74 protein-coding genes and 1 pseudogene (1 of these 75 running past the window's edge) are annotated in these 115343 nt (G+C 44.1%); 27 read left to right on the plus strand and 48 right to left on the minus strand.

The window, feature by feature from the left end; translation table 11 throughout:
- A partial coding sequence (locus LN893_RS08765; protein WP_229969438.1) for an integrase core domain-containing protein occupies positions 1–324 on the plus strand: 324 nt, incomplete at its 5' end.
- Positions 325–522: 198 nt separating this feature from the next.
- Here the strand turns inward: LN893_RS08765 and LN893_RS08770 are convergent.
- On the minus strand, positions 523–1758 hold the full coding sequence (locus LN893_RS08770; protein ID WP_229969439.1) for a serpin family protein: 1236 nt from the start codon (positions 1756–1758) through the stop codon (positions 523–525).
- Positions 1759–2022: 264 nt separating this feature from the next.
- Here LN893_RS08770 and LN893_RS08775 point away from each other — a divergent pair, with 264 nt between their 5' ends.
- The 3 genes from LN893_RS08775 to LN893_RS08785 all read left to right on the plus strand — a co-directional run bounded on the left by LN893_RS08775 (position 2023) and on the right by LN893_RS08785 (position 8387).
- On the plus strand, positions 2023–2922 hold the full coding sequence (locus tag LN893_RS08775; protein WP_229969440.1) for a polysaccharide deacetylase family protein: 900 nt from the start codon (positions 2023–2025) through the stop codon (positions 2920–2922).
- A 159-nt stretch (positions 2923–3081) separates the two neighbouring features.
- Positions 3082–5658 (plus strand): phosphoenolpyruvate carboxylase, encoded by a 2577-nt coding sequence (locus tag LN893_RS08780; RefSeq protein ID WP_229969441.1) that lies wholly within the window; start codon positions 3082–3084, stop codon positions 5656–5658.
- Between the two features lie 275 nt (positions 5659–5933).
- On the plus strand, positions 5934–8387 hold the full coding sequence (locus LN893_RS08785) for a penicillin-binding protein 1A (protein WP_229969442.1): 2454 nt from the start codon (positions 5934–5936) through the stop codon (positions 8385–8387).
- 157 nt (positions 8388–8544) lie between these two features.
- Here the strand turns inward: LN893_RS08785 and LN893_RS08790 are convergent, their stop codons facing one another.
- Positions 8545–9660, minus strand: a complete 1116-nt coding sequence (locus LN893_RS08790) for a hypothetical protein (protein ID WP_229969443.1) — start codon at positions 9658–9660, stop codon at positions 8545–8547.
- 227 nt (positions 9661–9887) lie between these two features.
- Between LN893_RS08790 and LN893_RS08795 the strand changes: the two genes are divergently transcribed.
- From LN893_RS08795 to LN893_RS08805, 3 genes are all read left to right on the plus strand, one after another.
- Positions 9888–10721, plus strand: a complete 834-nt coding sequence (locus LN893_RS08795; protein ID WP_229969444.1) for a Cof-type HAD-IIB family hydrolase — start codon at positions 9888–9890, stop codon at positions 10719–10721.
- Between the two features lie 101 nt (positions 10722–10822).
- Complete coding sequence (locus LN893_RS08800) at positions 10823–11101, plus strand: GNAT family N-acetyltransferase (RefSeq protein WP_229969445.1); 279 nt, start codon at positions 10823–10825, stop codon at positions 11099–11101.
- A gap of 144 nt (positions 11102–11245) precedes the next feature.
- A complete protein-coding gene (locus LN893_RS08805) occupies positions 11246–12433 on the plus strand; it encodes a hypothetical protein (RefSeq protein WP_229969446.1) in 1188 nt (395 codons plus the stop codon).
- Between the two features lie 128 nt (positions 12434–12561).
- Here the strand turns inward: LN893_RS08805 and rplT are convergent, their stop codons facing one another.
- The 5 genes from rplT to LN893_RS08830 all read right to left on the minus strand — a co-directional run bounded on the left by rplT (position 12562) and on the right by LN893_RS08830 (position 16904).
- A complete protein-coding gene (rplT, locus tag LN893_RS08810) occupies positions 12562–12906 on the minus strand; it encodes a 50S ribosomal protein L20 (RefSeq protein WP_229969447.1) in 345 nt (114 codons plus the stop codon).
- Positions 12907–12996: 90 nt separating this feature from the next.
- Complete coding sequence (gene rpmI, locus LN893_RS08815) at positions 12997–13191, minus strand: 50S ribosomal protein L35 (RefSeq protein ID WP_229969448.1); 195 nt, start codon at positions 13189–13191, stop codon at positions 12997–12999.
- 23 nt (positions 13192–13214) lie between these two features.
- Complete coding sequence (infC, locus tag LN893_RS08820; RefSeq protein ID WP_229969449.1) at positions 13215–13739, minus strand: translation initiation factor IF-3; 525 nt, start codon at positions 13737–13739, stop codon at positions 13215–13217.
- A 119-nt stretch (positions 13740–13858) separates the two neighbouring features.
- Positions 13859–15796 (minus strand): threonine--tRNA ligase, encoded by a 1938-nt coding sequence (gene thrS / locus LN893_RS08825; RefSeq protein ID WP_229969450.1) that lies wholly within the window; start codon positions 15794–15796, stop codon positions 13859–13861.
- A complete protein-coding gene (locus LN893_RS08830; protein ID WP_229969451.1) occupies positions 15789–16904 on the minus strand; it encodes a tetratricopeptide repeat protein in 1116 nt (371 codons plus the stop codon). Before LN893_RS08830 ends, thrS begins: the two co-directional genes overlap by 8 nt.
- A gap of 564 nt (positions 16905–17468) precedes the next feature.
- On the opposite strand from LN893_RS08830, the gene LN893_RS08835 reads away from it, so the two are divergent.
- Positions 17469–18422 (plus strand): glycosyltransferase, encoded by a 954-nt coding sequence (locus LN893_RS08835; RefSeq protein ID WP_229969452.1) that lies wholly within the window; start codon positions 17469–17471, stop codon positions 18420–18422.
- Positions 18423–18514: 92 nt separating this feature from the next.
- Positions 18515–19819: a glycosyltransferase gene (locus LN893_RS08840; RefSeq protein ID WP_229969453.1), complete on the plus strand. Its 1305-nt coding sequence runs from the start codon at positions 18515–18517 to the stop codon at positions 19817–19819.
- A gap of 10 nt (positions 19820–19829) precedes the next feature.
- Here the strand turns inward: LN893_RS08840 and LN893_RS08845 are convergent, their stop codons facing one another.
- The 4 genes from LN893_RS08845 to LN893_RS08860 form a co-directional block, all read right to left on the minus strand.
- The gene (locus tag LN893_RS08845) at positions 19830–20591 is read right to left on the minus strand and encodes a polysaccharide deacetylase family protein (protein ID WP_229969454.1); all 762 of its coding nucleotides are present in this window, start codon (positions 20589–20591) and stop codon (positions 19830–19832) included.
- A 199-nt stretch (positions 20592–20790) separates the two neighbouring features.
- On the minus strand, positions 20791–21582 hold the full coding sequence (locus LN893_RS08850; RefSeq protein WP_229969455.1) for a tetratricopeptide repeat protein: 792 nt from the start codon (positions 21580–21582) through the stop codon (positions 20791–20793).
- 63 nt (positions 21583–21645) lie between these two features.
- Positions 21646–24399, minus strand: a complete 2754-nt coding sequence (locus LN893_RS08855) for a DNA gyrase/topoisomerase IV subunit A (protein ID WP_229969456.1) — start codon at positions 24397–24399, stop codon at positions 21646–21648.
- The gene (locus LN893_RS08860; RefSeq protein ID WP_229969457.1) at positions 24392–26254 is read right to left on the minus strand and encodes a DNA topoisomerase IV subunit B; all 1863 of its coding nucleotides are present in this window, start codon (positions 26252–26254) and stop codon (positions 24392–24394) included. Before LN893_RS08860 ends, LN893_RS08855 begins: the two co-directional genes overlap by 8 nt.
- 346 nt (positions 26255–26600) lie before the next feature.
- Between LN893_RS08860 and LN893_RS08865 the strand changes: the two genes are divergently transcribed.
- The gene (locus tag LN893_RS08865) at positions 26601–27740 is read left to right on the plus strand and encodes an AI-2E family transporter (RefSeq protein ID WP_229969458.1); all 1140 of its coding nucleotides are present in this window, start codon (positions 26601–26603) and stop codon (positions 27738–27740) included.
- 177 nt (positions 27741–27917) lie between these two features.
- Here LN893_RS08865 and LN893_RS08870 read toward each other — a convergent pair whose 3' ends face one another.
- Together LN893_RS08870 and LN893_RS08875 are read right to left on the minus strand one after the other, a co-directional pair.
- Positions 27918–28334, minus strand: a complete 417-nt coding sequence (locus LN893_RS08870; protein WP_229969459.1) for a hypothetical protein — start codon at positions 28332–28334, stop codon at positions 27918–27920.
- 89 nt (positions 28335–28423) lie between these two features.
- The gene (locus tag LN893_RS08875) at positions 28424–28915 is read right to left on the minus strand and encodes a hypothetical protein (RefSeq protein ID WP_229969460.1); all 492 of its coding nucleotides are present in this window, start codon (positions 28913–28915) and stop codon (positions 28424–28426) included.
- A 208-nt stretch (positions 28916–29123) separates the two neighbouring features.
- Here LN893_RS08875 and LN893_RS08880 point away from each other — a divergent pair, with 208 nt between their 5' ends.
- From LN893_RS08880 to LN893_RS08890, 3 genes are all read left to right on the plus strand, one after another.
- Positions 29124–30635 carry an exonuclease domain-containing protein gene (locus LN893_RS08880; protein WP_229969461.1) on the plus strand — a complete coding sequence of 504 codons (1512 nt, stop codon included), beginning with the start codon at positions 29124–29126 and terminating at the stop codon, positions 30633–30635.
- Between the two features lie 387 nt (positions 30636–31022).
- The gene (locus tag LN893_RS08885) at positions 31023–31610 is read left to right on the plus strand and encodes an RNA polymerase sigma factor (protein ID WP_229969462.1); all 588 of its coding nucleotides are present in this window, start codon (positions 31023–31025) and stop codon (positions 31608–31610) included.
- Complete coding sequence (locus tag LN893_RS08890) at positions 31597–32271, plus strand: carboxypeptidase-like regulatory domain-containing protein (RefSeq protein WP_229969463.1); 675 nt, start codon at positions 31597–31599, stop codon at positions 32269–32271. The genes LN893_RS08885 and LN893_RS08890 overlap by 14 nt, the downstream gene beginning before the upstream one ends.
- Positions 32272–32621: 350 nt before the next feature.
- On the opposite strand, the gene LN893_RS08895 is transcribed toward LN893_RS08890, so the two are convergent.
- Positions 32622–33446 carry an MBL fold metallo-hydrolase gene (locus LN893_RS08895; RefSeq protein ID WP_229969516.1) on the minus strand — a complete coding sequence of 275 codons (825 nt, stop codon included), beginning with the start codon at positions 33444–33446 and terminating at the stop codon, positions 32622–32624.
- A gap of 184 nt (positions 33447–33630) precedes the next feature.
- Between LN893_RS08895 and LN893_RS08900 the strand changes: the two genes are divergently transcribed.
- A complete protein-coding gene (locus LN893_RS08900) occupies positions 33631–34869 on the plus strand; it encodes a cysteine desulfurase-like protein (RefSeq protein ID WP_229969464.1) in 1239 nt (412 codons plus the stop codon).
- Positions 34870–35412: 543 nt separating this feature from the next.
- Here LN893_RS08900 and LN893_RS08905 read toward each other — a convergent pair.
- From LN893_RS08905 to LN893_RS08920, 4 genes are all read right to left on the minus strand, one after another.
- Complete coding sequence (locus tag LN893_RS08905; protein ID WP_229969465.1) at positions 35413–38787, minus strand: S41 family peptidase; 3375 nt, start codon at positions 38785–38787, stop codon at positions 35413–35415.
- 240 nt (positions 38788–39027) lie between these two features.
- Positions 39028–40128: a glycoside hydrolase family 26 protein gene (locus LN893_RS08910; protein WP_369427666.1), complete on the minus strand. Its 1101-nt coding sequence runs from the start codon at positions 40126–40128 to the stop codon at positions 39028–39030.
- 178 nt (positions 40129–40306) lie between these two features.
- Positions 40307–41167 carry an aminotransferase class IV gene (locus tag LN893_RS08915; RefSeq protein ID WP_229969466.1) on the minus strand — a complete coding sequence of 287 codons (861 nt, stop codon included), beginning with the start codon at positions 41165–41167 and terminating at the stop codon, positions 40307–40309.
- Positions 41154–42287 (minus strand): DmpA family aminopeptidase, encoded by a 1134-nt coding sequence (locus LN893_RS08920; RefSeq protein ID WP_229969467.1) that lies wholly within the window; start codon positions 42285–42287, stop codon positions 41154–41156. The genes LN893_RS08915 and LN893_RS08920 overlap by 14 nt, the downstream gene beginning before the upstream one ends.
- A gap of 405 nt (positions 42288–42692) precedes the next feature.
- Between LN893_RS08920 and LN893_RS08925 the strand changes: the two genes are divergently transcribed.
- From LN893_RS08925 to LN893_RS08945, 5 genes are all read left to right on the plus strand, one after another.
- Positions 42693–43250: an RNA polymerase sigma factor gene (locus LN893_RS08925; protein WP_229969468.1), complete on the plus strand. Its 558-nt coding sequence runs from the start codon at positions 42693–42695 to the stop codon at positions 43248–43250.
- Positions 43251–43751: 501 nt separating this feature from the next.
- Positions 43752–44219, plus strand: a complete 468-nt coding sequence (locus LN893_RS08930) for a GbsR/MarR family transcriptional regulator (RefSeq protein ID WP_229969469.1) — start codon at positions 43752–43754, stop codon at positions 44217–44219.
- A 66-nt stretch (positions 44220–44285) separates the two neighbouring features.
- Positions 44286–45638 (plus strand): TolC family protein, encoded by a 1353-nt coding sequence (locus LN893_RS08935; protein ID WP_229969470.1) that lies wholly within the window; start codon positions 44286–44288, stop codon positions 45636–45638.
- A gap of 20 nt (positions 45639–45658) precedes the next feature.
- Positions 45659–46711: an efflux RND transporter periplasmic adaptor subunit gene (locus LN893_RS08940; RefSeq protein ID WP_229969471.1), complete on the plus strand. Its 1053-nt coding sequence runs from the start codon at positions 45659–45661 to the stop codon at positions 46709–46711.
- 36 nt (positions 46712–46747) lie between these two features.
- On the plus strand, positions 46748–49921 hold the full coding sequence (locus LN893_RS08945) for an efflux RND transporter permease subunit (RefSeq protein ID WP_229969472.1): 3174 nt from the start codon (positions 46748–46750) through the stop codon (positions 49919–49921).
- Between the two features lie 139 nt (positions 49922–50060).
- Here LN893_RS08945 and LN893_RS08950 read toward each other — a convergent pair whose 3' ends face one another.
- The 7 genes from LN893_RS08950 to LN893_RS08980 form a co-directional block, all read right to left on the minus strand.
- Entirely contained in the window at positions 50061–50726 is a 666-nt protein-coding gene (locus LN893_RS08950) for a porin family protein (RefSeq protein ID WP_229969473.1), read from the minus strand.
- 333 nt (positions 50727–51059) lie between these two features.
- Complete coding sequence (locus LN893_RS08955) at positions 51060–51980, minus strand: hypothetical protein (protein WP_229969474.1); 921 nt, start codon at positions 51978–51980, stop codon at positions 51060–51062.
- Positions 51977–52156, minus strand: coding sequence for a hypothetical protein (locus tag LN893_RS08960; RefSeq protein WP_229969475.1), 180 nt, complete (start codon positions 52154–52156; stop codon positions 51977–51979). Before LN893_RS08960 ends, LN893_RS08955 begins: the two co-directional genes overlap by 4 nt.
- A complete protein-coding gene (locus tag LN893_RS08965; RefSeq protein ID WP_229969476.1) occupies positions 52156–53241 on the minus strand; it encodes a toxic anion resistance protein in 1086 nt (361 codons plus the stop codon). The genes LN893_RS08960 and LN893_RS08965 overlap by 1 nt, the downstream gene beginning before the upstream one ends.
- An 11-nt stretch (positions 53242–53252) precedes the next feature.
- Entirely contained in the window at positions 53253–53687 is a 435-nt protein-coding gene (locus LN893_RS08970) for a hypothetical protein (RefSeq protein WP_229969477.1), read from the minus strand.
- A 603-nt stretch (positions 53688–54290) separates the two neighbouring features.
- The gene (locus LN893_RS08975) at positions 54291–55541 is read right to left on the minus strand and encodes a metallophosphoesterase (RefSeq protein ID WP_229969478.1); all 1251 of its coding nucleotides are present in this window, start codon (positions 55539–55541) and stop codon (positions 54291–54293) included.
- Between the two features lie 219 nt (positions 55542–55760).
- Positions 55761–58547, minus strand: coding sequence for an outer membrane beta-barrel protein (locus LN893_RS08980; RefSeq protein WP_229969479.1), 2787 nt, complete (start codon positions 58545–58547; stop codon positions 55761–55763).
- 499 nt (positions 58548–59046) lie between these two features.
- On the opposite strand from LN893_RS08980, the gene LN893_RS08985 reads away from it, so the two are divergent.
- Complete coding sequence (locus tag LN893_RS08985) at positions 59047–62373, plus strand: ThuA domain-containing protein (protein WP_229969480.1); 3327 nt, start codon at positions 59047–59049, stop codon at positions 62371–62373.
- Positions 62374–62582: 209 nt separating this feature from the next.
- Here LN893_RS08985 and LN893_RS08990 read toward each other — a convergent pair whose 3' ends face one another.
- The 23 genes and pseudogenes from LN893_RS08990 to LN893_RS09105 form a co-directional block, all read right to left on the minus strand.
- Positions 62583–63569, minus strand: coding sequence for an aldo/keto reductase (locus LN893_RS08990; RefSeq protein WP_229969481.1), 987 nt, complete (start codon positions 63567–63569; stop codon positions 62583–62585).
- 167 nt (positions 63570–63736) lie between these two features.
- Positions 63737–65485 (minus strand): glycoside hydrolase family 9 protein, encoded by a 1749-nt coding sequence (locus LN893_RS08995; RefSeq protein WP_229969518.1) that lies wholly within the window; start codon positions 65483–65485, stop codon positions 63737–63739.
- 121 nt (positions 65486–65606) lie between these two features.
- On the minus strand, positions 65607–68117 hold the full coding sequence (locus LN893_RS09000; RefSeq protein ID WP_229969482.1) for a T9SS type A sorting domain-containing protein: 2511 nt from the start codon (positions 68115–68117) through the stop codon (positions 65607–65609).
- Between the two features lie 686 nt (positions 68118–68803).
- Positions 68804–70144, minus strand: a complete 1341-nt coding sequence (locus tag LN893_RS09005; protein WP_229969483.1) for a vanadium-dependent haloperoxidase — start codon at positions 70142–70144, stop codon at positions 68804–68806.
- Positions 70141–73503: a VCBS repeat-containing protein gene (locus tag LN893_RS09010; protein WP_229969484.1), complete on the minus strand. Its 3363-nt coding sequence runs from the start codon at positions 73501–73503 to the stop codon at positions 70141–70143. Before LN893_RS09010 ends, LN893_RS09005 begins: the two co-directional genes overlap by 4 nt.
- 35 nt (positions 73504–73538) lie before the next feature.
- Positions 73539–73763: a T9SS type A sorting domain-containing protein gene (locus LN893_RS09015; RefSeq protein ID WP_229969485.1), complete on the minus strand. Its 225-nt coding sequence runs from the start codon at positions 73761–73763 to the stop codon at positions 73539–73541.
- Between the two features lie 51 nt (positions 73764–73814).
- Positions 73815–73982 (minus strand): hypothetical protein, encoded by a 168-nt coding sequence (locus tag LN893_RS09020; protein WP_229969486.1) that lies wholly within the window; start codon positions 73980–73982, stop codon positions 73815–73817.
- Between the two features lie 14 nt (positions 73983–73996).
- A pseudogene (locus LN893_RS20715) lies at positions 73997–74664 on the minus strand (glycosyl hydrolase).
- 394 nt (positions 74665–75058) lie between these two features.
- Positions 75059–75670: an IPT/TIG domain-containing protein gene (locus LN893_RS09035; RefSeq protein WP_229969489.1), complete on the minus strand. Its 612-nt coding sequence runs from the start codon at positions 75668–75670 to the stop codon at positions 75059–75061.
- A 29-nt stretch (positions 75671–75699) separates the two neighbouring features.
- Positions 75700–76863, minus strand: a complete 1164-nt coding sequence (locus LN893_RS09040) for a glycan-binding surface protein (RefSeq protein ID WP_229969490.1) — start codon at positions 76861–76863, stop codon at positions 75700–75702.
- Between the two features lie 31 nt (positions 76864–76894).
- Positions 76895–78574 (minus strand): RagB/SusD family nutrient uptake outer membrane protein, encoded by a 1680-nt coding sequence (locus LN893_RS09045; RefSeq protein ID WP_229969491.1) that lies wholly within the window; start codon positions 78572–78574, stop codon positions 76895–76897.
- 18 nt (positions 78575–78592) lie between these two features.
- Positions 78593–81796, minus strand: coding sequence for a SusC/RagA family TonB-linked outer membrane protein (locus tag LN893_RS09050; protein ID WP_229969492.1), 3204 nt, complete (start codon positions 81794–81796; stop codon positions 78593–78595).
- A gap of 1270 nt (positions 81797–83066) precedes the next feature.
- Positions 83067–83738 (minus strand): GDSL-type esterase/lipase family protein, encoded by a 672-nt coding sequence (locus tag LN893_RS09055; protein WP_229969493.1) that lies wholly within the window; start codon positions 83736–83738, stop codon positions 83067–83069.
- 205 nt (positions 83739–83943) lie between these two features.
- The gene (locus tag LN893_RS09060) at positions 83944–84717 is read right to left on the minus strand and encodes a 3-keto-disaccharide hydrolase (RefSeq protein ID WP_229969494.1); all 774 of its coding nucleotides are present in this window, start codon (positions 84715–84717) and stop codon (positions 83944–83946) included.
- 62 nt (positions 84718–84779) lie between these two features.
- On the minus strand, positions 84780–86759 hold the full coding sequence (locus LN893_RS09065) for a c-type cytochrome (protein ID WP_439651187.1): 1980 nt from the start codon (positions 86757–86759) through the stop codon (positions 84780–84782).
- 19 nt (positions 86760–86778) lie between these two features.
- On the minus strand, positions 86779–88566 hold the full coding sequence (locus LN893_RS09070; protein WP_229969495.1) for a 3-keto-disaccharide hydrolase: 1788 nt from the start codon (positions 88564–88566) through the stop codon (positions 86779–86781).
- A 254-nt stretch (positions 88567–88820) separates the two neighbouring features.
- Positions 88821–91289, minus strand: a complete 2469-nt coding sequence (gene galB, locus LN893_RS09075; RefSeq protein WP_229969496.1) for a beta-galactosidase GalB — start codon at positions 91287–91289, stop codon at positions 88821–88823.
- A gap of 133 nt (positions 91290–91422) precedes the next feature.
- Positions 91423–92808 carry a hypothetical protein gene (locus LN893_RS09080; protein ID WP_229969497.1) on the minus strand — a complete coding sequence of 462 codons (1386 nt, stop codon included), beginning with the start codon at positions 92806–92808 and terminating at the stop codon, positions 91423–91425.
- Positions 92809–92936: 128 nt separating this feature from the next.
- Positions 92937–94529: a RagB/SusD family nutrient uptake outer membrane protein gene (locus tag LN893_RS09085; protein WP_229969498.1), complete on the minus strand. Its 1593-nt coding sequence runs from the start codon at positions 94527–94529 to the stop codon at positions 92937–92939.
- Positions 94530–94548: 19 nt separating this feature from the next.
- A complete protein-coding gene (locus LN893_RS09090) occupies positions 94549–97602 on the minus strand; it encodes a SusC/RagA family TonB-linked outer membrane protein (RefSeq protein WP_229969499.1) in 3054 nt (1017 codons plus the stop codon).
- A 100-nt stretch (positions 97603–97702) separates the two neighbouring features.
- The gene (locus LN893_RS09095; RefSeq protein ID WP_229969500.1) at positions 97703–100564 is read right to left on the minus strand and encodes a TIM-barrel domain-containing protein; all 2862 of its coding nucleotides are present in this window, start codon (positions 100562–100564) and stop codon (positions 97703–97705) included.
- 428 nt (positions 100565–100992) lie between these two features.
- Positions 100993–105120 (minus strand): hybrid sensor histidine kinase/response regulator transcription factor, encoded by a 4128-nt coding sequence (locus tag LN893_RS09100; RefSeq protein WP_229969501.1) that lies wholly within the window; start codon positions 105118–105120, stop codon positions 100993–100995.
- Between the two features lie 244 nt (positions 105121–105364).
- Positions 105365–106237 (minus strand): AraC family transcriptional regulator, encoded by an 873-nt coding sequence (locus LN893_RS09105; RefSeq protein WP_229969502.1) that lies wholly within the window; start codon positions 106235–106237, stop codon positions 105365–105367.
- A 466-nt stretch (positions 106238–106703) separates the two neighbouring features.
- Between LN893_RS09105 and LN893_RS09110 the strand changes: the two genes are divergently transcribed.
- The 7 genes from LN893_RS09110 to LN893_RS09140 all read left to right on the plus strand — a co-directional run.
- Positions 106704–107843 carry a glycoside hydrolase family 26 protein gene (locus LN893_RS09110; RefSeq protein ID WP_229969503.1) on the plus strand — a complete coding sequence of 380 codons (1140 nt, stop codon included), beginning with the start codon at positions 106704–106706 and terminating at the stop codon, positions 107841–107843.
- A 71-nt stretch (positions 107844–107914) separates the two neighbouring features.
- Complete coding sequence (locus tag LN893_RS09115) at positions 107915–109786, plus strand: sodium:solute symporter family protein (RefSeq protein ID WP_229969504.1); 1872 nt, start codon at positions 107915–107917, stop codon at positions 109784–109786.
- Between the two features lie 57 nt (positions 109787–109843).
- Positions 109844–111043 (plus strand): glycoside hydrolase family 130 protein, encoded by a 1200-nt coding sequence (locus LN893_RS09120; RefSeq protein WP_229969505.1) that lies wholly within the window; start codon positions 109844–109846, stop codon positions 111041–111043.
- A gap of 17 nt (positions 111044–111060) precedes the next feature.
- A complete protein-coding gene (locus LN893_RS09125; protein WP_229969506.1) occupies positions 111061–112296 on the plus strand; it encodes an AGE family epimerase/isomerase in 1236 nt (411 codons plus the stop codon).
- A 19-nt stretch (positions 112297–112315) separates the two neighbouring features.
- The gene (locus tag LN893_RS09130; RefSeq protein ID WP_229969507.1) at positions 112316–113545 is read left to right on the plus strand and encodes a glycoside hydrolase family 27 protein; all 1230 of its coding nucleotides are present in this window, start codon (positions 112316–112318) and stop codon (positions 113543–113545) included.
- A gap of 121 nt (positions 113546–113666) precedes the next feature.
- A complete protein-coding gene (locus tag LN893_RS09135) occupies positions 113667–115073 on the plus strand; it encodes a sialate O-acetylesterase (RefSeq protein ID WP_229969508.1) in 1407 nt (468 codons plus the stop codon).
- A gap of 73 nt (positions 115074–115146) precedes the next feature.
- Positions 115147–115343: the beginning of a glycoside hydrolase 5 family protein gene (locus LN893_RS09140; RefSeq protein WP_229969509.1), read on the plus strand. It continues 1114 nt past the right edge of the window; the window shows 197 of its 1311 coding nt (coding positions 1–197); the start codon lies at positions 115147–115149; its stop codon lies off the right edge, out of view.

Genomic DNA, 115343 nt, shown 5'->3' on the forward strand with positions numbered 1-115343 from the left:
CGTATACAGGTGGACAACGGCAGTGAGTTTATCTCTAAGGCCCTGGATAGGTGGGCCTATGACAACAAGGTGACGCTGGACTTCTCCAGGCCTGGAAAACCCACGGATAACGCCTTTATCGAGTCATTCAACGGTAGCTTCTGGGATGAGTGCCTGAACGTGAACTGGTTCCTGTCATTGGAGGATGCCCAGGAGAAAATCGAGGCCTGGCGGCAAGAGTATAACCACTTCCGGCCCCATAGCTCATTGGGCGACAAGACGCCGGAAGAGTGGGTGGAATGTAACATAGTAGAACCCGTTTTCTCTACTTTAGACCAGTCCTAAAAATGGGAGGAGCTCAGCACTTGTTATCCGTTTGCTTTTCCATGGTGCAAAAGTCGGGAAGGGAAGAACTTTTAATATTAGAAAAAAGAGTCAAGCGGGCAAATCCGCTGTTGAAATGAACAGGCTTAATATAAAAAAAACCGATGGAGCAGGTATACCATCGGCTGTAAGTACATTAAAGTGTGGTTTGTAACATAGTTATTCTGGCTGCATCAGCTTTCCAATAAACAGAATGGCGTTCGATGACTTTTCTCTTATCATGAATACGAAAGGCCTGTTTACCCAAACAGAAGGCGGAAGAGAGGTCACTACAATGCCTACGGAGGTAGCCGCTGCTGCTTCTGTTCCTTCCTCATTCACTTCTACAAAAGCTTTGTGTTTTACTTTGGATATAGCAAGTGCTGCTTCCCCTTCTACCATGTGGCTAAAGTCTGCTTGTGGGCTAAAAGCGATACCCATTCCTAACTCCTTCAGCATTTCATTTAACTCCTTTTCATAGGCCATCGTAAATTTTGGCAAGTGTAGCTCTAAACTTGCAGAATCGGCAGCAGTTAGCCAAGTATCAAGATTTTGTGGATTTAGCTCCTGCACCAGGTTATCTAATTCACTTGGATCGTTGGGCATCACGATCATCATACTAAACTGACGATTGCCATAAGGCAAGTCAATTAGAGTTTTATCTGTGTCCTGATGCAAAAGATACTTTCCTTTTTTAAGTGTCATGAAAGGGTGGTTAACAGTACTGCCATTTGCCAAGTGAAATTGTGCAGGCTGTGTCAGGGTTTTATCAAACTGATAGGTCCAGGCGCCCTTAAAGTAAATGGCATTCATTAGAAAAAGAGCATGCTCTGGCCTAACCTGGTCTACAATAGTTTTTATTTTACCGTTTGTTTTGTTGGCTACCCAATTATTGATCTCAGTTTTTGCGGCTGGTGAAGAAAAATCCAGCCCTTGCACCGTAGCGTCAAAGTAAGTTTCGTTTTTCTCTACAAAAGGTGCCTGCAACTCAAACCTATTGTTGTACCAGCTAGAATTAGCAGCTGAAAACGTCACTTCTTTATCTATCCCTTGTAAAAGACCTGACAATGATTTAAAAGATTGATTTATTTCTTCATCTGTCGGCAGGTCAAATCCCAGCGTCTGCCGCATGGCTTCTTTCGTGGTTGAACCAGCTCCATTATAAGCCATACCGAGCGCCATGCTAATACTAAGCGGCGAGATAAACACATTCTGATCCTGCCCCTCACTCAGCTTTGCAAAAGCCTGAAAAGCAAAAGAGTTTGAGCTACCGATTGTCTTTTGCTCCTGTACTGTCAACTCTCTTGTTTTAGGTGTGTTATCAGGCACAGCTTCATCTGTTTGGCAAGCGGACAAAAGCATAAACATAGCCCCCACCAATCCTACCCAAGCATTTTTATACTTTAACTTTTTCATAGTAGCTTTTCCTTTCTGTTGTAGACTCATAAACCAATCTTATAAGCGCATTAATTGTGACGTTTCAGTAACATGACCCATTTGGCGCAAAGATGGTTGCATGGCAACTATAGCCGCCTCAAAATTTTGCACTGATTCTGAAACAAAGGCTGCTTTACTGCCCTACAGCAGCACATGAAAACAAATCTGGAGCCAACCTTTCTGGTTATTTCTGCTTATATTTAGCTAAACCTAAACTATAAAATATCTTTTTTTCACTTACCCATGGCCTTTAGAAATGCCAATTCGCTCCTAAGTACTTCATTCTTAGCCACTGCTGTTTTTTTGTTTTTATCCTGTTCAACTCCTGAAGTAGAAAATACAGTTCTTACACCAAATGTTCTAGCCCCAGAAAGTGCTGCCAATACACCTGTGGCAGAAGATACAGCTACTACAAAAGTTGCTACACCTGTTGTGCCTGCCGATGCTGCCACTATTTTGACACGCAAACAGGTGCCAATCCTGTGCTACCACCAGATACGCGACTGGCGTGCCAACGACTCTAAGAGTGCCAAAGCCTACATTGTTCCTGAAGATAGATTTAAGGAGCAAATAAAAATGCTGGCCGATAGCGGTTACCAAACTATTTTGCCAGACCAGTTGCTGGCTTACCTGAACTATGGCACTCCACTGCCATCTAAACCTATCATGCTCACCTTCGACGATACCAACCTCGACCAATTTACTGTGGCTGCTCCCGAACTGGAAAAGTATGGTTTTAAAGGTGTCTTTTTTGTGATGACAGTCTCGTTAGGCAGGCCCAGGTACATGAGCAAGGCACAGGTAAAGGAATTAGCTGATGCGGGCCATGAGATTGGCTCGCACACATGGGACCATCATAACGTAAAGAAATACAAAGGAAACGATTGGGTAACGCAAGTTGAAAAACCAAGCAGGCAACTAGCCGAAATAACAGGTAAGGAAATAAAATACTTTGCCTATCCTTTTGGGCTCTGGAACGCCGAAGCTATACCTGAACTAAAAAGCAGAGGCATGGTGGCAGCTTTCCAGCTGGCAGGAAAATACGATGAGCAAGACCCTCTTTACAGCATCAGGCGTATAATAGCCAGCGGCTACTGGAGTGCAAAGTCGTTACATAGTAACATGGTTAACAGCTTCGACTAAATTTAATTGATTCTGCTACTTTCCTTTTTGCTAAATCACGTACAGCGTAGTTCTTTCACAACCATAATTTGATAAAAGCATAACTGATTTAGTTATTTTATAATCTTTTTAACACAAAAGACCCAGTAAAACACTATTTTTGTAAAAAAAGCATCATAAATGAATAATTCTACCAATAGCACAGTTCAGATATACAACAAGCAAGTCGGCTTAAAATTTCAGATATATAACAGCCTTTTTACAGCGCTGCCCTTTCATAGGGTTGAAAGAACTGGTGTACTGCTCTCGTTTTTCCTGCTGCATTGTGAAGAAGGTTTCAGCAAACAACAAAGCCCAACAGAAATTATTAACAGCTTTGTTAAACAGTACACTTCTTTTGAAGATGAGCAGGAGCAAATTGACCTTCTTTTCAGGTTTATCCAGTATACGGAGCGCCAGGTGGTACTTTTCGATGCCCTGGAAGATGCTGCCTATCGCGACATAAACGACCTGCAAGGCGTAGGCACCCTCCGCCACTTACAGTCGGAAATGGTACAGCCTCAATCTCAGAATAAACTGTCCGAAAAACTAAAAGATTTTGCTGTACGGCTGGTGCTGACGGCGCACCCTACACAGTTTTATCCAAGCGAAGTACTGGGTATTATCAACGACCTGTCGAAGGCGCTGATGAATGACAACACTGCTCAGATAAACAGCTATTTGCAACAGCTTGGAAAAACCCCTTTCTTCAAAAACCAGAAGCCTACGCCTTACGATGAGGCAGTGAACCTAATCTGGTACCTGGAAAATGTGTTTTACAAGTCGGCTGGGCTGATCATGTCTAACCTAAAAAACCAGTTTCCTAACCTTATAAGCGATACAAACTCCCTTATTCGCTTGGGCTTCTGGCCAGGCGGCGACAGAGACGGTAATCCTTTTGTGAGAACAGAAACTACTTTAAAAGTAGCCGATGCGCTCCGCGGCGGAATCCTTAAATCGTATTATCTTGATGTTCGCAGATTGAAGCGCAGGCTTACCTTCCGGGGTGTTGCCAACATAATCGCGGAACTGGAAGAAAAGCTTTACAACAACATCTTCCTGCCTGGTCACCAGCTCGATATCTCGAAAGATGAGATTCTGGACACCCTGCATCAGATCAGGGCTACTCTTATTGAGAGGCACAACAGCCTGTTCTTGGACCTTGTTGACAACCTGATGCGCAAGGTAGAACTCTTCGGCCTTTACTTTGCTTCGCTGGATATAAGACAAGATAGTTCTGTACACATCGAGCTATTGGAAACCTTAGCGGAAACAACAGATGTGCTGCCTTCTAATTACAAAGAGTTATCAGCTGAAGATAAGATTGCCACGCTGGTGTCTTTAGACACTACCGTAGATCCTGCAAACCTGGAAAATGAGCTGTTCCAGGATACGTTGGAGTCTATGGCTGCTATAAAAACAATACAGGAGCTTAACGGACCTGAAGGATGCCATCGCTACATCATCAGCCACAGCACCAGTGCCTTGGATGTAATGGAAGTTTATGGCCTTTTAACACTCAGCGGCTGGGGTCGTGAAGAAAGATCGGTTGACATAGTGCCGCTTTTCGAGACGATTGACGACTTGAAGCATGCAGGTGGTGTGATGAAGGAGCTGTATGAGAATGAAACTTATGCCAAGCACCTCAAGAACAGGAACAACATTCAAACCATTATGCTGGGCTTCTCTGACGGTACAAAAGATGGTGGCTACCTGATGGCCAACTGGAGCATCTATAAAGCGAAAGAAGAATTGACCAGCATTTCGAAGCAATACGACGTGCAAGTGATTTTCTTCGACGGACGTGGCGGTCCTCCTGCCAGAGGAGGTGGAAGAACGCACCAGTTCTACGCTTCAATGGGCAATAACATTTCCAACAAAGAAATTCAGCTCACGATACAGGGCCAAACGATCAGTTCTAACTTCGGAACAACTGATTCGGCACAGTTTAACATTGAGCAGTTGATGCATGCTGGCATCAGCAATGCGCTATCCAACTCGGACAGAACGACTCTGACAGCTGAGGAAGAAGAAGTATTGTTAAACCTTTCGAACGAAAGTTACGAAGCTTACAATAAGTTAAAGAACAACCCGAACTTTTTGGAGTACCTCAACTATGCCAGCCCGTTGCGTTACTACGGTGAAGCCAACATCGGCAGCAGACCATCGAAGCGTAAACCTGGTAAACTGAACCTGAATGACTTGCGGGCAGTGCCGTATGTAGGCTCTTGGAGCCAACTGAAGCAAAACCTGCCTGGTTACTACGGTGTAGGCATTGCGCTACAGAAAATGGATGAAGCTGGAAACTGGGAGTCTGTACTGCAACTTTACCGCAACTCGCTGTTCTTTAAAACACTGATAGACAATTGCGAGATGGCCATGACCAAGTGCTTCTTCCCGTTAACAGCCTTCCTGGCTAAACACCCGAACTACGGTGAGCTTTGGAACATGATTTACGAAGAGTATGAGCGGACAAAAGAATATGTGCTGCGCCTGACTGGTGCCAGCCAACTGATGGACGAAAAGCCTATTAATCAGCTGTCAATACAAATGCGCCAGCGAATTGAGTTGCCGCTACTTACTATTCAGCAGTATGCCCTTACAAAGATTAGGGAAATGGAAGAAGATGGTAAAGAGACAGCTTATAAGAGTACCTACGAAAAGATTGTAATGCGCTGCTCTTTTGGTATCATCAATGCTGAGCGAAATTCTGCTTAAAGCAGCACAAATAAAATTGATAATATAGGTAAGATCACAACATGCCTTGTGAAAAGCCTCTGCGCCGAAAAGCCAGAGGCTTTTCGCTTTTTAATATATACTTCTTTTGGCACAATAAATGAAGCGTAACAATAGCTTTACAGTAACTTTGTAGCAGCAATCTGTGTAACTATCTGCGCCTAAATTGGGTAAGGTAGCAATCGTAGCAGGAGCATTTAAGTCTTTTAATTAATTAGTATCAGGAAGTATAAATGGGGAGTGTGCTTTTAAAATTTTTGAGGTCTATTTACTATGGCATTCTTCAACCTGTTCTTAAATTCTTAAAGAGCGAATTATCAGCCTTCTTCCAAAGCCAGAAGCCAAAATTCACCTCAGGCTATTGGAAAGATAAATGGCAAAGGCTAAAGCACTTTAACTGGCGTAAACCCACTTCTGGCGATTACCTGTTTCTGTTCAAAGGTATCTTAAAGGTAGGTTTGTTTCTGCTACTGCTTTTCTTTCTTTTTTATACAGCCGTTTTTATGGGTGCTTTCGGGCACATGCCATCCCGTGCAGAGCTAGAGTCAAAGCAAAATAATACTGCTTCTGAGGTATACTCAGCTGATAGTGTGTTGCTGGGCAGATATTACCTGCAGGACCGCACCAACGTAGACTATGAAGACATAGCGCCAGCTGCCATACACGCTTTGGTAGCTACAGAAGATGTACGCTTTTATGATCACGGTGGTATAGATTACAGAAGCCTTGCGCGTGTGTTGGTCAAGACACTCCTGCTCCAAAACGAATCATCTGGAGGCGGCAGTACCCTGAGCCAGCAAATTGCAAAAAACCTGTACCCGCGCAGAGACTACTGGATCTGGGATATGCCCGTGAACAAACTGCGCGAAATGATCATAGCGAGGCGCCTGGAGGGTATATTCACGAAAGAGGAGATACTGGAACTTTACCTAAATACGGTACCTATGGGTGGCAACTTGTATGGCATACAGCGATCATCGAGACGCTTTTTTAACACCTCACCAGATTCACTTAAAACTGAGGAAGCAGCCGTTCTGATAGGCATGCTGAAAGCCACGACCACCTATAACCCACGCCTGAACCTGGAACGCTCCCGACAGCGCCGCAACGTGGTGCTAGGCCAAATGGCAAAGTACGGTTACCTTACCGCTGCCGAAGCCGACTCGCTAAAGCAACTTCCTCTAAAACTAAACTATAATTACACCACTCACAACGACGGCCTTGCTCCCTATTTTAGAGAACAGCTGCGCCAGGAACTGATGGCTTGGGCTGCCCGCCAAAAAAAGCGTAACGGAGAGCCTTACAATTTATACACCGACGGCCTCATTATTTACACAACCATAGATGCTGGCATGCAGGAGCATGCTGAAAGAGCTGTACGTCGCAGAATGTCTCGCTTACAGAAACAATTTGATGCACACTGGAAAAATAGCGCCCCCTGGGGTAACGACGCCTCGGTGATTCAGGATGCAATGCGCCGCTCCGCCAGGTATATAAAGCTGAAAGAGGCAGGTATGTCGGAAGGTGAGATAGTGACGGAGTTTAAGAAAACTAGACCGATGAATGTTTTCAGCTGGAGCGGCAACAGCGTAAAAAACATGAGCCCTATGGATTCGTTGGCTTACTACCGACGCTACTTAAATACAGGTTTATTATCCATGGACCCTTCTACGGGCTATGTAAAGGCTTGGGTTGGAGGTATTAACCACACGTTTTTTAAGTACGATCATGTGCGGTCTAACAGGCAGGTTGGCTCCACCTTTAAACCTATTGTATATGCGGCTGCGTTGGAGAAGGGCATTGCCCCCTGCACCTATTTTCCGAACCAACAGGTAACATACGAAGCTTATGACGGTTGGACGCCACGCAACTCGAACGGCCAGTATGGCGGCGAGTACACCATGCGGGGTGCTTTGGCACACTCTGTCAATACCATTTCTGCCCAGGTGCTGATGCAAACGGGCATAGATCGTACTGTTTCGCTGGCACAACGCATGGGTATTGAAAGTGACTTGCCAGCAGTGCCTTCTTTAGCTCTTGGAACGGCCAGCTTATCGCTCTACGAAATGGTGAGTGCTTATGCTACTTTCGCAAATGAAGGCCGCCAAGTAACACCTGTATATATAACTAAAATAGCTGACCAAACTGGCAGGGTGCTCCTCCAACACAGAACTGTGCATGAAGGAAGGCGTGTACTTTCTGATGATAACGCGGCCATTATGCTGCACCTGATGCAGGGTGTGGTAGAAGAGGGCAGTGCCGCCAGGTTACGTTCAGAGTTTGGCTTGAAAATGGATATAGCGGGCAAAACTGGCACAACGCAAAACCATTCCGATGGTTGGTTTATAGGTATAACCTCCAAATTGGTAACAGGTGTATGGGTTGGAGCAGAAAGCCCGAAAGTTCGCTTCCGTACTTTAGCTCTTGGCCAAGGTAGTAATACTGCACTGCCTATTTGGGGCGATTACACCAGAAGCATTGCCTTAGATAAAGACTATGTTGGCTACATAAACAGCCAGTTTCCTCCTCTTCCGAACAATCTACAGAACAAACTTGACTGTCCATCTTTTAGAGAAGAACCTCCTAAGAAGGACTTCTTTGAGCGAATTATAGATGGTGTAACAGACAAAGCAGTAGAGATTTTTGAAGGCTGGAACGAGAACAGAAAGCAACGACGTGAAGAGCGAAGGCGGCGAAGGCAGAACAATTAAACTAATTTGCGACACACGTAGCGCGACACAAGACACACGACTTTTTACCCTAACAGAAATCAAAAATCACTAATTAGCAGTTGTTCACAGTTATCCACATCAGAAGAAGCCTTTAGGTCATAGCACTAGCGACGACCTAAAGGCTTACTCAATTATCTTACTTGATCCCAAAGCTCTTTAGCTCAGCTTCTATCCGCTGATTCCATCGGTGCTGTGCGGCGGCATCAATACCGTGGCGCGTTTCGCCATCGTATTGCTCCTGCAAGTGGTTCATTTCTCTGAAAGACTCCAGAAACTCATACTGAATCATACTGTTATAGTCTGCCACGGTTAGATCCATGGTTTCAATCTTTTGCTTGTAACGCTCTGCCACTAATTTCACCAGGTCAAAATGACGTTGCTCGTGGTTAAGGCCATACGCATCTTGATCACCAGACTTAGACCAGGAAGAGTTTTGCAACATATATACTTTCATCTGTAGGTTTAGATGTACATAGCCATCTATCACCTTACTTTCACCTGCATAAGCAAAGCTTGGAAAAATAGTGGCGGAATAGCTGCTTGGTTTAGATTGTTTGCCTCTAAAGTCAGTCCATTTGATAGGGCGGGCAGTATTGTAAAAAACCGTATCTCCCACCTCATTTGTAGTATAGTCACTAAAAAAAACCTTCACGCCACTGGCTAGTTTTTCATTCTTGTTAGCTTCCTGGTTCATCCAGATATTCAGGTAGTTTAGCGCATCTGCCAAAGAACGGCGCAAGGTTGGCTCTACAACATTATGCTGGCTTGCTGGCCTGTCATAGCGGGCTCCTCCTTTATAATCAAGTAAGTGTACTGTTTCCCCATCCCGCTGCATTTCAAAAGACATTACAGCAGTCAGATGCCCGTTTACTCGACCACTCTTTGCCCCAGGCTTTTCGGTTACTTTATATTCTTTGAGCCGTATAGTTACAGGTCTCAATTTGGTATTGGCAGGAAGGCTTTGCTTTATAAATTTGCGGATAGCTACAACTCCCCCACCCTCTAAGTCTACAGGTTGCCCTGCAGCGGCAGGTGCCATATTTACTGGTGCTATTGGTAATAAATAAGCTACTGCTTTACGGTCGGCACGCTCATCTATCACATGCTTGATGTAAAACTCCTTAGGTGTGAAAGCCAGCTTCTCAGCCTGTAACGTAATGGGTGCTATACTTGCAACAGGTCGCCCCGCTGCTGTCGAAAACAGCATGAGCAAAACTATCAACATCCCAATCGAAATTTGCTGAACTATCATATGCTTTTCAAGCAATACATATATTTTGTTTAACATAATTATCAAACTAAAGAAACCAAATAGGTTTAATCTGGAAAGGAAAAGAAAAGGGGCACTCCAGTCTCAGTACCTAACATTTTCGCTACTGATTCGGTTCGCTTGCTTAAACTTGGTAACTTAGTATTTAGAACCTGCACATTGCAGACTATTTTAAAAGTAAACGAACATACACCAACAACCATACACCTATGAATTTTCGTGCTATTTGCACCGATATCGACGGCACTTTACTTGATAGCCGAAGAGAGTTATCCTCCAGAACAATCAATACTATCCAAAATTTAGATAAGGATATACCTGTCATACTTGCTTCTTCCCGTATGCCGAGTGCCATGCGCCATTTACAGCAGGAACTTGGTATTTTGCACCACCCCATGATCAGTTTCAACGGTGGCTATGTGTTGTTTTACGAAGGCGACTCCCCTACTCCAGTGGCCATTGATTCTGTGCAAATTTCTGCTGCTGTATGTGAAACTATCATAAAATTAGCAGCTGGCACAGAGATTCACATTAGCTTGTATGTAGAAGACAATTGGTACGCTCCTCAACAAGACCAGTGGACAGAACGCGAGCACAGAAATACGAAAGTAGCACCTAGCATAAAAGAGCTTACGTCTGTCATTGGCGACTGGCACACAGCTAACTCTGGTGCGCACAAGGTTATGTGCATGGGGCCTGAGCAGCAGGTAAAGGAAATGTATGAGGCTTTGGCAGCTCGCTATGCCAATGAGTTACATATTTACAGGTCAAAGTCTACTTATCTGGAAATTGCCCCTAAAACTATTTCCAAAGCCACAGCGCTAGAGCTATTGCTCCAACACCGCTTTAGCAACATCAGCCTGTCTGAAGTAGTTGCCTTTGGTGACAATTATAACGACATAGATATGCTTCAGGCGGTAGGTAAAGGTATAGCAGTAGGCAACGCTCGTGAAGAAGTGAAAGCTGTTGCCGACGAGATTACTTTACCGAGCATAGAGGACGGCGTAGCAGTGGCCATAGAAAAGTATTTTGGTAAAGCTTAGGTCTGTAGTTTCTACCTAAGCCTCATCGCCTTGTGTCTTTAACCATGTTATAACACCCTGCTTTTAACTACGTACTACTAGGACATCAAAATAGAAAAAACATGAATGTTATACACGACGAAGACGATTTGCGGTTTTATGGTGAGGTTGAGGGAGATGAAGCTGAACTTACCTATACATACCCTGATGACAAGGTAATGGACTTTGACCACACATTTGTACCTATACAAGCACGTGGTAAAGGTTTGGCCGACCAATTGGTAAAAGCGGGACTAGATTTCGCTAAAGACAAAGGATATCAGATTATTCCTTCTTGTCCTGTAGTGGCGGCTTATGTAAAACGCCACCCAGAATATGGAGATCTTGTTGATAATGGCTAATCAGCACTTGATCTAAACTTAAAGCAGAAAAGGAAGCATACAGCAAACTGTCGTGAAGGCTGTAAAAGTGTGCTTCCTTTTTTTGCTACCATAGTTTTTCTTCTACTAAAATAAGTAAAGCTTAAAACAGACAGACGCCACCCTATGCAATCTAAAAGCTTTAAAAAATTTCTACCCCTCCTTTTTAGCTTTCTCTTTACCTTCCCTGCTTTTTGCCAAGTTCAGCCTTATCTTACAGCCCGTGTAGATACCACCCAGCAGGAAGTAAAAGCAGTTTACCAGCTTATCAGCAACTACTTTAACTCTAAACCCGATAGCCTGTACAACAACCCTTACTGGAACGAAGAGGAAAAAGACTTTTATTTTAAACAGCATAAAGACAACTTCGATCAGGCTGCTTATTACCTGTTCTTCAACATGAATGCTAAACACTTGTTCAACTTCTTTAAACCAACAATACTTAGTATAGAACCTGTCGGAGAAAAATATGTAACCAGAATATTGTTATCGGCTGATGCGGTGCAGCAATGGATGAAAAACAATAAGATTAACCCGCCATTCATACTCAGGTATTATGCAGCCAAGGACAAAACAGGAAATTGGAAGTTGGAGAACACTTGGTCTAATGAACTCCAGAAATGGAAGCAGCATAAAACAAAGTGGGTCACGTTCCACTATCCACCCTCTTTCGAGTTTAACCCTGCTACTGCTAAAAAAGCGAATGTGTTTATTGACTCTGTTATTGCAACACTGCAAATAAAAAATGCCAAACCCTTCGATTTTTATGTGATGTCTTCTGAAGAAGAGCTAGGAAGGCTCTTCAATATGGACTATTGGTTAGCTTACAACACAGGCTTTACCCGAAAAGAATATAACCGCATCTTCTCAGCTCACGGAAGAGAAGATAACCTGCACGAGTTTGTGCATGCACTATATCATCCTGTGAAGAACTACTTTCTTGGCGAAGGAATTGCCACCTATTTCGGCGGAGTGAACGGGCATACGCCGTACCAGCAAAGTTTATTAGAAGTATCGAAAGACATTGCAAAAAACCACCCAGAGGTGAGCTTTAAAGATATGTACACGAACAACTTCAGGTACGCAACTAACCAGAATCCGCGCTATGTAGCAGGCGCAGTAGTTTACCAAATGGTATATGCTAAAAAGGGTTTGAAAGGTATTAAGAAGCTAGAAAAGAGCGAGAACACCTATGAGTCTTTTATCAAAAACTTTGCAGATGTGATGGATCTAGAGGAGAGCAAAGTAGAGGCATTTCTGAAAGATTATATACGGGAATATCATCAGAAGCAAACACAACCTATGAAATATTAAAGTTGTAGGTAAATCAAAAGCTTCTGCAGCCTAAGCTGCTCAGGTAAAGCATAAGGCACTTTTATAGCCAGAAAAACAAAAAGGGCTTAGCAAATGCTAAGCCCTTCTCCTATAGTATAAAAAGTAAATTACTTTACTTTCTCAACAATGCTTCTGAAAGCTTCTGGGTGGTTCATCGCCAGGTCAGCAAGTACTTTGCGGTTAAGGTCGATGTTAGCCTTTTTAAGGGCACCCATTAGCGCTGAGTAAGACAAACCATGCTCACGAGCACCAGCGTTGATACGCTGAATCCAAAGGGCACGGAAATCTCTTTTCTTAGCTTTTCTGTCGCGGTAAGCATACGTTAAACCTTTTTCAACTGCGTTTTTCGCAACGGTCCAAACATTCTTGCGACGGCCAAAGTAACCTTTGGCCAATTTCATTACTTTTTTTCTTCTGTGTCGTGCTGCAACGACGTTTACCGATCTAGGCATTTCTTTAAAGTTTTAGCGACTGGTGCTTCAATTGCTTTAAAACCAGGCACTGGGTTCGTACTGATAATTAACCTTTCTAATTCCGAGGAATTAGATTTTTAGCATAAACTTCACATTAGACTCGTCAGCTGAGCTTACAAGGCCAGTGTGTGTTAAGTTACGCTTCTGCTTAGTGGTCTTCTTAGTCAGGATGTGGCTTTTGAAAGCGTGCTTACGCTTAATTTTGCCAGTTCCTGTCAAAGAAAAACGCTTCTTTGCACCAGATTTAGTTTTAACTTTTGGCATGATATATAATTGTTTGAAATAAATTATTTTTTAGCAGGAGCTGCAGCTTTAGGCGACAGAATGAGAAACATTCTTTTTCCTTCAAGCTTAGGCAGTTGCTCTACCTTTGCTAAGTCTTCCAGTGCTTGGGCAAATTTAAGCAACAGGATTTCTCCACGTTCCTTAAACACAATGCTTCTACCCACAAAGTGCACATAAGACTTAATCTTATAGCCACTCTCCAGGAACCCTTTCGCATGCTTCAGCTTAAACTCAAAGTCATGGTCATCAGTATTCGGACCAAACCGAATTTCTTTGATCACCACTTTCTGAGCTTTTGCCTTCATTTCCCGCGTCTTTTTCTTCTGCTCGTACTTAAATTTCGAGTAGTCGATAATACGGCATACGGGTGGGTTGGCTGTTGGCGAAATCTCAACCAAGTCAAGATTTTGCTCATTAGCCATTTGCTGGGCCTGCCTGGTTTGGTAGACACCCTGCTCTACATTGTCACCAACCACCCTTACTTCTCTGGCAGTTATTTTCTCATTGACTTTGTATGGCTCTTCCACCTTTCCGCGTGGGATGTAGCGCCTGTTTTGCGTAGCTATAGTTGTACCTCCTTAAATTCGTTATACAATTTCAAGTTGCGAATATCGCAATTAATCTATCAAGAAAAAAATATGTTCTCTTAATTGTTTAGCAAAGCGCCAACCTGTTCTTTAAACATGCCTGTAAATTCTCCTACAGTCATGGTGCCTAGGTCGCCTTCGCCATGCTTTCTTACCGATACAGAATCGGCCTCCTGTTCCTTCTCTCCTACTATGAGCATGAACGGAACTTTACGAACCTCTGCATCGCGTATTTTGCGGCCAATCTTCTCATCACGGGTATCAACAAACCCTCTGATATCCTCTACCTGCAGACGATTGTATACTTCCTGTGCAAAATCGTGATACTTTTCTGAAATTGGAAGTATAGCAAACTGCTCTGGGCTAAGCCACAACGGGAAGTTACCACCGCAATGCTCGATTAGTACGGCCACAAAGCGCTCTAACGATCCGAACGGTGCCCTGTGAATCATAACTGGCCGATGTTTTTGATTATCAGCACCGATGTATTCGAGCTGGAACCTTTCTGGTAACTGGTAATCTACCTGTATAGTTCCCAGCTGCCATTTACGGCCCAGTGCATCACGCACCATAAAATCGAGCTTTGGTCCGTAAAACGCAGCCTCACCCAATTCGGTTACAGTTCTGAGGCCTTTCTCTGCAGCTGCTTCTATAATGGCACTTTCAGCTTTGTCCCAAGCTTCGTCCCCGCCAATATACTTTTCCTTGTTTTCAGGATCACGCAAAGAAATTTGGGCAGTATAATCTTCAAAGCCTAAGGCATTAAATACATAGAGCACCAGGTCAATTACTTTTGTAAACTCTTCTTTCACCTGATCTGGACGGCAGAAGATATGGGCATCGTCTTGTGTAAAGCCGCGCACCCGAGTTAAACCATGCAACTCGCCGCTTTGCTCGTAACGGTAAACTGTACCGAACTCAGCCAAGCGCACTGGCAGTTCTTTATAAGAGCGTGGTTTTACCTTATAAATTTCACAATGGTGCGGGCAGTTCATCGGCTTCAGGAAAAACTCTTCTCCCTCGTTCGGCGTTTTGATCGGCTGAAAAGAATCAGCTCCGTACTTGGCATAGTGCCCCGAAGTAACATAAAGTTCTTTACTACCGATATGGGGCGTTACCACTGGCTGATAACCAGCCTTTACCTGTGCTTTGCGCATAAACTGCTCCAGGCGCTCGCGCAGCAATGTGCCTTTTGGCAACCACAACGGTAAGCCTGCACCTACTTTTTCAGAAAAAGCAAATAACTCGAGCTCCTTGCCCAGTTTACGGTGGTCACGCTTCTTAGCTTCCTCCAGGCGCTCCAGGTACTCTGTCAACTCTTTCTGTTTCGGGAAGGTGACGCCGTAAATACGGGTAAGCTGCTTTCTGCTCTCGTCGCCGCGCCAGTAAGCACCAGCCACGTTCATCAGTTTAGCCGCTTTTATGAAGCTTGTGTTCGGCAAGTGTGGGCCACGGCAAAGATCCACAAAGTTACCTTGCGTATAAAACGTGATGGTGCCATCTTCCAGGTCCTTAATCAGATCCAGTTTATACTCATCGCCTTTTTGGGTGAAGTACTCTATGGCCTCTGCTTTAGAAACCTCTTTGCGCTTAAACTCGCTTTTGTTGCGGGCCAGCTCCAGCATTTTCTGCTCCACCTTGGCAAAGTCATCCTGCGAGAAAGTCTGTTCACCCAGGTCCACATCATAGTAAAAGCCGTTTTCTACAGGCGGTCCTATACCAAATTTGATTCCTGGATACAGTTCTTCCAGTGCCTCTGCCAGCAAGTGAGCTGAAGAGTGCCAGAAGGCATTCTTGCCTAAATCATCATTCCAGGTGAGCAGCTGAACCTTTGCGTCCTCGTATATGGGCCTGCTAAGGTCCCAAACAACGTCGTTAACTTTGGCAGCAAGCACATTACGCGCTAAGCCTTCGCTTATGCTCTGTGCAATCTCGTAGCTTGTTACGCCTTGTTCATATTCGCGTACAGAGCCATCTGGCAGTGTGATGTTAATCATGTATATCTTCTTGTTGTCTGTTGTCTATGGTTCTATTTCTGACGGCTGTGCTGTCAGTACTTGGTCTTTGCAATTTAGCTTTTATTCTGGCAATAGCCTGGTAAGCATAACTATAGTTTGGTTCTACCTTTATTAAACGTTGATACTCTTGTAACGCATTTAAGTATTGCCCAGTTCTTTCGTAACTACTTGCCAGTGTCACATGGTATTTTGTTGTTCCACGGTATCTATCGGCAACTTTTTGCAGGTGCTCCACCGCTCCTGCATTATCGCCCTGTGCATAGAGCAGTATGCCAAGCTTGTAATGTGCCTCCTTTAGCGTATCGTTCTGCGCCACAGCTTTCCTGAAAAACAGCTGCGCACTATCTGCTTTCTGCGTTTGCTGATACATAATTCCCTTATAGAGCAAAAGTTTCGCATCTGTAGGCGCTTGTTTATAAGCCTTGTTCAAGAAAGGCTGAGCTGCTTGTAAATTAAACTGTCCCACATAAATGCCAGCCAATTCTCTTTTAGGCTCCATCAGCTCCGAGTTATGCTTAAGTGCTGCCTGAAAATTATCTATAGCACGGACAGTGTCGCCTACAGCAGCCATAATGCGCCCTTTAAAGTAAAAAGCATACTCATTCGAAGGCGATAGCTCCTGTGCTTTCTCTATGTACTCACGAGCCTCTGCATAATTAAGCCGCCTTAGGTAAAGCTCTCCCAAGAGCACATATAAAGACGAACTATGGTAAGAATTACGCTCTGCCTGCAGTGCCAATGGCAATGCCTCCTCGTAACGTCCCATAGCTCGCAAAATCTGCGCTTTCACAAACAAGTTGTAAGGCTCGCTTTTAGCTAACCTAATAGCGTCGTTTATGTCTTCTAAGGCTTTCGAGAGGTCATTATTTTTAAATAAAATGACCGCTCGCCTTGTAAACAAACTCGCATCGCGTTTAGACTTGGCAATGGCAGCATTTAAATTAGCCAGCTGTGCTTCAGGGTTATCTTTCACCTCCTGCAACGCCACCATCTGCTCCTCTTTTGCTTTTTCAGCATTACAGGCCGAGCAGCAAATTATTACTGCAAAACCCAGCAGGTTTAAGCATAGCCGATAAACAGATCTCAAATAATTTGTTTGTAAACGCACACTTTTACTAAAAAGGCAAAATTAAGATATTTTCCTTTAGAATGAACGAATCGCTTGTAGTCTTAAGGAGCAGAGACAAAAAATCACGCTCTCTAGTCCCCCTATTCTTAAAAGTGCAACAGCGAACTGCGGAAATAGAATATGCAGCATCAATTTTTTCATCAGATATATAACAAAATAAAAGTTTACACATCATCTAGTTCTACTATGCGTACATTGTATTTTCAATAAAATATATATTAATTTAGAAGTTTAGGTTTTTAAACTCACCACCGTCACAAAGTTTAATTTATGATAACCCTTTAGTATCATGTTGCACAAGTTCTAAGTATGGAAGAGAGGTTGAATGTATTGGTCAATTTTTTTGAAGCAAATGAGGTTGCTGATTGGAGGCGTATCATAAAATATAATACAGACTTTTACTACCCAAAAAACTTCAAACTACTAGAGGACAGCAACTTAAACATAGAGTTTAACAGCAGTAACAGATCTTTTCTTCACTTCCTGTCCTTCTACTCTTTCGAAAAAATAGCGAATAAATTAATGATTGATTTAACAAAGTATTCGCTTCTTAAACAGCAGTTAAGATCGGTTTATATTCCACAAAAACTTCTACAGAACAAAGCACTATTTTTCTCCCATGGTTTTTTTCCTATTGGTATCAGGGAAAAAGGGATTCCTGTTTTAACGAACACAGGCTTTATGACGAATGCGTACGAAGGGATTTTAAATGACGAAGAAAGGCGGAAAGAAGTGAAGCATATTTGTAAAATGAGCAAACAGTCTACCTTTATTACGTTGAGTTCTAACAACGCTATAGAAAGGTTTTGCTCTTTGGCCCCTAAAATGCAACATAAAGTTAAATTGGCTCCTTTTTTAATTCCGAGTATCTCTAAACTTACTGAAGAAGAGATGCTTAACAAGCATTTTAGCAAGGTGCTTAAAATTTGTTTTGTTGGCATCGAAGGAAAAAGAAAAGGCTTAGTAAATTTATTAGCAGCCATTAAAAACATTAACAAAACAAACAGCAGCCTATTTGCCAACTGTGAGTTTTCGTTTGTAACCCGTGAGCCTATTGAGTTACCTGCTGGCATCAGTTATAAGCACTACGATTATTTACCTAACTCCAGTGTGCTGCAACTGATGCGAGAATCTGCTATTTTTTGCATGCCTACTTTAAAAGATGCTTATGGTATTGTGTACCTAGAGGCAATGGGCAACGGCTGCGCAGTACTATGTGATAATGAAATGCCCCGCACAGAAATTTTCAACGGTAATCTTGCTCAGTTTACGGATCCTACATCTGTAAATCAGATTGAGCGAGGGCTTGCCAAGTTGATTTCGGATAAATCTTATAGATATGAGATGGCAACCAAGGCTTATACTCATTTTAATAAGCATTATTCTTTTGAGGTTGTTAGCAGCTACTACAAAGAATTGTTTGAAGAAACAGTTAGTGCCGAAAAAGCTAATAGGAAGCGGTGCAAAAGCTTTTAATTTAAATTTTGGACTTGCTACAAAACGTTCTGCGCTACCCCGCGATTCCGAAATGGTTTATCCTAGACACGCAAAACAGCTAACCCAAGGCGATGGCAACAAATAACTTGAAAGTTTGCTATGTCATATACTGCGAAGAGATTTGGAATCCTTTGCTTAAAAGACAGGTATTGGAACTGTTGCAGACAATGGCTAAGTCAGATGCACGTTTAAACATCCGCTTACTGTACATCTTTCCCTGGTACTGGAAATTTCTAAAGAAAAAGAAATTCGAAGCTTTTGCTGCCGAATTCGATGCTGCGCCCATAGAACTGAAGTTCCTGCCAATTCCTTTTCCGTTTCCTGTTCCTTATTTTCTTCCAAAGTACATTAAGGGACTTGGCTTACGACCCTATGAGCCTGACTCTTCCGTATTTTTTTGGGTTGCAAAAGTTTTGGTTTTACCTGTTTTGCTCAAATACGTTCTTGTGGAGAACTTTAACATATTTCATTGCCGAAGTTACCCTGCATCAGCTATTCTTCTACTGTTAAAGAAGCTTCAAAAAAATATAAAGCTTGTATTTGATCCCCGATCCGACTATCCTGAAGAGAACATATTGCAAAGTTCCTGGACTAAAGATAGTCATGCCTTTAAATATTGGAAAAAGCAGGAAAAGGAGTTACTGCAAAATGCTTCTGTTACAGTATGCATCTCTAAGTTCTATCAGCAGTACTACCAACATATCTACAAAGGTTTTCGGCCTCATATTATACCCAACAATGTTGACTGCTCTAACTTTAAGTTTGATGCTGTAGCAAGAGAGCAGATTAGGAGCAAGTTTGATTTTCAGAACAAGATTGTTTTTTGCTACCTCGGCAGTATGGGAATCGGTGGGTGGCACTGCCCTTACATCTACGCCAGCATTATTAAAGACTTCAGAAAAATAGCACAACAACATATTTTCTTGTTTCTGGTACCTCATCCTTCCAGAACTCAAATTGAAAAAGCTTTTCAGGAGGAAGGTATACGAGGCAGCGAATACAGGGTAATTAGCCCTGCTTACCAAGATGTGCCCCAGTACCTATCAGCAGCCGATTATGGTTTAATTTATTTGAAAAGGGAAAAAATTGCGCTTGGCACAAAGGTAGTAGAGTATAATGCTATGGGGCTACCAGTACTTGTAAACAGCAATGTAATAAGTGCGGCAGGCTATGTAAAAGAGCACAAAACTGGCTTGGTGGTAGACTTCGCCTTGGGTGATTTAGACACAGAAAAAACTTGCTTAGAAAGTATCGATTTCGAAAATAAAGGGGCAGAATTCAATCGGGAGAAAATTACCCAAACTGCTGTTTCTCTTTTTTCAAATGAAAAAGTAGCCTCAGAATACTTGCAGGTTTATCAGTCGTTAGAGAATTAGCATGCAGCGGTTAATTGATTTTTGAAAAGCCATAGCCTCTAAGCAGCATCTCGTTAATTACTGTTTTAAAAGCGGGGAAGGTCTGTTCATTGTCGTGCATAAGTATCACTTCATTAGAAGGCTCAAACGTGATTCCGTAGCTTTCTTCTGGCACTTTACCACGGCAGTCGAAGGGATTTTCTGAAAAGAGCCTTGCTAAAACATCCGCTTCCGTTTTGATTTCGAACACACCTTCTGGTTTTTTCAGGCACCACTCCATCACATCTAACGTCCACTGAGCGTCTCTTTCTCTAGCCAGATAATCTTGGTAGTAGTTATAAGACACTCCTGGCGCTACAATATTGGTGTAATTAAGTTCAGCTAACCTTTTTTGTATTCTTCTTTTCTTTAGCCTTTTCCACGGGTCAAGTCCTCTCTTCAACACTTGCCCCATCATACCATCTCCCTTATCACCGTAAGGAAACCGAAAGTACTTTACATCCCAAGTTACTCCCGCTTTTTCATAAATTCTATCTAACAGTAAGTCGGTCTTCTGAATTTCTCTATAAGCTTCTTTTAAAGAGATTTTAGAAAAGGCCTTATGCGAGTAAGAATGATTGCCCAGCTTATGCCCCATTAAAAGTGCTTTAACAGCTGTCTCCTCGTGCTTCACCAGTTCTTTACCAATGCAGAATATAACACTGCTTATGCCTTTCTCCTCCAGAAAATAAAGCATTTCTTCAGAAGCCTTTGTCGGAAAATCATCGATGGTGAGGTAAAGCTGTTTTTTCATGAACAAAGAATACTATAGCAGGTGTTCTTTTAGCGGGAATATTGAAATGTTAAGATAAATAAAACAGCTCAGCTCATAAAACAAGATCACCACCAAAACTACAGCTTTAGTGGTGATCTTGTTTTTGATTATAAGCCTAGACCTATGAACAGTTAAGCTAGCTTAACAAAGCTAGCCTCTGATTGGCTGACGAAATAACTTAGCTATTATTCTGTAGCGCCTGCAGCATTAATTTACAACGCCTGCTTAACTCCAACTCTTCTTTTGTCTCTAAATTTAGCGTAAGCGCTTGCTGTAAGACATACATACAAGTCTCGCGGTCTTTCATTTCGTCATAGATACAGGCCAAGTCATAGTAAAACCTGATATTCATGCTATCGTAGGCAATTGCCTGCTCCATTGCCTTTACCGCGTCTTCATTGGTGGCTTGCTCGCAAACACCGCCGAAGAAGAGCTTCGTAGCAGCCGTTTCGGCAAAGTTTAAATTAGCCATCTTGAAATACCAACGGCCTAAAACATGCCAGGCACCTGAGTGGTGCGGGTTATTAGCCAAGGCGGCATCTAAGAACGACTTGATCTGGTTTGTGTAACTAAGTCGCTGTTTTGGCCCAGAAATTAAAGCCATATTACCCAGTGCCAATGCCATTACAAAGTTTGCCTCTGCATCTTCAGGCTTAAGCTCATATGCTTTGGTAGCATAGGCTTTTGCCTTGTTAAAATGCTCTAGTTTACTCGTTTCATCGTTTATATAACGGTTACCGATACGGCTGTGTAACTTGCTAACACTGCATAGGGCTTCATAGTTGGTAGCATCCTCTAAAAGCACCTTGCCATACAATTCCAGAGCCTCGCTATCTTTATAGTTATTGGCAAGCTGTTCTGCACGCAGCAATAGTTGTTCAATACCCGACCCATTACCATCTGCAGCGCAGATAGTAATATTGCCGAAGCAAAGGCAACAAACAAGTATAGCTGATAAAAGTCCTTTCATATACCACTTCTCTACGTAACCTACAAAATAAAAGAGACTTAAGCAAGAGACCGTGGGTAAGACTTAAAACAGATTCATCTGTTTCTTTCGCTTAAGAGCCTCTTTTTCCTTGATAAGGTCTGTATCCTCTTCTACGGTTTCTCCGTCGGCAGGTTGGTTACCGCTAGCCTTGGCAGCTTCCTCAGCTAACTCCTTGAGTTCAGAAGGTACTGCTACAGGCTCTTTCTTGGCGGCTGGCTTCTTTGCTTTAGCTTTTTCCTCTTCATACTCCACCGCTTCCTGCTTCGGCACCTGCACATCCAGAATTTTATAGTAGCTGAGTTTGTTGCCCATGGCCTTCCAGCCTTTCACATCGATAAACTCGCTTAGTAGTAGCTTCTCTGTCTCTTTCTCACCGCGCAGCCCACGTTTAAAGGCTATAGTTGCCAATGGCTCAGAGTGCGTCGAAACAGCCTCCAGTCTAGAGTTCTTGCTCTCGGAGATGAAGGTAAATTTCTTGCCTACGGTAGACGTCTCTATCTTGAAACGCTTCACGTAGTACACTTTATTGTCTCCCTCGTAGTAGATGCACGACACCACCAGCTCAGGATCGAACTTCTGCAGTACCTTGATCTTCTCCACCGTGTAGTGGTTCGCCAAGTCAAAGGTGGTTTGCTCGTAGCTACCGTCTTCGTAAATAACCAGAATCGTATCATCTGTGTTGAAGGAACCTAAATAACGGCCACGGCCTTCAGTATTCAACCTGCCGATTACTTCATCATAGAAGATCTCACGGCCACCTAAAGTTGATTCGCCCAGACTCTTTTGAACTACTTTCTTGATTGGGTACTTCGAAACGATATTGCCGTTTGAGCCTTTGCCCTTGATCATCAACTCCGCAAAATCGAAATCGAAAACCTTGTTACGGGCAGTGGCATTTGGTGCCAGCGTTATAGTTACCACTTCCGATTCCGAATTTGGGTTTGCTGTCAAGTAATGTACCTTCGAGTTCTTCTCTCCTTTTGTCAGGTCGTACTCTTTATCTCTGGTAATGGATTTTACGGCAAAACGCTTGGCATAAGACACACCTGATTTACCATCCACGTAGATCATGTTGTACACCATGTGCTCGTCGTTTTTGTTGTAAACGCCCGCCATGATAATGTCTTTGCCCACAAAGGTTTTGTCGGCCACTTTCGTAACTGTGAACTTACCGTCTTTGCGAAACACGATGATGTCGTCCATATCGGAGCAATCGCACACGAACTCGTCTTTGCGCAGGCTGGTTCCGATGAAACCGTCTTTTGCGTTCATGTATAGCTTCTGGTTAGCAATGGCTACCTTCTGAGCAGTAATCACGTCAAAGGTTTTCAGCTGTGCTTTACGCTCACGGCCTTGGCCATACTTCTTCATCAAGCCTTCGAAGTAGGCAATAGCATAACGAATCAGGTTGGCCAGGTGGTCATCCACCTCCGCCATCTCTTCTTCCAGCTTTCGGATATATTCGTCCGCCTTAAAGGAGTCGTATTTAGAAATACGCTTAATCCTGATCTCTGTCAGGCGAAGAATATCTTCTTCTGTCACCTCACGGCGCAACAGTGGCTTGAACGGATCTAAACCTGTGTCGATGGCATTTAATACCGCTTCCCAAGTTTCGCACTCTTCAATATCGCGGTAGATGCGGTTCTCTATGAAGATTTTCTCCAGCGAAGAGTTGTGCCACTTATCTTCCAGTTCTCCTTTGCGAATCTCGAGTTCGCGCTTCAGCAGGTCTACTGTTTTAAAAGTAGAAATGCGCAGCAACTCGTCTACATTCAGGAAGTGCGGTTTATCATCAATGATAACACAGGTATTCGGAGAAATGGAAACCTCGCAGTCGGTGAAGGCATAGAGAGCATCCATCGTCAGGTCTGGCGACACCCCAGGAGGCAACTGCACGTGTATCTCGACGTTCGCAGCCGTATTATCCACCACCTTCTTGATCTTGATCTTGTTGTTCTCGCTCGCTTTCACGATTGATTCCATCAAGCCTGTTGTGGTAGTACCGTAAGGCACATCACGAATGATCAGGAGGGTTTTATCTACCTTCTCAATAGTAGCACGCACACGTATTCTGCCGCCACGCATACCTGAGTTATAGTTGGTCACGTCTACCAAGCCGCCTGTCGGGAAGTCTGGTAGCAGTTCTGTTTTGCGGCCTTTCAGCACATCAATAGAACCTTTGATGAGTTCGCGGAAGTTGTGCGGCATAATCTTCGTAGACAAGCCTACGGCTATACCTTCCACGCCCTGCGCCAGCAAAAGCGGGAACTTTACAGGCAACGTAACAGGCTCGTTTTTACGACCGTCGTAGCTCAGCTGCCACAGCGTTGTCTGCGGGTTAAACACCACATCCAACGCAAACTTAGACAGACGTGCCTCAATATAACGAGGTGCCGCTGCACTGTCGCCAGTTCGTACATCGCCCCAGTTACCTTGTGTTTCGATTAGCAGATCTTTCTGCCCCAGGTTTACCATCGCATCGCCAATGGAGGCATCGCCGTGCGGGTGGTACTGCATGGTTTGCCCAATCACGTTGGCTACTTTGTTAAAGCGGCCATCGTCCATTTCTTTCATGGCGTGCAGAATGCGGCGCTGCACTGGCTTCAGACCGTCTTCGATGGCTGGCACCGCACGCTCCAGAATTACATAAGAAGCATATTCGAGGAACCAGTTTTCATAAAGACCAGAAACCGGGGTAACATTATGGATGACTTCTTCCTCGCCATCTGTAAAGTGCACTTCCAGTTCCTCCTCTTCGTTATGGTGCAGTTCTTCGTTTAGATCGTCGTTATGCATATACTTCCTCTACTATGTCTTTTTCAATCTTCAAATTCTCGATAATGAACTGCTGACGGTCAGGCGTGTTTTTGCCCATGTAGTAGCTCAGAATCTTTTGTATTGTTGCATCCTTGTGCAGGATAACTGGCTTCAATTTGATATTATCGCCGATAAACTTCCCAAACTCGTCTGGTGAAATCTCTCCCAAACCTTTAAAGCGGGTAATCTCTGGCTTTTTGCCCAGTTTCTGTATCGCTTCCTGCTTCTCTGTTTCGTTGTAGCAGTAAATGGTTTCCTTCTTGTTGCGCACACGGAAAAGTGGCGTTTCCAAAATAAAAACATGGCCGTTACGCACCAGGTCAGGGAAAAACTGCAGGAAGAACGTGAGCAGCAGCAGGCGGATGTGCATACCATCCACGTCGGCATCGGTAGCGATTACGACGCGGTTATAACGTAAACCTTCCAGGCCTTCTTCAATATTTAACGCGTGCTGCAACAGGTTAAACTCCTCGTTTTCGTACACCACTTTCTTCTTCAAACCAAAGCAGTTCAAAGGCTTTCCGCGTAAGCTGAACACCGCCTCGGTATCCACGTTGCGCGATTTGGTGATAGAACCACTTGCCGAGTCACCCTCTGTAATAAAGAGCGTAGACAGCAATGAATTCTCGTGCTTGTCTTCATTGAAGTGCATGCGGCAATCGCGCAGCTTGCGGTTGTGCAGGTTGGCTTTCTTGGCACGCTGGTTCGCCAGCTTTTTCACGCCAGCCATGTCCTTACGTTCCCGCTCACTCTGCTCAATTCGCTTCTTCAGTGCCTCTGCCGTAACTGGGTTCTTGTGCAGGTAGTTGTCGAGGTGCTCACGCACGAAATCGTTGATGTAGCCACGAACTGTAGGCCCGTCAGGCCCCATGTCAATTGAACCTAACTTGGTCTTTGTCTGAGACTCAAACACTGGCTCCTGCACACGAAGCGAAATCGCACCGATAATGGAGGCACGGATATCAGCTGCATCATAGTCTTTTTTATAGTGCTCACGCACGGTTTTCACCACCGCCTCACGGAAAGCAGCCAAATGTGTACCGCCCATGGTGGTATACTGTCCGTTCACGAAGGAATAATATTCCTCGCCATAGTCGTTGCCGTGCGTCAGGGCCAGTTCTATGTCTGTTCCCTTCAAGTGAATCACATCGTAACGGTGGCCTTCCTTATCAGACTTGTTCAGAAGCAGGTCCAGCAAACCGTTTTCAGAATGGTACTTCTTCCCGTTAAAGTTAATGGTAAGGCCAGCGTTTAAGTAGGCGTAGTTCCAAATCTGATTCTCGAGGTAATCAACGTTGTACTGGTAGTTCTTAAAGATGGTATCGTCTGGGGTAAACACTGTAAGCGTGCCGTTGCGCTGCGACGTCTGCTCCAGGGGCAGATCGTTCGTTAGCACGCCACGTTCAAACTCGGCTGCTTTCATCTGCCCGTCGCGCACCGACTGGATGCGGAACTGGCTCGAAAGCGCGTTCACTGCCTTTGTACCCACACCGTTCAGACCAACCGACTTCTGGAAAGCCTTGCTGTCGTACTTACCGCCTGTGTTAATCTTGCTCACGCAGTCGATTACCTTGCCCAGCGGAATACCACGGCCATAGTCGCGCACCTGTACCTTGTGGTCTGATATTTTGATGTCGATGGTTTTACCGAAGCCCATCACGTGTTCGTCAATGGAGTTGTCGATTACCTCCTTCACCAAAATGTAAATACCGTCATCGGCCGAAGAACCGTCTCCCAGTTTGCCGATGTACATACCAGGGCGTAGCCTGATGTGCTCGCGCGGCTCCAGCGAGCGAATGCTGTCTTCGTTGTAATTATGCTCTAACTCTGCCATTCTGTAAGCGTAAGTGTATTTGTTCTGATGGAATCAATCGGAAATATAGGAAAATAAAAAGAGACAAAACGCTATATTAGTTCCAGCTCCCTTTTCGATATACAAAGAAAAGAAAATTTTTACTAATTATTTTAGCAAATATTACTTTGTATTATAGCTACTGCTTATACTGTACAGTATACAACTCGACAAACATAGCTATAGTTCCTGAAAATGTGCTTTTATAGCAGAATAAATTAACTAATATTTTTAGCAAATAAATATATTTAGCCTTATATACTTGAAGCGGAACATTTACGTAATTTGTGAAATAAATACTGCGCATAGGCCCTGAGACCTGAACTACATGGAAATTAAATTACCGAAGTATTTTAAATACACTATCATTCTGCTCGGCATCATCTTATTAGTTTGGTTTCTGCAAACATTTAAATCAGTTCTGGCGCCTCTTACCTTTGGTTTATTGTTCGCACTGCTTTTGCTACCCCTCACCCGCGACATGGAGCGTTTTCGGTTCCCGAGGCCGCTGGCTATACTTTGCAGTATAATCATAGTGGTAATAGTGGTTGGCCTGGTGCTATGGTTTCTGTCTATGCAATTGGTAAGCCTTACCTCTGAACTGGATACGATAGGCCAAAACGTTGACACTTTGATAGCAGGAATACAAGAGTTCCTGTTCCAGAAGTTTGGCATTGCACCAAGCAATCGTAGCGATTTGATACAGAACGCTATAGGGAGCATTCAAAGCATTTCTACCACCTTTCTGGGCAGCACTATTTCCATGACAACAGGCGTTTTGGCAGCCTTGACTGTGGTTCCGATTTATGTGTTTTGTATGCTTTACTACCGCGACCACCTGCAGGAGTTCATGTTTAAGTTCGTGTCCAAGGACCGCAGGGGCAGCATGAAGCAGACATTATCCAATATACAGCAAGTGGCGCAGGGCTATATATCGGGACTCATGATCGTGATCATAATCGTGTCTTTGCTGAATTCCGCTGGCCTGCTTCTACTGAATGTAAAATACGCGATCTTCTTTGGTGTTTTCGCCTCCATCCTAACCATCATTCCTTACATTGGTATTCTGATTGGGGCGATGCTGCCTGCCCTCTTTACCCTGGCAACTACAGGCCGCTTGCTAGACGCCTTGTTGGTAGTAGCCGTTTTTGTGGTAGTGCAGTTCTTAGAAGGTAATTTTATAACTCCGTTTGTAGTAGGCTCCAAGGTAAGTATAAACCCTTTTGCGGCTATAGTTGCGTTGCTGGTTGGCGGTGAAATATGGGGAGCGGCTGGCATGATTATTTCCATTCCCATGATCGCCATCTTCAAGGTAATTTTCGATGCCTATCCACCACTTTCACCTTTTGGCTTTCTGCTAGCAGATGTAGAGGACGTAAAACCTAAAAAACATAAAAAGGTAAAAAACTGGTTCACCGAAATATGGAACGGCTTAGGAAGAGGGAAGAAAAAGGATGATGTGGAGTAGGTAAGATTATAGAAGAGTTTAGACGCAGAAATTAATTGCCCACCTGTTGTACTAAGCTGTTCTTAGCTATTAATTGTGAATAAAAGTTTCTTTATCACCTCAATTATGTGCAACATCTAGTATAAGCGAGGCCGTCGGCCGAAGGTTGATGCTTATGCATTATCTGCAAGCGTACCTCTATTGCACCTCTATTTTTTTCTCTATAAAAAATACTCTTAGTTCATCAGAGACCAACTCTACTTTACTGATGCGTCTTTTTGTGCCGCCTTTCAACTTTAGATCGAGGAATTTATTTCCATTTCTTTCTTTGAAAACAGCCTTTCCAATTTCCTGTAGGTCTATTTCTCCTTTAGTCGTTCTAAATAAACTATAAATAATAACTGCCAAATGTGCAAGTCCGACAATGCTTCCTGTCCATAACAAGAATTCATCACCCGTTTTCATATATCTCTGTATTGATAAGATACCATATATGATCCACATTGCCGAGAAAGCAACTCTTTTGAATTTTTCTTTTTTTGCTTTATCTCGGATAGTGATTTTCTCTTCACCTAATACTATCTCTCCACTTTCTAAAGGCAGGGTTCTTTCCATTTTTATAATTTTTACTGTTTGCTAATGGATTAGTAAGGGCCGTGAACGAGGCGCATTTAAGTATAAAGCCTGTACCGTGTTGTGAAATTTTATTTTTTAAATTCTTGCAGCTCCCCAAACTCAAATCCTTGCTCATTGAGTTCTTTTCTTTCTTCTTCAGTCAATTGAGCAAAGACATAGTTTTTTTGCGTAATGGTAGCTAATATTTCAGTACCATCTTTAATTAGAGACAAATCTTCAAAATGATAGTTATTCCAGCTCTTGTAAGGCTTTGAAAGTATGAAGTCTTTCATTATATCTTTTATCATGTACCTGCGGAAGACTCCGCTTGCATATATTTTATCTGTTCTTTCTCCTTCTTCTATTAAGTCAGATTTAAGAGCTTCTAATTCAGGATGCAAATTAGTTGAGTCGTAAAGAATGTTGAACTCAACAAAGTCAGCACGTTCTAAATAAGAGCTTAATAACGTAATCCACTTTTCATTATCGTCTATACTTTCTGAGAGAGCAAACAGATTCTTTTCTATCATTCTAATACTTCCCAAGATGCAGATAAAAGTATGGTGGGTAACGTAAGCCATAGCTTCGCGTCATATTGATACTTAATTGACGCTACCGCTAAACCAGCTAAACCATTTTCAAGCATTTCCTTCTTGTAGCTAAATCAAATACTTGCACCACTGTAATATATAAAATTAACAGTGATTTATTTCTACTTTCGAAACGTGAAATACCTCAGCAAAGCATTTGCTAAGTAAATTTGCAATCTATACCTCACATACTTAAATTTTGAAACGTATTACTAAAAATATTGGTTTACAAGGTGAGCCTCAGCCTGAGCGGCAGGAGACTTTTCAGGACTTACTAAAGCAGCAGAACTTGTACGCCATTATCGATATTGAGACCACAGGCAGCCAGCCTGCTCAGGACAGAATAACCGAGGTAGCCATCTTCATTCACGATGGTCAGCAGATCGTGGATAAGTATAACACGCTAATCAACCCACAGCGGCCTATCCCCTTTTATATCTCGCAGCTCACGGGCATTACCGACGAGATGGTGCAGGACGCGCCTAAGTTCTACGAGGTGGCCAAAGAGATTGTGGAGTTTACCGATGGTAAAGTATTTGTGGCTCACAACGTACGTTTCGACTACTCCTTCATTAAGAAAGAATTTGCCGACCTGGGCTATACTTTCCAGCGCAAAACACTTTGCACCGTACGCCTGAGCCGCTCGCTGATTCCTGGTCTGCCCTCCTATAGTTTGGGCAAGCTATGCAAAAGTATAGACATAGACCTGCAGCAGCGCCACCGCGCCATTGGCGATGCCGAGGCCACAGCCAAACTTTTCGACAAGCTCATCAAGATCAACCGACCTGTGATTGATGGCACCATGCCGTCTGTTGCAACTAAGGAGTCGGAGCAGTTAATCAAAGATGAGATAAAGACCTCTTTGCTTCCGCCAGCCATCAACAAAGAACAAGTTGATGCTTTGCCAACTGTGCCAGGTGTTTACTACTTCCACAACGAACAGGGCGAGGTGATATATGTGGGTAAAAGCAAGAACATCCGTAAGCGCATCGTGCAGCACTTCAACATCGACTATAAGAGCCGCAAATCGCTGGATTTTAAGAACCAGATTGCCGACATTACTTATGAACTGATGGGCAATGAGTTGGTAGCATTGCTGTTTGAGTCGGCGGAGATAAAGCGCATGAAACCGCAGTATAACCGCCAGCAGCGACGCAGCGTGTTTAACACTGGCATTTTTGCCTACGAAGACGGCAACGGCTACAAGCGCCTCACGTTCGGCAGCGTTAATAAAGCCGACAATGTGAACATGACGCCTATTATTGCGCTGTCGAACCAGTTTAAGGCCAAAGGCTTTTTGTTTCATAAAGTAGAAAAGTTTAACCTTTGCCAGAAACTCAGCGGCCTCTACAAAACCAACGGCGCTTGCTTCGATTACCAGGTGCACCAGTGCAAAGGTGCCTGTATAGGCTTGGAAAGTCCTGAAGAGTATAATGCCCGTGTAGATGAAGCTATTGGCTCTTTTTCCTTTGAGCACAGCAGCTTTGTAATCATCGGCAAAGGCCGCACCTGGGAAGAAAAGACGGTCGTAGTGGTAGAAAACGGCACTTACCTAGGATTCGGTTTTATAGACGAGTATTTCTCAGGCCAGGGTATAGAAGACTTCAAAGGCGTCATCAAGCGTTACAACGATAACAAAGACGTGCAGCAGATTATCAGAGGCCACATGCGTGGCAAGCACAAGGACAAGGTGATCGTGTTTGAGGAGTAGGCTTTTCTGCATCTGATAGCACGTATCACGATATGTGGCTTTTATCAAAGTAGATCCGTTGCGCTGGAGCAAATTTGTAGCGTTGTCCTGTTTACTTAAACTAAGTATGTCATTTTGAACAAAGTAAGAAAATTTGCTACATAATGAACAACTAACGCAGATTTCTCCTATCGTACTGATGCCAGGATAGTGATAGTAAAAGCTTCACACCACCTATCATAAACTATAGCCAACCTAGCCGTGCTACGTCTGTCGATTTTTCTCAATTGAATTTATGGAATCCGTGCCATCGCTGCATCTAACCTATAAAAGAAGCTGAACCACCTATGGTACTGCCATTATCTCAGTGGAATTTCTTTTATTAGGAGCTTATTTCAGGTAGCATACATGTTTCTAAAATTATTCTCAAAAGCGAAGCCCCCCGAAGACCTGGAGCTGGTACGGCAGTATCGGCAGACAGGTGATATGGCGTGCATCGGAAAGCTTTTTGAGCGGCATACGGAAATGGTGTATCTGGTTTGCCTGAAATACCTGAAAGATGAGGATGAGAGCAAAGACGCTACCATGCAAGTTTTTGAGCAGTTGGTGGTGGCCCTGCGGAAGCACGAGGTATCTAACTTTAAAAGTTGGCTGCACACGCTAGCCAAAAACCACTGCCTGATGCAGCTTCGCTCCCAACGCTCCAAAGGTAAACTAGTAACTGACAACACAGAGCTGGCAAGTATAGGAGCGTCAGATTTACATCATTTAAACGAAACAGAAGAGCAGGAAATGACCTTTCAGGCAATGGAGCAGGGTTTATCGGAACTGCCAGAGGAGCAGCGGACATGTGTGGAGCTGTTTTACCTACAGCAAAAAAGCTATAAAGAGATAGCCGAAACAACAGGATGCGAGTTAAACAAAGTGAAAAGCTACATTCAGAACGGCCGTCGGAACTTAAAAATTTACCTGGAGAAAAACCATGCACAGCGATAATTTAGAATTGATACTGGGAGAAGAGGAACATCCTGCACTGGAGCTGCTGCAGCAGTACCAGGAAGGTGATCTTTCTGCGTCCCTGAGTCATGAACTGGAATTACACTTGCTTGATTGCGAGCTGTGCACCGATGTGGTGGAAGGCATGGCCCTCACCACCCGCCCCCGAACCCAACGAGCCGTTTACACAATCGGCCAGCGCATAAAAAACCGACTCAGAAAGCAGAAGCGCAAAGGAAATATTTTACACGGCCTCAGCGATTGGCGCGTGGCTACAGCCATATTAATGATGTTCGGCACACTGGGGCTGATTATTTTCTTCCAGTATACATCAAAAGCACCAGCGCCAGCCCCTTCCACTATAGTTGCAGAAAGTAACACCGTTCCTGATGCTTCTCCTTTAGAGCAAGTTCTCGAAGAAGAAAATCTGGTAACTATAACAGGCACAGTTCTAACAACTGATGGGCAAGCTTTACCTGGTGTTAGGGTTTTAGTATACGGTACAGACTTCAACACAACTTCCGACTTGGCTGGAAACTTCACCTTACAAACCCCAGCCAACAGCGATACACTCATAGTCGAGGCAGCAGGCTTTCCTGTTTTCAAACAGAAACTGTATACCGACTCCACCAACTACAAAGTAGTATTACCAGCGAACTAACATAAAAGAGCAGCAATTGCTTCCTCACAGTTAGGTTTCCCCATACTACGCGCTGGCGCGAATCTCCAGATTCGTGACCTATTTACATGGTGGAGTCTGTGACTCCACGGGCTCGCAGAGCCCAACAAAGGCTGCTCCACTTGCTCTGTCGCCGACTATGCTAAAAAGCTTCGCCTGGAGTTGGAGATGCACAAATTCACACCTATTATATTACTTACGCTATCTTTCCTTGGCAACAGTATAACTGGCCTCTTCGAGTCCGTCGAGTCGCAGACTCGACTTTGTTCTTAGGCACGGGAAAGATTCCCGCGCCAGGTTAAGGACATTTATCCGAGTAGAATTTGGCCAGCTTAAAACAAACTTGCCTGCACCCCCACATTTGAGGCGACTTTAGCAGCTATCACAGCTGAACAGCTGATGTTAAACACTGGTGTTTCTTCGAAGCGTGAGGCAACTATAATCTGCGTTCCGTCGGCATGAGCCGTAAAAAGTTCTTCTACCATTTTGGGACAGTTGTTGTCTTTAGACAGGTGCGCGAGCAGCAAGTGGCTCATATTGGCAGGCTTATACCCCATAAACAGCGACAGCGCCTGACGGTTAGAGAGGTGACCTCTACCGCCACGGATTCGGTTTTTCAGGTAATACGGATACCTTCCCTGCTCCAGCAGCCCCTCATCGTAATTGGCTTCCAGAAAAGCAGCGTGGCATTGCTGAAAATGCTCAATAACGTTTGCACAAGGCGCCCCAATATCTGTAAACACACCGACTTTAATATCCTTATACGCTACTATAAAGCTATGTGGATCTAAGGCATCGTGTAGTTTAGGGAAAGCCGTTACAGCCAGTTCGCCTACCAAAACAGGTTCGTGCGCCTGGAAAGGTACACACTGTACCTCACTAAGGTCCAGCCTGCAATTTTGTAAAGTGTAAGGAGTAATGAAGACAGGCAGTTGATACTTCTTGGCCAGTACGGCTAAACCACGAATGTGGTCGGAGTGCTCATGCGAAATAAAAATGGCTTTCACTTTCTGCATCGAAAGCCCCAGCCGCTTCATCCGTTTCTCCGTTTCCCTGCAAGATATACCCGCATCTACCAGCACGGCCTCCTTTCTGTTACCGATGTAGTAACAGTTACCATTGCTCCCTGAATTTAATGATGTGATGGAAAGATGCATAAGATCACAAAGGAACAACATTTTAACCTGCTATTCAAGCTGTTGAAGCTACAAATCGGCACTGGCTGGTGTTGTTGGTTTCCTTTCTTTATATTAGTAGCACAATGCTGTTGTTTATACTGAATCAGTACATTCGTACACCCAAACCAGTTCAGCGCAGCACCAGAAAACATACAGAAACTACATGCAGAAATCATTTCCTATTGAGCAGGTTCGCTCCTATTTTCCTGCCCTACAAGCATCAACAGACAAAAAGCCACTCATATTTTTTGATGGACCAGGCGGCACACAGATGGCGCAGCAAAGTGTAGATGCCATGGTTGCTTACATAACTAATGGCATGGCAAACCTACACGGCACCTTCCCGACCAGCATCCGCACCGAGCAAACCATAGCAGAAGCCCGACAAGCAATGGCAGACCTGCTGAACTGCGAGCCTTCAGAAGTTGCTTTTGGTCAGAACATGACCAGCCTTGCTTTTTCTATTGCCAGAAGCCTAGGTGCTTTTATACAAGAAGGCGATGAAGTGGTGGTAACAGAGCAGGACCACCGCGCCAACGTAGACCCATGGATTACCATGGCAAAGGACAGAGGCGCTGTCGTAAAGTTTATTCCGATCAACACTGAAACTTATACTTTAGACCTGAACAAACTGGATGAGTTAATAACCGAAAAAACCAAACTGGTGGCAGTAGGCTTATCTTCCAACGTAACAGGCACTATTACGGAAGCTGAGAAAATCATCGCCAGAGCAAAGGCAGTAAACGCTATTGTTACGGTAGATGCGGTGCATGCCGTTCCGCATTTAAGTATAGATTTCCAGAAACTCCACTGCGATATTCTGCTTTGCTCTGCCTATAAGTTTTTCGGCCCGCATCTGGGTATGGCAGTGGTTTCTGCCTCTCTCTTCGAAAAACTCCCTGTATACAAACTTGCCCCTGCCCCACAGGAAATACCTGACAAACTAGAGACAGGGACTCAAAACCACGAGGCCATTGCAGGTTTGGTTGGCGCTATAGATTTTATTCAGAGCTTAGGTGTAGGCTCTGGCAGAAAAGAACGGCTGCGTTCAAGCATGCAGCTAATCCAAGACTATGAAGAGGAGTTAACAACAAAGGTGGAAGATATTTTAAGTAGCTTCCCTGAAGTTACGACTTACCGTGCTCCTGCTGGTGTGAGAAAAACACCAACTTTTGCCTTCACCATCAAAGGTGTAAATGCCAGAGAAGCTACCGCTTGGTTTGCCGACAACTATAACATGTGCATTGCCGACGGTCATTTTTATGCTTCCACGATGGCGGATATATTAGAAGTTAACCCTATGGGCGGCTGGATTCGCATAGGCCTGGCTCCTTATAATACAGCGCAGGAAATAGAGTTATTTGGGAAGGCTTTAGCGGAGTTTGTTTCTTTGCAAAAGTAAAGAGTTCTAGGAGGCGATTCAACTATATTATAGTCTTGCTCCTTTTTTAGCTTTATACTTTTTGCTGGCTTTTCGCCTCGCTGGCTAGGCCTTACTTTTCTCCTTGATGAGAAAAGTAAGCAAGAGAATCAAGATGCTCCTAATTCGCTGAACGCTCGAACAGTGGAGCGTCGAAATGTGCACATGGCAAACGCCTATTACTCTGTAGGGGGAGAAAAAAAGCTTTATGTAATAAACTGATATTCTAGCTAAGGCAGGGGGAGCTTTACCAATTGAAGAAAAAAAACTTTTCCAGTTTTTCCATGAGGCGACTCGAGAGGTTCTGGTGCTGCGCGAGCGGCAGCCGTTAGGCAGGAAACGAAAGCAGCGCTGAATGGAAAAACGAGTCCCCGCGGACTTGGAGCGCACCAAAACTAACTATAAAACAATAGATATCTAAAACTGAGGATGAACAGAAGCTACAAAGGTAAAATCCTTCAACACCACCTTTACACACTTCATTCATAAAAAAAGAAAGGCCACCTAACGGTGGCCTTTCTTTTTTTATTCATTTATAGTTTGCACATCTTTCTCCCATCCCTCAGGTCGTAACCACCTCTTAGGCGCTGCGGGTTCTGGCTTCAGCTTCACCTCCTGCGTTTTCAGAAGGTTTAAGGCCTCTTCTACAGCACGCTCTAGTTGCGGGTCTCTACCTGCTATCACATCGGCTGGTTTGTTCAGCACTTCTATGTCTGGCGCTACTCCTTCGCCTTCTACTGCCCATTGGCCCTCTGCATCTACAAAGCCACCGCGTGGTGCTACCATACGGCCACCATCTATAAACGGAGGCGTGTCCCAGGTGCCTACAAGGCCGCCCCAGGTACGGGTGCCAACTAAAGGTCCAATCTCCATCCTGCGGAAAAGGTAAGGCAGCAAGTCTCCACCAGAACCAGCCATTTCGTTTATGATCATTACCTTCGGCCCCCATATACCAGACATAGGTGTCGTAAACGGACGATGATCACCTACTTTACTATTAAAATAGCCATGGAGGTCTCTGTTCATGATATCTACCATATAATCGGCTGCGGAACCGCCACCGTTGTTGCGCTCGTCTATCACAGCACCTTTCTTCTCCTGCTGTCCAAAGTAGTACCTGTTAAAATAGGTATAGCCGCCCTGGCCAGTATTCGGCACATATACATAGGCAAGCTTACCGCCAGACAATTCATCTACTTTTCTGCGGTTACCTTCAATCCAGGCCATACGCCTTAAGCCGCTCTCACTTGATATTGGCACCACTGTCACAAGCCGTGAGCCTTGCATGGTTGGTTTGTTGTTGATACGCAGAACGGTTTGCTTGTCGGCAGTAGCCTCGAAAAACTTGTACAGGTTCTCTGGTGCTTTCACTTCTATGCCGTTCACAGCCAAAATGTAATCTCCCTGGTTTATGTTTAGACCAGGTGCCCGAAGCGGTGCGCGCAAGTCTGGGTTCCATGCTTCACCGCTATAGATGCGGCTAATGCGGTAGTAGCCGTTGCTCTCTTCATAATCTGCGCCCAACAAACCAATAGACACCCGTTTCACATCAGGGAAATCGCCACCTGAAGTATAGGAGTGGCCTACCGAGATTTCACCACCAAGTATATCAATCATATAGTGCAGCTCCGAACGATGGCGCACATGCTCCAGCCACGGACTGTACCACTCCCAAATTTGGTTCCATGGCGCTCCATGGGTGTTGTCTACATAAAGAAAATCGCGTTGGTAGCGCCAGCCTTCCCTGAAAATCTGTTTCCACTCTTCCGCTGGTGTTACTTTTACTTTGATGTCAGAAATACTCAGTTTTCCTTCGCCAGCTTTAGGCGCACTTCCAGATGTTTTCACAATGCTCCAACTGCCTCCGCTTCTGTACAGCAAGCTTTTTCGATCAAACGATACCGAGGCATCATTTACTTTCGTCAGGTATTCTGTCGATTTATTGTCCTCTAAACTATAGCGGTACAGCGTTTCGCCACTTTGGTTCTGAATGCTCTCTAGGTAAAAAACCTGCCCTTCGGGGCCTGGCAGCAAAGCGGTGTAGTTACGTTCAGGTACATCAATAGCTATAATGCGCTGGCTCAGGTCTTCCATATCTATCTTTACCTGTACCGAAGGCTTTACAACTTTTGCCTCGCCTTTTTGTCCGCTACTGGTTCTAGGCTCTTTTTTCTTACTCTTAGCCTTACCATCCTGCAGACTTAGCTCCTGTTCCTCCGACTCCTCATTTCGGGCGAGTTCTTCATCACTTTTCGGCAGAAGCGGCGATGGGGTATCTTTTGAAAGCACCATCATATAAAGGCTTCTGGTTACAGGATGGTCGTAGCTGCTCATATCGAGCCAGCCTGTGTTCAGACCATAGTTTGTACTTGCAAGAAAATACAAGTACTTGCCGCTCTCATCCCACACTGGCGAAAGCGCATCTGCCATGTTATCTGTTAGCTGTAGCGTTTGGCCTGTCTCCACATTATGTACTTTCACGGCTTTAAACTGATTCTCCAGCAGACGGGTATAAGCAATCCACTTACTGTCTGGCGACCATACGGGATTCAATGTTCTGTCTGGGTGCGCGTAACCTTCAGTATCAGCTTTCCTAATTTTACCAGAAGCCACTTCCACGTACCAGAGGTTATAATCTGTGTCTGTAAAAGCTATGAATTTGTTATTTGGCGACCACTCTGGGCGAAAGAAGAAGGTGGGGTTCGGGATATCAATAGTTCGCGGTTTAATTAAACCTTCCTGATCCCCTATTAAAAGTTTATACTCCCCACTGGCATCGGAAAACCAGGCAATCTTGCTACCGTCTGGCGACCAGGTCGGGTAGCGGTCTGCCGCACCTGAAGTACGTGTGATATTGCGCCAATCACCTTCTTCTTTGGGTACAGTAATAATTTCTCCTCTAGATTCAAATAAAGCACGCTTGCCACCAGGACTTAGCGATGCATGCGTCAGCTGGGTAGGCGAAACATCAGCCCAGCGAGGCCTGGCCCAATCAAAGTCGCCTCTAACTTCTATAGTCAGCTGTTGTGTTTCGTTTGTATTTGGGTTCAGCAAGTGCAAGTAGCCTCCTTGTTCATAGACAACCATGCCTCCGCCAGCATCCAGGTTCTTACAATCGAACTGCTTATGAAAAGTGTGCTGCTTCAGTTCCTCAGTTTTCGGGTTATAGCTCCAGACGTTATTAGCAAAGTCCCGCTCCGATAAAAAATAAACCACGCCGTCCATCCACACAGGGTTGGTATGCCTTTCTTTGTTTGCCTGGGGCGTCTGATTCAGGGCATAACTTTTTAGGTCAACTATCCATATTGGTTGTGCCTGACCTCCTCTGTAGTTGCGCCACTCAGTGTCCCAGAACGAGATAGGCTGATAAGCAGCATACTGACCGTCCTCGGATATTTCACCATTGGCAGCTTGTGGTATTTTTAAAGCCTCAGGCATTCCTTCATCTACCGAGACTTTATAGAATTTGGAGTTAGCGGTTGGATACCCATCGCGTGCCGAAACAAAAAGCACTGATTTGCCATCGGGTGTCCAGCCTGTAACATCGTCGCTACCTGGGTGCCAGGTTAAACGTTTTGGCTGTCCGCCCTCCACTGGCACCAAGTAAACATCGGTATTGCCATCGTACTGACCTGTAAATGCAATCCATTTTCCGTCTGGCGATAAATGCGGATTTGTTTCAGCGCCTTCGTTAGAGGTAAGCCTGCGGGCAAAGCCCAAATCATTACTTCCTTGCTTGCGATCAGCCACCCACAGGTCGTTAGCATACACAAAAGCGATATGGCTATTACTTATAGTTGGTTGCCGAAGCAGGCGTGTACCTTGCGCATGGGCTGTGCCTGTTAGAGAAAGCAAAGAGCCACCAAGCGCCGTAATTTGTAGAAATCTTTTTAACACCATCTAGTTAAGTTTAGAAGAAATAGTAGTCAGTGTGTTTAAACAAAAGATGCAAAAGCCTAGCCTGTAATATTTAAGCGAAGGGAACAACTTTTACACTATTGAATAAGCCTATGTATCCATAGCTTAAATATAGTCAGAATCATAAATATATCTACAGGAAAAAGCTCCTTAAACGACAGAGGCCACTCTGTTTCCACAGCGGCCTCTGTCGTTTAAAGTATAATAGGAGGAGCAGTTATTTTACTTTCTCTTCTTATTATAAATATTCTTCAAATCCTTTTCAAACAAAGTATAAGGATCATTGTAAAACTCAAGAAAGTCAGGAATGCTCGGGTGCCCAGGGAAAGGTGCATAATAGTGCGTAGGACTTCGCACATCGTTTCGCCACACCAACACGTAAGCCAGTTGCAGATCATCTCGTTTCATTACTTTCAGCAGCGTCTCCGTCCACCAGGTAGGGTTAGGAATAGATTCCAGGCCTGTTTCGGTAAAAGCAGCTAACTTACCATGTTCTTTGGCGTAATCAGAAACAATTTTAAGTTTTCTGGCAGCTGTTTCAATGTCATAGCGGTCGCGGCCCATGTCGCCGTAGTTATCCATGCCCACCATGTCTACCCACTCGTCGCCAGGATACCTTTCCAAAAATTCAGCTTCAGAGTCGAATTTAACATCGGGAGAGAAGGCATAAATAAAGTTGTGCACATCCAGGCTGTCGCGCAGATAAGAAACCGTAAAGCGCCACAAAGAAATAAACTCCTCCCTTGATGTATAAGGTTTACCCCACCAGAACCAGCCACCGTCAAACTCATGATATGGCCTGAAAATAACAGGCGCCAACGTTCCATCTTTACCTTTTAGGCTGTTGGCCCACTTCCCTATGCCGCTCAGAATCTCTTTGTATTGCTCATGTGCCTCACCGCCAGGTATAATATACTTTACAGCAGGTTTCGAGAGAGAATCAACCCAATAAAAACCACCGCCAGAAACGGGATTTGAAAAATGCCAGGCAACTGTTGTTACACCGCCACGGTTATAAGTATCTACCACGTTCTTCCTAAGCGCATCCTTTGCTTTCTGTACAGCTTCGGGTGGTCGGCCAGAAAAACCGCTAAAGTCTACACCGATAACAGCGGGATGTGAGCCCACCACAGATTTCACATCAGAACGATCTTCATCGCCAGCCCAACCATGCCCATACTCGGTAGCATGCTGGTGTCCGAATAAGGTATGCTTCTTCGAAAGCTTTTTCATATTTTTAAAAAGAGCCTTTGTTTCTCTGGTGGCCTTTTTATCTATAGGTTTGTTTTTCTGTGCATGCACCAGCCCAAAACCAAGTAGCACCAAAAGGATTGAAAGTAGACTTATTTTTTTCAAGAGTAGTTATTTAGAACGAAATTTCTTTTCTGCAATATACCTGAAGCAGCAATGCTGTTCAAGTAAATGCCATACCTGTATACTTTCGGCACTTATAAAAAGCGTGCACGCAAAACAAACAGTACTCCTCTTTTACCCCCTTTTTTTACCCTTTAACCAAGGCAGTTAAATGCTGCTCTTCAAGCGTTATCAATTCATCCAACAACGAAAGCGTGATGGCACCAGGTTTACCGTTCCCAATCACATTGGCACCCACTTGTACCACGGGCAAAATTCTTTTGGTCGTGCTTGTCAAGAAAGCCTCTTTTGCTTCCTTTATATCCGCCAAGGTTACTGTCCCCTCTTCTACTTTATACTTTTTGCTGGCAAGTTCTAATACATTCTTTCTTGTTACTCCATAAAGCACATCCTGGCTCGGAGTAACGATAGTATCATCTTGCTTTACGATAAAGAAATTGCAGCGCGGCAACTCTGTCACTTCGCTATTACGCTGATATAGCACATCCTGAGCTTCTTGTGCTTTTATTTCCTTTATCAGCCGAACACCCATGGTATAGTTAATAGTTTTAGCCGCAGGAATTTCCCGCACATACGCATGCGTAATTATCTTCAGACCTTTGGCTATTACCTCCTGCCCAGGCAGCGCAAGTGGCTGCTGAATCATGATAAAGTTAGGTTCAGCAGGATCGTATCCATTAGCTGAATAGCCTCCTGTCAAAATCATTTTTATACCAGAAGTTCCAAAATTGTTTTTCTGAATAAGCTCATAAATTTTGGCTTTCAGTTCATCTTTAGAATAGATTACAGGCAGCTCCATCATTTTGGCAGATTGGTAAAACCGCAGCAGGTAATCATCCAGAAATAAAGGATGTCCGTCCTCCACCTTAAAGAAGTCGAATATGCCATAACCACGCTGAACTGAAAGGTCGCCTACGTGCAGGAAAGCTTTACTTAGAGGTATAAACTCCCCATGAATAAATGCATAAATTTCGCTAGTTGAGTGCATTGTGTTTCTTCATTATTTTGATCACTTTTTCTACTGGTAGCGCCTCAACCACACGGCCTTCTTTTCCCTTCATGGTTTCAGCTTTAAAAAGAGAGTTGATGATGGCTTCCTCCGTTGCCTCAATTGTAGCCATAAACAAAGGAGACATTTCGTCGTTGCGAAGCAAAGTTACTGTTTGAGTTTTTTCTGAGGTAGTATATGGAATTCGCAAATCAGGGTGAGAGGAAAAAGCAATGACATAATCTCCGCTTCCGTTCGAGGCTATGCCGCCTGTTTTTGCTAACCCCATAATGGCACGCTTTGCCATACGTTCCAGGTTACGAGCATCCACGGGCGCATCGGTCGCCACCACAATCATACATGATCCGTCTGCCGATTCCATGATCTGCTTGCTGTAAGAAAACTGTCCGAGTGCTTCTCCTACGGGTACGCCATCAATTTGCAGATTGCCGCCGAAGTTAGATTGCACCAGCACCCCTACCGTATAGCCGCCAAGGCTCTGGGGCAGCTTTCGTGACGAAGTGCCTATACCTCCCTTAAAACCAAAACAAACGGTACCTGTACCTGCTCCTACATTACCTTCCGCTACCGCACCTCCTGTTGCATGCCGCAAGGCCTCTGCCAGATGCACCTCATTTATATGCCTGCCTCTTATATCGTTCAGGTAGCCATCGTTTGTCTCTCCCACTACGGCATTTACCGACTGCACCCTTTCATTTCCAGGCTGCTCCAACACAAGCCCGACCATGGCGTTCATGGCTGTACCCACACTTAAAGTGTTTGTTAAAACTATAGGTGTTTCCAAGTTCCCCAGTTCCTGCACTTGCGTACTGCCTGCCAGTTTACCGAAGCCATTCCCAACATAAACTGCAGCAGGTACTTTATCCTGAAATACATTCCCGCTGTGCGGCACCACTACTGTAACTCCTGTACGCACATCATCTGCTTGCTTGATGGTAGTGTGGCCAACTTTTACACCTGGCACATCTGTAATGGCATTATACTCACCTGTTGCAAGCACTCCAATCTTTACACCGAATGCTCTTGCTCTTTTGCGCTCCTGCCCTAAAGCATGGTAAATCATTCCGAACAACAGCAGAAAAACAAAAAGTAGCCTCATGATATGGATTTTTAGTATCTGACTCTGTAAGTAAAGCTATCAGAAAATTTGTTGCAGGCAAAACCCACAGCTCTATTACTACAGTTAACAAGCAAACAAAAAGCTTTTAAATTATGGCGAAGAAGAACTTAACACACAAACCCACCTATATACTGCTATCATTACCAGACATTGAAATGAACTTGCGGCACTGTTTTCCTCACATACCGTCGCAGCTTTTCGAAACAAGAAGTGGAACTATGCCATAACAACTCAATATGAGCAAATACTCACAACTACTCCTTAACATTAAATTAATTTTACCGTATAATGCGCAAGTGCTCACTTTTAATTTTGTTATTTCAAAATAATGTTGCACCTTAGCGATTGAAAGTCTGTCTCTGGTTAGCCACTGTGAAGTCCTGAATGATGAATGAGCTACAAGCATGGGAAAACTTAAGAAAAGGAAGCGAAGCTGCCTTCTCTCTAATTTACAGAAGACATGCTCCACTTATGCTTCGTTACGGGCACAAGCTGAGTAATGATAGCGATATTGTAAGAGATAGTGTACAGCAGGTATATTTAAACGTGTGGAACTCACGTGAACGTCTTGGAACACCAGTCTGTGTCAGAACTTATTTGCTAAAGGCACTAAGGAGAGAATTGGCTAAGCGGCAAACGCATTTAGCTTTTCCTTTACCCGAAGAGCATTTGCTTCCGTCGGAGCCACCGTACGAAGCAACCCTTATTATTGAGCAAATGCAGGAACAGACACAGCATGTGGTAAGAGCATTGTTATCTCAACTTCTGGAAAGGCAGCGGGAAGCCATATTCTTAAGGTATTTCGCAGACCTGAATGCAAAGGAAATTGCCCAGATTATGGGAATTGACCAAACATCGGTTTACAAGCTTATTTATAAGGCGCTCGACAACCTGAACAGCTACATGAATAAAAGCAAGCTAATGTTTAACGTAAGTATTTGATTGAATATAAGCTAACTATAAATATAGAATTTTCTCATAACACATATAAGCCTAACTACATTTTACACTAACTATACATAAGTCTAACGCTCTATTTTCTAACTATTTTTCGATTAACTAATACCGCACACTAACTATTAATCATTTTGTAAGTCTAACTAGTTGATTGTTTCTAGGGGCTGTCCGTAATTCGGAGCAGCCCCTTTTAGCATTATAGGACATCAGCACATCAACCCGTTCAAAGTGCCCACTCCCACCCTAATCCAGAAGAGCTGATAAAACTTTTCACAATAAACCAGAGCAATCTTCTTAAAAAAGAAACCAACATCTACCCAACTATTGTCTATCAGAAAGTCCCAGTTTTAAAAAATATTTTCTCCCTCGGTTAAACATTTTTTCAACAGGTAAAAATATTATGGAAAGTTAGTTCTTAAAATTATGAACTAATGAAACTAAGTTTTAACTTTGCATCGTTACTCATAAGTGAATACAACAGAAAAGATGAATTTGACGGATCAACAGCGAACGCTGATAGAGCAAATAGGTGTTTGGCATGAGAACAACGGCATACAACCAGCTGCTGCTCGTGTGATGGGGCTAATGATTGTTAGTGATAAGAGGGAGCTTACATTTGATGAAATAACAGAGGCACTTAGCATTAGCAAAAGCGCCACAAGCAATGCTCTTAACCTCCTTCTCAGGACAGAGCATCTGGAATACATTACCTTTCCTGGCGACAGAAAGCGCTACTTTAAGATGAAGATTTCGAACTGGCGCGAAGCTTTTACCAGAAAGATTGATGATCTAACTGGATTCAATGTTTTACTACGCCAAGTACTCGAAGTTCGAAATAGAAACTGCGACGAGAGTGATGAAGGCCTGCAAGACTTTATCAGTTTTTTAGACTACCTACACCAGGAACTCCCAAACCTACTGGCCAAATGGGAAGAACAGAATAAGAAGAGCTAATTCTTACGACTTTTAGTTCTTTTAATTCTAAACTAACTATACACCTAAAAACTAAATACTATAAACGTGAACACCAAATCTATTTTTGCAGGCTTGCTAGCGCTCCTTTTCCTGCAGCCTGCCTTTGCACAAACGCAGCCACAGGTGCAGGAATTTAACCTGCAAAAGGCTGTTTCTTATGCTCTGGAACATAACGAAGACATAAGAAAGGCTTCTTATGATGAACTGAGTGCACAGTACCTTATAAAAGAAGCGAAGAGTAACGGCCTTCCGCAGATCAATGGCTTTGGAAAGCTAGACATTTACCCTTCTATTCCTGTTCAGGTTATCCCGAACGTGTTTGAGGGTAAACCTGATGAGATGATTGCGGTACAGTTTGGCACCAAATACAATGCCCAGGGTGGAATTCAGTTTTCACAACTGCTGTTCAACAACTCTTATTTTGTAGGCTTACAGGCTGCCAAAAGTACGGATGACCTTTACCGCTTGCGCAAGCAGATGACTGAAGAACAGGTTATTTACAACGTCGGATCTGCTTATTTTCAGACACTACAGACTAAGGAGCAGTTTAGCACCATCAACGCTAATCTCGAAAGGCTGGAGCAACTGGAAAGAATCCTGCAGTTACAGTACGAAAACGACCTGGTTAAAAAAGTGGATGTGAACCGCATCAGAGTAAATAAAACTAACTTGGAAACACAGAAAGAAGCTTTAACCTCGGCTCTTGTACAGCAAATTAACCTATTAAAATTCTTTATGGGTATGCCTCTGGAGGAAAAACTAGTACTGGAGGAAGCGCAGATTTTGCTGGACCCACAGGTAGCCATGGCTAATAAAGATGCTGTTCTGCAGAAGCAAACACAACTACAGTTGCTAAGTAAGCAAAAAGAGCTTTCCGAGTTACAGACAAAGAACATCAAGTCTGGTTACTATCCTTCCCTTGCGCTTACTGGCACTTATTTATACTCTGCCCAACGCAAAGAATTTAACCTGTTCGATGGAAGCCAGCCGTGGTTTAATACAGGCGTGATTGGCCTGCAAATGAACGTTCCTATTTTCGATGGCTTCAGAAAGCATGCCCAGGTGAAGCAGAACGAATATGCTATAAAATCACTGGAGGCTGACCACGAGAAACTGCAGAACAGCACGCTGGTTCAGTTAGAAAACTCAGTTAGCCAATTACAGAATAGTTCTAATGCCATACAGGCGCAGGAGCGCAATGTAACGCTGGCACAAGAAGTATACGATACAACAAACCAACTTTATAAAGAAGGCATATCACCGCTTACAGATTTACTCGAAGCAGAAGTAAGCCTTCGCGAAGCAAAAACAAACCTGAATAACGAAATGCTGAAGTACAAGCTGGCACAGCTGAACTACCTGCAGGCAACAGGCGATTTATCAACATTAACAAAATAACAACACACTATAACAAAAAAATGAAGAAGCTGATTTATATCGTAATTGTTATCGCAGTTTTGGGAGTCGTTGGCTTTAAGCTAATGAGCAACAAAGAGCAAATGGCAGCGAAAGCAGCAGTAGCTGAAATAAAGAGCGATGCCATTCCTGTAGCTATAACAGAAGTTAAAAGTGCCAAGCTAGACAAGTCATTTACGGCACAGGGCAACTTTGCCCCAATCCAAAGCTTGACACTTTTGTCTGAAACACAAGGACAGATAACTAGGGTTTTAAAGCGCAGAGGCGACAGAGTAAAAGCTGGAGAGCTGTTGGTGCAGGTAGAAAACAACACCATGGCCGCAGACTTAGCTACAGCAGAAACAAACGCAGAAAAAGCGAAGCGAGACCTGGAGCGTTTTGAGAACCTGGCTGCTGGCGATGCAATCACTAAACGCCAACTGGAGGACGCACGCTTAGCTGCTAAGTCTACACAGGCGCAGCTGGTGGCTGCCCGCCAACGCTTAAACAAAACACGCATCACAGCCCCTATCAGCGGTGAGATAAACGAGATTTTTGTAGAAGTAGGTTCCTACCTAAACCCAGGAAGCAAGCTTTATGACATCGTGAATGTGGACAAACTAAAGTTGGTAGTAAAGGCTTCCGAAAGTGAAGTATTGCTCATCAGCAAAGGCGATAAAGTAACTGTGAAAGCAGATGCAGGTGCTAGCCAGGAATACGAAGGCATTGTTACTGCCATCGCTGCCAAAGCCGACCTTACCCTGAAATTTGATGTGGAAGTGGAAGTGAAAAACGCAGCCAACAATAACCTGAGAGCTGGTATGTATGGTACCGCTTATTTTGAAGTAGCCGACCAGCGCGATGCACTGTTGTTACCACGTGAAGCTATTGTTGGTAGCATTCAGAACCCTAGCGTGTACCTGGTAAAAGACGGTAAGGCTAGCTTGCGCAAAGTGAGTGTAGGTACTGTAACACAAGACCAGGTAGAAATACAGGAAGGTGTGCAGCCTGGCGAAAAAGTAGTACAAAGCGGACAGATTAACCTGCGTGAAGGGGTGAAAGTGTCTGTGCTTTAAGAACTGAAATATTCCTTTTAAAGAGAAAGTTTAGAAATGAATATAACCAAATTATCAATACAGCGATCAAGCCTGGTGGTGGTGGTGTTTACCGTCCTCACACTTCTTGGGGTTGTCAGCTACCAAGCGCTAAACTATGAGCTGTTACCTAAGTTCAGCCCGCCAGTGCTTACTATAAGCACTATTTATCCAGGTGCTTCACCTAACGAGGTGGAGAACTCTGTGACAAAGGAAATCGAAGATGCCTTATCATCGCTGGAGAACGTGAAGGAAATGAAAAGTACCTCTTTAGAGAGCTTTTCTATCATCACAATACAGCTGAACCAGGGCACCGATGTTGACCTGAGTTTACAGGATGCTCAGCGTAAGATCAACACCATTCTGGCGAAACTGCCAGAAGATGCCGATGCACCGACTCTGAACAAGTTCGACTTCGACGACCTGCCTATCATAAAAATGGGTGCCACAGCTAATATGTCGGCAACAGAATTCTATGACCTGATCGATAAAAAGATCAAGCCAGAGCTTTCAAGAGTACCAGGCATGGCAGCTATTAAAGTTCTAGGTGGCCAGGAACGCGAAATTAAGGTGAACATCGATGCGAACAAATTGGAGGCTTTTAATCTTTCTATCCTGCAGGTGCAGCAGAAGATACGTAATTCCAACCTCGATTTCCCTACAGGTAAAATAAAGCAGGAAAGCGGCCAAACGCAGATCCGTTTGGCTGGTAAGTTCCAGTCGCTGGACCAGCTGCGCAACCTGATTATCCGCGAAGACCAGAACGGTATAGTACGCTTGGCAGATGTGGCAGAGGTACAGGATACGCAGAAAGATGTTGAAGTACTGACCCGCGTTAACCAAAATGCTTCGGTAGGTATCACTATTCAAAAGCAGTCTGATGCCAACGCCGTAGAAGTAAGCCGCCTGACAAAAGAGGCACTAGCCAAACTAGAGCAAACATATGCTGCCCAGGGGCTGAAATTTAACCTTGCAAGCGACTCTTCAGACTTTACACTGGAGGCTGCCGATTCTGTAATGCACGACTTGGTGATTGCGGTAATACTTGTAGCCGTCGTAATGTTGCTGTTCCTGCACTCACTTCGCAATGCCGTTATCGTAATGATTTCCATACCTGCATCGTTGGTAGCAACCTTTATAGCGATGTACTTGCTTGGCTATTCACTTAACCTGATGTCTTTGCTGGCACTTTCGCTGGTGGTAGGTATCCTGGTAGATGATGCCATTGTGGTAATCGAGAACATTCACCGCCACATGGAAATGGGTAAAAAACCTGCACAGGCTGCTTATGATGGTATCCGTGAGATTATGGCGACTGTAACATCCATTACACTAGTAATCGTGGTGGTATTTATTCCAATTGCACTTTCATCTGGTCTAGTTTCAGATATCCTGCGTCAGTTTGCAGTGGTGGTAGCTATAGCAACTATGATTTCGTTGTTCGTAGCCTTTACCCTGATTCCACTTTTGGCAAGCCGTTTCTCTCGCCTGGAGCACATCTCCGATAAAAACTTCTTCGGAAGATTTATACTGGCATTCGAGCGCTTACTAGATAGAATAATCGAGGGTTTTACTGATACCTTGCAGTGGGCGTTTAACCATAAGTTTATTACGTTAGGCGTAACCATTTTACTGCTTGTCGCTTCGTTCATGCTGGTGCCATTTGGCTTTATCGGTTCAGAATTTATACCTGCCGGCGACCGTGGTGAAGTGAGCCTTCAGTTGGAGCTGCCTAAGAATGCAACAGTAGAGCAGACAAACTTTGCTACAAGGCAAGTAGAAGAATACCTTCAAACTATACCTGAGGTAGAGAAAGTGTTTACTACGGTAGGTACAACTTCATCGGCCCAGGCTGGACAAAACACCGCCTATAAGGCAGATGTATCTGTTACGCTGGTTGATGTAAAGGAACGCAGTTTCAGTACAGATCAATTTAGCCGCCAGGCCAAAGCTGATATCGAAAGCAAGCTGCCTGATGTTGAAGTAACGCCAGTTCCAGTAGGTTTGGTGGGTAACGCACAGGCTCCTATCCAAATCATTATTTCTGGTTCTAACCTGGACTCAGTGATGGCTTTCTCACAGCAGGTACTAGCTATCACGGAGAGTGTGGATGGTACTGTAGACACTGAAACTTCGGTTGAAGGTGGTAACCCTGAGATTGAAGTTGTAGTGGATCGCGACAAGATGGCAAATGTCGGCTTATCGCTGGAGAACGTGGGAGCAAGTATGCAGCTGGCTTTTAGCGGCAACTCCGACGTTACCTTCCGTTCTGGTACTGAAGACTATGACATCAACATCCGTCTGGATGAATTTGACCGCCGTAGCGTGACTGACATCGGCAACCTGTCTTTCGTGAACAACGTGGGACAGTTGGTACGCCTGGCGCAGTTCGCGGACATCAGGCAGTCAACTGGTCCGTCGCAGTTGGAGCGCTATAACCGTGTAACTTCTGTAAATGTTAACTCCCAGGTAATTGGCCGTCCTGCAGGTTCTGTGGGTGCTGAGATTCAGGAACAGCTAGCTAAGATAGAAGCTCCACAAGGTGTAGCCTATGAGTTTGGTGGTGACATGAAGAACCAGAGCGAAGGCTTCGGTACGCTGGGTATTGCCCTGCTAGCTTCCATCATCTTTGTATACCTGATTATGGTGGCACTGTACGACTCTTACGTGTATCCGCTGGTTGTATTGTTCTCAATACCTTTGGCTATTATTGGAGCCTTGCTGGCCCTGGCGCTGGCTGCCCAGTCATTGAGTATCTTCTCTATCCTGGGTATTATCATGATGATTGGTCTGGTTGCCAAGAACGCGATTATGGTGGTGGACTTTACGAATAAGCTTAAAGATGAAGGCGTGTATGTAAAAGATGCGCTTATCGAAGCAGTAAGAATTCGTTTCCGCCCGATTTTGATGACAACGCTGGCAATGGTGATAGGTATGTTGCCGATTGCCTTGGCAGGAGGCTCTGTGGCTGCAACTAAAAACGGTTTGGCCTGGGCTTTGATCGGTGGTCTGAGCTCATCCATGTTCCTGACGCTGATTGTAGTACCGATTATCTATTACGGCTTCGACCGTATACTTGCCAAGTTCGGAATGGATAAGAAAACCGCTATTGAGCTTGAAGATAAGTCACTGGAAGAACTAGAGCGCGAAACTGCACAGTTAGAAGAGCAGAAAATGGTACACGCTATTTAACTTAGATAGAATTTCTTGTCTGTAAAAGAGGCACCACGCTCGTGGTGCCTCTTTTTGCTTTCTACGTGTTGCTATAAAAAATCATCCTTGCTCCCACCAGGAACAAGGATGATTTTTTGTTGCTAAAGGATTTTGTTACCTACTGGCCAGAAGGTACTCTAATACCTAATGTCAGCATAAACACAGAATGACGGGCATTGGTAAGGTCGCCTTCAAAGTTCACATCCTCCTTCACAAAATCTGAAAAGGCACCGTTGTAGCGTACGCCAAGGCTGATTCCGTTTCGAGAGGTAAAGCCTAAACCAGCTGCATATCCGATCTCAAACTCCGAAAGGCCTTCTTTGCTTTTAGAGTCGTTGCTGCTAGCGATCAAGTTTCCGTTGCCATCGTAAACCTCTGTTTCGTTGTTCACACTAAGCAAGTAGCTCAACTGTGGCCCCAATTCAAAGTATAGCGGACCAGCTTTAATATTAGCCAATACTGGTAGGTCAAGGTAATTGTAGTTTACACTGCCTCTTCTACTTCGCTCCTGCAGCAACAGGTTTGTGTATGTCTCTTCACTTGTATTAAAGCCTTTTCTGGAATAAAGAAGCTCTGGTTGGATGGAAAAGAAATTTTCCACTACAGGAAAAGCTAACGTAACACCAGCATGAAAAGAAACTTTGTTCTCAAACATATTCTCGTCACGCAAATCTCCTGAAAGGTTAGAAAGGTTTGCACCTCCCCTAATACCGAAAGTGGCCTGCGCCTGCGCAGCCGCAAAAGAGGTTAATACAAAAGCAAATGCAAAAAGTAACTTCTTCATAAAATTTTAGTTAGTTCAAAATTTGAATTGGGCTATTTACGTGCCAAACTTAGCTTTGGTTTTTGCACCTTTTTCAAACTACTTTTCATATTTTATCAGCTTTACTTCCTATAGCACTGATTTTTAATGTACTAAAATACTTACAACTGCTTTCCCTAAAATAGAATAAGCCAAAACTTCAATAAACAACATAAACAAATATTTATATAATTATATGCTTTAAATAACTTTGACTGACAAAATTATTTAAAGCAGGATTAGCAAAGTAAGAATAACAACAGAAGCAAAATGTTGCATTAGAGTCGGCACACTATAAGATTTACGTAAATACATCTACAGCCCTCGACTCTGCATCTTAACAGGAAACAAGCGGTAGTTGATAAGATCTACGGCATAAGGGCAGCCCTTCAAACGAACAACTGGCACATAAGCGGCGGGGGTTAAACCGTGGCTATTAGGTAGCACCAGCATTGTGTTGCCAACATAAGAAAGGTCGGTTTTATACACACCTAATTTAGGAGCTATAGCTTGCAAAAAGTTTTCCTTTTCCTGCTCTGCAGATGTAAAGCATATCTCACCAGAGAGAACGCCATCGGCAGTAGAGGCTCTTTCGTAATGTACCTTTGAGTAAGTATCTATAGCAACATTAGGCAGCGCAAGACTAGGCACCTGTGTTCTGACAGTTGCAGTAGGCGCGGTAGCAGCCTGCCTTTTAACATGCCTGTCTGGTTCTGGGACACTATAAGTTTTACCGTTACCTTGAAATACTTCATTCTCAAACCGCTTGATGAGGTTTTCAGCCTCAGCTTCCAGCCTTGTGAAGATGTTATCGGGTTTGGGCACTGCTTTGGGCGGTGTGTTTTTGTCGGCAACTGGTTCTTTTACCTCTTCGGGCTCTGCTGGCACCGCAGTAATGGTAACGTGCCTTTCGTGCGCATCCAAAATGGCTTTAAAAGCATTGATAAAATGCTCTGTGTTCTGAAGGTGGAACAGCTCTAAATCATGTATGCGGCGCTTACTGATTAGGTAAGCATGTATGTTGCTCGTCTTGTCATAAACCTCTTTTATTTTGGCTTCGTGCGAGGTGCCTTTGTACCTGTTCAGTAGATTGTGGAGCAGGGCTAACCTGGCATTAGAGGCTTTGATATACTTTACATCTTTCGGATCGACACCCGCAGCACTTTTGCCAATAACAGTTCTGTTAGTTGGTGAATCATCTACTACGCCAAAAAAGGAACGCCAGAATTTCATCATTTAGTAAGCATTCTCTTAAGGTGCAGTGTCTCTATTTCGACCTCCACTTTTTCAGACTCTTTTATTTCTTCAAAGAAGTTATCCAGATTTTTAATATAAAGATCAAGCAGCTCATCCTGGTCAGGCGTCAGGATGTGCTGCTGTTTTACAACTTCCTTTTTACTTCTGCCAGCCATTATTCTACTTCAATCTTATTCGATTTGTTGAAAGTGCCGACAATCTTGCTGTTTAGTTCTTCCTGCACTGCCGCCAGTTCTTTTACAGCCTCTTCCCTTTTCTTTCTTCCTTCTTCCGATATCTTTATCACAGCATCCAGCGTCTCCACCATATCGCGGTTCACCTTCTTAAGTGTATCTACATCTACTATGCCGCGCTCATTTTCCTGTGCTGCATTCACCACATTGGTTTTGAGCAACTGCGAGTTCTTCAGCAGCATTTCATTTGTGGTATCCGTTACTTTTTTCTGAATCTCTAGCGCTTTTCGCTGCTTTTCCAGACCCAAGGCAATGGCTACCTGCTGTCGCCACACAGGTATAACTGTTACTATTGAGTTTTGTATTTTCTGCGCCAGCACATCATTCGTCGTCTGCAGCATCCTGATTTGCGGCATCGACTGAGTAGCTATAGTATGAGAAAGCGTAAAATCGTGTACCTTTTTCTCTAGCCGATCCTTGAAAGCAATCATGTCGCTGAGGCGCTGCACAGCCAGTTCATCCTGGTCACTTGCATCCACCTCGGCCTGCAATTTCGGTATCGTCTCGGTTTCAAGCTCCTCAATCTTCATCTTCCCCGCTGCAATCACAGCCCGAATCTCATGGATGTACTCTACCGCCTGATTGAACATTACTTCCAGGCTCGTGGTGTCTTTCATCACGCTCTGCCGTGTCTTTTCCAGCTTCACCACCACGTCGTCCACATTTTCAGAAATAGAATTATACTGGCTGGCAATCCGCTTAGACTTATCCACAAACTTGCGCATGAAAGGAATGCGCGACAGCATACCTGGCTTCTCCTCTTCGTCTATCTTCACCATGCTGATCTGGTTGAGCAGCTCGTTGATGGCGGTACCAGCATCGCCAGAGTCTTTGGCCTTTACCTTCGTCAGCAGCTCATTGGAGTAATAGCCTAGCTTGCGCTGGGTTTCTACGCCAAAGTTGCTAAGGCTATCTGGTTTGGTAGGGTCAATAGACTCAGAAATGGCTTTAGCTTTCTGCTGAATCAACTCTTTATTTTCGGCGATTGTGATATCCGTTTTTTCCATCTTATTTTGTTTCAAAGCAGGTTATACTGTGTAACAGTCAGGGAATTCAGGTACTTTTTTATTCTTTCATGCTTCTCGGTGTTCTCATACCATTCCACTTCGTTTAGTGGCAGAAAATCACCCAACATATCTCTTACTTCATTTAGTAGCGCATCTCCTTTCTTTGTTCTGAACTCTGGGTTTTTATAGAAGGCGCTTATATACTGCACTTTTACTAAACCATTTTGGGTAATGGCCAGCTCTTTTACCTCCACTGTAAGCTCCGAAGATTTATCTCTTTCAGTTACAATCGTTTTATAGATTCCTGTATTTCCTTCTTCTAAAGCAGCTACACATTGCGATCTTACATCTTTTAGAGCCTGCCGCAACCGTCGCTTAGGCTTGATATGGAAGCCATATACATACCCCAAAACAAAGGCGAGCATAAATGTTAAAAAAATTGCCATAGCTTTTATTCTTACTTTTTTATACCAACAATACTTATACTATGTCATACGCAGAACTTAAATGACTGACTAAACCCTTCTGCCAAGTATAAAACGCGACAAAGCGGACGAACTTATACATCAAAAATCGAAATTAACTTTCTGATGCTGTAGCTGTTTCGCTAGTTTAAGCCCTTGCCATCAAATTACTAACGTATGCTTTGGTATAAACTAAGCAAAAACTACGCCTACGGTTTACACAGGCCAAACTTCAAATCGAAAATCCCCTGCTTCTACAGCGCAACTACCTCCTTTTCATGCCTTCAGCATAGTTTTTCATAATATACTTCATTTTGAATTTAAACTAAAGTATAAGCACACTTTTCTTATACATGCAGCAAGCCATAAGCCTAAAACTGTTTCAGCGAAAGCTTAACCACCCTTCAACCAAGTTTCTTAACAGAATGACAGTTGGTTTTATGCAATAGTTAGAACGGGCCGCTCCTACCCCAACGCCCATTTATTGGTTCATCAATGGCAAAAGAGCATGCTGTACATGTGGCACATTAAATACTTCTAACTTTTTAACTTTCTAACTCCCACACTCCTAAACTCTTCAACTCTCTAACTTCTTCTAAGTTCCAGCACCGTTATTTCTGGCCAAATACCTACTCTGCCAGAAAAGCCAATAAAGCCGAAGCCACGGTTTATGTACAGCGATTTCCCGTTTTCCTGTGCCAGACCTGCCCAATGTTCATAGCGGTACTGCACAGGGCTCCATTTAAAGAGAGGCGTTTCCACACCGAACTGCATGCCGTGCGTGTGGCCAGAAAGCGTCAGGTGTATGTGTGTTGGGTGGTCTTTCACGATTAGCTGCCAATGCGAGGGGTCGTGCGACAGCAGTATTTTGAAGGCATTTTCTTCAACGCCCTGTAGCGCTTTGTCTAGATCGCCTCGCTCTATAAAGCCCCTGCCCCAGTTCTCTACTCCAAGCAGCGCCAGGTATTGTCCATCTTTTTCAATTCTAACGTGCTCGTCCAGCAGCAAGCGGTAATCCATATCTGCATGGTGCTGCTTTAAGCGCTGCATATTGGCCTCGCGCGCTTCATCATTCTCCCAATTGGCATACATGCCGTAATCATGGTTACCTAATATAGAAAACTGGCCGTAAGGAGCTTTAATTTGACCGAAGTTGTCCTTGTAAGGCACAAGCTCAGAAGCATGATCGTTTACAATATCACCTGTAAAAACATATAAGTCTGACTTTTGTGCTTTTGCCAGTTCTATACCGCGCTGCACGGCTTCTTCATCATCAAAACTTCCTGAGTGTACATCCGAAAGCTGCGTTATAGTGAAGCCATCAAACGCCTCAGGCAAATCATCAAAGTATAACACCTGGCGGTGCACACGATAGTCGTACTTCCCTTTTGTAACACCGTACAAAAAAGATAAGAAAGGAATACCTGCCATAAAAAGGCCGACCTGGCTTACAAACTTTCGACGGTGTGGCAGCAAAGTTCTATCTCCGTTTCCGTCTTTCCCCTTACCACTGAAAAAGCGAAAAGCAGCTACTCCTACACGGTAAATATCCTCAGCAAACAGTACCAGCATAAACACCAGTTTAGTCACAAAAAGCGTCAGGAAGGCATTTATGAACCACTGCACCAAAGGAGTTGTTTTGTCTTCGGAGAACCGTACATAAATGGAGTAGCCAAAGCCGATTATAAAAGCTATAAAGAAAACCCAGTACAACAAACGCACTGTTTTTCTCAGTCCTTTCGATTTCCAAGTTGATGTTAATTTCTTGACGCCCTGGTAAACATACCAGTCCATGAGGAGGGACAGAATCCCCAGAATAATTACTATACGAGACATGTTTTATTTTTCGTGTTCCTGCTCTCTTTTGGCCATCGCTTTACAAGCACAGCATATTACCTAACGGCATAGCAGCAGGGTAAGATATAAAAGTACAGAAGTCCGCTAAATTTGGTTGAGAATTTATGACAGCTAATAAAATATAAACCTCAACCAGGTTACTTTTAAAAGCACCTGATTGAGGTTTACCAATACAAAACTGTTGTCTATTTTGCTTTACTAGAATCTAAAAATAGTGTTTCTGCCTCCTACTTTACCAGCGAAGTTGCGGATGTTGTAGGTAAATGTAAGCATACCATAACGAGTCAGCACCACCGTTTGTGTATCTTCTATAATGTTTTCGCGGATGCTTCGGTAGGCGCTTAGGTTCTGGTCTAGCGCATCGTATACAGAAAGTTTTAGCTGCGCCCGATCATCTTTCATAAACAGGAAGGTAACTCCTCCGTTTAGCCTGCCATAGTCGTTCCGAAGCCCAGGGGCCACATTAGAGTTGTACCAGTAATCGAAAGAGGCTTCCCAAACAAGCTTCTTAGGTAACCTTATCACTATTTCAGATCTGGAAGTTTTGGTGTTAAACTTCAGGTTATCAAACACATCATTCTCGTATGTGCTGCGCTGGTACCTAAGCGAAAAGGTCTGGTTAAACTCAAACTTATCATTGAGGTTCATCCTGGCCTCTACGGAAGGTTCTAAATTCCAGGTCTGGCTAAAACTACGGATGTCGTTGAACAGCACCAAGGTGCGTCGGTATTCACCCCATAAACGACCACCAATAGAATATTGCCTATTATTATCGTACTTAAAGTCTTTCATAAAACCACCGCTGCTGTAAACCTGCCAGTTGCCATCTGTATTGACAGGTCTGGATGTCTGCACACCGTTTTCGTCTAGGGTGCGCTCGCGGGTAACAGCATCTTCTGTAATATCGCCACTCAAATACACGTCCCAGTTAAGCGATCGCTTGGTGTCGTATTTATAGTAATTGAGGCTTACAGAGTTTGAGATAGAAGGCCTTAACCCAGGGTTGCCGTAGTTGATAAACAAGGGGTTCGTATTATCCAATACAGGCTGCAGGTCAGAGGCATTCGGCTCTCTCATGTTTACATTGTAATTTAAATAGAGCCCTTTCCAATTAACGTTCAGCGTCGGGAAAACATAAAAGAAGTCCTGCTTTATCGTTGGGTTCTGCTGAAACTCATTCGTGATATCCAACGAGGTAAATCGTATACCTGGCTGCACTGTCACGTCTTTTATTTTCCATTTGATGCCTGTAGTAAAGTAGTTACGCCAACCTGTGCGCCTTAGCTCATTCGATAAGCCTGGCACCAGTTGGTTATAATCATTTGTTTCTGGCTCAGCATTATAAGTATAGAGCGCATCATTGTCGTTGAAGTATTCAGAATTGAGACGGAATACAGCACTTACAGTCTTCGAAATAGGCTCATTATACGAAACAGAATTGCTGAACTTAGTGCTATACCTGTCGTTGTTTCGTAACTGATCCAGGAGCGTAGTATTGGGCTGTGGCCTGTAAAAAATATTCTCCGCAATGTTAAATTGATCTTGTAGCGTAGTGCTATAGTCGTAGTTTCCATAGTAGTTAAGGCTTCTGCCCTTCTTCCTGAAGTTTCGGCTCAACGACAACCTGTTGCCTATTGTAAGAGTGTTATTACTATACCTTTGCCTGTTGTTACTTTCGTTTAAAAGTTCGCCGTAGTCTTCGTATGTGTTTGTATAAGCATTTTGGTTTGCTCTGCTATCGGTAATCGTCACCGACGGAGTATAACTTAGGTCGGTTAAAGAATCTACTTTCCAATCTAACTTACCACCAATTCTGTGGCTGTTGTTCTTACTGAACTGGTTTCTGAGCCTACGAGAGGTAATAGTATCCTGCCCTACCAACTGGCTAGAGTTCACGATTTGGTTCAGGTCGGAATCTATGCCTCCATAAAAATACTGCAGGTTCAGTTTTATACCGTTTTTAAACACCGTATTAAAGTTACCGCCCGCACCAGATGATTGTTGAATGCCCTGCCCAGTACCTCCGAAAGAGATGCCGTTCAAAGCAAAGCCGCCGTCACGCATCACCATCATCGAGTTAAATCCGCTTCTATCAAATCCACCTATTCTGGAAATCTCCTCAAAGCCAAAGCCTGGCTGGTTCAGGTTATTTGAGTAGCCGAGCACGCTCAGCTGCATGGTATCGCGGAACATGTTCAGAATACCGCCGCCCTCATAGCGTTCATCTGTACCAGCCCCTCCATAAACTTTCCCAAACATGCCTTTCTTAACACCTTTCTTAAACTTTAGATTGATGACCTGCGGAATCTCTGATGCTGGCATGTCAGGATCGCGGCGCAGGGCCTCTGGGTCGTTCATCACCTGTACCTTCTCAATCACGTTGGCTGGTAGGTTGCGGCTGGCAATTTTTGGGTCGCTCCCAAAGAATTCTTTACCATCCACCATTATTTTACTCACCGCTTTTCCGTTTACCCTGATGTTACCAGAGCCGTCAACACTTACTCCTGGCAACTTTTTCAACAAGTCCTCTACCAATGCTGTTGGCAAGGTTTTGAAAGAAGCCGCATTAAATTCCACCGTATCATTTCGCACCAGTATAGGCGGAGTTTCAGCCACAATCAGCACCTCGCTCAGCAGGTTCGTAGAGGTCTCCATACCTATTTCTCCTAATTGGAGGGTAGGCTGCTCCGTTGTAAGGGTAAACTCTTTTTTGTACACGCCATAACCCATCATGGTAATAATTACACGCAGGCGCTTTTCCTGCGGCAGGTTCGGGATCTTAAACATACCGTCGTCGTCACTCATCCTGAACGTAACCAAAGTAGTGTCCTGGGCAGTGTACACCGAAACCGTAGCGTAAGGCAAAGGATCCTTTTTTTCTTTGTCTATTACCTTACCGCCCAACTCACCTTTACTCTGAGCATGGGAAACTGCAGGAAATAAAACAAGAACCAGGAAAAGTAGAAAAGGCAGAAGATGCTTCATAGATGAGTTTGTTTTCCTACAGTAGCAGGCGCTGAAACATATGTTTTTATTAATTATTCAATAATAATGAAAAACATGCATTTTATAACTAAGCCTTTAATCACTTTAACTTTTATTTAACGTTTAGACACTAAATAGTAGCGTGAGCATAGTTTTACAATGAGGGAACATTAATCAAATGAATGCCATAGACTTATAAAAAGCTTTGAGGCACCAAGTTTTGTAGTGTTCCTTCTCCAAAGCTTGAGGCTTAACCAATTTCTACTTGCTGCTGTACATTTGAGCTGTCAAACAAAACTCCAGTTTATAGATGAACACAAATAGCAGTAGCCCTCCCACTAAGGCATGGCAAAAAGAGGAGATGTTGTGAGATAAAAAACCGATTTCAGAACGGAGCTAAAAGCGTTTTGTATTAGCTTTCCTCTGCAATCTTCCTTAAATTGATTTCACTTTAAACAGCATATCAATTAGCCCTTTTTCTTTAAGCAACTTCTGATAAATGACACCCCTACTACGCTCTAACAAAATCATTTATTTTTTCTCATTATTGCTACTTGTTTTATTCTCTAACTGCTCTGGCAACAAAGAAAACCGCATCCTTATTTTCACTGGCAACGGATCGGATGAACAAACAACAGCTGAAGGTGTGAAAGCACTCGCAACTTACGCCAAAGAAAGTAGCATTAAGTTCGACACCACCAGCAATGCTAACTACTTTACAGAAGACTCGCTGAAGCAATACGGAGCTATCGTGTTTCTGAACACCTCACAAGATGTACTGGACACCCGACAGCAGAATGAATTTGAACGTTATGTGCAGGCAGGCGGTGGCTTTGTAGGTGTGCATGCAGCGGCTTCGTCGCAATACCAGTGGCCTTGGTACAACCAAATGCTTGGGGCCAAACCTGCAAAAGAAGCAAGCAAAGAACGTACGCCTATACAGCAGAAACTTCAGACCATTATTAACGGCAACGTGACCGATACTTGGTCACAAACAGATGTTATAATTCCTTTTGAAGCCCATGCCAGCAACATAGAAGTAATGGCAACAAATGAGCAAAAGCAGCCTGTGTCTTGGATGCGGGAGTACGACGGCGGACGCATGTTTTACACCTCTGCTGGTGGCACAACAGAAAGCTATCAGAACAAAGCATTTATGGCACACCTGATGGGTGGTGTGAAATATGCGCTGGAAGGACACGCGCTTAACTACAAGAAAGTCCGTACCGAACAGGTGCCTGAAGATAACAGATTCCTGCAAGTAAAGCTGGATTCTTACCTGCATGAGCCAATAGAGATGGAGGTGCTAAACGATGGGCGGGTGCTGTTTATAGAGCGATTAGGAAATGTGAAGTTATATGACCCTCAGAATCGCGCCACCAAAGTAATTGCCACACTGGACGTACATACTGAAGGTAACTACGAAGATGGACTGCTTGGCCTGGAGTTAGACCCGAGCTTCCACAAAAATGGCTACATCTACCTCTACTACTCCCCTGTGGGCAATAATCCTGTACAAAATCTTTCAAGGTTCAGATTGCTAGGCGATAGCCTGATCATGCGTTCAGAGAAAGTGGTATTGCAGGTGCCAGTGCAGCGCGAAACCTGCTGCCATTCTGCTGGAAACGTTTACTTTGGCCCCGATGGCTTCCTATACCTATCAACAGGCGACAACACCAGCTCTAAAGAATCGGATGGTTTTACGCCGATAGATGAACGACCAGAACGTGGCCCCTTCGATGCCCAGAAGTCGTCGGGCAACACACACGACCTGCGCGGTAAAATACTGCGCATACAAGTAGAGCCTGATGGCACTTACACCATACCTCCTGGCAACCTCTTCCCGAAAGATGGCTCGCAAGGCAGACCTGAAATATATGTGATGGGTGCCCGAAACCCGTACCGCATCACCGTAGACAAACGCGGCTTTTTATACTGGGGCGATGTGGGCCCTGACGGTGGCGAGGCAAATGCCCGCGGCCCGAAAAGCCAGGACGAGTGGAACCAAGCCAGAACACCAGGCAACTATGGATGGCCCTATTTTGTAGGCGATAACAAAGCCTACGCAGACTTTAACTTCGCCACCAACGAAATTGGCCCTCGCTTCGATCCGAACAGGCCTTTGAACGATTCACCTAATAATTACGGCTCTAAGGTGCTGCCCCCTGCCCGTAAAGCCATGATTTGGTACCCATACGAGGCTTCTGAGGAGTTTCCGATGCTTGGTACTGGCTCCCGCTCTTCTATGGCTGGACCTTTCTACTACCTGAACGATTACCACAAAACGCGCTACAGGTTCCCGAAGTACTACAACAATAAAATGTTCATTTATGAGTGGGCCCGCGACTGGATAAAAGTACTCTCGTTTGATGAAGAAGGTAACTTGCAGAAAATAGAGCCTTTCTTGGCTTCTCAGCAATTCTCGCACCCAATCGACGTTAAGTTTGGACCAGACGGTGCCATGTATGTACTGCAGTATGGCGCAAACTATTTTTCACGTAATCCTGATGCAGAGCTCATTCGCATTGAATATGCAGAAGGTAACCGACAGCCTGTAGCCATAGCCAGTGCTACAAAAACAGTAGGAGCCGCTCCTTTTAAAGTACAACTTTCAGCCAAAGAATCTTTCGATTATGATAAAGAAGACGAGCTGCAGTATAAATGGGAATCTGGTGCAGGAGAAGAATCTTCAGAAGCAACCCCTACTTTCACTTACACTAAACCAGGTGTTTACCGCCCAAAGCTTACAGTTACAGACAAGGAAGGCGATAAAGCCACAACAGAACTGGAGATAAAAGTAGGTAATGAGGTACCACAAGTAGCTATCGAACTGGCTGGTAACAAGACCTTTTACTCCGATAACAGAATCTTGACCTATAAGGTGAAGGTGCAAGATAAGGAAGATGGCAACTTAAACAGCGGCATAGCGCCAGCACAAGTAAGGTTTGCCATTGATTATCTTTCCGAAGGAAAAGACCTTGCCCTGCTACAGTCAAACAGCCAGTCAGCGGAGGGTGTATCGGTAGCACACCTGAAAGGCAAAAGCCTTATCGCTAACAGCGACTGTAAATCCTGCCACGCTATGGATAAAAAATCTATAGGCCCAAGTTATATAGCAGTGGCAGAGCGCTACAAAAACGATAAAAACGCTACACCTTTTCTGTCTAAAAAAATTATTAAAGGCGGCAATGGCAACTGGGGACAAACCATGATGGCAGCGCATCCGCAGCATACAGAAGCGGAAACAGCCGAAATGGTGAAATATATCCTGTCTTTAGCAGTTGGAGCCAAAGCAGGCTTGCCGCTTACAGGTTCTTATACCTTGACCAATCATGTTGGCGGAAGTGAGACGGGTTCTTATATTGTTTCGGCAAGCTACACCGATAAAGGAGATGAAGTGACTGGCCCTTTAACTGGCCGCCAGACACTCATACTGCGCCACCCCAAAGTACAGGCCGAAGACATCGATACTTTTAGAAACGTGGCTCAACAAAGCCCACATGGCGAAGGCCCTACGTTTGTTACCAGCATCAAAGATGGTTCTTACATCGCTTTCCAAAATATCGACTTGTCAGGAATAGAACAGCTAACATTTAACTTGGCAGCAGGCAGAGGCGGCACTATTGAAATTCGTTCAGGCTCCCCAACAGGCAAAGTAGTAGGTTCGGCTACAGTTACTCCCTCAGAAGATGGCAACTCCTGGCGAACTGTCAGCACCAACATAACTGGTGGGGCTGGCATGCAGGATCTGTACTTTGTGTTCCGAAATCAACAGGCAAAAGACCAGTCTCTGATGAACCTGGACTGGATTTACTTCGGAAATTGATGTATAACGTACCCTCTCGTATGATTATTTTATAGCCTCTGGCCGATATTAATGTTATCGTTTCTCCAGTCCAAAGTCCTTAAGATGTAGACACGAGCAGGGACGCTCGCGGCAGCAGGCAAAAGCAAAAGCGCTTCAGGTGCGCGAACATGGTTCGTCGCACCTGAAGCGCTTTTGCTTATATAGTTTATATTGTACTGCCTCTTAGCTTACCACAACTGATGCACAGAAGGCTTAATATATTTCTCATAAACCTGCTGCACGCCCTGCATTTGTTCCACAGACAAGGCAGGCAGTTCAGAAGCCTTTATGTTAGAATCAACTTGGTCTGGTCTTGAGGCACCTGGAATAACAGTACTCACCTCTGGGAACATTAAGACCCAACGCAGTGCCCATGCTGCCAATGGCTCCTGCCCAGGGAACAGTTTCTTCAGTTCCTCCACAGCTTCCAAACCAAGGTTGAAGTCAACGCCTGAGAAAGTTTCTCCTTTATCGAAGGCTTCACCGTTTCGGTTAAAGTGACGATGGTCGTCTACACCAAACTGAGTTTCTTTACTCATTTTACCCGTTAACAAGCCGCTGGCTAATGGCACGCGCACAATAATGCCGCAATCGTTTTTTTTGGCAGCAGCAAAAAACTTTTCACTAGGCTTTAAGCGGAACATGTTGAAGATAATCTGCACCGTCGTCACATTGGAGTACTTCATCGCCATCAGCGCCTCATCCACCAGTTCCACGCTCACACCTAGATTTCTGATTTTGCCTTGCTCTTTCAGCCGGTCAAAAGCCTCGAAAATTTCTGGATGGTTATATACCTCTGTTGGAGGACAATGCAGTTGAATCAGATCTAAAGTCTCCAACTTCATGTTTTTAAGACTGGCCTCTACATAGCCGATCAGCTTTTCAGGTGTATAGCCTTCTGCGGTGTGGGGTTGTATTTGTCTGCCACATTTCGTGGCCAGAAAAATCTCCTCGCTTCTGCTCTTTACAACTTTAGCCACGGCAGCTTCGCTTTCGCCATCGCTATAAACATCGGCGGTATCAATAAAATTAACACCTTGGTCTATCGCTTTATTAATAATACGCTCCGCATTTTCCTCATTAAAAGGATCTCCCCAACGGCCTCCTACCTGCCAGGTACCTAGTGAGACTTCCGAAATATTAAATCCTGTTTTTCCTAATTTTCTATAGTTCATAGTGTTTCTTTTAGTGCAATTATTATGATAAATACCTTTTAGAAGTCTGATAAACTGTTTACCTCAAATCGGCTGTGTTTGTTAAACTAAGAATGACTGTGCCAAAACGAAAGAGAGGCAAAGATACTAATATCCCTGCCTCTCTCCCACTCCTTAAAATTAACTACCTACAAGGCTACCTTATCCTCCAGGGCCTCAATGGCATTTATTAAGTACACTAACGGTGCATTCCAATTGATGGCTATTTCATTGGAAGCGTAAGAGCAATCGTCATCTGAGTACACTTCGTCAGCAAAAGTTGATTGGTAAGTGCCGCAATTATCCTGACGGGCAGCACTTGCGTTTGTGCCGCCAGAAAGCAAGCCAGGTACAGGTTCATCAACGCCATCAGCAACAGATGGCCTGTGGTGTGGATGCATTGTCGATTTTTCTCCGTAGCCTGTTACAAAAGAGTAACCTGTCGCATTGCGGCCCAGCAGGTAGTCTATATTTGTTAAGGCTGCGTGTAAATACTTTTTATCGCCTGTTAATTTGTAGGCATTCACAAGAGCTATGCCTTGATTAGCTGCCACCGAACTACTTCCCCATATATAATCTTTCTCTGTTTTCCCCATCACTGTTCTGTAAGAACGTTGGTTTGCTCCATCCATCAGGTTATCAGCAAAAGACACCAGTCGCTTCTTTATTTCAGGAAGATCCTTTTGAGCTACAGGTGTAAGATTACCCCCGAAACGAGCCAAGGTATAGTAGCCCAGCAAACGCACCTGCGCCCATGATGGCAAAGGCATGTCGTTATCAGGTAGCATATTTACGGCTGTGTAGTAACTGTCTTGCTTGGTAGTTGCATATAGTTCTGCAGCTGCCCAAATAAATTCATCTTTAAACTCTTTATCGCCATAAGCTCCAGTGCTAACCTCTGGCTTATGCTGCTGGCTAAGGGTATTTTGGTCATACTCCACGTTCGGGTTTTTCTGAGCCCACTCCCAAGCCTTTTTCGAGGCGGTTAAGCAAGAGTCCGCTAAGCCAGGAAATTCGCTGCTGTAGTTTCTGTACACGCGGCTAGCCTGTGCCATTACGGCTGCAAAATCAAGCGTGGCTCCCGTGCCTTTCTGCACTACATAACGCGGCTTTTTTGCATCGGCAGGCATAATCATACCTTCAAAAGAAGGATTTGTGAGTTTATGGTACACTCCACCATCTGTAGGGTCCTGCATGGTCAGCATCCAGCGCAGGTTCCACAGTGTTTCGTCCAGTAGGTCGGGCACCTGGTTGTTGCTTTCTGGTATATTTAAGTTCTGCTCCTTAAACTGCTCTGGGAAATCTTCATAAGCTGATAGCAAGGTACCCATTGTTATCCCGCTGTTCACGATGTACTTGTTATAATCACCTGCATCGTACCAGCCACGGGGGCCAGCGATAACGGTGCCTGCAGGGCGCTGGGCTGTAGCAGCAGAAGGATGTACAAGCACATTGTTATCCAAGTGGCCAGCAGGTCGGCTCCACTTGCCTGCATACTGCTCTGGCAATTCGGTAGACGCACGCTGGAAATAAAATCCTTTGATAGCAGCTTTAGCCACCTCTTCATGCACATCCTGCTTTACCTCGAATGGGTAAGAATGACCTACACCTGGAATTTCAAGAACAAACTGACCTGTTTGTGTGAAATCAGAAAAGTCAGCAACACGAGTCGGGCGCTGAGAAAACTCGCCAGGCTTCACTTCTGATAGTGTACCTGTATAGACGGTTTTAGAATTATCAGCAGTTTTAAGGTAAAACTCACCGCCTTCGTTCTCCCCTACTACTACGGCTACTTTAGGCGCATTAGGGTAAAAGCCGATCTGATTTAAACGGATTGCATCGGAAAACTCGGTAGCTGTCGTGCTTGAAAGTTGGCTAGATTGTGAGCAGGATACCATGCCTAAAAACGCTAGTCCGCAGCATGTTCTAATAAGTGTGTTTTTTATCATTATGTATAAAAATGGTTATACAACACCAGACACTTTTCCAGCAGGTGCTGCTTCATTACAGAAATGAATTTTATAGTTTCACGATTTTTATGGTGTTGGTTCTTTTCTTATCAGAAACAACCAAAAAATAAATTCCAGGTTTGAGCTTAGCCCCAACTGTAGCGGTACCTCGGCATACGCCAGTTTCTATTTCGGCACCAAGCATGTTGTAGACTTTGTACTCCAGTTCTAAATCAGACCCTAATTTTAGAGAACTGGTAAAAGGATTCGGTGCATAAGTTACTAAAATTTTCTGTTCGTCCTCCATTCCATTTACCACGCAAGCCGTTCTTCCTGTGTTTCCACCCACACATTCGTTACACTCATCTACAAATGCAGTTCCGTCTAAATCACCATTACAATCGTTGCGGGTGTCGCCGTATACAATACCTCTGCCTGCTGTCGCCACATAAACTCTGCCGTATACCCGTGGGTCACCTGTTATGTCGTTCACGCCGCCAAACTGGTGCGCATCGTCATTTATCCTAATCCAGGTTGAGCCAGCATCATCAGAGCGGAAAAAGCCATTTATGTTATTTACCTTTCCAGCTATGTATACAGCTGGGTATGCTCTGCCCGCTGGCACCTTACCAAAGCCGACTTTTACCGCCTCTTGTACGCTGCTAATTTTCCTGAAATTTCTACCTGATTCTGTAGATCGATAAAGCCCTCCGTTACTGGCAGGGTTCGTAAGCCAAACATCTCCCTCTACATCTAAAGCAGCATACACAGCAGCGGCCCAAGTCTGCCATTCAAACACTGTTGGTAAACCTGTAGCCATTGATGAAAATGCAGCGCCAGAGTTTGTACTTGAGAGTACAGTGCCTGCTTCTGCATCAAACACATAAAATTTGTTGGCATTTACCCGATCAGCAGCAGGCTTCAAATCTCTTTTGGATGTACCTGTCGCAGCAGTCCAACTTTGCCCGTTGTTTTTAGAGTAAAACAAGCCCGAAACACCAGCGGGTGCCCACACTATCGTTTTCCCATCAGCCGATACTGCCACATGGCCTCCTCCGGTTGTGCCCGCTGGGAAACTAGCAAATGCCGTCCAGGTATCGCCACCGTCAGCAGAGTAAGAGCCATATTTCCCGTCAGCATTATTATAGGTGCGCACCATGTAGCTTGGCAATTTCTCTGCAAAAGCAATGCTGGTGTTAGTACCATAAGTAGGTGCCAAGCGACCAGCAGCAGGCGAAGCGTCCAGATCATCATGCTTGAAGCCATCAATATCACCCAGAGCACTTATCAACGGTGCGCCTTCAGAAGGGCTTATAAGTTTAAGCGGCACCGTTTCCTCCAATCCATCGTTCTGAAAGAACCATTTCACGGCGCTGTTACTCTCTGCAGCCGTAAGATCATTGCTGTTGTACAGGCCATATCCAGTTACAAACCAACCATTGTCTGAGTTGAAAGGGTCAATGTCCACATCGCCTATCCAATATGGGGTAGAACTGGCAGCGTAGGGAGCTAAGGTATGGTCCCAAGTGGCATTTGCCAATAGAGGTTTCCAAGTGGCACCTCCATCTGTACTTCTAAAGATTTCATCTCTAGGCCACCACCTGTTCAAGGTAGATACCATGAGCGTATTTGGCTTCTGCGGATCTAGTGCTAATCCCGCGTACCCTCCCTGTCCTGATGGCGGATTGATAGCTGTAAATTGGTTTGTGCCTGTATTGAGTTTATAAACTGCTCCAGCCGTTACTCCATTTGGACCAGGTCCGTTGGCGTAGGTCAAGTATAAGGTTCTGTCTGCTGCCAATGCTGCCTGGTGTGGCATGTAGTTTGTTGGCTGGTTTGGTACTGCCTGCCAAGTGCTTCCTCCGTCTGTGCTTCTGAAAAGATTGTTACCTGTTTGCAGCACGCCTACATAAATAACTGGTGTTGCGCTATCCGCAGTTCCACTCGTTTTATCGAACAACACAAAGGAAATACCGCCAGAACCTATAGGCGATGTAGCCACTGGAAAATTGTTCACTTTGTTCCAGGTTGCTCCATAGTCTGCGCTTTTCCAGAGACCGTTGGTACTGGTTCCTAAATATAATACGCTGCCAAGATTAGGATCTACCCGCAGCCTTTCTCCTGCCGAGCGCCCGTTTTCGTTACCGCCCAATTTAATTGCCTTATTTAACAAATCAGTTCTGGTCCAGGTGTTGCCTTTGTCTGTGGAGGATAGGATGGCACTATAGCCTGCCCAATCCTGTGTGTATAGTCCTGTTGCCAGGTAAACTCTATCTGGGTCTGATGGATCTGTAGCAAGACTCAGCACACCTGTGTAATCCTGCTCGTTTCTGCCTAAATGATCTGTGAGAGGAATCCAAAACTTTTTTTCAGCATCCCAACGATAGGCACCGCCTACATCGGTACGGGCATATACTAAATTCTCTTCTGTTTGGCTGTATACTACTCCTGTTACAAAACCACCGCCATGCATCTGCACGTTCTTCCAACGGTAAGGCTCAATAGTTTGTGCCAACGCAGCAAAACAGAAGCATAGGATACTAAAAGCTATTCCTACTACTTTGGTAAAGGTTCTATTCATAAAAAGAATCTAAAGCTGCAAAACACAATAATTTTAAGTGATTGCTCAACCAAATATACCTGATAAACTCTGAAGCACACAGTATAAAATGTTTCAGACATACACCCATAATGTTAAAACATTAAAAGAATAGGCGAGAAAAGCTTTATAAGGATAAAGTAAGTAGTGAAGCTGTGATCTTTCTGCCTATTCTAGGCAGAAAGATCACAAACAAGCAATAAAGTAACTTGAATCTGGATACCACCATTTTTGAAGATGATATTTTGGATCTTAGCCTCTGCCTCGGGGTCCAACCACCCCTGCCCCTCTGGGAGTTTGCTTTAGCTTTATACTCTGTTGTTGTGCCATCGTTACGGGAGCTAAATTTATGCAGAAGCTCTAGTTTTGTTAGGTATTTTGCCAGCATGAATGAAACGGTAACGCTATCTATACCGCCAGTTTGAGCGAAGTGGTAACTGGTGGTGTTATTTGATGAAAGACTATGATTTGCGTGGGTATAAATTCGCAAGTCACAGACTTGCATCATGCACCGCCACAAGTTATGCTGGCGCTAAACTTGCGGCATGATTAGGCATACCTAGGTTAGGTGTAGTAAAATCAGCTTTCAAAGATCAGCCTTCCAAAAAAGCCAGATCAGAAGCCGAATAGCTTCTGATCTGGCTTCATGATAGTGGAAAAGTCATTCACTACATACCTGCAATAGTACCTTTTTTTGTTGGAACTTTCTCTACCTTTTGCAGCACCCAATTTCCTACCTGTAGCCCTTGCGTCAGGCCATTTTCAATAGCATCTTTATAGTGAATGCCACCGTAAAAACGTGAAATAGCTGCTTCTTCTGCGGCTTGGTGAAAAGAGGTAAACTTACGGGCAGGCAATCCATAGCGCATTTCAACGGTATCTTCGTAGGCAAAATCATCACCAAAATAATGCGTAAGCACAACAGCAGCGGCAGCCGAAATAGTAGAATGCCCGCTTAAATATTCAGGAAAAGGAGGCGTTTGTAACAGAGGCTTCCAGTTGGGGTCAATGTGTTTACGAATGGCCGTTTCAGGTCTAATACGATTGCTTCTGAACTTCTCGTCCCAGCAAGCCATAAATCCATCCATCAACGCCACCGATACCACTGTATTGACACGCATGGCCTTTTCAAAACTTACATTGTCTTTTCTGCAGGCGATACCCGTTATTCCCAACCAATGTGCTCCTGGAGATATCTTTTTCATGCCTGCCATCAAGTGGCCGCTCTCCTGCAAGGCAAAAGGATTACAGTCCCAGAACATGGCTATCTCCTGATGATCTTTTGACAAATTTATTCCCTGCTTGTAACATTCAGTCATTAGCTTAAAGAACTCAGAATCTTTATCTGTTGAGAATGCGGCTGGAGCCACCGGCTTAAACTGCTCACAGGTATCCAGAGTAAAAGGGCGAATGGTGTTAAAATAAGGTTCAACGGGTGCAAAAAAACCAGGCGGTGTTGGGTACCAGGAGTCATTTTCACCATCGGGCGTATACCTGGGGTAGTTACTAATTTGGTTATACTTATCGGCTTTGGCATAAGCCAAAATATGCTGGCTTACTTCCTGCGCATACTTCAAAGAACTTGCTATTATATCTTCTGAAACACCACTTTGCCTACAAGAGTCGAGAAACTGCAGCTCATACTCCTCCAGCATAGCACCAGATGGCTGCATTTTCTTGGCAGTTTCCATCATAGCCAACAAGGCACTCAGTTGGTAAGAGTGGCCAGAGACATCCGCAGGCTTTTCTATTTTAGGATATGCCTTCAGCACTCCACGCATTGTAGCAAAGCTGCTGTCGTTTTGCGAAACTACCTCATGCCCGGCCAGGCAAGCATAAGCAAAAAAGCGGGCTGCCAACGGCGGATTGGTAACGTCATTTACCATGGCCTCCGTCATTTGAGCGGTTATCTGGCTTATGTGCTCGTTGCTAAATTTTAGCTCTGCTTCTGGTTTTGTACAGGCAGCCAAACTAGCAACTATAAGTATAAAAGAAACTAGTATTCTCATCGCTTACCTATTTTATAAGCCTTGATAGCTTGCTGGTTCATTCCAAAGAGCAACGTATTGTTAATGTTCAATACACTTCGTACATCACCTTTCAGTTGTAAACCTGATTTATGTTGCGGCACATAAGCAAACCCTCCCTTGCCGTCGCCTTCTAAAACTACCCCGTAGTTAGCATCATACTTTCCAAATCGCAGACGCGCTTGGTTAATATTTCCAGTCAGCAACAGGTCCTTTTTACCATCTTGGTTATAATCGATAGCATTGAGGGCATACACAGGTGCATACTGCACTTCAATAGGCAACTGTTTTTCTACGATTTTACCATTAGGTGTGCTTTCAAAATAGGCTGTTTTCAGATGATTAGCTGTTAAACGCTTGGCTCCTTCAAGCTCCTGCGGTGTAAAGATATTATGCAGCTTTGCATCGGCATATGTCGCATAATCAGCGAAACGGGTACGCATCATGCTTATCTGGTCTAACAGTTCATCGCGGGTAACAGCTGGGTAGCTCGCTCCCTTAATGTAATAGCTCAAGATCGGATCAACAGAGCCGTTACCGTCAAAATCCTTGTAAAGCATTTCGGCTGGTTCATTATCCGAAGCTTTCATCTGCGCATTCAAACCTTGGTTACCCACCACAAGATCGGCTTTACCATCACCATTAAAATCTTCAATAAGAAGCTTATTCCACCAGCCGCTGTAGGTAGTAGTGAAATACGATGTTGTGACATCAGACAATTTTCCATTCTTATTCTGATAAACCGTTACAGGCATCCACTCTCCTACCAACACTAACTCTGGCGTGTTATCGCCGTTCAGGTCGTGCCATACAGCATCTGTTACCATGCCTGATTCTACTAGAGAAGGAGCTAATTGAGCAGTAGCATCTGTAAACTGGCCTTTCCCATTATTTAAAAGCACATAGCTGCGAGGTGTTTCAGGGTAACGGCCAGGTATAACCCTACCCCCCACAAACAAATCGAAGTAGCCATCACCATCTACATCGGCTGCACTGGCACAACTGGTACTTGTAAGCATTTTAGGCAAAGCATCTGCACTTTTCCTGAAGTTACCTTTCCCGTCGTTTAGGTAAAGTCGATCCTGGAGCAAAGCATCTTCTGGCATAAAATTGCCATAGCCGCCACTGTTTACATATAGGTCCAGGTTGCCATCTTTATTTGCATCAAAAAATAGCGCGTTCGCATCATCGCTCTTCTTATCTTCTTCAAATACAGCAACGGCTTTCATTACAAAGCTTCCATTGCGCTGCTGCAGGTACAAAGCACCTGCCTGACCTGCTGCGCCACCTGCAAAAACATCTTCCAGACCGTCGCCATTCACATCAGCTTTAACCAAGCATGGGCCACCGAAAGATAGTGGGTTCACTAGCAAAGGTTGCCTTTTAAAATCGTTTACTGTGCTTCTTTGATGCGTGAAAGAGATCGGAGATTTTGTTTCACTATAGACTGGTGACGCAGTCTTTGGTTGTTTGTAGGTAACCGTTGCATTCTTTTCCTGCAAGGCAAGCACTTGATTTGCCACTATGTCACGAATGATTTCCTGCTTGCCACTCTGCCACACGATACTTAACGAATCGACTTTCGCCTTCCCCAAGCCAAAATGCAACACTGGCGAAACACTTGATTGATAACCACGCGATGGCATCTGCTCCTGGTATTGTTGCATACCATCTGCATATAAATTTACTTTCGCGCCTATACCATTTGTGTTCATGCCAGCACCTTCTAATTTAAGCTGCAGGTAGTGGTGGTCTAACTGCTTGCTCGACTGGTTTTGGTAAATGAAGGCTGTTTTGTTTATGTTGTTGATAACCAAATCGAGGTCACCGTCATTATCTAAATCAGCATAGGCGGCACCATTGCTGTTAGAAGCATGGTTTAAGCCCCAATTTGCGCCTTGGTTGCTAAAGGAAAGATGTCCGTCGTTCTTAAAAATGTAATTATTTACATTCGAAGATGGTATCTTGTTCACTAACTGCAACAGGCTATTGACGTTCATTCTGCCGCTTTGGTAAACTGAACTTCTATACTTTATAAAATCAAGGTTAGTAAAGTCGCGCAGGAAGCCATTGCTAATAAAAAGATCTTTCCAGCCATCGTTATCGAAATCTGCAAACAACGGTGCCCAACTCCAATCTGTATTAGACATGCCTGCCAACTGGCCTACTTCACTAAAGGTGCCGTCGCCGTTGTTTACATGCAGCATGTTGCGCATGTACTGGTTATAGAAACCTACACGTTTAAAAAGCTCAAAGCGCTCATAGTTATCTGGAGAAAACAACAATTTCTGCCTCTTATTATCTTCAGGCAACATATCTAGCACAAAAATATCCTGTAGGCCATCGTTATTGATATCTACCACCTCGTTACCCATAGAGTAAAGCGAGGTGTGCCCAATGCTTTGCTGTAGTTTATCTGTGAAAGTGCCGTTACCATTGTTTATGTAAAGATGGTCTGGGGCCGAATAGTCGTTAGAGACATAGATGTCTTGCCAGCCATCGTTATTTACGTCTGCTACGCCTGCACTTAACGCATAGGTAAAGCCTGATTTTGCAAAACCTGCCTTATCAGATGCATCTATAAAAGTACCTTTGTCGTTTCTAAATAGCTTCACCCGCATGTTAGGCTCCGTCACTTTCAGATTTTGAGCGATGCTGATGTCGTCCATGTTAGTGAACAAGGCAGGGTTATGATTTAACAAAAGCATATCTAAGTCACCGTCACGGTCGTAATCGAAAAAGGAAGAGCTCACGCTATACGCAGAATCAGCCAAGCCAAAGCGCTGAGCCATTTCTTCAAACTTAGGCATGCCTGTGGTGTCTGCTCCTATGTTGATGAAGAGTTGGTTTACCCTTGCAAAACCAGGTAAATGCCCCGAGTAACACACATACATATCCAACAGGCCGTCTCCGTTCACATCGGCCATACTAACTCCTGTTTTCCAGGAATTGGCTCTACCACCAACGCCAGCCTGATGCGTTACATCCTCAAAAACCATGTTGCCTTTGTTCAGGTACAGCCGATTGCCGACCATATTTCCTGAGAAGTAAATATCCTGCAGCCCATCATTGTTTAAATCGCCAACAGCAACACCACCCCCATTATAGAAGTATTGGTAGGTTAAAATATTACCGTAAGGGTTTTCAGTTACTACATTGTTAAAGCTTACGTTTGTTTGCTTTGCGTCCAAAAGGTTAAACAGCGTTGAAGCAGGAGGAGTGGCTTCCTGCGGAGCAGCAACCTTTTCAGTTGTTTCATTCTGGTTTTTACAACTAGAAAACACAGTAACTAAAATTCCGATTAATATGGGGGCAATGGATAATTTGTTAGACTTGATCATAGATTTGTGCAGCACTTATGCTTAACATAATAATCCTACTCTTTAACTATTTTCACAGCTGCTCGGAGGTATACCCTTACAAAATAGATTCTTTCCAAAAATTCAGCTAATGAAACAGAAATCTCATTCCCATTAATTGTCTGATCTTTCACTATTTTGCCCTGAATATTATAAACCGTAACAAGCTGTATGCGCTTTTCACTGCTAATATGCAGAATATCTTTCACTTTTGTTGGATAAGCTACAAAATCAAATTTCACTGTTTAACCATCAAATAATCCTGTTGTCTGCTGCGTCTCATCCGCAGGGTCTTACCTACTATAATTTCTTAAATCAGGCTTTACATCCAATGTTATGACATAGTCATGGGCTAACTCTTTTTGCCATAAAGCCAGCGGAATATACATGCTGTCGCGTGTGTAGTTTCGTACCAAGGCATAAACCAGGCAGCCTGCTCCGTCTCTTACTAAATTATCCACATCAGGAAACGAATCTAGTTGCTCAAAGCCTGCATCTTCATGCCGCCATACCTGCTATTCAATTCGTTAAACTCAAGCACATGCGATGTATGGTCTCCATCATTATAGTTATCACGACCGATAATGTCTACATATTCATCACCTGGATACCAAGCGTCATCGTTTGGCACCATCGTCCAAACCTTAGTTAGATTAGTTAAATCATAATTATACACCATTCTGTAATAAATTAAATGCCAAAGTTCTTTTAAAAGTTCCGCACCTTTGGCACCCCACCAAACCACCCTCCAGCAGCCTCGTGTAGTGGCCGCCAAACTACAGGAACTCTCTGATCCTGAAGCTCTTTCAGCATTCCAGCTACATAATCAATGTCAGCTAGTATGGCTCTGTATTCTGCTGAATTTTCATCAGGTATTTTTAGAATAAAGAATGTAGTGCTAATTAAGTGAGACTGATTTTTAATATGAAACTCTTCTGTTGTTCTGGATGGATCGTGCCAGTGCCAAATTATGGCAGGTATACCGTTTCGGTTATACCAGTTCTTGGCATCAGTTATAGGTTCTTTGTCGTTGTACCAACTGTAGGCACGCCCACTGTGCATAAAATCCAGTCCAACCAATGCAGGCTCTTTTCCAGTATTCTGTTTCAGCCAATTTACTTCATCCATACTGCTTAGCGTCATTACTCCTGAAATGATCTTGTCGCCGTAGTTATTCAGCAGGAAATTTTATAGGGCTGCTTCCTTGAAAAATGGAGGAGAATGCAAAAGAATCAAGACGATTTTTAATAAAAGGCCCCTTCCCCACTCGCTGAACGCTCAAACATGAATTCGTCATTGGTGCACATGGAAGAAACCTTCTATTTTGTAGCAGAACTGCGAACCTTATTTGTTATATAGATATGGAAGATGCCAAATACTAAGTGATATTGAATAACAAGGCATGATAAAATTTCTATTCACAGCTGATACATAAAAAAAGGAAGGACATCACTGCCCTTCCTCTTTTTGCAAGCACTACTACAGTCTCAGACTAATATAATTGATGTAATGGTACTCATCTGTGCTGTAAAACACTTTAGTTGCTCACTACAAAATCCTCTTCTGTCTCTACTAAAGTAGGCTCTACACCACCACCAATAAACAATAGCTTACCAGTTTGTGCAGTCATTGGAACGCGAAGCACCAATTGCGTAGCAGATTGGCTTACAAACTCACTCACTGTGTCTCTGTCGAAGAAAACAACTCCCTCTACCCAGTTAAGCCTAGTACCAGTAACGGTGATATTATCACCAGGTCTTGCCTCAGGGGTAAAAGAAGAAATAGTGATTGGCACTGTAAAGCTCAACACAGTTTTAGACACTACATCACCACCACCTGACACTTTAAGCGTTACTACACCTGCCATTGTAGTCTCAGGTACAACAAGTCTGATAACCTCAGATGTTTGCTCCAGGAAATCTTCTTTAGCTACGGTTGCTCCAACAAACTCAATAGCCTCTACTTTATTTAAGTTACGGCCAAAAAGGCGAATTTCTTCACCATGATAAACACCAGACGGACCAAAGCTTAATAGCTCTACCTGGCCAGTGTTTAAGTTATCGTCGTCGTCGTCGCATGACGTAATGATTCCGAAAGACAGCACAAGGCATAAGAGTAAAAATAACCTTGTGTTATAGAAATTTTTCATACTTATATCTTTATAAGAATTTAAATAATTTATTCTGCTATAGGTACTACCCGCAAGTTATCCATTGCAAAGTTTGTATTAACCGCTACTGGACCATGGAACCAGAAAGACATATTATAACCATTCGGGTTGTAGGCAAACTCCTCGTTAGCAGTATAAAAATCTTCAAAAGGAATACTTACTGTTTCCCACCGACCATTAGTATTTACGTTTGGTCTCCAAGTATAGAATTGGGCATCTCTTTCAGAAACTAGATCACCATTGCCTATATACATTCTCAATTCTGCTCCAGCTAAAGGTGCCAGCGTATTAACTTCAAACTTTAAGACATAGTCAGCTGGGTTTGCCAACGCATCTTCAGGGATATTTCTATTTTCTAAAGCTAAGTCGCTGTTTGCAGGACCAACATAGAACTCGGAATAAGGGTATGGACCTAAAGATTTGTTGAAACGCACAAACTTACCGTTAATAGCAGGAATAACAGGATCTGACGCTTTAACATAGTCAGGTCCTGTCCACAAACCTGCAAGGGTTCCGTCGAAACCAGCAATGATGTTTCTGTTGTCACGGAACCAGAACTCAGACTCAAACTCGCCAAAGTTCGTTGATACGGTGATCGGGCCTGGCACTGCTCCTTCAGGTACTATTACTTCTATAACATTGGCATCTTCTGAAACAGAAACTACTTCTCCTTCTACTCCTCCTGTAAAAGTTACTGTCACGGGATCATAGAAGAAGTTACCATAGATTGTAGCAACATCACCTGTATTTACATATTCACTCAGCATTCCTGTTATTACTGGTTCGCTAATGTCTACCTCAAAATCGTACATCAATGAGTCACCATCTGCAAAAATGATCTTTATTTGATTAGAAATTTCTGTTGGAATATCAGCTGGCACTCTTGTGATAATAGAAGTATTCGTGATAAAGGTAGGAGAAAGAGAACCTCGCAGGTCGTTAAACCAGATTTCGCGTGCACCTTCTAAATTCTGTCCTACGATCGCAATCATTGCTCCCTGTCCTGCTTTCGCAACTAGGGAGTCTGAAGCATCTGGATTGGTGATTCTAATATAATTAATTGTAGGTTTTCCGCCGTACGGAAGCTCTTCGTCTTCCGTACAGCTTGAAAACATTCCCACCATCGCAACAGCGATGAAAAAGAAAAGGATTGATTTAAAACTAAATTTCATATTTTGATTATCTATATCAAACAATATCTTTTTAACCACCGAAATCATACTCAACCGGCTCATCCCTTAACCATGGGGCCTGGCCTGCTTCAGCTGCTGGTATTGGAAGCAGGAAGTTTCCAGAATTAGCCGTAGCAGTTCTTTCTTCAAACCACTCCGTTTTCTCAAAGCTCCAAGAAGTAGGGTTAGGCATACGGTTTGGATGCACTACAAACATACCACGGTCCTGGCTGTTTACGATACCATAAGCTCTTTGAGGATCGAAGTAGTGAATTCGAACTAAGTCATACCACGCTAATCCTTCCATAGCAAACTCCTTCATGCGCTCTTCAAATACATCCTGCCAGGTAAGCACATTTTCAATTGGAGCTACTCCAGCTCTTCTTCTGATAACGTTAACATATTCCAGAGCTTGCGCATCTGTTGTAGATTGACCGCTACCAATTGCTGCATCTGCGTAAATCAGATACATTTCGGCTAATCGCAACATGTACGTGTTGTTAGGGTAGTTTTGCTGGGCAGCCTGACCTCCAAATCTCTCCACATCGACAGCTTTACCAACTACGTACTTCTTGATACTTGCATAGCTGTTATCAGTAGTTGCTGCTGGAGCTGGGAATACTAACTCCTGCAACGTAGCATTACCGTCAGCACCTGTCACGGTTTGTGAAATTTCAGGATAATGGAAGCCTGGGAGCATATAAGTAGCTTTCAAACGCGTATCATTAGTGAATCCATTTTCAAACAGGCCATCGTAAAGGCTCAGTTGCCACCAAGAAGCGCTTAAATCACCTCCCCATCCATCGCCATTGGCAATGTCGTTGCTAAAGGTTATCTGAGACACCATGGTATTCCTGTATCCATAATCATTTGGGTTAGCTGAGAATACCCACTGCTGCTCAAACAACGACTCAACGTTATTGTCATAAGGATAACGGAACAGGTTTGCATAGTTAGGTAACAAGCTACGGCCACTCATTGTTATAACTCTCTGTGCATACTCCTTCGCAAGATCCAGGTACTCCTGGTTCATGGTGCCACCTACACCAGCTCTGGTCAGGTAAGTTCTGGCCAACATACCTTCTGCCGACCATTTTGAAATTCTACCAACATCAATAGGATTAGCAGGAAGGTTTTCAGCCGCGTATTGATAGTCTCTAGTGATAAACTCCCAAACATTCTCTACTGTGTTACGCTTAACTTCCGGAGCGTTCAACAACGCTAAATTATTCTCAATAATAGGAACTGGACCATAGTTCATCACCAGCATAGAATAAGCAGTGGCGCGCATAAAACGTGCTTCTGCAATTACGTGCCTTCTTATTGCGTCAGATACTTCAGGTCCTGCATAGCGCTCAACGTTTTGAATGAGTGTGTTAGCCTGTCCAATTACAATCCAGAATGCTCGGTAAGCTTGGCTATTTGAAGTTGATACTTCTGTTGTATTAAATAATACGTCGTCTCTGTATCCCCAGGCACGGAACGTTGTTCCAGCTCTTAAATCTCCCAAAGCCCAAGAGGCCTGATCCACATAATCCTTCCAAACTACGCTATATAGTGGTGATGACGCTGCCAATAATTGGGCATCAGTTTTAAAGAAGTTAGCATCCACTAATGTATCTAGAGGAGGTCTTTCCAGAAATTCTTTCTCACAGCCCGAAAAAACGGACATTGCCATGAGGCCTCCTATGTATAAAAATTTATTCTTCATCTTTTTTGTTGTGTTTAATTAAAAATCAATACCAACGTTAACAGAGTAAACTGGCGTTAGCGGGTAGCGGCCATAATCCACACCGATAGCAGCATTTCCTGCATTAGCGTTAGGGCCTACATAAGATCCAACTTCAGGGTCGTAACCAGAGTAACCTGTTATAGTAGCTACGTTCTGTGCACTAACTCCTATTCTAGCCCCTCTAATGTACTTCAGTTTATCCATCACTGAAGAAGGCAGGTTGTAGTTCAAAGTAATATTTTTAAGTCTTACAAAAGAACCATCTTCTACATACTTGTCAGTGTGACGAGTGAAGTTGTTGTTTCTGCTACTAGCTGCTATTCTGGCTACTGTCGTACCTGGGTTCAGCAGGTAAGGATTGCCTTCTTCGTCTAAAGCAACTTTGGCATAGTCAAATGCACCAGTAAACAGGTTACGACCTAGGTTAATGTTGTTCGGGTTAGTATTCTCGTTACGCAGGTAGTTATAAATGTCGTTCCCGAGAGTGCTTGTAATCAGTACACTTAGATCAAAACCTTTGTACGAGAAATCGTTGGTTAAACCTGCAAAATATTTTGGCCAAGGGTTACCGATAAATGTCTGATCCTCACCTGTGATGATGCCATCACCATTGATATCGCGGTATTTCACATCACCTACCCAAATGCTGTTTTCTGCAATCGGGAAAGGGTTGCCATTGTTATCAGCTGGGCGTGGGCTGTTCTGCAGGTCATCCATATCCTGGAATATACCTTCTTCTATATAGCCGTAGAACAACCAAGGAGCCTGACCTACTACTGTACGCTGTGTCCAGTCATTCATCCACCAGTTGATGCGGTCTATCTGGCTGCTTTCAGTAGTTAAGCTTCTTACCTCAGTTTTAACGTGAGAAATATTGAAGTTAGTTGACCAGTGGAAGGCTGCATTGTCGATGTTGATGGTATTTAAGCTTAATGTCCATCCAGTGTTTCGCAAAGAACCGATGTTAACTGTAGGCGGCTGAATAGCACCGTTACCGTTTGTACCCATGTACCAAGGCAATGAGCTTCCTAAAATCAGGTTATCAGTATCTTTGATGTAGTAATCACCTTCTATCTGGATTCTATTTTCAAACAAACCTAAGTTAATACCAAAGTTGTTTGTTTTTGTCTCCTCCCACTGGAAGTTCGGGTTTGCATATCTGTTAGCTATAAAACCAGTACCCCATGGTGTTGGACCTGCGCCAAGTGTACCATATATAGCTGCACCACCTCCTTGAGAACCTGTCAGGCCAATCTCATAACGCAGCCTTAAGTCACTTACAAAAGGAAGCGTAAAGAACTCCTCTTCAGATACTCTCCAAGCTGCTGATAATGATGGGAAATAACCCCATCTGTTTTCAGGACCGAAATTTACAGAACCATCTGCACGGAAAGCACCTGTAATAATATAGCGCTCATTGAAGTTATAGATGGCTCTACCTAAATAAGACTCCATCGCCCACTCACCTTGTCCGCCGTTAGCAGCACTTGTACTCGCATCACCAGCATTCAAGTCAATTACGTCATTCGAAGGAAAACCAGATCTCTGGCCAAACAAATTCTTCCATCTAGATTCATTCACTTCATGGGTTGCCATCAGGTTGATACCGTGCTTACCAAATTGCTTTTGGTACTGTAGCATCTGGTTCCAGTTATAAGAAGTGTTTAAGCTGTTATTATTATTTAAAACAGCTAGTGCATTTTGCTGATAACCGAACTGGTAAGTTGGCAGGAAATAAGTAGAGTTTGAAAAACCAACGTTTCCGTTAAAAGAAGTATTGAAGTTCAGCCCTTCTATGATTTTGAATCCTAAAGTCAAACCTCCAAGTAACTGTCTTTTTTCCAAATCATTTTGAGTTATCTCTGCAAGACCAATTGGGTTTGGTGGCGTAAATTGCTCTGCTGTGTTATTCGGAGTTACAGTACCACCACCATACGTACCATCTAAGTTTCTTACTGGAATGTGTGGAGCTAACTGAATAGCTCTAGTGATAACATCAGATTGCGTGGTTGATATACTTTCGTTTGTTTGCGCGTAGTTGATGTTAGCTTTGATAGTAAGCCAATCCTTCGCTTGGTTATCTAAATTCAAACGTACTGAAGCTCTATCGAAGCCAGACCCCAAAGCAACACCTTCTTGGTTAAGGTATTCACCTGATAGGTAGTATGTTGTTTTTTCGCTACCGCCGCTCACGCTTACCTGGTGCTTTTGCATTGGAGCACTTTTGAATAGCTCATCCTGCCAATCAGTTCCGTTACCTAATAGAGAAGGATCTAAAAAGTCTTCACGCACATTACCGCCTGCAATGGCCTTATACTCGTTGTCCATCTGAGCATACTGGGGTAGACTCATAACATCTAGTTTTCGTGGAGCCGTTTGTAAACTGTACAGGTAAGCATAGTTGATACGGATATCACCAGCCTTACCACGCTTAGTCGTAATCAAAACAACACCGTTTGTTGCTCTAGAACCATAAAGCGCTGTAGCAGAAGGCCCCTGCAGGATTTCCATGCTCGCGATATCAGCTGGGTTCAGGGTAGAAAGCGGGTTAGAACCAGCAGGAGAAATAGCTCCTTCTATCTGCACACCGTCAATTACATAAAGCGGCTCGTTTGATCCACCGATAGAGTTTACACCTCGGATGTTAACAGAAATACCACCACCTGGTGCACCTGTGTTCTGTGTTACATACACACCTGCAGCACGTCCTTGAATAGCCTGCTCGATTGTAGTGTTAACGGTTTTCTCAATTTGCTCAGAGCCGATAGTTGTCTGAGCTCCTGTTACCTCACTTTTTCTAACTTCACCGTAACCTGTAACTACTACCTCCTGAAGTACTTTCTGATCTTCAGCCAGTGAAATATTGATTTGAGACCTTCCGTTAACATTCACCTCCTGCTGCGTATAACCAATATAAGTTACAATCAGCACTGCATTTGGTGCCGCCTGTAATCTATAGTTACCATCAACATCAGTGATAGCTCCTGTGGTAGTACCTTTCACACTAACACTAACCCCGATAAGAGGCGAGTTGTCTGCGGCAGAGGTAACCGTACCCGTCACGGTTTGCGCTGTTTGCGCAAAACCTAATAATCCCTGCAACAGAAACATCACCAGTAGTACTGGAGCTATTTTCCACGCAGGGAGAAAATTCACAGGGTTCTTTTTCAAACCCCCGTAAGTGTACATGTATTTCATCATAATTGACTTTAATAATGTTTAAATTTTACTGAATTGAACCTAGAATCTGGTGCACCTACACACCTGGCAATACTACAACATCTGAACATCCTGTTCTTTTGACATGAATTTAACTTTGCATAAGGTTAGACATTGAAAACACTTTATAACTTGTATTTATATAAAGAGCACAAGATACAAGCACATGATTTTGTGAAATCGGTTGCAATCTAAAAATGTTTGAGTTCTCAATTACTATATAATCTTATCCGATTATAATAGTTTTTTATCACTTTCACCTATAAAGCTTATTTTGTGGATGTGAGTATTTACTTAAATAACTTTTTAAAATAAGTAAACGCTCATTTACATCTCAAAGATAACAGAACCCCCGATACAAACAAATAAGTTTCACTCTTATAATATTATGTAAAAGCACCAGATAGTAAAGTAAGAGCATTAAAAATGTAGCTTAAAGACACACAGGCGCTACTTACGAGGCAAACTGAGAAGTAGTTTCACCATTTAAAGAAATCATTTAGTTACAACACAGATGACTATTTAAGAAACATAGGTAGAACAGTAATTTTGCACTCAAATTTTCCTCTCTATTTTCTGCAGCTAATTTGTTTATAAAATTAATCTAATACCTCATTAGTAAATACATATACTTTTAAATCAAGGAATTAAGTACTCATTATAAAATTGGCTACTACATTTAGTGTTATATTGACACAAATAAAATCTCTCCTGCACCTTCTACCGCAGTTTTAGGAAGAATGTGTAGGTAAAAACAAGCAAAATAGGTGGAGAATAATTTTTCTTTCTGACTAAAAATTTGTCTTTTGAGAGGGTGCTGGCATTAGATTTCTATCAATACCTACAGACAGGCATCAAGGGTAGAAAGAAAATTAATTTACAGCTAGAACTCTTTCAATTAAATCCATAATATTTATACTTATAGCGAAGGAATTTTTATGTTTGGGATGAGAAGAATAGGCTTTAAGATGTTTCCTGTCCTCAGATATATCTTCTCTACCCTGCTAATCCTTAAGAATTGGGACTTTCATTTTTTTCTTGAACGATTAAGAGTACACTCTTTCTTCAAAGTCGGAGTAACAATTCGCTCATTATGATTGGCTAAGCTAGTTAATCAGCAATACCATGTAAAAACAGATTAAAACAATGCTATTAAATCAGAGCTTTTCGATAGGGTTAATAAAAAGCAAAGCGCCTGTGGCTTCTTTGCTATAAAGAAGCCACAGGCGCTTTGGTAAAACAGAATTAATTATTACTTCTTATTATTTAATACTGCTGCTTTTCCCTTCGATGTTATTTCCTGGTATACTTCCTTCGCCAATAACCCTGCTCCTGCCTCATTTGGGTGTACGCCATCATAAGTCAGTTCGGCTTTGCCAATGAAAGGTGTATAAAGGTCAATGGTTTCAACTTTAGCTTTTCTCGCAACCTTCTTAACGGCAGGCAAAATCTCCTCTTTCACGATACTTGCCGTAATACCCCATTTATCTTCAAAAACAGGTAAAGGATAGCAGATGTATACTTTCGGTTTGGAAGGCAGCATTTTGAATGATTTTACCAGTTCAACGTAATCCTTCACAAATTCGTCTTTATACTCCCAGTTCTGCGGCTTCGTATCATTTGTACCTAGCTTTATAATAACTACATCTGGGTTCCAAGCCAGAACTTCCTGGTACTTGGCCTCTTTCCAGTAAGGAAGGTTACCTTTTTTCAAAAGAGTTCTTCCGCTAACACCATAGTTATGCACCTCATACTCCTCCCCTAACAACTGCTGCAAAGCCTGCGGATAAGTAGTTTTAAGCCCACTACCCTCCGTAATGCTATTGCCCACACAGGCAACCTTAATCTTTGACTGTGCCTGCACACTTACCGTGAAGAACAGCAGTAAGCTCAAGGCAAAAATTGATAAAAAAGATTTTCTCATGTTGATATTATAAAAGAAATTGAAGCTATAAGCTATAAAACTTAAATATGCTGTTTTGATAACTGAACAGCTACTGTGCTTGTTGGTGAGAACACACAACAAAGGCAAAAGTGGTATTGCAGCACCAAATTAAAACAAAGAACTAAAATAGAAGCAAGAAATGACCTACCTCAGTTCTAGTCCTTTGCTTCATACACATTTCCTCTTACAATTCTCTGATCCAAATATTGCGGTAAGCCACTGGGTTACCATGATCTTGTAAGCTGATAGGAGCTTTGCCGTGTGCTTTATACTCTGGCAGACCTATATACTCCGTCGGGCCTTTAATATCGACATTATTTTGCACCAGCACCCCGTTATGCAGTACCGTTACACGGGCAGGCGAGAAAACAGAACCATCTTCTTTGAAACGTGGAGCTGTGTAGATAATGTCGTACACGTTCCACTCGTTTGGCTTACGCATAGCGTTTACCAGCGGACGGTGCTGCTTGTAAATACTGCCAGCCTGGCCGTTAGAGTAAGTGCGGTTGTTATAGGAGTCCAGCACCTGTACTTCATAGCGGTCCTGCAAAAAAATGCCGCTGTTGCCTCTGCCCTGGCTGCTGCTCTGCACCAGATCTGGAGCACTCCATTCTATATGCAGCTGAAAGTCCTGGAATTCACGTTTAGTGGAGATGTCGCCTTTGCCTACCGTAAACTCACCGTTATTTACCTGCCACTGGGCTGCACCGCCACCGTCCTTGGCTTTCCATTCTGATAAATTCTTTCCATCAAAAAGCACAATGGCATCTGAAGGCGCGGCCGTATTGTTCGTTCCTGGCGTTATTACACGTACTTCTGGCTCCCAAAACTCTGTCATCTCGGGCACCATTTTAGGTGGTTTTGGCACTTCCTGCGCCTGTACTTGGGTAAAAGCAAAAAGTCCTAGAATTGCAGTTGTCAGGGCTGTTCTGATAAAACAAGTATGTTTTGTAGTCATGGGGTGAAGTATATCTTATAGTTAAACTTAAAGAAACTTGAAATCTAATTAGTGTGGAAGAATTAATTCAACGAATTTATCCACGCGGCTATTTTCAACGCATCGCTTTTCGGCACCTGCGGCATAGGTGGCATGGGTGTAGCATAGCCAGGCCAGTTCTCTGGCTTCGGCTCATGTATAAGCTCCACAATCTGCTGATCTGTATACTTTCGCTTCGCCACTTCTTTGAATGCTGGGCCAACCTGCTTCTTATCAGGATTATGGCAGGCAAGACAAGTATTTTTAGCCAGAATCGGTTTTACATCGGCAAAAGTAAGTGCTTCTTTTACAGGAGCAGCCTTCGCTTTGGTAGTAACAGGTTTTGCGGCGGCAGTTGCTTTAGTGGCAGCTTTAGCCGTAGTTGCATTGGTAGCAGCTGTTTTCTGTTTCGCCTCCAACGCAGAATTGCGCGTACTGACATCTTTTAGCACTAGCTTCTCCCCTGCTGGAATGCTGTTCAAGGTATAGTAGCCTGATGAGTGCACCAAGGTGTAGTAGTTTTCTTTTGCACGAACACCATCTAATTTAATTAAGTGAATATAGCCTTCACGCAGGCCATCTACCACAATGCGTGCTTTCATACCATCATCCGATACTTTCACTCCTTTTATAGTTAAATCCTTTCGGTTAACAGGCGGACTTCCGTAAACTGCGTGATATTTATAGACAAAGCTTTCTACTGAATATGAAGCCAGGTCCTCCGCTGATTTTTTATCAACAGGTGTGGTGAACTCTACTTCAAAACCATCGGGCATGGCATGAACCGTACGCATCTCGAACGGTACTTTGTTGTTCCACACCAGGCGCTGCAAACCTTCGTTTGCTTCACCTGCCGAGCCCCAGCCACGATTCGTCTCACCTATAAACAAAGAGCCGTCCTTTGCCCAATCCATACGCAGTACACCAGATTGAAAGCCACTGCGAAAATCGAAGGCTATACCTTGATATTCTCCGTTTACTTTTTCCAGCACTACGCGCATAATTTTACTCTGCCCCTGATCTCCTACCAGTAGCTGTCCACCAAAAGGACCAAAATTACCTTCTGGTATTTTGATGATCTCAGAGTTTGAAATACCATAGATACCATGCGGCAACCACACAGCAGGCAGCTGCAGCTCAGGAAACTGCTTTTTCATATCGAACATAGTCACAAACTCTTCGTTCTGCCTGTTCTCTGGTTTTACTGGTTCACCGTTGGCATCCACTTCCTCACGTGTGTCCATTTTAGCAAATACCTGCTCCTGTTTCAGCTTTACAGGAGACTGTGGAGACTGAGCCCAACGCAAACCTCCTGGATGAACGGTAAAAGCACCTTGCTTCACATGCCATATACCGCCAGAACCAACCCAATCGCCTTGATTTTCGGAATAAAACATTTCTCCATCAATCATACCCAAACCAGCTGGCGAGCGCATGCCTGTGGCCCAAGGCTCCATTTTCCCCTCTGGCGTAATGCGCAGCATCCAACCGCGCCACGGTGCCAGGCTCTTGGCGTGCCACCACGGGTCTGGGAAGCCGAGATTTGTAGTGACGAACATAGAACCATCTGGCGCCAACTTCGGACCGAAACTATATTCGTGGTAGTTGCCCGACAATGGCCAGGCGTACACCGTTTCAAACAGATCGGCTTTACCATCGTTGTCTGTATCGGTTAGTTTAGTGAGTTCGCCGCGCTGCGCACAGTATAGCGCGCCATCTTTATAGGCCAGACCCAGCACTTCGTGCAAACCAGAGGCAAACTTTCGGAAGAATGGCCTTGCACTTGTTGGATTCTCCACTATAAAAATATCGCCTCTGCGTGTAGAAATACCTAGATCGCCATTTGGCAAAACCGTTAAGCCGCCTACTTCCAGCAAGGTGCCTTCTGGCGAACTTACACGCATAATCTTAAAGAAATCCTCCTCCATCGGCGACTCCTGCGCCTTTACTGCTGTGCTAAGGCCAGCTACTAACACACCTGCCATTAGCACCTTCCGCACAAACTTTCTACTTATATTTTTCATGTCTGATAATCTTCTAAATTTAGAAAAGGATAGAATAAACCAACTTCTCACGAACAGGCACTAGCAGTTCCTGGCGCCCTGCAGAGGTACGCACAACTGGTTTTGCACCAGCTGCATCGTCTAACCGCACATAATAGGCTTTGCCATCTACTACATACATGCCTTTGCCAGCGTCTTCAATCTTGTCGCCTTCTACCAAACGGGCATACAAATTGGCCGCAGGATTTTGCACCGTCAGTTCCCGACGCAGCCCCTGCCCATTCTCTATCACGCTAATGGCATCCTGCACCGTTGCACCGTACACCTGATAACTAAAAGTAGGCTCAGATTTTTTGTTCAGGCGATAGCTTTTCGGTTTGAAAGAACTTCCTGCTGTGTCTGGTGCCCAGGCATCTTGCGCTGAAGCCAGGTGCGCGATGGTTAGCACAGGCATAGCCAGGTGCTGTACCGAACCGAGCGCTTTAGAAGAACCGTCGCCGCGCTCGTGCCACATAGGCGTAGCATCCAGAAAACCGCCGCGCCACAGTTGCACAATGGTACCATGGTCCATATCGTAAGTATAATGCAGGTCTGTTGGGCTACCAACAGACACCGCATGTGTTACCCGCTTATTACCAGGCAAATCAATGAAGCTGCGCAGTACAGGACGTTCTTTCACATCTACCAGAATAGGATCTACTACATCAGCTAAACCTACTTCTTTGTCGCTGATCAGGAATTCGCGCAAACCAGGACCAGAAACTTGTAGCACCAGCGCTGGCTGCGCCCAATCCATGTACTTAGAGTATAGTAGCTCGAACGGTACTTCGCCTGCAGGCAAGTTTACCGAACCTCCCCCATTCCAGTAGCGCATAGGTGTTGCTTCTTCTCCATTTACACGCACCATACCCGAACCACCTGGTGTAGTGATGTTGAAGGTATATTCTCCTGGCTCTTTCGCCACAAACGTGCCTCTGTAACGAATCAGATATTGTTTTGCTTTAGCATTGAGACTAGAGGTAAGCATACCTGTCGGGCCTTCTGCTTCGGGAGGAATGCTATCGTATTGCGGCTCCTGATCGAAGCGGCCACCGTAAATGGTGTACGTCAGGTTCTTTAGCTCTGGGCGAGGTTTGTTATAGTGGCTCACTTTGATGTTGCGAAACGCCACCGCCCCATGATCACCTTGAATTCGCAGCGGTCCTGTAGGCTTCTCTTTAGTAGAAACAGCGCCGCGTGTCGGACCGAAAAGCTCCACATTCTCATGTACTGGTACACCGTTCAGTTCCACTCGCAGCAGCTTCGCATTCTCTGTTTTGTTGCCACTCGCATCGAAGCGCGGAGCCTGAAACGAAATTTTCAGGTGCTGCCATAACCCTGGCGCACGACCTGCATTCTGGCGTGGCGCATAGCCTTGGTAACCCTCCTGCCCTTTCGGTCTACTTTCATCCCAACGTTCGTACACGCCGCCGTTGCTGCTTGCTGACAGGCCTGTCGTACCCCAATTATCTGCCAGCTGAATTTCGTACAGCCCCTGCAGGTAAATGCCCGAGTTAGAACCTTTGGCCATCATATAGTCAAGTTCCAGGTCCATGTCGCCATGCTCGAAATCGGTGAAAAGGTCTTTGCCTTTGTTTCTTTTGGTGGGAGTGTTCACTAAAATACCTTCTCCCCCACTGGTGCTGAGTTTATTTTCTTTGGCAAGGTCAGTGTTAACGTCGCCTGCAATTTGCCAGCTTTTACCAGGATTTTGAAAAGCCGAAAAGTCTTTGAGCGGAATGGTGTTGGTCTGAGCCTGGGCAGTAGTCGCCAAACCTAGACAAGCCATAAGCGCAAACGCTTTTCCTCGCTGTGAAAATGATAGAATCTGTTTTGTTAGCATATTATTAAACTATAGCTCTTGTATATTTTATCTGCTGTAAGTTTTAGAGAAAGCTGAAATAGGTGGTAAAAAGATTCTCTTAATAAAACCGTGATAGTGAAAATTATTTGTGAGTGCTAACTCAATTACAAAGTACGGCTTTATCTATCAACTAAAAAGGCCACAAGTGTAATTTTGCTACACTTGTGGCCTTTGCCATACTATTTCAATGTAATGGTGATATCAGCAGGTTCAAGACCTTCTGCAGTTGCTGTTAACTTTACCTCTCCAGCTTGCTCTTGTGCCTGAAGTATAGCCAGGGCTAAACCATTGAAAGCTGAGCGCTGCTGCGCTTTAAATGTCTCCATACTTGTCTGAAGTCCATTGTCTACACCTGCTATAAAGGCATTTCCTTCTACATTAAACTTCACCAGATTATTCGCTTTTGGTACCAAGTTTCCGTCTTTGTCAACAACCTTTACTGTTATAAAAGAAAGATCTTTACCGTCAGCGTTGATTGTTTTTCTATCCGCCTCCAGCACGATTTTAGCAGGAGCACCCGCTGTTTTAATTTCTTTTGTCAGCACTTCTTTTCCATTTTTCCTAGAAACCGCTCTAAGTGTGCCAGGCTGAAAAGGCAGTCGCCACATCACGTGCAGGTCATCACCTTCTTTCTTTTTCGTGCCTATCGATTTACCGTTCAGGAAGAGTTCTACTTCGTCCGCATTATTATAATAAGCCCATACATCTACTGTTTTTCCTGGCTCCCAGTTCCAGTGCGGGAACACGTGTAGCACTGGTTCATCTGTCCACTCACTCTTATACATGTAGTAAGTGTCTTTCGGAAAACCAGCCAAATCCACTACACCAAAATAGGAGCTGCGGGCAGGCCAGCCATAAGGCGTCGGCTCACCTAAATAGTCGAAACCTGTCCAGATGTACATTCCAGATAAGAAGTCGTGCTTCTTCATTACTTTCCAGGTTTCTTCGTGCGTAGAGCCCCAAGGAGCACTTACATTATCGTAAGCAGAAACTGTCAGATCATCATTACCATCATTGAAAGGCAAATCCCACCTGTATGGCCAGCGACGAATACTGTCAGAAGGCATATCGTAGCTGCCACGAGTAGCCAAAGCTGATGTTGTTTCGGTAGCAATGAATTTTTGGCCAGGGAAAGTTTCTGGAAACTTCTCAAAATCCTCGTGGTGATAGTTGAAACCAATTAAATCCAGTTCGCCAGATTTGTAGATCGTGTTGTGTGGGTATGGCTCGTTCAAACCAGCTGTGATTGGCCTAGTTTTGTCCAGGCTCGTCACAATACCCGCCAATTCGTTGGCTATGGTGGTTCCCTCAGGCTTGTACTGCTCAGGAATTTCGTTGCCGATGCTCCAGATAAACACGCTTGGGTGGTTGCGGTCGCGCACGATAAAGTCACGCAGGTCCTGCGCATGCCACTCATCCCATACATGGCTGTAATCGAACTTACTCTTCTCTTGCTTCCACATATCAAACACCTCGTCCATCACAATAAAGCCCATTTTGTCGCAAAGCTCCAACAGTTCTGGCGCAGGCGGGTTGTGCGAAGTACGGATACCGTTTACGCCCATGCCACGCAAAATCTCCAGCTGACGCTCCAGGGCACGCACGTTAATGGCTGCTCCCAGCGCACCTAAATCGTGGTGGTTGCAAACGCCCAAAATTTTCATTTTCTTCCCGTTCAGCGAGAAACCTTCCTTAGCATCAAAATTAAAAAAGCGCAGGCCCACCGGTGTTTCGTAATTGTCCACCACTTTGCCATCCTGCTCAACCAGTGTCACTACCTTATACATGTTGGGCGCTTCTACCGACCAAAGCTCTGGATTCTGCACCGTCAGTTCCTGGTTAAACTCGTTTTCTTCCCCGTTCAGTTGTATAGCTTCTGATGTTACTCTTGATACCTCAACACCTGTAGCATTGTAGATAATATTGGTGAGGGAGAAAGGCCCCAGTTGCTGCGCACGATTGTTTATTTTGGTGTTGATGGCCACTTTTGCGGCCTGCTTACTAACTTCTGGCGTTGTTACATAGGTACCCCAATGCGCCACGTGCACAGGGTTTACCTTCGTGAGCCATACATTGCGGTAGATGCCAGAGCCAGAATACCAGCGGGAGTTCGGCTGCTGTGAGTTATTCACTTTTACGGCAATCACGTTTTCGGCATTGCCATACTTCAGGTGTGGCGTTAAATCGTAGCGGAACGAGATGTAGCCGTTTGGCCGTTTGCCAAGGCTCTGCCCATTAATCCAAACTTCGCTGTTGCTATACACACCGTCAAAATCGATGTAAAAGATTTTGCCTTTTTCTTCTTCGCTAACCGTAAAGGTTTTTCTGTACCAACCAATACCGCCAGGCAAAGCACCACCACCTGCGCCTGCAGGGTTTTTCTCACTAAACTCACCTTCTATGCTCCAGTCGTGCGGCAGGTTTAGCGTACGCCAACCAGATGAGTTGAACTCTGGGTTCTGCGCATTCTGCTGCTCGCCTAAGTTAAACGACCAGCCTTTGGTAAAATCGGCTCTTTCGCGCACCTGCTGCTCTTCGCCTGCAGAGGGATTAAAAAGAGACTTGCAAGAGTAGAAACCAAATAGGGCTACAAGCAGAAGGGCAAACCTATAGCCGTTTGCGGTGGCTCTTTTGAAGTTTTTATACATCGTTAAAACAGAAAATTAAACCAAGTATAGTGGCAAAATTCAATAAATTATAAAGCTGTAAAATTAGTTTTACTAAACACAAACAACTCCAGTAAGTCGTGGAGTTGTTTGTGCAGTTCAAATAAAAGTTCACTTAGGGAATTACATAATGGAACGCCAGCCACTCATCTTTACTAGCATCGTAGCTTGTGCCAAACCAGACTCCTTTGCTTTCGAACTCACCAGGGAAAGCCTTTACAACTTTTATGGTATTGGTAGTCGGATTCATCCAACTGTCTGGGTTCTGAATTAAGGTATTGTTGTTTAGTGTAATGGTATTCTCTTCTTCGTTAATGGTGAAAGTGCCTGTGGTAGTTACACCATTCTGAGATCTGGTGTAGTTCTGGGTTCCTCCAAAACGGTCGAAACGAATCCAGGAATCTTCTGCTGCAGCATCCCAAGAGTTATTCCAGCCCCAGTCTCTGGAGTCACCACTAGAAGTAGTCCAGCCTTTGCCAGCGGCAATCCAATCTACAGGGTTGCCTGCTGCATCTAAAGTCCAAACTCTACCAGAAGAAGGACCACCAGTAAGCATAGCTAATAGCTCTCCTTGCGTAAATTCAGGGTCAAATCCTTCGTCTGGCCCTGTTTCCTCAGGCTCTTCTGGCACCCAGTTGTCGGCATATTCTTTCGACACAAAGTTGTAAACCAAAAGCGCAGCGCCTTCGCAGCTATTTTTACGCATTACGGCAAACTGCATGGCATCTTCTGTTAAAGATATAAGGCGTATGCTTCCCCAGTCGTCTACGCAGCCATCGCGGCTAGCATCATGAAGCGGTGTTGCATCTGTTAGTGACAGTGTTTTTGTGTTTACATCCAGGAAGAAAGTACCAGTCTCAGTTCCTCTTGATGGCAGCATCAGGTGGTTAACAGTTACATAAGGGCCACCTTTCAGGCTAAAGGTCATGGTGCCGTAATCTCCGTTTGGCATCAGCCAGGTGTTATCAGCATAAACCGGGTTCCAATTCCAGCAGTCTCCTCCTTCGTTCATGCAGGCTCCCTGCCAGCCATTCTCCGTCCCGTAGAAGTACAAAGGCCCATCAAAGTACTTTGCTTCGATGTCTAGTATCCAAGTCTTCTCTTCACCAACGCCACCTGTAAGTGCAGTCCAAAGCGGGTCGTTTACATAGTTCAGGTTATCTTCTGTTACCTGTATGGTTACAGGATCCATTTGTACCACGCCACCCGCTGTCATCACCGATAACTTAATTTGGTATTCACCCTGAAAGGCAAACTTTACGGTATCGATGGCGCGATTTGAGCGGCCTGTGCCGTAGTCCCAAATGGCAACCGTTCCTGGTGTTTCGTTTATCAGGATTACTGTGTTACCTCCTTCGTCTATAGATCTGTCCTGTATAACACTAAATTTTATTTCATCCTTGTCGAGCATTCTGCCCAACTCGTAGCTATCGTGCTCACAAGATGTTATCAGAAACATCGGGATGAGCAGTAAATACCATAGTATTTTAAAGTTTTTCATCTGTATAAAAATTAAAAATGGCTGGATAGAATACTGTGCAGAAACAGTCAGATTTTGAACGCATGTACAAATATTCCACCTATTGTTTCAGCACAATGCTCCTATTCTCTTGCTAAATTAGATAATGCTTACCAACCAGTGTTTTGTACCAAAACACCATTAGACAAGGTTATCTGATTAAATGGTATTTGCTGCAAACCACGTGTTTCCTGTATATGGCTGGCAGAGATCGTCTTGGTAATATCTGTGCCACCACTTTGCAGTGTCGTCGTTTCGGCAATAGTAGCGGCGGCAACATCAACTCCCTGGCGCAACAGGTCCCAGTAACGTAAGCCTTCAAAAGCAAACTCCAGGCGTCGCTCTTCCATGATGTTTTCCATGTTCACAGCTAGTGGCGTAAAATCATCCTGGTAAGCACGTCTTCTCACCATATCGAAGTAAGACTGCGCATTAGGGCTACCCAGTTCAGCAGCCATCAGCAGCACATCGGCATAGCGGATAGAGAAGAAATCCTGGTACTGGCCGATCATAAAGTTAGTAGCACCACTGTTAACAGGTATACTGTTACCGTTTTCGTCTACCATCGGAGTATACTTCTTTATATAATAGCCTGTGTACTCTCTTTGCTTAGCCTCGTTCTCGAAAGGAATTTCTTCCTCCTCAATAGCGATAATGGAGGCTGCTCTGCGTGTGTCTTCTTCGCTGTAGGCATTCCACAGCCTTGGGTTAACAGTTCCTCCGCCCCATCCGTTGCCGTAAGGGTAGCTTGCGAACTCGCGCATACCCAGCATTACCATCCAATGGTTACCATCGGTATTGCCATTATAGTCGCTTGTATAAGTGTAGCGAACTGCGAACACAACTTCTTTGTTAGCTTCGCCTGCATAGTTTTGCAGCGACGCCGCTGGCCACAGGCTGGCAAAATTTTCAACAAGCCCATGTCCACTGTTTGCGATAACATCTTCCAGATAAGCCAAGGCCTGCGTTTTGTTCACCACACCTGCCAGATCAGGCTGGTTGTAGTATCCAGTATAGTATAGGTACACACGGCCGATCAAAGATTCAGCAGCCCACTTTGTTACGCGCCCGTAAGTAGCTGGCGACTGGGCAGTGTAAGGCACATCTTCCAGGTTTTCAGCAGCAAAAACCAAATCTTCAGCTATTACTGCATACACCTCTTCAGGAGAAGACTGTGGTATGTTTTCACGACTTGGTTCGGTTAGCAACGGAATATTTCCCCACAGCCTTACCATATCGAAGTACAAAAACGCTCGCAGGAACCTGGCTTCTGCCTCATAAGTGGCTCTCAGTTCTTCATTACCAGCCCAATCTATCTGGTCAAGCTTTGTAATGAGCATGTTACAGCGATAAATTGCCCTGTAGTATGCGCTCCAGTTAGCACCAAAAAGGTTTTGGTCTGACGGTGAACGCAACCTGTTAAACTCGTCCAGCATTTGGTAGCCAAATCCGTCGGAGTTACCAGTGCCTCCAAAAGCGTTATCAGACATTATTTCAGACGCAACAGGAAAGCTCACTCCTTCTGCCCAAACTGTTTGTAAACCATCGTAGCAGCCAACTAATGCTCTGTATGCATCTTCAGGGGTTCTGTAAAAATTTTCTTCCGTTACAGAAGTTATGGGTTCTGCATCCAGGAACTCATCACCGCAAGAGCCTAATGACAATAATCCTAATGAGAGTAAAAGTATATTTAACTTTTTCATACTTGCTTATTCAAAAATTTTAGAATCTGATATTTGCACCAATCATGGTTGTTCTTGGCCTTGGGTAGTAGCCTAAATCTACGCCCTGCGCAAAACCAATGGAGTAACCAATTTCTGGATCCATACCGTTGTATCTGGTAAAGGTGTACAGGTTCTGCACCGAAGCATACAACCTCACTTGCTTCACAAAACCTTTGTTGATCAGTTTTCCAAAGTCGTAACCCAATGTCACGTTGCTGATTCTAAGGAAATCGCCATCGTGTATGTACAGGTCTGAGAAGTTCGTCCAGTTACGGTTATCCTCTGTTACACGCGGTATGGTGTTAGAAGAACCTGGCCCGTACCAACGATCTAGAATAGAGGAAGAAAAGTTAGCAAATTGGTTCGCCTGGTTACGGTAAGACTGTACAATGTCGTTACCAGCAACGCCTGAAGCAAGCACTGACAAATCAAACCCTTTGTAGTTAGCAGATAAAGTCGCACCGAAAGTATACTCAGGATTCGGATTACCAATCATGGTTCTGTCCTGGTCATTGATAACGCCATCGCTGTTCTGATCCACGTATCTTACATCGCCTGGCTGTGCACTTGGCTGAATAATTCTGCCTTCACCTGTACGATAAGAGTTAACTTCTTCTTCTGTCTGGAAAATACCAGCTGTTTCCAAGCCCCAGAAGTAACCAATAGGGAATCCGTTCTGTGCTCTGTAGAATTCTAAGGAGTTATCAAAAAGCTGATTTACATCGCCGTGTACAATACCATCAGCAGTTGGAATCTCGCCTACCTTGTTTTTATTATAGGCACCGTTCAGACCTACAGAATAGTTAAAATCACCAATGTTATCGTTATAAGAAATAGCAAGTTCCACACCCGAGTTTCTTACATTACCACCGTTGATATAAGGCGGCTGAGCACCCGCTGTAGCCAAAACAGGAGCTTGAATCAACCAGTCTTTGGTTAGCTTATCATACCAGTCGAAAGTTAAGGTCAATTTGTTGTTTAAAAGGTAGGCATCAAAACCTATATCGGTTTGCTGAGATGTTTCCCACTGCAGGTTCAAGTTGCTTAGCCTGCTTGGGTACGCACCAGGTGTTAAGAGTGCATCTCCAGGTACTAAAGCTCCTTCGCCAGGGCCGAATGTATAGTTAGTATTGCGGAAATCGACCTGCGCCATGTATCTGAACGGAGGAATGCTTTGGTTACCTACTTGTCCCCAGCTAGCTCTTAGCTTAAAGTAATTTAGCCATTCCACCGAATTTTGCATGAAAGCCTCCTCAGACACAACCCAACCAGCCGAAACAGAAGGGAAGTAGCCCCACTGGTTGCCTGGCGCAAACCTGGAAGAACCGTCGGCACGGAAAGTGGTATTTAAAAGGTACTTTTCTTTGTAGTTATAGTTTAACCTACCGAAATAAGACATCCTTCTGTCCATATCGTAAGGTGCGCCGCTTAAATCAATATTGACACCATCTGCGTTGGTAGCGTTGTTTAGCCAGGCATGCTCTAAGTCGTTAAAAGTAAGGTGCGTGTTGCTGCCATAAATGCTGGAGCCATCGTTTTGGAATGCAGAAGAACCCAACATCACTTCGAAGTTATGGTCTTGCCCCGCATAGAAGTTATAGGTTAACAAGTTGTCCCAAAGAATTGACCTGCCTTTGTTAAGCGATTGGCTTGCTCTTGTAAAATCGTTGAAAGCATAGATAGAAAGCCTGTAAGTTGGTGTGAAAGAACGGCTCTCTCCTGCCGAGTAATCCATACCAAGGCTTGTTCTGAATCTTAGGTTCTTGATAGGTTCAATGGTTAAGTAAACATCACCTAGCAGCCTTTGGTTGTTTCTTCTGTTCTGGTTGCTGTATACCATTTGGGCATACGGGTTAGCTTCGGCACCACCAGCCCAAGCAGCGTTTGAGTTGTCCCAGAAATTACCATCAGCATCGTACATAGGCACAAACGGACTGGTATTAAAAGCACCTCTTAAAGAGTTGTTGTACTGGTTACCAACACCTATACCATTGTTCTGGATGTAAGCAAACGTAAGGTGCTCACCCATCTTTACAATATCTTTGTAAATGTTATGTTCGGAGTTAATTCTGAAGTTGTAGCGCTCGTAAAATGAAAGATCCTTACCTCCTACAATACCTTCTTGTGAGGTATAAGAAAGCGATGTAGAGAAAACCGAACCTTCTTTTGAGCCTTGAGCACCCAGCGAGTAGTTTTGGGTAATGGCATTGTCTACAAACATTTCATCCAACCAGTTTGTGCCTTCACCCATGGCTGCGATTTCATCATTTGTAAAGCGTGGCAGTCTACCTGAATTAACCATAGCTTCGTTCATGATCGTTGCATACTCACGGGAGTTTAGCATATCATGTGTTCTGGCCACGTTCTGCACGCCATAATATGTATCGAACGTGATTTGAGCTGGCTGACCTGCTTTTCCCTGTCTTGTAGTAATAAGCACCACACCGTTTGCAGCCTGTGAACCATAAATGGCTGCAGATGCAGCATCTTTTAAGATATCTATTGACTGAATGTCAGCTGGGTTCAGGTAGGAAATATCTCCCGTTAGCACCCCGTCCACCACATACAGCGGGCCAGAGTCGCCTATGGTACCCAAACCACGGACAACAACTCTCATGCCTTCGCCAGGCTGGCCAGAAGTTGAGGAAATCTGCACACCTGGCGCCTGCCCTTGTAAGGCTTGCAAGGCATTGGTAGTACTTTGCTTTTGCAGGTCCTCGCCCGCTACCTGTGTAGTGGCACCTGTTACAAGCTTTTTCTTTTGTACGCCGTAGCCTACTACCACTACTTCTTCCAGGGCTTTAACATCCTCTCCTAGCGCCACATTTACTTCAGCTCTGTTGTTCAAAGGTACTTCCTGCGTTTCGAAACCTGTAAACGAGAAAAGTAAGGTAACGTCTCCTGAAGGCACGTTTAATTGAAAGTTACCATCCACATCGGAGATGGTACCTATCGATGGGTCACTTTTTACACGCACACTTACACCCGGAAGGCCTAGTCCATCAGTTTCTGATGTAACTTTTCCCCTCACAGATTGCTGTGCGTAGGCCATGCTGCTTAAGCAGCACAACCAGATTAATAGTAAGATTTTCCTCATGGAATTTAGGTTTAATTTAAAATTTTAAATAGTAGCATCATTAAAAAAACAGGTATTACTGCAGCTTCACAGATTTTGCTTTACCCTTGTATTTGATTACTTTGGCAGGTTTAGCGTCAAACTGTAACTCTTTGGGGTTATTCTGATCTACAAACACTACGTTAAAGGTTCTCTTCTTCAGCATACCCTCATACTGCCCTTGCTGCTTGCCTATAGTAAGCGTTTTAGAAGCTTCGTTATAAATAATCGGGATTTGGATAAACTTACCTTGCTCGTAGTTATAGTTGGTGTTTTCGTCTTCGTAAAGTTCAAACTTACCGTCTTTACCGCCATACACATACAACGTAATTTCATCGGCAGGCTTTTCGGTGGTGTACTCGATCTCTGGCCCAAACGGAAGGATAGCCCCTGCTTTTACAAAAATCGGCATACGCTCATAAGGTGCACTGGCAGTAATCTTTTGGCCACCCTGCTTGTAAGTACCGTCGTAGAGGTTATACCATCCTGTGTTAGCTGGCAGGTACACTTCTCTAGAAGTGGCATGTCTTTCATATACAGGGTTAATGAGCAAGCTTGGCCCGAACATAAACTGATCACCAATATTCAGCACGTTTTTATCCTGACCAAAGTCCATTGCTAAGTGACGCATAATGGTATAGTCATTATGGTAAACCTGCCCTGTAATAGAATACACATAAGGCATTAGACGGTAACGCAGCTTATTGTAATACACGATAGATTGGTAAGCCTTGTGGTCTTCTGGCGCAATGTTATACACCTCGCGGAACGGAAACTGACCGTGTGCACGGTAAAGCGGCGTAAAAGTGCCATACTGGTACCAACGGGCATTCAATTCGCGCCATTCTTCCAGGGCATCTCCTTGCGGTTCTGGTCTGTCATACTTGTTTTCTACAAAGAAACCGCCGATATCGGTAGTCCAGTAAGGCAGGCCCGATAAAGAGAAGTTTAAGCCAGCAGGAATCTGACGTCTCAGTTCAGGAAAAGTAGAGGCAATATCACCACTCCAAGTTGCGGCACCGTAGCGCTGCAAACCTGCAAAGGCAGAACGGGTAAGTATAAATACTCTGTCATTCGGATTCGTATTTCTTTGCCCTTCATAAATGCCCATATTATGCATCAGCACATAGGCATTAAAGTACTTGTCGGCAGCTCCCAGGTAGGTTGGGTTCATCAGCTGCTTGCGGTGCTCAATAGAAGAATTAGATAGAATATCTGGTTCTGAGGCATCTTGCCACCAGGCATCTACACCTAACTTGTACAACTTCTTATCCAGTAGGTTCCAGAACATTTTTCTGCCTTCCGGGTTAAAGGCGTCGTAGAAAGTAGAGACATAGCCTTCCCCGATCCAGTCTCTGATACCTTCGTTGATACTTGTTTTGTATAGCAGTCCTTTTTCATCGAAACGCTTGTAAGCCTCTATTCCTTCATAAAACTTAGGCCATGTAGAGATCATGAAATGCACATTATACTTTTCATGTAGCTCCTTTATCATACCTTCAGGGTCAGGAAACCTTGATTTATCAAACTCCTGGCTTCCCCATTGGTCCTCTTCCCAATAAGACCAGTCCTGCACAATGTTATCTAGCGGAATGTTGCGCTTACGAAACTCTTTCACCGCGTTCATGAGCTCTTCCTGTGTTTTGTAGCGCTCACGGCTTTGCCAGAAGCCCATCGCCCACTTTGGCATAATCTGCGCATCTCCTGTTATGGTGCGATAACCACTAACAACTTCGTCCATGTTGTTGCCATACACGAAGTAATAATCTATTTCATCTCCTGCCTCAGAAGCAAAAGCATAGACTTGTTTTTCCTGCTCAGTTTGAGGTGTCAGGTAGCGCAGTGCTAAGAAAGACTGTCCTCCGTCTGGGTTCCATTCAATTATGAAAGCATGCTTCACGCCTTTCTCTAGGTCCTGGGCAAAAACAGACTGGCCTGGATTCCAAGCTTCACGCCAATTATCCAGTAACAGCTCGCCATCAATCCACACTTTCACATAACCAGAACCAGGCATCACAAAATGATGCTCTCCTGTTTCGTCACTCTCTATAAAGCCTTCCCAGGTAATAGTACCTCCTTCTAGAGAGTAGCCTTCTGGAAATTTACTCTGATCTTCTAAAAACTCATATTTGATCTCTTTTTCCTGGCGCACAATGGGTGCTTTGCCTGCGTTTGGTGCAGAAGCATATGTAGCGGTTAGGCCACCAGGCTGCTGGTCTTTTGTATACAATTTTAGCTTAGAAAGCTCCTGGTAAGGCCTTATATCACCAAATTTGGTGATGGAGTTATTGTCCCAAAGTATGCCGTAATTTTTGCTGGAAACCAAAAAAGGAATCACCGCCACAGAGTTGTACTGCGTCAGGTCTACCTGCCAGCCTTTGTAGTTCATCAGGCCTGTTTGGTGCTGCCCTAAACCGTATAGTGCTTCATCAGGTGTGCTTTTGAATGCTTTGTGCAGGCTATAGCTTTTTTCGTTGTTCAGCAGTTCTACTGGCGAAAAAGTATTCTTGCTGCTGTAGTTCTCCTGGAGTACAAGGTTGCCGTTTCGATCGTAAAAGGTAACTTCTCCTGTGTTAGCGGCCACCTCTACTCTAAGAGATTTGGTATTCAGCACAAGGCCTTTTGCCTCTTCCTTCACATCCCATTGCCCTTCAGCCTTTAAGTTGTCCAATACCATCAGGCTCGGCGCATCTTCAAACTCTGCTGCCGGTGTAGCTACCACCTGTATAATTTTATCTGATATAACCCGAAGCTTGAGATACTGCGGATCTCCTGCTGCCTCTTTTTCTAGTCTTACCAGTACCCCATCTTCAAGCTTCTGGAAGCTTTTGATTTTAGGTCCGCTAAAGGATGAGAGCGCAACCAACAAAAGAAGGTAAAAAGTATTCTTAAATTTCATGTAGATAGATAAACGTGTATGAACAATAAGCCTTAGAATTATGAGCAACCACTTAACCAGATGAGTAAGTAATTACACGACGAAGGTATAAAAATGTTAAGCAGCAGTGGGGTATCAAATGTTTCAGATGTATGACCTGTCTGTTAACATGGCCTTAAATAGCCTGCAAAGCCATATTTATGGGATCTTTGCGATGAGTAAACTATGAAACTTGCTGAGCCTAGAGCAAGAGAAAAGAACTGCTCCCTCAGGCTTTCCAGCACTACACATTAGAGCCTTAAAAGCTTCGACACCTTATGTTGTACAGGTTATGAAGTTGCTAAAACCGCTACATCTCTAAACACAGAAACGGCAACAACCGCAGTAAAAATAATGCGATTGTTGCCGTTTCTGTGTCTAGAGATGTGTAATGTGGCTGATTGTAAGTATCAGTTAAGAGAGGTTTGTTTCTGCTTAGATTCGGCATAAGCAGATGGCAGAATCTGATATTCTTCTTTGAAATATTTTGTAAAATATTTTCGGTTGTTAAAGCCGACCTTATAAGCTACCTCGGCCACCGTCAGTTGGCTTTTTTCTAATAACTGTGCAGCGTGTTGTAGCCTTATCTTCCTGATGAATTCCACGGGGGAAGTACCTGTGATGGCCAACAACTTCTTATAAAGATGCACCCTGCTCATGCCCAGTTCCTTGCTCATAAGCTCAACAGAGAAATCAGGATCAGATAAATTTTCCTCCACTACCCTGATGGCATTCTGGACAAGTTTATCATCTAACGAAACAATCTGCTCTTCACTTGACTGTACACTTATCTTCTTCTCCAGCGCCTTGTGCAGCAATTGGTGCTGCGTAACCAGATTTCTAATACGGGAAAGGAAAAGCTCTAAACTGAACGGTTTCGTAATATAGTCATTTGCCCCAATATCCAGCCCCTTCACCTTTTGCTCCTCAGCAGTATGGGCTGTAAGTAAGATAAAAGGTATATGCGAGGTACGGGCGTCGTTTTTAACTTTTTTGCAAAGCTCTATCCCGTTCAGCTCTGGCATCATTAAGTCGCTTACAATCAAATCAGGCAAGCCAGCTAATGCCTTTTGCCAGCCTTCTTTGCCGTTTTTCGCTTCTGTGATGGTATAGAATGCACCAAGACTGTCTTTCAGATAACTACGAAAATCTTCGTTATCCTCTACAAGCAATATGTTGGGCTTCGATTCTGCATGCACAGCAGCTTCTCCATCTTTCTCCTCCGCATGCACCTTGGTTAGCACTAGACTTTCAGTTTCATAGCCTACAGCTTCTGTTATCTCCTTATAAGAGGTAAGTTCCTTAACAGGTATGGTTACCGTAAAGCAGCTTCCCTTGCCTGGTTCACTTTCTACTGTTATCATGCCACCGTGTATTCTCACAAACTCTTTTGTGATTGCCAGCCCAATGCCACTCCCTTGGTTTAGAAAATTGCTTGGAACATCGTTTTTATAAAAGCGCTCAAAAATTAATTCCTGCTTTTCTTTGGCTATACCTATACCAGTGTCTTTTACTTTTAGCTCTACTATTTTCAATCCTTCAGAAGAAGAATCGTTGTCGTGGCAGTTCACCTCCACATCTATACTGCCATACTCGGGCGTAAATTTAAAAGCGTTGGAAAGCAGGTTGAAGAGTATCTTTTCCAGCTTGTCCATATCGAAAGACGCCTGTAGTTCATCTAGGTTAGCATGGAAAGTAAGCGTGATATTCTTTTTCTCCGAAAGTTCTGAAAAGGAGTTGACGGACTCTTTTATAAACTTTACAATATTCCCCTCACAAGGGTATAAACTCACTTTCTCAACTTCCAGCTTTCTAAAGTCCAGCAACTGGGTCACCAAGTTAAGCAAACGTTTCGCGTTGCGGTTTATCATCTGGAACTGCTTAAGCTGCTCTGGTTCGGTTGTAGAGTTTAGGAGCTTATCGAGAGGGGCTAAAATAAGGGCAAGTGGGGTTTTTAACTCATGGCTCAGGTTTGTAAAGAACCTGAGCTTCATCATATCCAGTTCGCGCAATTGCTTTGCTTCTCGCCGCTCCTGCTCTAGCACAAACTTTGATCTTGTACGCTGCAACTCTATCTTCCTGATAAGTATAAGCAACCCTACAGCTGTGAGCATGTAAATAAAATAAGCTGTATAAGTTCTCCAGAAAGGCGCCAGCACCACTAGCTCCATAGTAGCACCTTCCCTGTTCCAAACCCCGTCGTTATTCGATGCCATCACTTTAAACTGATAAGTACCAGGGTCAAGGTTAGTATACGTTACACGCCTGTTAGCGCCATCGGTAGTGTGCCACTCTTTGTCAAATCCCTCTAGCTTATACCTATATTGGTTCTTTATTGGCTGCAGGAAGTTTAGCGCCGCAAATTCTATCGAAAACACATTCTCGTCATGCTCCAGCGTAATAGACTCTGTCTCGTTTATCGCACTCGTCAGTTTACCTTTGCCATTGGGATGCACTTCGATGCCCTGGTTAAACAACTGGAAATCTGTAAAAACCACTTTAGGAACAGACTGGTTGATGCGCAAATCATGCGGATGAAACAGATTAAACCCGTTTGGTCCACCGAAAAGAATTTCCCCCTTTTTTGTCTTGTAAGCTGCATTTTCATTAAAAGACTTGCTCTGCAGCCCATCCGACTCATCGTAGTTTCTTGTTTTAAGCATTAACGATTTCGCATCTTTCCCACTCAGGATGAGCTGAGAAATTCCATTCGGGGTACTTACCCAAAGGTTGTTACTATTATCTTCAACTACATTAAGTATGATGTTGTGCGGCAGGCCATCTTCTTTTGTAAAAACTCTGAAAGACTGATCCTCCTCATTATACAGGTTAAGACCTTCGGGGGTGCCAAGCCAAACATTATTCCTGCTGTCACAGAAGATGGTAAAAATATTATTACTGCTTAAGCTGTTCGTGTTTGTAGCACTGTTAACAAAGGCTGTAACCTTACCTGTTTGTCTGTGCAGCACCTCAACACCTTTGTTACCCCCTATCCAAATGTTACCTTTATGGTCTTCGGCAATGGCAGCAACATACTCCGCCTTTACCCTGGCTTTGTTTTTTGTTAAGTAATGGTGAAAGGCTTCTATTTTTCTGTCAAAGAGCTGCAATCCGCCATGCATCGTTCCCACCCACATATTGCCTCTAGAATCTTCGAACAGCTCCCATACATTATTGTCAGAAATAGCAAGCGCATCAGAAGCTTCACTTGTATAACGGATAAACTTTTTGCCGTCAAATTTATTCAGTCCACCCAGGTAGGTTCCTACCCAAAGAGTATTCTCTTTATCTAATAGTAAGCTTACAACAACATCGCTGCTTATACTGCTGTGGTCCTTAGGGTTGTGCCTGTAACGGGTATATTTGCCTGTCTCACGATTAAAGTAAAGCAGTCCTCCGCCGTTTGTGCCTATCCACAAGTTCCCTTTTTTGTCTTCTACAAACCGGTTAACATCATCGTAAGGCAACGTCCCCTTAACCAAAAGCTGGTTTTTGAAATGCTGAAAGCGAATCGCATCTTTATGATAATAGTTTACCCCTTTCTTATAAGTACCTAACCATATTATACCTTCATTGTCTTTATAAAGGGCATTGATACTATTGTGCACCAGGCTACTTTTTACCTCTGGGTTGTGCACCACATACTGCACACTAAAATTCGACTTATCTATAATATTTATACCACCATGGTCTGTACCCAGCCAAATATTACCTTCAGCATCTTCGACTATACCGCGTACTAAATTACTGTTTAAGCTGTGCGCAGGTGAGTTTTTGTGAAAATGGATGAATGATTTTTTCGATGAGCTAAAGTGGTAAGCTCCTATGCCATCAAAAGGGGAGTAAATCCATAGGTCATCGCCTTTATCTATGGTTAACTTCAAACCTTGTGCAATGCTGTTGCTACTGATTTGATCAGCCAGGTAAGGTATTCTATCAGCAACCTTTAAGGTAACTTGGTTTAGCTTTTCCAACACACCACTTTGGTTCATAACCCAGTAAAAGCCCTCTGAACTTTGCGCAATGGCTGTTATGTTGTTTGAACTAATAGAGCTCCGATCGTGCGGATTATGCTTGAGCGTTACAGAAGTCTGCGCTTTAGGGTCATATTTAGTTATTCCCTGACCAGGCTGTACAAACCAATAGTTGCCCTGCCGATCTTTTACAATCTCCTCAATTTCGCCAACTGGCAAGCTATACCGTTTCAAGAAGGCATGCTGGTCATGAGAAAACTGTTCCGTGGTCGGATTATAGACATCGAAGCCACCATTCATCACTTTTACCAGAATATTTCCTGCCGGATCTTCAAAAAGCTTGCTTACATTGTTTCCACTTATAGATCCAGCATCTTTTGAGTCGTGCCGAAAAGCCTTGATATTGTAACCATCATATCGGTTTAAACCTGCATCTGTACCAATCCAGATAAACCCTTTGCTATCTTTAAGAAAACTTGTGACTTGGTTATGCGACAACCCGTTATTTACATCGATAAGAGAGAACCTGTACTGGTCCTGTGGAGCAGCTAGTACTTGGGACAAGCAACAGAAAAGAAATATCACGACAGGAAAAAGCCTTGTAAATCGCATAGTTGCTGTGATAGCTTAAATGATAATGGCTCCTAATCTACAGAAAATTATCCAGAAACACTCAATTAAGCTATACACAAAAGCTTAACATTGAACAAGTACTCACTTATAGACACTACAACAGAAGTAATTGCAGTTCAAGCAGATAGCTTAAACATCAAGTTTGGCTGCTGTTCCGCACAATACTTTTAGTGGTTTAAACAAATACTCTGGAGCCGGAATAGTTTTGGCGAAATTCCTTTGGCGTACAGCCGTTTTTCTTTCTAAAAATCCTGTTAAAGTACGAAAGGTTATTAAACCCACACTTGTAAGATATCTCTGATATGGTTTCTGTTGTGTCAATCAACATTCTAGAGGCATGGCCAAGCCTGATCTCGTTCAAGCTTTCAATGAAAGTCTTTCCTGTTCGCTTTTTAATAAACCTACTAAAGGATACCTCCGTCATGTTTACAACCTTTGCTACATCCGCCAGCGAAATTTCCTTCTCGTACGAGTTCTGCATGAACTCAAATACTTTCTCAATTCTTCGGCTATTGTAGGAAAAGTGTTCAGCTGTAAAAGAGCTATTAGATAGCGTACGCATATTGCGCGACGTAGACAAATCATGTAATATAGAGATTAACTCCAACACCGAATCGAAACCACTCATCTGGGTAAGCTTCTCCAAACGGGGTCTGAAAGTCGTTTTGACCTCATCCGAAAAGGAAATACCTCTGCTTGCCCGCTCTAAAAGCGTCCGTATAAAATTAAGCTGGTTTCTGCGCAGCAGCTTGTCATCAAACAAGTCCCTATGAAACTGAAGGGTTACCTCCACAATCTCATTGCTTTTGCATTGGTGCGTAAACCATCCATGAGGCAAGTTGCTCCCCACCAGCACTAAATCCATGTCGCCTATTACTTCTGTGTGGTCACCAACAATACGCTTGGTACCTGCCGCATTGGCAATAAAGTTTAACTCAAACTCCTCGTGGTAATGCAACGGGAAGTTAAACTCTTGCTTTTCCCTTGAAAATATAGTAAAGCAATCATTTTGAGTAAGAGGCGTTATTTCACGGTATATAGTGCTCATTTAAAACAATTTAAACAATTAAAAACCAAAGCTTCAAATATATTGCAAGAGAGATAAAATAAGAGCATTCTTTTAGCAGCTAAAAATCACTTCCTCTGCCGCTTCAGCATATAAAGCAAAAATCAGAAGACGCCCCATGTCCACATCCAAAACTCAAACAAATTCATCTAATAATGCTGCATCATAATCTTAAACCAACAAAATTTTCGTCATAAAGCTGTTTAATCTTAATCACACACAGCACATACAAATTCGCTTAGTCTCTGACTAAACTAGCCTCAACATACGCAAAATAAAATATACAGGTCAAATAAAGGATAAAATAGTATTACAAAACGGGATATAATCTACCTAACTTTGTTTTCGAAAGGTGAGGCCTCAATCATAGCATTGAGTACAAGAAATCGCTTCTCACTACAGACTCTCTTTAAACGACAACATATTTCTCATTCAGAGAACCATAAATATGCATAAAAAACTGCGTTATTTCACACTTACCTGGTTCGCGGCTTCTGTATGCCTTTTGTCTTCCTGCTCTCAGAAATTTTACCAACCTATCAACGCACAGGCCACATCAGAAACAAAGAACCTGTATGCTAATTTGAAAAGAATTTCTGAAAAAGGAATTATGTTCGGTCACCAAGACGATCCTGCCTATGGTATTGGCTGGAAATATGAAGCAGGTCGATCTGATGTAAAAGAAGTAGTAGGTGATTACCCTGCGGTAGTTGGCTGGGACCTGGGGCACCTGGAGTTAGGCCACACCGTAAACTTGGATAGCGTGCCATTTGACCAAATGCGTTCTTTTGTTCAGGAAATTTACGCTAAAGGAGGCTTAAACACCTTTAGCTGGCACCCAAACAACCCTACAGACCCAGCCAAAACCAGCTGGGACAAAGCAGACTCCACTATACAACAAGTATTTTCCGACCCTGCCGCTATGGGCACCTATAATGCGTGGCTGGACAGGCTGGCTGTTTTTATGTTAAGCTTAAAAGGCCCTAACGGCGAGTTAGTCCCTGTTATATTCAGACCATTCCATGAGCATACAGGCAGCTGGTTTTGGTGGGGGAAAGACCATGTTTCTCCAGAGGACTACAAAAAATTCTGGCGTTACACAGTAGATTACCTCCGCAGCAAGAATGTAAATAACCTGCTATACGCCTACTCCACTGACAAATTCAAAACTAAAGAAGAGTACCTGGAGCGCTATCCTGGTGATGACTATGTAGACGTGCTGGGCTTCGACTCTTACCATATACCGCAGTACGACCCAGCTAACACATTTATACCTGATACTCGCCGAATGGTAGAAACCATCAAGCAACTTGGGCAGGAAAAAGGAAAGGTATGGGCCTTTACCGAAACAGGCAGAGAAACCATTCCAGAGCAAAATTGGTGGACACAAACATTGCTTCCAATTGTGCAGGATGCTGGTTTAGCTTATGTGCTGGTGTGGCGAAACGGACGACCTGACCATTTTTACGCACCTTATCTGGGTCAGGAAAGCGCTGAAAATTTTAAGACATTCTACCAGCTGCCAAATACCCTTTTCTTAAAAGACGTAGCAACTGAAAATATTTATCGCAAGCCACCTACTAAATAACAACAGGTGTAGTAAAATTTCATCATAAGTTGCTCATCCTAATTAACCTAACAAGACAAAATCCTCACTAAATGAGATTATCAGCAATAGATATTGGCATTATCCTGCTTTACCTGGTGGCCGTGGCTGCCATTGGATTAGTAATGCAACGCAGGGCAAAAGCAAACAAAGAGGCTTACATGCTTGGTGGCAACACCTTGCCATGGTACGCACTCGGGCTTTCCAATGCCTCTGGCATGTTCGACATTTCAGGCACTATGTGGATGGTGATGCTAGCGTTTGTGTATGGCCTGAAAAGCATATGGATTCCGTGGCTCTGGCCCTCATTCAACCAGGTTTTCCTAATGATGTTTCTGGGAGCCTGGCTACGCCGCTCCAACGTTGCCACAGGGGCCGAATGGATGCTTACTCGCTTTGGAAATGGCAAGGGAGCTAAAAAGTCTCACGCCATTGTGGTTGTTTTCGCTCTCATCAGCTGTCTCGGGTTCCTGGCGTATGGTTTTATCGGGCTCGGTAAGTTCGTAGAGATTTTTGTACCGTGGTCGGTGGTGCAGCCTTACATGCCTTTCGACATCCCTGCTGAGTTTGTGCCTCATTTCTATGGACTGCTGTTTACTTCGTTTGCGGTATTCTATTCTATACTTGGAGGTATGGCCAGCATCGTATGGGCCGATGTATTGCAGTTTGTAATCATGACGGTAGCTGCAGTCATAATAGGCGTGATGGCTATCAATAATCTGGAGATCGCAAACCTAAGTGTACCAGAAGCTTGGAAAACGCCATTTTTCGGTGCCACTTTAGACTTAGATTGGACAGGTATCATAGATGAAGTAAACGATAAGATAAAGGATGATGGGTTCTCTCTTTTCGGCATCTTCTTTACGCTGATGGTATTTAAGGGAATTTTGGCAAGTATAGCAGGGCCTACGCCTAGTTATGATATGCAGAAGGTGCTATCCGCCCGTTCGCCACAGGATGCAGCGAAGATGAGCGGCTTTGTATCGCTGGTACTCATCCCGACACGCTACCTCATGATTATCGGTTTTACCGTGCTGGCTATCCTCAACTACGAGCAACTGAATCTAGAAACAGTTACGGGCGACATAGATTTTGAAAGAATACTTCCTGCTGCCATACAAACCTTTGCTCCTACTGGTGTGATGGGCTTATTGCTGGCAGGTTTGCTGGCAGCCTTTATCGGCACTTTTGCAGGCACACTTAATGCAGCACAGGCCTATCTTGTGAATGATGTCTATCTGAAGTATTACAACCCAAAGGCATCCAACGAAGTGGTGAGCCGCATGAACTACCTAACAGGAGTTGTAGTGGTATTGATCAGTGTGGTAATTGGTTTCTTTGCCCAGGATGTAAACAGTATTCTGCAATGGATTGTGGCTGGCCTTTATGGTGGCTATATCTCTGCCAATGTGCTGAAGTGGTATTGGTGGCGCTTCAATAACAACGGCTTCTTTTGGGGCATGCTCGCTGGTATAGTGCCTGCACTCATATTCCCATACATCTTCGATGGCCTGGACCTGTACTACTTCCCGCTGCTGCTTTTGATATCGTTAGCAGGTAGTATCATCGGTACGCTTACAAGCCCTCCTACCGATATGGATACACTAAAGAGCTTTTATAAAAATGTTCGCCCGTGGGGTTTCTGGAAGCCAGTGGCTGATGTCGTAAAAGCAGAAAATCCTAACATAAAAGAGAACAATGGCTTCTGGCTTGATGCCTTCAACGTTGTAATTGGCGTGCTAGGCCAAATGTGCTTAACAGTAGCTCCTATTTACCTCGTGATTGGCATGCATACGGAGTTGTACATTACCCTCGGGATTCTGCTGGTAGTGTGCGTTATCCTCAAAAAAACCTGGTGGGACAAACTGGATACCCACAATGGTACCCTCACCGACAGCAAGAAAAAAGCACTTATAAATCATTAACCAAACAATAAAGCTTTTGCCAGAGCTTGCCTCGGCAGAATTAATAATTGAATACCCATGAAAACTGCGTTCAACGAAAGACTTCAACAGTTAGAAGAAGCACATAATAGCTTAATTACGCGAAAAAATGAGAAGCTGCCGTTAGGTAACGGTGTGTACGACCGCTATAAACACCCTATTGTAACGGCGCAGCACACGCCACTTTTCTGGCGCTACGACCTTAACCCAGATACAAACCCCTATCTGATGGAGCGCATCGGCATGAATGCGGCTTTTAACGCGGGCGCTATAAAATTGAATGGCAAATACTTGCTAGTAGTAAGAACAGAAGGCGTAGACCGTAAATCGTTTTTTGCCGTGGCGGAAAGCCCAAACGGCATCGACAACTTCAAGTTTTGGGACAGACCTATTACGCTGCCAGAAACAGATGAGCCTGATACGAACGTGTATGACATGCGCCTGACGCAGCACGAAGACGGCTGGATCTACGGACTTTTCTGCACAGAGCGTAAAGACCCAAACGCAGCGCCTGGCGACGAATCTGCAGCTAATGCGCAATGCGGCATCGCCCGCACCAAGGACCTGGTTAAATGGGAACGCCTGCCAGACCTGAAAACTAATTCTCCACAACAGCGCAATGTGGTGCTTCATCCAGAGTTTGTTGATGGAAAATATGCTCTTTATACTCGTCCGCAGGATAGCTTTATCGAAGCTGGTACCCGCGGAGGTATTGGTTGGGGTTTGGTGGATTCTATGGAGAACGCAGTGGTTCCTGAAGAGTCTATTATGGATGAGAAGCGCTACCACACAGTATACGAAGTAAAGAACGGTCAGGGCCCTGCTCCTATCAAAACAGAAAAAGGCTGGTTGCACATGGCACACGGTGTACGTAACACAGCGGCTGGCCTGCGCTACGTGCTGTACATGTTTATGACAGACCTGAAAGAAGTAAATAAGGTGATTTACAAGCCAGGAGGCTACTTTATTGCACCAGAGGGTGAAGAGCGTATAGGTGATGTATCGAATGTGGTATTTGCCAACGGTTGGATACTAGACGAAGATGGCACAGTATTTATCTACTACGGTTCTTCAGATACAAGAATGCACGTGGCTACTTCTACAGTAGATAGGCTTTTGGATTATGTGGTAAACACGCCCGCCGACGGTTATCGCTCAGGTGCTTCTGTAGAGCAACTAAACATGCTGATTGATAAGAATCTGGCCTACATCAATTCAAACCAAAAAGAACTGGTATAGTAACAATCATTAATTACATGCAACATTACGAATCCGAAATAGCAGGAAAACTTAGAAGGTACGCTGTTGAAGCGAAGACTGAGTTAGAAAATATACTTGCATTCTGGATGAAACATGCCCTGGACGAACAGAATGGTGGTTTTGTGGGGCAAATGCATAACAACGGCACTATAAATCAAGATGCCCCGAAAGGCGGCATCCTGAATACCCGGATTCTCTGGTCTTTTTCGGCAGCCTACCGCCATACGCAAAACGAACAACACCGCCTGATAGCAGAAAGGGCCTACAACTACCTAATGCAGCACTTCTGGGACAAGGAGTATGGCGGTATTTACTGGTCTGTCAATGCAAAAGGTGAACCACTTAGCACCCGTAAACAGATTTATGCCTTAGCTTTTGCCATTTACGGTTTGAGCGAGTATTACTTAGCCACGCAAGAGCCTAAAGCCCTAGAAGCTTGCAAAGAGCTTTTCCAATGGATAGAGCAGCATAGCTTTGATGCGGAACAAGGCGGTTATCTGGAAGCTTTCAGCAGAGAGGGTGAGCTGATTGAAGACCTCCGCCTGAGCGAAAAAGACCGCAATGACCCAAAGACTATGAATACGCACCTGCATATTCTGGAGGCTTACGCCAATCTGTATCGTGCATGGCCTGACGAAAAGCTGGCGAAGCAACTGGGGGGGTTAATCCATGTGTTTCTGAAACACATAGTGGACGCTGAAACAGGGCACATGAAGCTGTTTTTCAGTTCCGACTGGCAATCTACCGCCAATCTTGTTTCTTATGGCCACGATATCGAGGCTTCCTGGTTATTGCATGAAGCGGCCGAGGTTTTGGGTAAAGCAGAACTCCTGCACCAGGTAGAAGCCTCTGCCATAGCCATGGCAAAAGAAGCAGCCACAGAACTACAACCTGACGGCAGCTTATACCACGAACTTAACAAAGAAGAAAACCACTATGATAAGCACCGTGAGTGGTGGGTAAGCGCTGAGGCGATGGTTGGTTTTCTGAATGCTTACCAGCTAACAAAAAACGAACTATACCTAAATAGCTCCTGGAACGCCTGGCAATTCTCAAAAAATCACCTTTTAGACAAAGAGAAAGGTGAATGGCTCTGGGGTGTGTACGACGACTATAACATCATGAAATCCGAAGATAAAATTGGGTTCTGGAAGTGCCCTTACCATAATGCACGTGCTTGCCTGGAAGTGACGAATCGTTGCCAAAAGCTACTCAATCTATCAAGTCTATAACAAACGAGATTAAGCATACATGAAAAAGCTACTTGTATTCTTTTGCGCATTAATATCCTGTGCAACAGCATTCAGCCAAGGAAACAACTATGAGCAAACCTATGAAAAGTTCGAGGGCCTGGCGCTAACACCGCCGATGGGCTGGAACAGCTGGAACAAATTTGCCTGTAACGTAAATGAGCAGCTGATCCGAGAAACGGCTGATGCAATGGTAGCTTCTGGCATGAAAGAAGCTGGTTACACTTTCATCAACATTGATGACTGCTGGCACGGAGAAAGAGATAGTTTAGGTTTTATTCATCCAGACCCTGAACGCTTTCCTTCTGGTATGAAAGCCCTGGCAGACTATATCCACTCAAAAGGCCTCAAGTTTGGCATCTACTCCGATGCTGGTTCTATGACCTGCGGCGGACGCCCTGGAAGCCGTGGCTACGAATTTCAGGATGCACTGACTTATGCCAGCTGGGGAGTAGATTACCTAAAATACGACTGGTGCAACACCGAAGGCCTGAAAGCCGAAGGCGCTTACATGACCATGAGTGCCGCTTTAAGAAGAGCAGGCAGACCAGTGGTACTCAGCATTTGCGAATGGGGTACCGATGAGCCCTGGAAATGGGGGCCGCGTGTAGGCCACTTGTGGAGAACTACAGGCGATATTTACAACTGCTTCGACTGCGTGGAAGACCACGGCACCTGGAAATCGTGGGGTGTGATGCAGATTTTGGACAAGCAGGAAGGGCTGCGCCAGTATGCTGGCCCAGGCCACTGGAACGACCCCGATATGATGGAGGTAGGCAACGGCATGACCGTAAACGAAGACAGAGCCCACTTTGCTATGTGGAGTATGTTAGCAGCTCCACTTATTGCAGGAAATGACCTGCGCAAAATGAGCAAGGAGACAACTGAAATCCTGACAAACAAAGAGGTAATCGCAGTTAACCAGGACAAACTAGGGATACAAGGTTTTAAGTATAGTAGCAACAACGGCCTGGAAACCTGGTTTAAGCCTTTGGATGGTGGTAAATGGGCAGTAGTATTTCTAAACCGCAGCGATGCAGCTCAGACTGTTACCTTCGACTGGCGCAAAACTTCTATCAAAGACGAACTGTCTAACAGGGAATTGAATGCCAGCAACGACACCTATAAGGTTCGAAACCTTTGGTCGAAAAAGGATGCTGGTACAACTAAAAAAACCTTTAAAGCGACAGTACCAAAGCATGATGCTGTGATGCTGGTGCTTTCAAAATAAGCACAAACCATTAAACTAGAGATTTGGCGGCCATAGATTCTTTATCAGAACTATAGCCGCTATTTTCCCTTTTGTACTTTCTCTAAACTGGCAGTAACTAACCATTGAATACTATTTAAAAATGAAAGCGACTTATCTGCTCTCTTTACTTATACCTGTACTGGCACTGTTCAACACGCAAGAAGCAAGCGCAAACGTACAACTGCCAGCCATCTTCGGTGACCATATGGTGCTGCAGCAAAACGCAGAGGTAACCATGTGGGGTTGGGCCAAATCAGGAGAAGAAGTTATTGTTACGCCTAGTTGGAACCAGCAACCTATAAAAACAAAGGCTAGCAACCAGGCAAAATGGGAAGTAAAACTACAAACTCCAGCAGCAGGTGGTCCCTATTCCATCAAAATACAAGGGTATAACACTCTTATGATTAACGATGTGCTGTTAGGTGAGGTATGGCTTTGCTCGGGCCAGTCGAACATGGAATGGTCAGCAAGAGCCGGTATAGACAACGCAGAACAGCATGTGGCACAGGCAAATTACCCTTCCATACGTTTTTTCAGCGTTGCCCACAGAACTGCAGATGCACCACAATTAGATTTAGGCGGCGAATGGGTGGTATGTACTCCAGAAACCATGGTCGATTTCAGCGCCATCGGCTACTTTTTCGGTCGTGAAGTTAACCAGAATTTAAAAGTGCCTGTTGGCCTCATTAACAGCAGTTGGGGAGGCACACCAGCAGAAATCTGGATGAACCCCAAAGCCATTACCGAGAACAAAACGCTAGTTGAAGATGCCGCAAACTTAGAGGAAGTAGAATGGGGACCTGTGCAGCCAGGAAGAGCTTTTCATGCCATGATTTCCCCGCTTATCCCCTATCGCATTGCGGGCGCTCTTTGGTACCAGGGCGAGTCTAACACAGGAAGCCCTGAAAACTATGCTGAACTACTCCCCGCCCTCATCAACAACTGGAGAAACGAATGGAAGGACAACTTTCCGTTTTACTTCGTGCAGATTGCCCCATACAATTACGGCGATAATTTTTCTGGTGTACTTCTGCGCGACGCTCAGCGCAAGGTGTTAGACAAAACAGAAAATACGGGCATGGTGGTGATCAGTGATATTGGCAACCCCGATAACATACACCCTACGAACAAGCATGATGTAGGCTTACGACTGGCAAACCTGGCGCTGAATAAAACCTACGGAAAGAAGGAAAAGCCTGCAGGTGGGCCGCTCTTCAGAGATATGAAAGTAGAAGGAAATAAAGTACGACTGCACTTCGACAATGCCGACAAAGGTTTAGTAGCAAGAGGCAAAAAATTAACTGAATTTGAAGTGGCTGGTGAAGATCAGAAATTTGTACCGGCAACAGCCAAAGTTGTTGGAAATACCGTGGTGGTGCAAGCGAAAAGCATCAAAAAGCCTGTTGCCGTACGCTACGCTTGGAGCAATACCGCCAATCCTAACCTTTTCAACAAAGATGGTTTGCCAGCTTCCAGCTTCAGTACCAGTAACGAATCCAAAAAATAAATCTACCTGGAGTTATAAACTTGTAAGCTTGTAGCAAAGCCTAAAGCTAGATCAGAACCTTGATTTACACACGATGAAGAAAATAAACCTGACAATACTCCTGCTCTTGGCACTCTATGTTAGTGCAATAGCACAAAGCACTTCCAAATTCGTTAAAAAAGACGGGCAGCAGTTTACACTGAACGGAAAGCCTTACTACTACATCGGAACCAACTATTGGTACGGTAGCTTACTTGGCTCTACAGGCGAAGGTGGCAATCGTGAGCGGCT

This window comes from Pontibacter harenae, assembly GCF_020907245.1.
Taxonomy (GTDB): domain Bacteria; phylum Bacteroidota; class Bacteroidia; order Cytophagales; family Hymenobacteraceae; genus Pontibacter; species Pontibacter harenae.

Bases quoted from the DNA above. Each gene is read 5' to 3' on its own strand.
- rplT (WP_229969447.1), bottom strand. From the start codon at position 12,906: ATGCCTAGATCGGTAAACGTCGTTGCAGCACGACACAGAAGAAAAAAA.
- thrS (WP_229969450.1), bottom strand. From the start codon at position 15,796: ATGATTAACATCACACTGCCAGATGGCTCTGTACGCGAATATGAACAA.
- LN893_RS09035 (WP_229969489.1), bottom strand. From the start codon at position 75,670: ATGAAAAATTTCTATAACACAAGGTTATTTTTACTCTTATGCCTTGTG.
- LN893_RS09130 (WP_229969507.1), top strand. From the start codon at position 112,316: ATGAAAAAGCTACTTGTATTCTTTTGCGCATTAATATCCTGTGCAACA.
- LN893_RS08975 (WP_229969478.1), bottom strand. From the start codon at position 55,541: ATGTCTCGTATAGTAATTATTCTGGGGATTCTGTCCCTCCTCATGGAC.
- LN893_RS09040 (WP_229969490.1), bottom strand. From the start codon at position 76,863: ATGAAATTTAGTTTTAAATCAATCCTTTTCTTTTTCATCGCTGTTGCG.
- LN893_RS08775 (WP_229969440.1), top strand. From the start codon at position 2,023: ATGGCCTTTAGAAATGCCAATTCGCTCCTAAGTACTTCATTCTTAGCC.
- LN893_RS09125 (WP_229969506.1), top strand. From the start codon at position 111,061: ATGCAACATTACGAATCCGAAATAGCAGGAAAACTTAGAAGGTACGCT.
- LN893_RS08780 (WP_229969441.1), top strand. From the start codon at position 3,082: ATGAATAATTCTACCAATAGCACAGTTCAGATATACAACAAGCAAGTC.
- LN893_RS09050 (WP_229969492.1), bottom strand. From the start codon at position 81,796: ATGATGAAATACATGTACACTTACGGGGGTTTGAAAAAGAACCCTGTG.
- LN893_RS08800 (WP_229969445.1), top strand. From the start codon at position 10,823: ATGAATGTTATACACGACGAAGACGATTTGCGGTTTTATGGTGAGGTT.
- LN893_RS08970 (WP_229969477.1), bottom strand. From the start codon at position 53,687: ATGGCAATTTTTTTAACATTTATGCTCGCCTTTGTTTTGGGGTATGTA.
- LN893_RS08905 (WP_229969465.1), bottom strand. From the start codon at position 38,787: ATGGTGTTAAAAAGATTTCTACAAATTACGGCGCTTGGTGGCTCTTTG.
- LN893_RS08850 (WP_229969455.1), bottom strand. From the start codon at position 21,582: ATGAAAGGACTTTTATCAGCTATACTTGTTTGTTGCCTTTGCTTCGGC.
- LN893_RS09005 (WP_229969483.1), bottom strand. From the start codon at position 70,144: ATGAGAATACTAGTTTCTTTTATACTTATAGTTGCTAGTTTGGCTGCC.
- LN893_RS09120 (WP_229969505.1), top strand. From the start codon at position 109,844: ATGAAAACTGCGTTCAACGAAAGACTTCAACAGTTAGAAGAAGCACAT.
- rpmI (WP_229969448.1), bottom strand. From the start codon at position 13,191: ATGCCAAAAGTTAAAACTAAATCTGGTGCAAAGAAGCGTTTTTCTTTG.
- LN893_RS09045 (WP_229969491.1), bottom strand. From the start codon at position 78,574: ATGAAGAATAAATTTTTATACATAGGAGGCCTCATGGCAATGTCCGTT.
- LN893_RS09095 (WP_229969500.1), bottom strand. From the start codon at position 100,564: ATGAAATTTAAGAATACTTTTTACCTTCTTTTGTTGGTTGCGCTCTCA.
- LN893_RS09115 (WP_229969504.1), top strand. From the start codon at position 107,915: ATGAGATTATCAGCAATAGATATTGGCATTATCCTGCTTTACCTGGTG.
- LN893_RS08900 (WP_229969464.1), top strand. From the start codon at position 33,631: ATGCAGAAATCATTTCCTATTGAGCAGGTTCGCTCCTATTTTCCTGCC.
- LN893_RS08985 (WP_229969480.1), top strand. From the start codon at position 59,047: ATGACACCCCTACTACGCTCTAACAAAATCATTTATTTTTTCTCATTA.
- LN893_RS08895 (WP_229969516.1), bottom strand. From the start codon at position 33,446: ATGCATCTTTCCATCACATCATTAAATTCAGGGAGCAATGGTAACTGT.
- LN893_RS08930 (WP_229969469.1), top strand. From the start codon at position 43,752: ATGAATTTGACGGATCAACAGCGAACGCTGATAGAGCAAATAGGTGTT.
- LN893_RS08920 (WP_229969467.1), bottom strand. From the start codon at position 42,287: ATGAGGCTACTTTTTGTTTTTCTGCTGTTGTTCGGAATGATTTACCAT.
- LN893_RS08855 (WP_229969456.1), bottom strand. From the start codon at position 24,399: ATGCATAACGACGATCTAAACGAAGAACTGCACCATAACGAAGAGGAG.
- LN893_RS08915 (WP_229969466.1), bottom strand. From the start codon at position 41,167: ATGCACTCAACTAGCGAAATTTATGCATTTATTCATGGGGAGTTTATA.
- LN893_RS09135 (WP_229969508.1), top strand. From the start codon at position 113,667: ATGAAAGCGACTTATCTGCTCTCTTTACTTATACCTGTACTGGCACTG.
- LN893_RS09085 (WP_229969498.1), bottom strand. From the start codon at position 94,529: ATGAAAAAGTTAAATATACTTTTACTCTCATTAGGATTATTGTCATTA.
- LN893_RS09060 (WP_229969494.1), bottom strand. From the start codon at position 84,717: ATGACTACAAAACATACTTGTTTTATCAGAACAGCCCTGACAACTGCA.
- LN893_RS08845 (WP_229969454.1), bottom strand. From the start codon at position 20,591: ATGAAAAAACAGCTTTACCTCACCATCGATGATTTTCCGACAAAGGCT.
- LN893_RS08860 (WP_229969457.1), bottom strand. From the start codon at position 26,254: ATGGCAGAGTTAGAGCATAATTACAACGAAGACAGCATTCGCTCGCTG.
- LN893_RS09070 (WP_229969495.1), bottom strand. From the start codon at position 88,566: ATGGCTTGTCTAGGTTTGGCGACTACTGCCCAGGCTCAGACCAACACC.
- LN893_RS08940 (WP_229969471.1), top strand. From the start codon at position 45,659: ATGAAGAAGCTGATTTATATCGTAATTGTTATCGCAGTTTTGGGAGTC.
- LN893_RS09055 (WP_229969493.1), bottom strand. From the start codon at position 83,738: ATGAGAAAATCTTTTTTATCAATTTTTGCCTTGAGCTTACTGCTGTTC.
- LN893_RS08790 (WP_229969443.1), bottom strand. From the start codon at position 9,660: ATGATAGTTCAGCAAATTTCGATTGGGATGTTGATAGTTTTGCTCATG.
- LN893_RS08950 (WP_229969473.1), bottom strand. From the start codon at position 50,726: ATGAAGAAGTTACTTTTTGCATTTGCTTTTGTATTAACCTCTTTTGCG.
- LN893_RS08885 (WP_229969462.1), top strand. From the start codon at position 31,023: ATGTTTCTAAAATTATTCTCAAAAGCGAAGCCCCCCGAAGACCTGGAG.
- LN893_RS08890 (WP_229969463.1), top strand. From the start codon at position 31,597: ATGCACAGCGATAATTTAGAATTGATACTGGGAGAAGAGGAACATCCT.
- LN893_RS08870 (WP_229969459.1), bottom strand. From the start codon at position 28,334: ATGGAAAGAACCCTGCCTTTAGAAAGTGGAGAGATAGTATTAGGTGAA.
- galB (WP_229969496.1), bottom strand. From the start codon at position 91,289: ATGTATAAAAACTTCAAAAGAGCCACCGCAAACGGCTATAGGTTTGCC.
- LN893_RS08865 (WP_229969458.1), top strand. From the start codon at position 26,601: ATGGAAATTAAATTACCGAAGTATTTTAAATACACTATCATTCTGCTC.
- LN893_RS08805 (WP_229969446.1), top strand. From the start codon at position 11,246: ATGCAATCTAAAAGCTTTAAAAAATTTCTACCCCTCCTTTTTAGCTTT.
- LN893_RS09010 (WP_229969484.1), bottom strand. From the start codon at position 73,503: ATGATCAAGTCTAACAAATTATCCATTGCCCCCATATTAATCGGAATT.
- LN893_RS09000 (WP_229969482.1), bottom strand. From the start codon at position 68,117: ATGAATAGAACCTTTACCAAAGTAGTAGGAATAGCTTTTAGTATCCTA.
- LN893_RS09065 (WP_439651187.1), bottom strand. From the start codon at position 86,759: ATGAAAAATATAAGTAGAAAGTTTGTGCGGAAGGTGCTAATGGCAGGT.
- LN893_RS08990 (WP_229969481.1), bottom strand. From the start codon at position 63,569: ATGAACTATAGAAAATTAGGAAAAACAGGATTTAATATTTCGGAAGTC.
- LN893_RS09110 (WP_229969503.1), top strand. From the start codon at position 106,704: ATGCATAAAAAACTGCGTTATTTCACACTTACCTGGTTCGCGGCTTCT.
- LN893_RS08965 (WP_229969476.1), bottom strand. From the start codon at position 53,241: ATGGAAAAAACGGATATCACAATCGCCGAAAATAAAGAGTTGATTCAG.
- LN893_RS08980 (WP_229969479.1), bottom strand. From the start codon at position 58,547: ATGAAGCATCTTCTGCCTTTTCTACTTTTCCTGGTTCTTGTTTTATTT.
- LN893_RS08840 (WP_229969453.1), top strand. From the start codon at position 18,515: ATGGCAACAAATAACTTGAAAGTTTGCTATGTCATATACTGCGAAGAG.
- LN893_RS09105 (WP_229969502.1), bottom strand. From the start codon at position 106,237: ATGAGCACTATATACCGTGAAATAACGCCTCTTACTCAAAATGATTGC.
- LN893_RS08995 (WP_229969518.1), bottom strand. From the start codon at position 65,485: ATGGTATCCTGCTCACAATCTAGCCAACTTTCAAGCACGACAGCTACC.
- LN893_RS08945 (WP_229969472.1), top strand. From the start codon at position 46,748: ATGAATATAACCAAATTATCAATACAGCGATCAAGCCTGGTGGTGGTG.
- LN893_RS09090 (WP_229969499.1), bottom strand. From the start codon at position 97,602: ATGGCCTACGCACAGCAATCTGTGAGGGGAAAAGTTACATCAGAAACT.
- LN893_RS08770 (WP_229969439.1), bottom strand. From the start codon at position 1,758: ATGAAAAAGTTAAAGTATAAAAATGCTTGGGTAGGATTGGTGGGGGCT.
- LN893_RS08955 (WP_229969474.1), bottom strand. From the start codon at position 51,980: ATGATGAAATTCTGGCGTTCCTTTTTTGGCGTAGTAGATGATTCACCA.
- LN893_RS08960 (WP_229969475.1), bottom strand. From the start codon at position 52,156: ATGGCTGGCAGAAGTAAAAAGGAAGTTGTAAAACAGCAGCACATCCTG.
- LN893_RS08875 (WP_229969460.1), bottom strand. From the start codon at position 28,915: ATGGCTTACGTTACCCACCATACTTTTATCTGCATCTTGGGAAGTATT.
- LN893_RS08835 (WP_229969452.1), top strand. From the start codon at position 17,469: ATGATTGATTTAACAAAGTATTCGCTTCTTAAACAGCAGTTAAGATCG.
- LN893_RS09080 (WP_229969497.1), bottom strand. From the start codon at position 92,808: ATGAAAAACTTTAAAATACTATGGTATTTACTGCTCATCCCGATGTTT.
- LN893_RS08795 (WP_229969444.1), top strand. From the start codon at position 9,888: ATGAATTTTCGTGCTATTTGCACCGATATCGACGGCACTTTACTTGAT.
- LN893_RS08925 (WP_229969468.1), top strand. From the start codon at position 42,693: ATGATGAATGAGCTACAAGCATGGGAAAACTTAAGAAAAGGAAGCGAA.